Origin of the sequence: Hymenobacter artigasi (genome assembly GCF_012275535.1) — a bacterium.
Classification (GTDB): Bacteria; Bacteroidota; Bacteroidia; order Cytophagales; family Hymenobacteraceae; genus Hymenobacter; species Hymenobacter artigasi.
In genome coordinates this window covers 324,422-436,197 of sequence record NZ_JAAVTK010000002.1, presented here as the reverse complement: position 1 = coordinate 436,197, position 111,776 = coordinate 324,422, and the positions used below count along the sequence as shown (strand labels likewise).

Genomic DNA, 111,776 nt, shown 5'->3' with positions numbered 1-111,776 from the left:
CTTGGGGGGGTTTTTCCGCGCCTTGGGTTGGGGGGGGGGGGGTTATGTCGTCCCACTCGGCCCCACCGACTTTCCCAAGGCTGCGTTCGGCCATCGTTCAACGACTTCACCACCCCAATTTTGCTTTTAGCAAAATATCCCCTCCTTAAAAAAGGAGGGGAGTTATCGTTCTCGCAAACCATGTCCGACGTCCTCATCCCCCGCATCCAGCAGCTCGCCGCTGCCCACGCCGCCGATACCGTAGCCCTGCGCCAGCACCTGCACGCGCACCCCGAGCTTTCCTTCGAGGAAGTGAACACCGCCGCCTTCGTTACGCGGGAGCTGACGAAGCTGGGCCTCACGCCGCAGCCCATTGCCAATACCGGCGTGCTGGCCCTCATCGAAGGCCTGCCCGGCGGCCCTACCATTGCCCTGCGGGCCGATATGGACGCGCTGCCCATCACGGAAGCCAATGACGTGCCCTACAAATCGACCAACCCCGGCGTGATGCACGCCTGCGGGCACGACGTGCACACGGCCTCGCTGCTGGGCGCGGCCCGCATCCTCAATGAGTTGAAAGGCGAGTTTAAAGGCACCATCAAGCTCATGTTTCAGCCCGGAGAGGAGCGCCTGCCCGGCGGCGCTTCGCTGATGATAAAGGAGGGGGTATTGGAGAACCCGGCCGTGGGCCACGTTCTCGGGCAGCACGTTTTTCCGCACCTGCCGGCCGGCAAAATTGGGGTGCGGCCCGGTCGCTACATGGCCAGCACCGACGAGCTCTACCTCACCATCAAGGGCAAGGGTGGCCACGGTGCCATGCCCGAAATGAACCTCGACCCCGTGCTGGTGGCCGCCCATATCATCGTGGCCGCCCAGCAGATTGTCAGTCGCCGCGCCAACCCCAAAATCCCCTCCGTGCTGAGCTTCGGCAAAGTCATCGCCAACGGCGCCACCAACGTTATTCCTAACGAAGTCTACATCGAAGGCACCTTCCGCACTCTGAATGAAGAGTGGCGCGCCGAGGCCCACCAGCACCTGCGCAAGCTCTGCGAAGGCCTGGCCGACAGCATGGGCGCGGTGTGCGAGCTTGAAATCCGCGTGGGCTACCCCTACTTGGAAAACGAGCCCGCCCTCACCGCCCGCGTGCGCGCCGCCGCCGAAGCGTACCTCGGCCCCGAAAACGTGGTGGAGCTCGACCAGTGGATGGCCGCCGAGGATTTCGCCTACTTCTCCCAAGCCGCGCCCGCCTGTTTCTACCGCCTCGGCACGCGCCACGCCGATGGCCGCTTCGCTGCCTCCGTGCACACGCCCACCTTCGACATCGACGAGCAGGCGCTCACAACCGGTCCCGGCCTCATGGCTTGGCTGGCGATAAAGGAGCTGGGGCAGTAAAGCCACGTAGCGCGGACTTTTAGTCCGCGAATGAACCACCCTCGCCATTCCATTCGCGGACTAAAAGTCCGCGCTACTTCCCCTCATGAACCGTTTTCTCTCCTGCGCCCTGCTGCTGGCCGCTTTGCTGGCCCGGCCCGCCGCTGCCCAAACACGCCGCTCCACCTCCGGCCTGCAGCTGTGGCCAGAAGTGCAGGCCGAGCTGGCCCTGCCCGGCAACGACTACCTGCTCCTGACCGCGCGCGGCCAACAGAACACCGACAACAACCACCTCCTTGGGCCCGAACCCAAGCGCGTGCTGGGGTTCGATGAGCAGCGCCTGAACCTGGCCTACGAGCATTTCCTGAGCGAGCACTGGAGCCTGGGCGGCACCCTCGGCTACTTCACCGCCAGCAGCAAAGACTACCTGCTGATACCCGAAGTATTGCTGCGCCACCGCAGTCCCCTCGGCCCGCTCACCTTTGGTCAGCGCCTGAGCCTGGAGCGCGTTTTTCCCAGCGCCACCGGGGCCAAAAGCCAAACCAACGCCCGCCTGCGTGTCGACCTCGAAAAGCTCCTGCCCATCGGCACCGGCGGTTTTGCCCTGCGTCCCCGCCTGAGCTACGAGGCCGCCACCCACATTCGCCTCCTCAAAGCCGACACCGACCCCGACGAGCGGTTTATCCAGTTCACCAGCCTGCGCGGCGAAGTGGGCTTCCGCGTGGCGGGCCTGTTCGATTTCACGCCCTGGTTTGCCTACCAGACCAATTATTTGGTCACCTTGCCTCAGTACAACTCGATGGGCGTCCAGACCTCCGGTGGCAAGCTCAATGCCGTAACCCCAGTGCTGGGCCTCGATTTACGCTTCACCATCATCCAGGGCCAAAGCGCCGAAACCCGCCAGCAGCTACCCACGCAGCACTAAGTACCTATCCAAACAGGCGTCATGCAGAGCGGAGCGGAGCAGAGCATCTTTACCGTAACCGTAATCAGTGATAATGACAAAAATTCAGGATTTAACTCCAGCTAAATAGTGCGCTGAATAGCTTGATTGAATGATTTTGTCATTTAAACAGTTATTTGATGATTACACAATATCTTATAATAAGACAAATTGTCGTAAAAATTGCGCATAAACTAATTGGTATAGAATTTAAGGGAAGCAGGGTATGCCGCCTGGCGGCTGTGATTTTATCACTTCCCTCTAACATTCTATATATCAATGGTAACGCTGCTTTATAACAACCGCCCTTCTCTCCGTCCCAGCCGCGCTTTGAGCGCTATGCTGGCCGACATGCTCCGCGAGCCGCAAACGGCCGCCGCGCCGGCAACCCTCGCCTTCGTGCCCGCCGCCGACATCCTCGAAACCGCTACCGGCTTTGAATTGCACCTGGCCCTGCCCGGCGTGAAAAAAGAAGCCGTCACCCTCGATTTCCTCGACGGCCAGCTCGTCGTATCTGGCTCCCGGCTCAGCCCGGCCGCCGCTGCTAAAGCAGCCGCTGCTCCCGCTACGGAAGCTACGGCCAACGGCAACGAAGCTGCCTCGGCCGAAGTAACTCCCGAGGCTCCGGCCACGCCTAAATTCCGCCGCACCGAAACCAGCTACGGCCAATTCTCGCGCACCTTCCGCCTGCCCGAAACGGTGAACGTGAAGGCCATTGCCGCCGAGCTGACCGACGGTATTCTACGCATCAAGCTGCCTTTCGACACGGAAAAAGTGACCACCCAGCACATCGCAATTCGCTAAGCGCGGGATGGGATATGAAAAAAAGGCACCTCTCGGGGTGCCTTTTTTGCCGCCGCTAGTGTTGGGCTACTGATAAGCTTGGTTTGGCCTGTTTTCTGCTAAAAGCAACCTTATCATGCGAAAGCGAATCTTTTCCGCGTTAAGCCGCAAATAACCTTGCCGGACTCATTCGGTTTTCATTCGGCTGATGTTAAATTAGTTCTCCAGTTCACCCATTCAACCTTTTTTCAAATTTTTCCCTTACCCATGCAAGCAAAACAAATGATGCTCGGCCTGCTCGGTTCCGCCATTCTTGGCGGGGGCGTGGCCGTGGGGGGATACAAGCTGCTCGAGCCCGCCCCCGTGGCACCTCAGGCCGTAGCCGCCGACCCCCAGGTGCGTTACACTTCCGAGATGAAGAGCACGCCCTATGCCGTGCCCGAGGGCCTGAACTTTGTGGCCGCCGCCGCCGCCGTAACCCCGGCCGTGGTGCACGTAATGACTGAATATGCCGCACCGGCAGTCGACCGGCGCCAGCAGCAGCAGATGGACCCTTTTCTGCGCCAGTTCTTTGGCGACCAGCTGGAGCAGTTTCATGGTCAGCAGCCGCAGGGCGGGGGCCAAGGCTCAGGCTCGGGCGTAATCATCGCCGCCAACGGCTACATCGTAACCAACAACCACGTCATCGACAAAGCCTCCAAGATTGAGGTAGTGCTGGACGACAAGCGCAAGTTCGAAGCTGAGCTGGTGGGGGCCGACCCCAACACCGACCTGGCCGTGCTGAAAGTGAAGGCCGACAACCTGCCCTTCATCAAGTATGGCAATTCTGACGACGTGAAAGTGGGCCAGTGGGTGCTGGCCGTGGGCAACCCCTTCAACCTGAACTCGACCGTAACGGCCGGCATCATTTCGGCCAAGGGCCGGAACATTGACATTCTGCGCCGCAAGGACAACATGGGCATCGAGTCGTTCATTCAGACCGATGCCGTGGTGAACCCCGGCAACTCGGGCGGGGCCCTGGTGAACCTCAACGGTGACCTGATTGGCATCAACTCGGCCATTGCCTCGCACACGGGCAGTTATGAGGGCTACTCCTTTGCCATTCCTAGCTCGCTGGCCAGCAAAGTGGTGGACGACCTGCTGAAATACAAAGTGGTGCAGCGCGCCCTGCTCGGCGTGCAAATCCAGGAAGTGGATGCCAAGCTGGCTTCCGAGAAGAAGCTGAACACCCTGAACGGTGTGTACGTGCAGGGCCTGACGGCCGGCAGCGCCGCCGCCCAGGCTGGCCTGAAAAAGGACGACATCATTACCCAAATCAACGGCGTAGCCGTGAATACCTCGTCGCAGCTGCAGGAGCAGGTGGCCCGTTTCCGGCCTGGCGACAAGATTAAGGTGAGCTACCTGCGCGGTGGCACCGCCGGCCTGGCCGAGGCCGTGCTGCGCAACGCCACGGGCACCACCGGCATTGTGCGCGAAGACGCCATGGCGGCCGCTATCAAGTACGAGGGTGCTACCATTGCGGCCGTGGAGCCCCGCGACCTGGCCAAGCTGGGCCTGGAGGGCGGAGCCAAAATCAGCGGCATCAAGGGCAGCAACTTCCGCGAAACGGGCATGGCCGATGGCTTCATCATCACCCGCATCGATAAAAACCAGGTGACCAAACCTGCCGACGTGAAAAACTTCCTCGACCAGGCCCGCGAAAGCTCGGGTGCGCTGGTAGAGGGCGTGTACCCCGACGGCCGCAAGGCCTACTACCCCATCGGGCAGGAATAGCCCGGCGTAGTTATCAGTCAACCCCTGAAAAAGCCCTTACCGCCTCGGTAGGGGCTTTTTTTGTGGGTGTTGGGCGGATGTTAGTGCTGTCCCATTATGGGACTTATTTAGGCCTGCTGGAATGGGAAGTCATATGGGGGTGATTTGCTGCGTGCGCAGGAGGTTAGGGGGCTGATGGTCAGGGAAAATAATGAGCTCAAATGAATTGTTTTAGCAGCCTTGGCTAATCCGAATCGGGTCATTTTAACGTATGTATTATCCCAAGTCGGGAGCCGGATAACTGAGAATTCAGGACTCCTTCTGTGGCGTGCCCAGCTTTCCCCTGTTAATGGAAAACGTAATCAACACCCTTTATATTCAGAATTTCAAGTCGATTCGGAATGCCGTGCTGCACCCGCGGCGGGTCAACCTTATCATTGGACAGCCCAACGTGGGCAAGTCGACGGTACTGGAGGCCATGAGCCTGCTGGGGAGTTTTCCGCTTGAGCAGAAGAAGCGGTTCATGCGCAGCTTTATTCGGTATGAAAAGCCCGCGCAGCTGTTTCACGACAGCCTGATGACGGCTCCCATCCGCGTCGAAACCGACCGTGATGTGTGCCTGCTGGGCCGCGTGGGCCAGGGCGAGAGCAAGCGCTTTCAGTACGGAGTATTCAGCCAGACGGCCTACTTGCTGCTGCGCGCCCAGCTGGGCCTGCCCCTGCTGGAAGGCCGGGGCCGCACCCGCACCAGCGACGACGCCCAGCTACTGGCCCGCCTGCACGGCCACCTGGCCAGCGCTGCCGTGCTGCCCGAGCCCGGCTTTATCTACACCGAGTTCGACCGCGATGGCCGGACCGACCGGCCGGGTACTGGCGGGCGCTACTTGGCGTCGCGGCCGGCCTGGCAGCCCCGGGCCGTAAAATCCTACCGCTTCAAGCGCAACGCCCACCTCGACCGGCGCTACGCCGATGCTACCCTGCACCCGCCGCACGGCAACAACCTGGTGCAGGTGCTGGAGGCCAATGCCGACCTGCGCCACGAATTTGCCGCCCTCTTCGCCGACCACAACCTGCGCCTGCGCGTGCGCCCCGATGCTAACCGCTTTGAGGTGATGAAGGAGTTGGACGGCCTGAGCTTTGCTTACCCGTATTCGAGCAGCGGCGACACGTTGCAGCGCTACGGCTTCCATTTGGCGGCCATGGAGTCGAACCGCAACACCGTGATTTTGCTGGAAGAGCCCGAGGCGCATTCCTATCCGCTTTACGTTTCGCAGCTGGCCGAGCGCATTGCCACGCAGCAAAACAACCAGTATTTCGTGACCACGCACAGCCCCACCTTTTTCGATTCGGTGCTTGAAAACATGGTGCCCTATGAGAACCGGGTGACGGAGCTGGCTGTGTTTGTGGTGTATTACAAGGACTTCCATACCAAAATCCGGCAGCTGTCGGACGAGGAGGTGCGGGGTATGCGCCGCAATAGCATCGACGTGTTCAACAACCTGCACCTGCTGGCCCAAGAGCCGCGCAAGGTGTAGAAGGGCTTCGTTTCTGCTTTAATCACAGAATGCTCAAGATGACAGGCGTTGGCAGAGGATGACCGAGAATGGGGCCCGGCTACCAGCCAACTCCCCGGCAAACCGTAGCTTTGCCGGAGCAACATCCCACCCCCAACCGCCCCATGAAACAGGCCCTCGAAGAAGCTACCGCCGCCGACGTAACCGTTCCGCATCCTCACCACGACCCCCACGGCATTCAGGACGTGCTGCGCCAGTTGGGCGTGCAGGCCGACAACGCCGCCTACAGCACCGGCCGCACCTGGGGCGGCGCCCAGAACGCCGACCGCCGCGTCATCAACGCCCCCGCCGATGGCCGCCGCATTGCCAGCGTAGCCTTTGCTACCACCGGTGATTACGAAGCCGTCGTGCAGGCCGCGCAGGAAGCCTACAAAACCTGGCGCCTGGTGCCGGCCCCGAAGCGCGGCGAAATTGTGCGTCAGATTGGCAACAAGCTGCGCGAGTTCAAGGAGCCGCTGGGCAAGCTGGTGAGCGCCGAGATGGGCAAAATCCTCCAGGAAGGCCTGGGCGAAGTGCAGGAGATGATTGACATCTGCGACTTTGCCGTGGGGTTGAGCCGGCAGCTGCACGGCTTCACCATGCACTCGGAGCGCCCCGCGCACCGGATGTACGACCAGTACCAGCCGCTCGGCATCGTGGGCATCATCTCAGCCTTCAACTTCCCGGTGGCCGTTTGGAGCTGGAACGCCATGCTGGCCGCCGTGTGCGGCGACGTGAGCATCTGGAAGCCCTCCGAGAAAACGCCCCTCACGGCCGTGGCCGTGCAGCACATCATCAAGGACGTGCTGGCTGAGAATGACATTGCCGAAGGCGTGTTCAGCGTGATTATCGGCGATGCGAAAATCGGGGCCGCGATGGCGGCTGATAAGCGCCTGCCGCTTATTTCGGCCACCGGCAGCACCCGCATGGGCCGCAAGGTGGGCGAGGTAGTGGGCGCACGCCTGGGCCGCGCCCTGCTGGAGTTGGGTGGCAACAACGCCATCATCGTGACCAAAAACGCCGACCTCAAAATCGCCATTCCGGCCATTGTGTTTGGGGCGGTGGGCACGGCCGGGCAGCGCTGCACCAGCACCCGCCGCGTGATTATCGAGGAAAGCATGTTTGAGGACGTGAAAAACCGTCTATTGGCTATTTATCCCAAGCTGCCCATCGGCCACCCGCTGCAAACCGGTACGCTGGTAGGCCCGCTGATTGATGCCGACGCGGTGAAGATGTTCTCGGACGCGTTGACGAAAGTGCAGGCTGAAGGCGGCAAGCTGCTGAGCGGCGGCGAGGTGCTGGCCCGCCCCGAGCTGGACGGCGGCCACTACGTGACCCCGGCCCTGGTGGAAGTGGAAAACCACTACCACACGGTGCAGGAGGAAACCTTCGCGCCCATTCTCTACCTCATCAAATACAGCGGCGACGTGGAAAACGCCATTGAGCTGCAAAACGACGTGCGCCAGGGCCTGAGCAGCAGCATCTTCACCCTGAACATGCGCGAGGCCGAAGCCTTCCTGGCCGCCAGCGGCTCGGACTGCGGTATTGCCAACGTGAATATCGGCACGAGCGGGGCCGAAATCGGCGGCGCGTTCGGCGGCGAGAAGGAAACCGGCGGCGGCCGCGAGTCGGGCTCCGACGCCTGGAAAGTGTACATGCGGCGCCAGACCAATACGATTAACTACTCTACTGAATTGCCGCTGGCGCAGGGGATTAAGTTTGACGTGTAGCAACTTGTAGCGCATGCTTCAGCTTGCGCCGGAAATGCAAAAAGAGGCCCCGCCGATGGATTCGGCGGGGCCTCTTTTACTACAATGGTTGCAAGGGGTAATGGCTCGATTGCACGGAGGTGATGCTCACTTGCTCTCCGTTTTCAGATACGAAATAAAAGATGCGATAATGCCGATGGAAAAGCTCCCGAATAGCGGAATTAGCGTATTCAGGTACCATTCGGCCCAGTTCAGGAAATTGCCGTAATAAGTCGGCCTTGGCAAATATGCTGTCGATGAATGCCCGGGCGTAGGCGGGAGAAAAGGCTCCCAAACGTTCCGCTTCTTCGTAAATTTCATCGGAAGCCCGGCGGGAAAGTCTTAATTCAGCCATTTGGCGAGGCGCGCTTTGGCTTCTTCGACTGTTACGGTTTCGCCGCGCTTCACTTGATTTAGGCCTTCTTCCATTTTTTGCAGCGCAATGATGCGTTCGATAAGTTGCTCAGGCTCGAACGAGTTGGGCAAGTCCTGCAGGGAGGTAATGACTTGTTCTTTGGTCATGGGAAGGGAACTGTGATTCAATAGCAATTTACGCAAAAGCCGACGGAAAAGCCCCTACAGCAATTTGCGCAGTGCCCACAGGCTCCAGACGATGACCATCAGGCCTACGCCCACGAACATCCAGCGGGTGGGCAGGCGGCCGGCCAGCTTGGCGGCGATGGGCGCGGCGGCCACCCCGCCCACGATGAGGCCGGCCACAATCTGCCAGTGCGAGAGCCCGCGCATGGTGAAAAACGTGAAGGCGCTGGCAAACGTGACGAAAAACTCGACCAGGCTCACGGTGCCGATAACGAACTGCGGCGTGCGGCCATTGGCAATGAGCGTGCTGGTGACCAGCGGCCCCCAGCCGCCCCCGCCGAAAGAATCGAGGAAGCCGCCGGCCCCGGCCAGCCAGCCGGCATTCTTCACCTTTTTGCGCTGCTGCGAAGCTTTGCGGAACGCCTTGGCGATGATGCGCAGGCCCAGCAGGAGCAGATAAACAGCCAACACCGGCTTGATGTAGCCGGCGTAGGTTTCGCCGAAATGCACCAACAAAAACGCCCCGCTTACCGAGCCCGCAATGCCCGGCAGCAGCAGCACCCGGAACAGGCGCTTGTTCACGTTGCCAAACCGGTAGTGGTGGTAGCCCGATGCGCCGCTGGCAAATACCTCAGCCGTATGGATGCTGGCGCTCACCGATACCGGGCTCAGCCCCAGCGACATGAGGCTAATGGCCGACACCACGCCGTAGCCCATGCCCAGCACGCCGTCCACCATCTGAGCCACGAAACCCACGGCCACAAACGTGTAGAACATGCCCGACGAGCGAGCCAGCTGCCAGACCTGCGCCGGGGTAAAGTAGTAGGAGAGGATGTTGAGGAGGATGAAAACCGCGAAGGTGAACAGCGCGGCTGTGGCCACGCGCCGCCAGTAGGCGGTGGCGGGTGTTTCGTAGGCGGGGCCGTTGGCCAGCTCGGCGGTCACGGCGTTCAGCGACTTTACTTTCTCAGCAAAATCCCCCTGCAGGCGGCTGCGGATGACGGTCATCTGGCCCAGCACGGTGGCCAGCTCGGCGGGCAGCACTTCGGCCAGCACCTCGCGCAGGCGCTTGCCAATGGTGGGCGACTTGCCGTTGGTGGAAATGGCAATTTTCAAGTCGCCCTTTTGCAGCACCGACGAGAGGTAGAAATCGCACAGGGCGGGCGTATCGGCCACGTTGGTGAGCAAGTGGCGGGCGGCGGCGGCGCTGCCGATGTAGCGGTGCAGCGCCACGTCATCGGTAGCCAGGAACAGGATGTCGGCACTGTCGAGGTCGGAGTCCTGGTAGGGGCGCTCGTGCAGCTGAACCTTGGGGTGGCGGGCGGCCAGCTCGCGCAGTTCGGGCCGGATGTGCGGCGCTACGACCGTCACAGCGGTTTCGGGGCTGTTGCGCAGAATGGCCCCCAGCTTTTCCAGGCCCACGTTGCCACCGCCCACCAGCAGCACACGCATGGTGTCCAGCTTCAGGAAGATGGGAAACAAGTGGTTGGCCGCCGGGGGGGGAGGCTCCGGCGGCAGCGTAGCTACTGCCGGAGTCGCCGGGGTTGGGTTGTTTGTTGGCATAGCTCAGAACGTAGCAGTAATATACGAAATCAGGCGTGAAAATCCAGCCCAAACAGCGTGGCTTTCACTACGCCGGTACGCACCACGAAATCGCCGAAGCCCTCGCCGGGGTGGCGGTTGGCGGCGTAGGCGGCCAACAGGGGTGAGAGCTCGCGCAGAATGCCGTCCTCGTCCAGCATTTCGCGGTAGAGCTTGTTGAGGCGCTCGCCGGCGTGGTTGGCCCCAAGGTAGAGGTTGTAGCGGCCGGGGGCTTTGCCTACCAGGGCAATTTCGCCCAGATAGGGCCGGGCGCAGCCGTTGGGGCAGCCCGTCATCCGGATGAGAATGCCGGCCTCGGCCAGCCCGTGGGCCCTAATCACGGCATCAAGCTTGTCGAGCAATTGGGGCAGGTACCGCTCGGCCTCGGCGAAGGCTTGCGAGCAGGTAGGCAGCGCCACGCAGGCCAGCGCATTGCGGCGCAGGCCGGTGAGCTGCTCCGCTTTGGGGCCCGCGCCGTGGGCTTCCAGAATGGCCTGCACGCGGGTGCGGTGGGCGGGCTCGATGTTGGCAATAATCAGGTTCTGGTTGCCGGTGAGGCGGAATTCGCCGGTGTGGAAGGCGCTGATTTCGCGCAGCGCGGCCTTGAGGTGGTAGCCGGGCCGGTCGAGCACCCGGCCGCCTTCCACAAACAAAACCAGGTGCGAAGGGCCGTCGGCATTGCCCGTCCAGCCGAAGGCGTCGCTGGAGCTATGGAACTGGTAGGGGCGGGTTTCGGCCAGCGCATAGCCCAGGCGCTGGTGCAGCTCGGCCACGAAAGCGGGCAGGCCGGCGCGGTCGACGGTGTATTTGAGGCGCGAGAGCTTGCGGTTGGCACGGTTGCCCCAGTCGCGCTGGATGGTGACAATCTTCTCGCACACGTCCACCACGTTCTCCGTAGGTACGAAGCCGATGAGGTCGGCCAGGCGGGGGTAGGTTTCGGGCTGGCCAAAGGTCATGCCCAGCCCGCCGCCCACGGCCACGTTGAAGCCCAGCAGCCGGCCATTTTCCTCGATGGCGATGAGACCGATGTCGTTCGAGAAAATGTCGGAATCGTTGTAGGGCGGCAGGGCCAGGGCAATTTTGAACTTGCGCGGCAGGTAGGTGGTGCCGTAGATGGGCTCCGCATCGTCGGCGGCTTCGGTGGTGTTTTGCAGCTCGCCGTCGAGCCAGATTTCGTGGTAGGCCGTGGTGCGCGGCGTGAGGTGGGCGCTGATTTCGGTGGCCAGGGCCTGCACCTCGCCGTGCACCCGGGACTCGTGCGGGTTCACGTTGCACATCACGTTGCGGTTCACGTCGCCGCAGCCGGCAATGCTGTCGAGCAGGGCATCGTTGAAGCCTTGGATGGTGGGTCGTAGCTCGCGCTTCAGCACGCCGTGCAGCTGGAAGGTCTGGCGGGTGGTGAGCTTAAGGGTGCCGTTGCCGTAGGCGTCGGCCAGGGCATCCATACGCTGCCACTGGGGCGCGGTGGCCACGCCGCCCGGCACCCGTACCCGAATCATGAAGGAAAACAGCGGCTCCAGCTTCTGGCGCTTGCGCTCGGAATCGAGGTCGCGGTCGGTTTGCTGGTAGGAGCCGTGAAACTTGATGAGGTGGGTGTCGTCGTGGTTCAGCGCGCCGGTGAGGCGGTTGCGAAGGCTTTCGACGATGGTGCCGCGCAGGTAGCGACTGGCAGTTTTGACGTGTTCGACTTCGGAGAGATTGGGGGTTGTGGACATGATGTTGTGGCGTTCGCCTCACCCCCGGCCCCTCTCCGAAAAGGAGAGGGGAGCCACGGCGGCGCGGACATGTAGCACATGCTTTAGCTTGTGCGGCGTTGGAGGAAGTTGGATTGGCGGCGTTAGTTGGCGCGGGCGGTGGGCAGGATTAAATCCTTGAAAAGGGTGAGCCGGAGCACATCGCGGGCGTAGTAGCCGGCGTTGGCGGGGCGCTGCTGCCAGATGAAGAGGTAGCCCAGCTCGGCGGCAAAACCGGCCCCCAGCTGGCGCTCGGCCCCGGCGTAGAGGCGGTTCTGGTCGAAGCTGTCGGGGTTGAGCAGCAATTCATCGGAGGCGCGGAATTTCCAGGTTGTATTTATTTGATAGTCAAGTTGCAGGCGGCCCCGGTAGCGGAGGCGGTACTGCCAGGTATCGGCTGTTTCAGGGCCGGCCAGGTGGCCCAGCCAGCGCTGCTCTACCCGCAGGCGCGGCATGAGGCGCAGGCGGCCGGGCAGGGGCAGGGTAGCGGTTACTTCCTCAAAAACCCGCCGCTCGGGTACGCTGATGCCCTTTTGTGGCTGCCACGAGCCGGTGCCGCCCAGCGCGGCATCCCAGGTGGGCGAGAGGCGGTAGTGCAGGTGCTGGTGGGTGATGAACTGCCACTGCCCGTCGGGCCAGGCAAAGCGGCGCTCATCGGCCTCGCTGTGCAGGGTGAGGCGCGGGCCGAAGTGCGTGCGCAGGTACAGTCGCCCCCAATAGCCCGCCTGCCGCACCGTTTGGGCCGGGGCGAGGCAGGGGAACAGCAGCAGCGGAAGCAGCAGGCGTTTCATCAGCTTTTGTTAGGAAGGGTCGGGGCGAATGGCAAATGGCTAATACACGTCCTCCAGGTAGCGGCGCTGCTTGCGCAGGTCCTTCACGTAGGCCGCCGCGTCCTCGGCCGAGAGGCCGGCTTCTAGCTGCACCACTTGCGTGAGGGCTGCCAGCACGGCCCCGCCGAGGCGGTTTTTATCGCCGCACACATAGAATTGCGCGCCGTTTTCGAGCCAGCCGAATACGTCGCGGCTGTTTTCGAGCAGGCGGTCCTGCACGTAGATTTTCTCGGCCTGGTCGCGCGAAAAGGCCACGTCGAGCCGGGCCAGGCCGCCGCGCTTGAGCTGCTGCTGCCACTCGGCCTGGTACAGGAAATCGGTGGTGAAGTGCGGGTTGCCGAACAGCAGCCAGTTGCGGCCGGTGGCCCCCAGCTCCACCCGTTCTTCCACAAAGGCGCGGAACGGCGCGATGCCCGTGCCCGCCCCCACCATAATGATGTCAGTGGCCGGATTGGTCGGGAGCTTGAAATATTCGTTGTGCTCCACAAATACCCGCACCTCATCGCCCACCGCCACGCGGTCGGCCAGGAAGGACGAGCACACGCCCTGCTTGCGGCGGCCGTGGGCCTCGTAGCGCACGGCCCCCACGGTGAGGTGCACCTCGTCGGGGTGGGCCAGCAGGCTGCTGGCGATGGAGTAGGCGCGGCTGGGCAGCGGGCGCAGGGTGTCGGCCAAGGCCTGGGCCGTGAGCTGGTCGGTGGGGAAATCGGTGAGCAAATCGGCCACGTCGCGGCCGTAGAGGTAGGGCTGCAGGCGGGTGGTGTCGGCCAGCAAACCGTGCAATTCGGCGTGCGGGGCCAGGGCGGCGTAGCGCTCCAGCACGTCGCGGGTGAGCACCGTGAGCTCGCGGCGGCTGGCCAGGGCGGCGGCCAGCGGCAGGCTCTCGGCCCCCAGCTGCACCGGGGCCGAGTCAGAAAGCCGGGCGGCGCGCAGCACTTCCTCCACCAGCGGGTCGTGGTTGATGGCACGCACCGCCAGCGCATCGCCCGGCGCGTAGCGCAGCCCCGCGCCGGCCAAATCCAGTTCCAGGTGGTACGTCTCCTTATCCGAGCCGCGCCCGTTCAATTGGATGCTTTCCAGTACCCGCGCCGGCCAGGGGTTCTCATGAGTGAACTCGGCAATAGCCGAATGGGTGGATGGCTGAATGGCTGAATGGCCAGCTGAAACAACCGAGGCCCCGGCAGTAACCAACGCTTCGGCGGTGCCAGCAGCTACACCGGCTATTTCTGCCAAAGCCGCTTCAATCCACTGGCTGGCGGCCGCCTGATACTCCACGTCAGTGTCCACGCGAGCCAGCAGGCGGGTGGCGCCCAGGTCGACCAGGCCCTGGTCGAACTCCTTGCCCGTCTGGCAGAAGTGCAGGTAGCTGCTATCACCCAGGGCCAGCACGGCGAAGCGCAGGTTCGGCAGCTTCGGCGCACGCGGGCCCAGCAGAAACTGGTGCAGGTCCTCGGCCGCGATGGGCGGTTCGCCCTCGCCGTGCGTGCTCACGATGACGAGCAAACTTTGCTCCTGCGCCAGCTGCCGGGTGGGGTAGTCATTCATGTCGCGCACGTCGGCCGCGAGTCCCCGGCTTTTGGCTGCCTCAGCGGCCTGCTGGGCTATTTTCTTGCCGTTGCCGGTATGTGAGCCGTAGAGAATGGTCAGTTTCTGAGTGGCCGCACTGGTGGCTGCAACCAAGGCCGTCGATGCAGCGGCAACTTGGGTTCCGCCGGTGGCCTGACCGTAGAAATAGCCGCTCAGCCACAGCAGCTGGTTGGCCGACAGGTTGGCCGTGAGCTGCTGGAGCTGCGCTTCGTCGAGTGCGGGCGGGAGGATGGGGAGTGGGGGCATGGTTGTTCTTGCGTTGCGGCCTCACCCCCGGCCCCTCTCCGAAAAGGAGAGGGGAGCCACGGCGGCGCGGACTGTAGCACATGCTTTAGCTTGTGCGGCGTTGGGTGAAATCAGGATTGCAAAGGCACAAGCTGAAGCATGTGCTACAAGTCGTCAGGCTCCCCTCTCCTGCAGAGAGGGGCCGGGGGCGAGGCAACCGTCAGGCTACTTTCGCGTAGCGCAGCAGCTCCGGTAGCAGTTCAGTGACGGTTTCGGAGACTACAGCAGCTGGCTGCTTCATCAGCCGCACCACTTCGCCCAGCACAATCACGGCTGGCGCGCCCAGGCCGGCGCTGGCGGCCCGCCCGGCAATGTCGGCTACGGTGCCGGCCACCACGCGGGCGTTGGGCAGCGTGCCGTGCTGGATGATGGCGGCCGGCACCGAGGCCCCGCCGTAGCGGGCAAAAAGCGCCGCTATTTCCGCCAGCCGGCTCATACCCATCAGAATCATGGTGGTGACGGTGGGCGTCTGCGCCGCTTCGAGCAGCGCGGCCGATAGCTGCTCATCGGCCGTGGTGGCCGTTAGCACCCGGAAGCCTTCGCTCAGCCCCCGGTGCGTGGCCGGAATGCCCACGCTGCCCGCCGCCGCCACCGCGCTGCTGATGCCCGGCACGTAGTCCGTGGCCAGTCCGTGGGCCTCGGCATACAGCATTTCCTCGCGCCCCCGGCCGAACACGAACGGGTCGCCGCCCTTCAGCCGCACCACATGGCCGTGCCGGTAGGCCTGCTGCACAATCAGGTCGTTGATGCCGTCCTGGGTATAGGCTTTGAAGCCGCTGCGCTTGCCCACAAAAATGAGCGGCACACCGGGCCGGACGTGCGCCAGCAGGGCATCATTCGCCAGTGCATCGTAGAGCACTACATCGGCCGCTGCAAGGACTTTGGCACCTTTCAGCGTCAGCAGCTCCGGGTCGCCGGGGCCCGCGCCTACTACGGTCAGGCGGGGGAGGAAAAGGGGGAAATCAGCCATAATAGTCGGAATCTGATTAGAAGAGATAAAAGAGAAGGGGACGGAGCGGCTGCTCCGGTCTGACCGCCCTAGGCGGTCTGACCGGTTGTCGGGGAGGGCGTCGCGTCAGGGTGGCGCAAGGGCAGTCGGTGGTGCTTCAACCGGTCTGACCGCCTAGGGTGGTCAGACCGGCAGCCGGCATCAGATGGAAAAGGCCGCTTCCGCTGGCACTTCTTCGGTGAAATATGCCGGGTCGGTGGCAGCCACGAGGCCGGCGGCCAGGGTGGCCCCGGTCTGCTCATCCACCAGGATAAAAGCGCCCGTCGTGCGATTCTGGCGGTATTCGTCCACCACCAGGGGCAGGGCGGTTTTCAGGCGCACCCGCACGATGTCGTTCAGCCGGGCCTCGTCGGTGCCCTGGCTTTCGAAAGTTTCGATGTTGGTCTTTTGGAGAATGGTGGTCACGGCCGCTTTCACCGTAGCGGCGTGGTGCTGCACCAGCAGCTTGCGGCCGGCGCGCAGGGGCCGCTCATCCATCCAGCATAGGGTCGCTTCCAACTCGCGCACCACTGCCGGGTGGGCCGTGAGGGGCACAATGGTATCGCCCCGGCTCACGTCCACATCGTCGCGAAGCCGCAGAATGACGCCCTGTGGGGCCGTGGCCGTGGCCACTTCGCGCTGGTTTACTTCGATAGCCTCAAGCACCGTTTCCAGCCCCGAGGGCCAGATGCGGACCCGGTCGCCCTGGCGGTAGGTTCCGCTCTGGATGCGGCCGGCGTAGCCCCGGTAGTCGGGCAGTTCCTCGGTCTGCGGCCGAACCACATACTGCACCTGGAAGCGCGGCTCGTTCGGGTTGGCATCGGCCGGCACGGGTACGCTTTCGAGGTGTTCCAGTAGGCTCGGGCCGTGGTACCAAGGCAGGAAATGGGAGCGGCGCACCACGTTGTCGCCGTTCAGCGCGCTCAGCGGAATGGCTACCACGTTCGGCAGTTTGAGCTGTGCGGCAATGGTCTGGTAATCGGTCACGATGTTGCGGAAAACCACTTCCTCGTGGCCCACCAAATCCATCTTGTTCACGGCTAGCACGAAGTGCTGAATGCCCAGCAGCGAAGCTAGCAGCGTGTGCCGCCGGGTCTGCTCAATTACGCCCTGGCGGGCATCTACCAGCACAATGGCGAGGTCGGCGTTGCTGGCACCGGTTACCATGTTCCGAGTGTATTGCACGTGGCCCGGCGCATCAGTGATAATGAATTTGCGGCGCGGCGTGGTGAAGTATTTGTGCGCCACATCAATGGTGATGCCTTGCTCGCGCTCGGCTTTCAGGCCATCGGTAAGCAGGGCCAAATCCACGTCGCCGCCGGTGCTGGCGCGGCGCTTTTCCAGCGTGGCCAGCACGTCGAGCGATACGGAGTCGCTGTCGTACAGCAGCCGGCCGATGAGCGTGCTCTTGCCGTCGTCGACGCTGCCGCAGGTGATAAATCGGAGAAGGTCCATGTGGTTTTAGGGTCTTGGGGACTTGGGGTCTTAGGGACTTGGTTTTTTGTTCTTGCGGACTTGGATAAGCTTCGGCTCTCGGTTGTAATGAGGACTTAGTGGCTGGATTTGCGGCTTTTAAAACCAAGACCCCAAGACCCTAAGTCCCCAAGACCCCAATCAGAAATAGCCGTTTCGCTTCCGGTCTTCCATCCCCGTTTCCGAGAGGTTGTCGTCGAGGCGCGTGGCGCCGCGCTCGCTTACTTTAGCCAGCAGCAGGTCCTGAATAATGTCGTCTACCGAAGCCGCGTCGCTTTCCACGGCGGCCGTGCAAGTCGAGTCGCCCACAGTGCGGAAGCGCACACGACGGTTCACGATTTCGTCGGTTTCGTCCAGGTTCAGGTGTTCACTGAAGCCCAGCAGCTGGCCGCTGGGTAGCACTACGCACTGCCGCTCGTGAGCGAAGTAGATTTCGGGCAGCCTGATGTTTTCGCGCTGAATGTAGTTCCACACGTCCAGTTCGGTCCAGTTGGAGATGGGAAATACGCGCACGTTTTCGCCCTTCTGAATGCGGCCGTTGTAGATGTTCCACAGCTCCGGGCGCTGGCGCTTGGGGTCCCACTGGCCGAAGTCGTCGCGCACCGAGAAGATGCGTTCCTTGGCCCGGGCCTTCTCCTCGTCGCGCCGTGCCCCACCGATGCAGGCGTCGAACTCAAACTCCTCAATCACATCGAGCAAGGTATAGGTCTGCAGCGGGTTGCGACTGGGATATTTGCCGCCAGGCTCGTGCAGGCCGCGCTCCCGGATAGTATCCTCCACCCGGCGCACAATCAGCTTCTCGCCCAACTGCGCGGCCAGCTCGTCGCGGTAGTTGATGATTTCCTCGAAGTTGTGGCCGGTATCGATATGCACCAGTGGGAACGGGAACCGGCCCGGCCGAAAGGCCTTTTCGGCCAGCCGCGTGAGGGCAATTGAGTCTTTGCCGCCGGAGAACAACAGCGCAGGCCGCTCGAACTGCCCGGCTACTTCCCGCAGAATATGAATGGCTTCAGCCTCCAAACGGTCGAGGTAATCGAGATAAATAGGGTTTGATAATGACATAGCAGGTCTGGGCCCGAAAAAATCGGGCGAATTTGAAAAACCGGAAGGGGAGGGTGGGATAAGGCCCGCGAGGGGGGTGCCTTTGGGGAAGGATGTAGCGCCGACGGCCAGGCCACCGGCGCGGAAAGGAGGACGGCCTAGCCCGGCATTCGCTCCACCACCGGGTCGAGGCCCTGGTGGGCGGCGGTGGCGTGCAGGCCGCACTCCTTGGCCGCCGCGTCTTCCCACCACCAGCGCCCGGCGCGGAAGTCCTCACCCGGCGCAATGGCCCGGGTGCAGGGCGCACAGCCGATGCTCACGAAGCCCTGCCGGTGCAGCGGGTTCACCGGAATGCCGTTGGCCTGCGCGAAGGCTTCGCACTCGGCCCAGGTCCAGTCGAAGAGTGGGTGAACTTTAATGAGCTCATGGCCGCCGTCCCACTCGGCCGGGTGCATGGTCTGGCGGTTCTGCGACTGCTCGGCGCGGATGCCCGTTACCCACACCTGCTGGCCGGCCAGGGCGCGACTTAGCGGCTCCACTTTGCGGATATTGCAGCACTCCTTGCGGTTAGCTATGCTCTCGTAGAAGCTGTTGGGGCCTTTCCGGGCAACTAATTTTTCGAGCGTGGCAGTTTGAGGGGCGAATACCTCAATGGATTTCCCGTAGCGCAGCAGGGTTTTGTTCCAGGTCGAGTAGGTTTCCTGAAAATTGCGGCCCGTGTCGAGGGTGAACACCCGGATGGGGAGGTCGTTTTCGAAGATGAAGTGCGTGATAATCTGGTCCTCCAGCCCGAAGGACGTGGAAAACGAGACGCGGCCGGGGAAGTGGTCGGCCAGCAGGGCCAGGGTTTCCGGTACTGAGCACTCGGGCAGGTAGCGACGCAGGTCTATGACCTGGCTTTCAAGGGGTAATGCCATGATGGAAGGGGGAGTTTTTCTCCGCAGAAAAAACCGAAATGGGCCGCGAAGGCCGCAAAAACCCGCTACGCGTCGCGCAATGAATCAATCACCACAAAAGGGTAGTAGCGGGGTGGCTGCCGCAGCAGCCGCCGGAAGAGTGGCCCTAGCTCAACAACCAGCAATCTTCCCCGGCATAGCGGCCAGGGAACAGCCCATGCAACAACACATTCGGCGCGGCGCGGCGAGGGTGGTGGGTTGCAGGCGGGGATTGAGGGATGTGCTCACGGCGTTTTTTATATGTCAGGACTTGGCACCGTTCCAACTAGTGGGGGTTGCCGGCGTTTCGTCGAGCCTGTCTCTCCGCGCCTCTGTATAAAAATAGGTAGCGTCCCAAACGAGGGTTGCTGGGGCAAATGTAAAGGATGAAATTAAGAAATGCCAAAAATTTATTTTGCGGTGGTGCAGCTGGTCACCTGCTCCAACGGGTTGGCGGTGCCCGGAAACTGCGTAATTTGGCGATGCAACCCCTGAACCCGCCGCGTGGTCTATGGGTTGCTTAAGCACCTTTAAGACCTCGTTTTCTGCATGGAAGCCCTGTCCCTTTCCGCCTACGTCGACATCAACGCCCCGCTGGTGGAGCGCTGCCGCCTCAACGACCGCCAGGCCCAGGCCGAGATTTACCGGCGCTACTCCAAGGCCATGTTCAACGCCGCCCTGCGCATCACCGGCGACTATGCCGAGGCCGAGGACGTACTCCAGGAGTCGTTTCTGAGCGCCTTTCGGGAGTTGAGCGGCTACAAGGGCGATTCGTCTTTTGGGGCTTGGCTGAAGCGGATTGTGGTGAACAAAAGCATCAATTGCCTGCGGCAGCGGCGGCTGGCGCTGGTGCCCCTGGGCGAGCAGCACCACGACGAGCCCGCCGAAGCCACCGCCCATTCGCCCGAAGACGAAGCCGACATGCACTACCGCGCCGATGTGCTGCGCCGCTGCATTCAGGAGCTGCCCGACGGCTACCGCGTCGTGCTAAGCCTCTACCTGCTCGAAGGCTACGACCATCTCGAAATCGCGGGCATTCTGGGTATTTCCGAATCGACTTCCAAATCCCAATACAGCCGGGCGCGGGTCCGGCTGCGTGAGTTGGCCGCCCAGCGTGGCCTGAGTTAAAATTTATCCCTTATCAATCATTACGTAATCGTTTCACTACCCTTCATCCGTTTTCGCCCAGCCGTGGTTTTCGTATAACCCCGCGGCCCGCCCTGAACCTGGACGAATCGTGCGTCTGCTACTCATTCATGGATACCAAGAAAAATAATTCTCTCGAAACCTTCGTCGAGCGGCACCGTGCCGATTTCGACACCCACGAGCCGCGCCCCGACCTCTGGGCCGCGCTGGAGGAGCAGCTTAATGCTACCACCACAGCGCCCCAAACGCCGGTTATGCGCTTGGCCGATGCGCCGGAGGGCCCATTTATTGCGCCAGTTGCAACAGTAGCCCAATCGAAGGCCCGCGCCGGCTGGTTTCAGCGCTACGGGGTGGCGGCGGCGCTGGCTCTGCTCGTATTTGCCGCCGGGGCCAGCGAGGCTTGGAAAGCCAACCGGGCCGCGCCCGAAACGGCCGTGGTGGCCGCGCCGGCCGCTGCTACTCCTGGCACCGTTGCTACCGAACCCGATGCGGCCCTGTACCAGGGCGGCAACCCGCTCTCCCTCACCGCCGCCGAGCACACCACCGGGGCCGACAGCCAGCTGGTGCGCGCCGTGCGCGGCATGGAAACCTACTACACCAACCAGTTGGCCCGCCGCCAAACCGAGCTGAGCCAGCTCAGCGGCCCCGGCATGGCGGCCATGAACGCCGACTGGCAGCACGAGCTAGTGTCGCTCGATTCCAGCTACCGCGAGTTGAAGCAGCAGTTGCTGCACCATCCGCAGCCCGACGCCGTGCTCACGGCCATGAACCGCAACCTGCAAATCCGCCTTGACATTCTCGACCGGCAGCTGAACCTGGGCAATACGGCCCAAGCAGCTCCCAACAATAATTCTTACGTGCTGGCCGATAGCCGGCGCCAGGCCGAATGAACCCGCCCCTGGCTTTGCGGGTAAGCCGATGGGTGGCGCTGTGCGGCGGGCTGCTGAGCCTGCTGGCCCCGCAGCGCTCCCAAGCGCAGGATGGCCAAACCCGCTGGGTGGCCGTGGGCCACGGCGTGGCCATTCACATCTTGACACCCGATGCACGCCGCGCCGAGGCCGCGCTTTTTGGCCAGGAGCAGGAGCCCCGCCAGCAAAACCCACTCGTAGACCAGGCCGACGGCCAGGGCAGCGCCAGCCTGCAGGCCGAGCAGCGCCGGCACATTGTGCGCAGCTACGCGGTGCCGAATACCGGCCGGCCGTTTTCGCTCGATACGCGCTACGGCCGGGTGCAAATCAACCCCTGGAATAAGAAGGAAATAAAGGTGGATGCTGAACTGGTGGCGCGCTCGGAAAGCGACGCCGGAGCCCGCCAGATTCTTGATGCGCTGGGCGTACAGTGGCTCGATTACGACGCCAAAACCGGCGGCGTGGCCGTGAGCACGCAGTTTGGCCCCGCATTGCGCGGCCGGGCCGGGGGCTGCCGCTACGAAGTGAACTACACCGTGTGGCTGCCCCGCACCACGGCCCTGAAAATCTACAACAGCTTTGGCGAAGTGACCGTGGCTGGCGACCTGAGCGGCCCCACCGAACTGGCTGTAGAGTACGGCACCCTGCGCACCGCTCGCCTCGAAGGCCCGCGCAACCTCATCCGCATTGGCAATGGCGACTGCCGTATTGCCTTCGCCGGCCGCGCCAGCATTGATGCCAGCTATGCCCAGCTGCGCCTCGATACGGGCACGACGGTGGACCTGCGCAACAACTATTCCGACGTAGACATTGGCACGGTGCAGGACCTGACCGTGCACAGCAAGTACGGCGACGTGGCCCTGGGCACCGTGCGCAACCTGCGCGGCTCGTCGGGCTACTCGCGCTTCACCATCGAAAAGCTGGACGAAGCCCTTGACATGGCCCTGCGCTACTGCCCCGAATTCGTGGTGCGCGACATGGGCGCCAATTTCCGCCAAGTGAACCTCGACGGCGGTTTCAGCACCATCCGCCTGGGCTTTGCCGAAGCTCCTGCCTTCCGCTTCGATGTGAGCACCGAGCAAGGCCAGCTGCTGGTGGATAAAAACCTGGTGCGCGTGCTTTCGCAGGAAAACGGCCCGCAAACCAGCGACGTGTTGGGCACCTTCGGAGCCGTGGCCCCGACGCGGCGGGCGGGCAATGTGAACATCAAAGTGCGGTACGGCACGGTGCGGTTCAGCAAGTAGGGAGCAGAAAGTAGTAACAGAACGTCATGCTGCGCAAAGCCGAAGCATCTCTACCGCAGTAGTAACTCGTTTACTATGGCCCTCGAGATGCTTCGGCTTTGCGCAGCATGACGTTCTTTGGGGCAATGTCAATACGTCTTGTCTTCGTTTTATCGCTGCTGGCTACCTCCGCGCTGGCCCAAACCCCAGCCCCCGTGCCCGTTGCCCAATCCTCTGCTCTCAAAACCTATGCCTTGCGCCTGCGCCCCGGCGATGATTTGCGCCAGCAGCTCACGGCCTTCGCGCAGCAAAACCACATCCTGGCCGGCACCATGATTACCTGCGTGGGCAGCCTCACGGTGGCCACGTTGCGCCTGGCCAACCAGGAAGGCCCCACGGTGTATAAAGGCCATTTTGAGATTGTGTCGCTGGTCGGCACGCTGTCGACGAATGGTTCGCACATACATCTGGCGGTTTCCGACAGCACGGGCCGCACCATCGGCGGGCATTTGCTGGATGGCTGCCGGGTGTACACCACGGCCGAAATCGTGCTGGGCGAGCTGCCGCAGCTGGAGTTTCGGCGCGAGAAGGACGACACGTTTGGCTATCAGGAGCTGGTGGTGCGGCCTGCCTCGGCACCCGTTGCCAGCCCGGCCGATGAGAAAAGCAAACCCCGCAAGCCATAGGCGATATTTCGGCCCACTGGCCGGGGCAGCAGCAACGGCCCTGAAACGTACCTTCGCCGCATGACTACTGCCACCGACACTCCGCAAGCCGCCGCCTTCCGCCGCCAGGTTCTGAATCCGCTGAAGCTGCGGCTGTTCATGATGCGCAAGCTGCCCATGGCCTGGCTGGCGGGCCTGCGCCTCACGCAGCTCACGCCGGAGACGGCCACGGTCACCATCCGCTACAAATTCCTCACCCAGAACCCATTCCGAAGTCTCTATTTCGCCTGCCTGGCCATGGCGGCAGAGTTTGCCAGCGGCATCCAGGGCATGATGCAGGTGCAGGCCGGCGGGCCGGTTTCGATGCTGGTGACGGCCATTCAGGGCGATTTTACGAAGAAAGCAGTAGGCCTAATCGCCTTCACCTGCCCCGATGGCCCGCTCATTGCTCTGGCCGTGGCCGAGAGCCGTGCTACCGGCGAGGGCCGCACCGTAGTCTGCACCAGCACTGGCGTGGATGAGGCCGGCGACGTGGTGGCAGTGTTCAAGCTCACCTGGTCATTCCGGGCAAAGCGGTAGGCGGGTTATTGGCCCGGCTTCTGCAGCAATTGCAGGATATGGTCGAGCTTACCAGTTACACCATCCAGCTTGGTTTCTACCCCATCTAGTTGGGTTTTCATCACATCCTGCTGGGTTTTCATCACATCCTGCTGGGTTTTCAGGTCATTCTGCTGGGTTTTCATCGTCAGTTGCTCACGCAATAAGAAACTGATGTTTTCGCCTTGCTGAACGACTGCCGTGCTTACCTGGCTGATGGCAAAGCTCAGCTGCTTGAGCTGAGCAGTGTGCCTGTCCAGGATGCTCATCGTTTCGGAAAGCAGCGGTTCGAGTTGATTGAGGCGGTCGTCGGCAGTCATCGGATATGAAAGGATAGGGAAAGTGCCTGGTGAATTTGGGGGCAGGAAGCAATAAAGTTACGTAAGTTGCCGTAAGAATATCGCCCGACGGGTGTTGCTTTCTTACTCTTTCACCGAAGTAATAACGTCCACCATCCCGTCCTCGCTCACCACGATGGCGATGCAGGGATAGTCGGAGCTTTCCACGTAGCGCAGGGCCGAGTTGTAGCGCGCGCCCCGGGTACCGTCGCCCCGGCCCGAGGCGCGGCCGTCGAGAATTACCCCAATAGAGTAACAGTAGCCCTCGGGGTCGAGAAGCACTGCGCCGTCGATGCTGGTGACGAGGCGGGTGATGAGCGGCGTGAGCGGCACGGGCTCGATGAGCGTGCACTGCAGCTTGAGGCGGTCGGCTTCGGCCAAGGCCTCGGTGGTGATGACCAGGAGCGTGCCGTGCTTCTGGCGGCTGGCTTCGAGCACCACGTCCCAGAGGCGCTCTACTTTGGGCGCGTCGGTGAGGGCGAAGGTGCGCTTGAGGGCCTTTCGGAAGGCCGGCCGGCTGAGGCGCGGGCGCGGTAGGCCGGGCAGGCCGTAGTGCGAGCGCATGAGGATGTGCCCGGCATGCTGAAGCTCCCAGGCGTAGTGCGTCACGAAGCTGATAACGAACAAATCCTCGCGCACGGCATCGTAGTGGCCAATTTGGCGGCCCAATGCGTACACGTTTTCGCCGTCGGCGAGCAGGTGCACGTCGGGCGTGGCCATTTCCAGCAGCTTGCGCACGGCGCGGTAGTCGGTGAGCTCGGTGGGGCAGGTGAGGGCAAATACTTCCTCGATGTTGGGGTGGCCGCGCCGGGCCAGCAGCAGGTTGCCCACGCCCTCGGCGCCCTCGTAACGCAGGCTGCTGATGGTGTTGCAGGTGGCAAACAGCTTGATAGTAGCCGGGTCGAGGCCCAGGGCCTGGGCGGGCGTGTCAAGGAAGGTTTTGCCGGCGGCGCGTAGCAGCTCCTCGCTTTCGCGGGGCCGCATGAAGATGCTGGCCCCTGGTTCGGGCTCGCTAAGGGCCTTCACGCCTTCCTCGTTGAAGCGGTACATGGCGGCCAATAGTAGCGACGGAGCCAGCGGCTTGCCATCGGTGTAGTAGCGGGCGGGCTGCAACGAAGGGTAGGCCCGCAGCGGTTTGCGCAGCAAGCGCAGCACCGTGGTCACAAAGTAGCCGTTTATCTCTACCGGCCAGCCGGCAAAATGTTGGTACTGGCCCTGCCCATCAAGGGCATTGAGGGTTTCCTGCACGGCATCGCGGATGCCGATGCCCTGGTGCTTGCGCCGGATGGCGGCGGCCGTCACGTCGGCGCGGTCGGGGAAGGGCCAGGGGGTGGTGAGCTGGCGCACGCGGCCCCGGGCCACCACGTCGGAAAACGCGGTGGCGGGCAGGTCGCTGTCGACGGGCTCCAGGCAGCGGGCGGGCAGGGTGTCGTCGGCGGGCAGGGCGAGCAGCAGCACAAACGGCTTCAGGTCATCATCCAGCGCATCGAATAAGTCCTGGGCCAGCGCCTGGGCTCCCTCGCGGTAGCGCACCTGGTAGGGCCAGATTTGGGCCGGCGGCACGATGATGGCAGGCGACTTTGAGGCAGCTAAGGAGCAGGAAGAGAGCATGGGCGGGCGGGGCAGCAGAGACTAAAAAAACGCCCCTCCTGTCTTGAGGAGGGGGCGTTTGGCGTTTGGTTGAACTTACAGCTGGAATAGAACCGGCAACACCATCTTTTGCTTCATCGGCTTGCCCTGAAACATGGCCGGCTCCCATTTCGGAGCGGCCTTTATCAGCCGCAAAGCCTCTTCGTCAAGCCCGGAGCCCATCTTCTTGATAACGCGGGCATCGGTCAGACTACCATCGCGTTGCACCATAAATTCGACCATCACCTTGCCCTGAATGTTGCGTTTGCGGGCCAGGCCGGGGTACTGCTGGTTTTTTTCAATCCAATCGAAAAAAGCCTGGTTGCCGCCCACGGGCTGGGTGGGGCGGTCGGGGGCCACCACGGCGGGGCGGTCGGGGTTGGCCGAGGCGGCAATGTCGGCGGCAGAGGTGGTGATGGGCCGCTCCTTGGCCGGCCCGCCGATGGTGACGGTGCTGCCCGGCGACATCACGAACGATACCGGCACCACCACGCGCTGGCGCACCACGGCGTTGCGGTGCTTGGCGGGCGTCCACTTCGGGCCGCTTTTGATGAGGCGGATGGCTTCGGCATCGAGCTCGGGCGCCACTGGCGTTTCGACCTTCACCTCGTTCACGGTACCGGTTTTTTCCACCACGAAGCTCACCTTCACAGTGCCCTGAATGCCTTTTTGCATGGCTGTGGCGGGGTATTTCTGGTGCGCGGCCAGAAACTGGGCGTAGCGCTCGGTGCCACCCAGGGGCACGGCGGGCTGCTGCACCGAGTCGTACACGGTATTGGCCGTGGGCTTGGGCGGCATTTTGCGCTTCTGGGCGTGGGCTGCAAGACTGGAAAAACTAAGGCCGCCAAGCAGCAGGAGCATCGAGGTTTTCATGCGTAGAAAAGGGAGAAGAGGAGGAGTAATGAGAAAAGACGGTTGAACCGCAAAGGCTGTACCTGCCAAAATAGTGCCGGCTGGCCTTGCAAAGAACGGCAGCCCGCGCCCCGCGTGGTTTCGCCTTCCCTCCTATATGACGTACTTTGAAGCGAATTACTGTACCCCTTAACGTTGCCATTGCCATGACCACCGAAAGCCGCGCCCCCGAGCCCGTGGGTGCCTACCCCTACACCCGCCGCGTAGGCAACCTGTTGTTTCTGTCCGGCGTGGGCCCGCGCCAGCGCGGCCAGAAAGCCATTCCCGGCGTGGAAGTGGATGAGGACGGCAATGTTCTGCACTATGACTTTGAGAGCCAGTGCCACGCCGTGTTTCAGAACGTGCGCTACATTCTGGAAGAAGCCGGGGCCGAGTGGGACGATTTGGTGGACGTGACCGTGTTCCTGACCAACATGAAAGACGACTTTCCGACCTACAACCGCCTCTACGCCGAGTACTTCGCCACGGCCCAGCCCTGCCGCACCACCCTCGAAATAAACTGCCTGCCCACGCCCATCGCCATCGAGCTGAAGTGCATGGCCGCGCTGCGGAATTAATCGGGAATTTGCTGCGCCGCCAGAGCGTGGAGCTGCGCGAGCTCTACAAGCGCGGCCTGCTCACCGAGTTTCGCCAGGTGGCCATGATGCAGACCATTCAGGACCTGCTAAACGCGCAGGGAGGCTGCGAGCGCATCAAGAATACGCCGTTTTCGCGCCAGTTTGCCTAATTCAGCTTTGTGTTTGTGTGGGTGTTCGCGGCCATTCTGCCGCTGGGTTTGGTGGAGGAGTTCGATAGCCGCCAAGCCCTGGGCCAATACCACATCTGGCTGATGGTGCCGTTTTCGGTGCTCGTATCGTGGGTATTTAACGTGATTGAAGTGGTGGGCCACATCAGCGAGAACCCCTTCGAAAACGACATCTACGACGTGCCGATGACGGCCATTTGCCGCAGCATCGAAATCGACCTGCGCGAGCTGCTCGAAGAAACCGAACTGCCGCCCAAAGTTGAGGCGGTGAATGATGTGATGTATTAGCGCGGGGTCGGCCGTGGGCCAAAGCCAATGGGCTACACCCGGCGGGGCGTAATTTTGGAGCAATGAAATTTCCATTGACTTTGGCGCACGGCCGCCGCGCCGCGCTGCTGGCCGCGCTGGCCCTCGCGCTGCCCGCCTGCCAGGCCGACCAGCAGCGCCTGGCCCGCCTCGAAGCCGTGCAGCAGCAGCAAACCCGCGAGCTGGCCCGCCTGCGCCAGCAGCTGGCCGAGAAGGAAGATGAAGTAGCCGAGCTCGAAACCTGCGTCGACGACTTGGAAAACGCGGTGTATGAAGACGGCGACTCGACGGCCTACGACGAGCCCGAACGCCCGTCGCTGCAGCAGTTGTAGCGCGAAATGCCGCGTGCACGCGCCGGCCTGCTAACCCATTTGGTCGTTCTTCGCGTTACTTGCGGCATTACCCGCTCCCGCCGCATGAACCACCAGACGCGCCGCCTCCGCTACTTCTTTTCCGGCCAGAATTTTTCCGATGGAGTGCGCGTCACGGTGTCCATTCTGCTGCCGGCGGTGCTGCTGGGGCAGTGGGGGTATTTCGAGGCGGGCCTGAGCATTGCGACCGGGGCCGTGTGCGTGAGCGTGACCGACACGCCCGGCCCGGCCGCGCACCGCCGCAACGGCATGCTGGCCGCCCTGGTGCTGGTGGGCCTCACGGCCCTGCTCACGGGCGCGGCCGCCCTTAACGTCTGGACGCTGGCCCTCGAAATCGGGGCGCTGAGTTTCGGGCTGACCATGCTGCTTGTCTGGGGAGCGCGGGCTGGGGCCGTGGGCACCGCCACCTTGCTGAGCGTGGTGCTGCTGCTGGCCCACCCGCCCGCCCTGGCCGACGCGCCGGCCCACGCGGGCCTGCTGCTGCTGGGCGGCATCTGGTACGCGGGGCTGGCCCTGGTGGCCTACCAGGTGCGGCCCTACCGCCCGGCCCAGCAGGCGCTGGGCGAGTGCATTCACGCCCTGGCGCGGTTTCTGGACCTCAAAGCCAAGTTCTACAACCCCGCCACCGCGCTGGAGGAGGACTACCGCCAGCTGGTGGCCCAGCAAGTGGTGGTGAACGAAAAGCAGGAAGCTGTGCGCGACCTCATTTTCCGCACCCGCCAGATTGTGAACGAAACCACCAGCACCGGCCGCCGCCTGGTGCTCACCTTCGTGGAAACGGTGGACCTGTACGAGCGCATCACGGTGGGGTATTACGACTACTCGGCCGTGCGCGAATCCTTCGGCCACACCGGTATTCTGGACGATGTGGCCCGGCTCATCCGGCACGTCGCCACCGAATTGGACCACCTCGGCGTGGCCATTCAGACCAACCACGCGCACCCCGGCACCGGCCCCGTGCTCACAGCCGAGTGGGACCGCCTGCAGGCCCGCATCAGTGCCCTCGACACCGATGCGGAGACTGGCAGTAATACGTTGGTATTGAAGAAAATACTGGTGAACCTGCGCGACATCATCCGGCGGGTGGGCAACATCCGGCGCTACTTCGACGAGGCCCTCTCGGCCGCCGCGCCCGCCGCCAGCCGTGCCGCCGACCACACCCAGTTTGTGGCCCGCCAGGAAATCGAGCTGCGCGCCCTGAGCCAGAACTTCACCATGAAATCGGCGGTGTTCCGCCACGCCGTGCGCATGACCGTGGCCTGCCTGGTGGCCTACGCCGTGGCCGAAACCCTCTGGCACGGCCAGCACAACTACTGGATTCTGATGACGGTGACCATCATGCTCAAGCCTGGGTTCAGCCTCACGCGGCAGCGCAACACCGAGCGCATCATCGGCACGCTGGCGGGCGGGGCGCTGGGCGGCCTCGTGCTGTGGGCGGTGCCGTGGCCCGAGGCCCGGTTTGCCGTGCTGGTGGTGTTTATGGTGGTGGCTTACAGCTTCCAGCGCACCGTGTACCTGGTCACGGTGGTGTTTCTGACGGCCTATCTGCTCATCATGTTCCGGTTTCTGGGGCTGAGTTACCTGGGCGTGGCGCAGGAGCGCATCACCGATACCCTTATGGGCTGCGCCATTGCGTTTTCGGCGGGTTACCTGCTGTTTCCAAGCTGGGAATCGGAGCAATTGACCGACTATATGGCCGCCGCCCTGCGCGCCAACCTGGCCTACCTGCGCCAGCTGGCCGACCGCCTCGCCGGCCGCCCCCTCACGTCCAACGACTACCGCCTGCTGCGCAAAAACGTGTACGTGAGCGGGGCCAACCTCGCGGCGGCGTTCCAGCGCATGCTCACCGAGCCCAAAAGCAAGCAGCACCGCCCCACCGAAAGCCACGAATTTGTGGTGCTGAACCACATTCTCTCCTCCAACATCGCGGCCCTCACCGGCACCCTGCGCGAGGCCGCGCCCGCCGTGCCGCCCTTCCCACCCGACAGCCGCCGCGCCCTCACCAGCGCCGTGGCGGCCCTCAGCAAAAGCCTGGCCCGCATTGCGCCCGCCGCCGCCGCGCCCATTGAGGAGCTGGCCGCCCCCGAGCCCAACATCTCCGTCGAAGCCGCCGACGACAAGCTGCTGCTGGAGCAGCTCACGTTTCTGCAGAAGGTGAGCGGGGATATCGGGAAAGTGACCGAGGTGCTGGCCGGGTAGGGGCGAAGCGGTGCTTCGCCCCTGTGTGCACGGAATCGTTGTTTTGGCGGCGGGGTAGGGGCGAAGCGGTGCTTCGCCCCTGGGTGCACGGAATCGTTGGCTTGGCGTGAACGACGGGCGAAGCGCCGCTTCGCCCCTACATCCACTCAGCAGGGCAGGCGCACTACTACCCGCGTGCCCACTTTTGGCACCTCAATGCTCACGCTGCCGCCCAGGTAGGCCGCCCGGGTGCGCACCCCGCGCAGGCCGATGCCCGTCAGCGGCGTGTCTTCGCCCCGGCCGAAGCCTCGGCCGTCGTCGGCCACGCACAGCTCCAGGGCGGTGGGGAGGCGGCGCAGGTGCACGTGCACCTGCTGGGCCTGGGCGTGGCGCACGGCGTTGTTCACCAGCTCGGCCACGATGCGGAAGGCGGCCGACTGCACGGCCGGCGGCAGCTCATCGAGCCCGGGGCCGAAATCGGTGTGTACCTGCGGGCTGCCGTGCAGGTTGAGCATGTCGCGCAGCGTGGTGATGGAGGTGGTGAGGCGGTTGGTGACCGACTCGGCCGGCAGCAGGACGTGGCTGATTTGCCGCACCTGGTTGTAGAGCTCGCGCAGAATATCTTCGGTGAGCTGGCCCACGGCGGCGGCGGCGGGGGCCGAAGCCAGGGCGGCGCGCATGGCCTCGCTTTGCCAGGCCATGTGCAGGGCGGCAATGTTGGGCCCCAGGGCGTCGTGCAGCTCGCGGGCCAGCTGCTCGCGCTCATCGTCCTGCGCCGCGATGAGGCGGGCACTGTGCACGTCGCGCTGGCGCAGGTGCTGCACGCGCAGCCGGGCATTGTGGCGCAGCGTGTGCCGGAAGCGGCCGGTGAGCAGGGCGCTCAGTATCAGGAGCTCCAGCATGAGGCCCCAGGCCAGGGCATTGGGGTAGATGGGGTTGAAGCTGGTCAGGCCCAGATGATTGAGCCAGAAAATGCCGTAGCCCACAAAAAAGAAGAAATAGGTGAGGGCGTAGTACGCCGCCAGCCGCCGCCAGCGCCGGTGTAGCAGCAGGGCCAGCAGCACGGTCCAGCCGTAGCCGAACACCAGCACCATGAACACCTCGCGCACCCCGTTCAATGCTTCCACGGTGGGCAGGCTGTGACGCATGGCCCAGGGCAACAGCCCCGCGTAGCCCGCCACAAACGCCACGGCCCCGCCCGCCAGCCAGTTGCCGGCCCGGTGCAGGCGCGGCCAGCCGGCCCGCAGCCGCAAAAACAGCTGCATGATGCGAATGCCTGCCGCCGCCGCCAGCAGCATAAAATTGTACTGCCCCACCGACCACAGCAGCCAGTACGGCCTGGCCGGCAGCAGCATGGCGTCCAGCCCGTCTTCCATCATCAAAAAGAGCGTCACGCCCAGCACGTAGGCCACGTACCAGAGGTGAATGCGGTCGCGCAGAAACGCATACAGCACCAGGTTGAACAAGGCGCTGCTCAGGTAAAAGCCCAGCAGCCACACCCAGTGCCGTTCAAAGGGAAAGCCCATTTCCCAGGCCAGGAAATGCTCGGTGGTTTCGATGTAGGTGGGCAGGTAGATGCCGCCCGTGTGGACATCCACGCGCAGGTAGAGCACGGCCGCCTCGCCGGGGTCCAGCGCAAATGGGAAGCTGATGGACCGCGCCGGAAAGGCCCGCCCAGCGGCCGGCACCCAGGAACTGGCCGCGCCCATGCGGGTAAACTTCGCCTCGCCCGCCCGCCGGCAGTATAGCGCCGCACTGTCGGTGAAGTTGAAAATGCTCCACAGGAAGCGCAGGCGCAGGGGCTCGGTGTTGCGCACGGGCAAGCGTATCCACACGCGGCGGTGCATCAGGCCCAGGTTGAGGGGCTGGTGCCAGGGGCCGGGCCGGAACCGGCCGGCGCGCCACGCGGCCTCGGCCCGCTCGGGGTCGGGCGCGGGCCCGAAGGGCTCGGTGTAGTAGCGGTACGCTTCCGAGATGTCCGCGCCTTCGGGGTCTTTCAGCAGCAGGGTGTCGCGCAGGGCCTGGGGCGGCGCATTCTGGGCCGCCCCAGGCTGCCACCAGCCCAGCATCAGTACCAAGAATAGACAAAACCGCATAGGCCGATACTAACAGGCTGCTGAATCGGCAAATAACAATTAATTCATTTGATATTCATTTATTTCGAAATAGAAAATCTGGCTGATTTGCTTGGTTCAGCTTAGCTTTTTGCCCGCGCCGGGTGCAGCGTTTGCGAAAGCCGCTGCAGCTTTTCCTCCAGCTCCTGAGCGGCCAGCGTGCACACGGCTTCAATTTTGGAGAACAGGGCGTGCACCTGGGCCATGGTTTCGGGGCTGCCGGCCGCGGCTTCGTGGGCAATCAGCCTGGCGGCCAGGGCTTGCAGGTCTTTGGCGTGGTCCTCAAATTCCTGGTTGATGCCGATGGTGGCGAAGGTGGGAATGATGGAATGCGTGGCCGATTTCAGGGCTGGCCACTGCTGCTGCTCAATGGCGTTCTTCATGGTTTGCACCAGCTGCGGAATCTCCTGCAGGTACAGGTAAATCATCTCGGCCATGCGCGCGTCGCTCTTGGTGATGCGGCGCAGGTAGTCGAAGTTGACGCAGGTGAGCGGGGGCTGCGGCGCGGCCTCGGGCAGGTGGCCCGGCGCGGCGGTGGACTTGCGGTAGCCGGAGCTTTTCAGGTACTTGATGATTTTGCTGTAGAGCAGCTTGTCGTCGATGGGTTTCGAGATGTAGTCGTTCATGCCCACAGCCTTGCATTTTTCCACATCCACAGTGGTCACGTCGGCGGTAAGGGCGATGATGGGCACTGTCAACTTCAGCTCCTTACGGATGTATTCGGTGGCATCGAAGCCATTCATGACGGGCATCTGCAGGTCCATCAGCACGATATCGAAGGGCGTGGTTCTCAGCTTTTCGATGGCAATCTGCCCGTTGCCGGCCACTTCCATCTCAAAGCCGAAATCCTCCAGCAAGGTCTTCATCAGCAGCTGGTTGAGGGCAATGTCTTCCACCACCAGGATTTTGACGTCCTTGAAGCCGGCTTCCAGCTCGATGTTCAGGCCGGTTTCGATGTCGGCCTTCTCCAGCGTTTTATTGAAGCTCAGAATGAAGCTGAATGTGGAGCCCTTGCCCACCTTGCTCCGCACGCTGATGGTGCCGCCCTGCGGCTCCACCAGGTTTTTTACAATGGCCAGGCCCAGGCCCGTGCCGCCGTACAGGCGGCTGGTGCCGCTGGTGGCCTGCTGAAAATTGTCGAACACCGTGCCCAGCTTGGCCTGCTCAATGCCGATGCCGGTATCGGTGACGGCAAACTCCAGGATAACCTTTTCCGCGTCCTGCACCAGCATCCGCACACCCACCGTGATGCTGCCTTCGCTGGTGAATTTCACGGCATTGCTCACCAGGTTCAGAATAATCTGGTGCAGGCGAACGGGGTCGCCCACCACCACTTCCGGGATTTTCTCGTCGTATTCCATCACCAGCTCCAGGTTTTTCTCCTGAATCTTGGTTTCGAACAAGTGCACCATGGCCGCCACCGAAGCCGAAAGCTTGAACGGAATCTGCTCAAAGGTCATGCGGCCGGCATCCACCTTGGCCAGGTCCAGAATGTCGTTGATGAGCACAATCAGCGTGTCGCCGCTTATCTTGATGGCCGTCAGGTATTCGCGCTGCTTATCGGTGAGCTCCGTTTTTAGCACCACCTTCGTGAAGCCGATGATGGCATTCATGGGCGTGCGAATTTCGTGGCTCATGTTGCTGAGGAACTGCTGCTTGGCTTTCACAGCATCCTCGGCCGTCTGGGTAGCGCTTTCGGCTTTGGCCTGGGCTTCCTCAGCCAGCACGGTGGCGCGCTCGGCCGCGATTTTGGCCTCCGTCAGCTCGGTGGCAATGCGCTTCTGGTCGGTCACGTCGCGGGCCACAATCACCACGCCCAGCACCAGTCCTTCGTCGTTCTTATACACCGAGCCGTTGAACAGCACATCGGTCAGCTTGCCGTCTTTGTGCCGCAGCGTGAGCGGCGAATCGGCCACGGTGCCCTCGGCAAACACCTTCTGGTACACCTCGCGGGCCATCTGCGGCTCCGTGAAATAGGTGAAGAAATCAGACCCCAGCAGCTGTTCGCGCTCAATGCCCGTGATGTACACCGTGGCCCGGTTCATGTCCGTAATTTTGCCCTCCGGGCTGATGGTCACCAGCGGGTCGCGGCTGGCCTCAATCAGGCTGCGGGCGTAGTTGGCAATGCGCAACTCGGCCGCCCGCTTCACCTTCTCATCGTTCTGGAAGGCCAGCTCCTTGTTGGCAATCACCAGCTCCTGGGCGCGCTTTTCCTTCTCGTCGTTCTGGAACGCCAGCTCGATGTTGGCAATGCCCAGCTCGGCGGCGCGCTTTTCCTTCTCGTCGTTCTGAAACGCCAGCTCGGTGTTGGCAATGATGAGTTCCTGCGCCCGCTTCTCCTTCTCGTCGTTCTGAAAAGCCAACTCGGTATTGGCCACGCTCAATTCCTGCGCCCGCTTTTCCTTTTCATCATTCTGGAAAGCCAGCTCGGTATTGGCCACGCTCAGCTCCTGGGCGCGCTTTTCCTTTTCGTCGTTCTGAAACGCCAGTTCGGTATTGGCCACGCTCAACTCCTGGGCGCGCTTTTCCTTTTCATCGTTCTGAAAGGCTAGTTCCTCGTTGGCAATGCTCAGTTCCTGGGCCCGTTTTTCTTTTTCATGGTTCTGGAAGGCCAGCTCTTCGTTGGCAATGCTCAGCTCCTGGGCGCGCTTTTCTTTTTCGTCGTTCTGAAACGCCAGCTCCGTGTTGGCCACGCCGAGTTCCTGGGCGCGCTTCTCCTTCTCGTCGTTCTGGAACGCCAGCTCTTTGTTGGCAATCACCAGCTCAGCGGCGCGTTTCCCCTTCTCATCGTTCTGGAAAGCCAATTCCTCGTTGGCAATGCTCAGCTCATCGGCCCAGTTTTTTCCGGCCACTTCGCGGGCCACCAGCACGCCGCCCAGCACCAGGCCGTGGTCGTCCTTGTTCACCGTCCCGTCGAACAGCACCGGCGTGGGCGTGCCATTGGCGTGGCGCAGGGTGCCGGCCACGTTGGTGACGGCCCCGGTGGCCAGCACCTGTTGGTACACCTGCTCCAGCGCGGCCGGCTCCGTGAAATAGGCGAAGAAATTGGAGCCCATCAGCGTGTCGCGGCTCATGCCCGTCATCTTAACTGCCGCCTCGTTGGTGTCGGTAATATTGCCCTTCAGGTCGATAGTGACCAACAAATCCTGGCTGGCTTCCATAAGCCGGCGGTAACGCTTTTCGCTTTCCTTCATGAGGTGGTTGAACTGGCCCGGCAGGCAAGTTTTCGCTTTTTTTATAATAATGCGGGCGGGCCTGAAAACCGCAGCAAACCGCTGCCGCCCCCTAAAAACCAGCATAGTGCCGGTGTATACGGGGCGGGGTGTAAATAATTGTTTTTCAGAAAAATAACTTGCTTGTAAGGTACTGCTTTTTCATCTGGCAACGGCTGAATATTCCTCCATTTGCCGTCCCGCCCCGGCCATCGCCTTGATGGCTATCTGGTTTGGGCCAACAGATAATATGCGTGCTAGCAGCGAAGTCAGGTCGCTCCCCAAGCCCCAACGCGAGAAAGCCCACCCGGGCTACCGGATGGGCTTTTTAAAAAAGGATTGAGTCGGATTTTATTGGCTGATGCGCAGCCGGTCGTTTTGGAAGACCGCAAAGCGACCAGGCAATTCGGCCGCGTGCTGCTCCAGAATGAGCTGAACTACAGCCGCCCGTTCGGGGCCAGTGGCTTCTTCCAGGCGCAACAGCAAAATGCCGTGGTGGGGCTGGTGCTCCTTAAAAATCAGGTCGCCGAAATCCTTGTCCATCGTGATGACAATAGCCGTGTGCTGGCGGGCCAAAGCCAGCACTTCCACATCGGGCAGGTGCGGGTCTACGTCCCGCACGGCTACTGTGGCATACCCCATTTCCCGCAACAAGCGCTCCACGCTGGTCCCCACGCCGGCATCGACTACAAACCGCATCAGCCTACGCGCTGAGCCGATACACTCGCTGCTCGCCTACCACATCGGCGGCGTAAAGCAGTACGCCTTGGAAATCCTCCGGTTCCAGTTCGGGGTATTCCTGTATCAGGTCATTTTGTGTCTGGCCAGCGGCAAGGGCCTTCAAAATCTGCTGCACCGAAATCCGAAGACCCCGGATAGTTGGTTTGCCAGCCAGAATACGGGCATCAATGGTAATGCGGGCGAGGAGTGCATCGGTGGTTTGCATAGTGGAAAGATACGCAAAATGACCATTTTGCGAACAAAATGGTCATTTCGGTTACCGGCAAAGTGGTCCGATTACTTGCCCGCCTGCCCGCCGGGCTTCAGCGTGCGGCCCAGCCACTCAAAAAACACGCGCTGCCAGAGCACCGAGTTTTGCGGCTTCGTCACCCAGTGACCCTCGTTGGGCAGGTACAGAAACCGGCTCGGAATGCCGCGCAGCTGCGCCGTGCCAAAAGCCTCCATCGCCTGCCCCTCGGGCACCCGGAAATCCTTGCCGCCTTGGATGACCAGAATGGGCGTGTCCCAGTTTTTGGCGAACAGCTGGGGGTTGAATTCCTGGTAGGATTTGCTGGGTGTGGCATCCCAGGGCGCACCGCCCATGTCGTGCTTGGCGAAGAACATTTCCTCGGTGCTGGGGTACCAGCTGGTGAGGTTGTAGAGGCCGTCGTGCGAAATAAAGGTCTTGAAGCGGCCCTCGTGGTGGCCGGCCAGGTAGTACACCGAATAGCCGCCGTAGCTGGCGCCCACGCAGCCGCGCCGGTCCTTGTCCACAAACGGCTCCTCGCTGATTTTATCAATCGCCGAGAGGTAATCCTTAATCGGCTGGCCGCCCCAGTCGCCCGAAATGGCATCGTTCCACTCCCGGCCAAAGCCGGGTAGGCCGCGCCGGTTAGGCGCCACGATAATGTAGCCATTGGCCGCCATCAGCTGGAAATTCCAGCGGTAGCTCTGGCTCTGGGTGATGGGGGCCTGCGGTCCGCCCTGGCAGTAGAGCAGCGTGGGGTACTTTTTGGCCGGGTCGAAATCGGGCGGGTAAATCACGTATACCTGCATCTGCTTGCCGTCGGTGGTGGTCACGCGGCGGTCCTCCACCTTGCCGAATTTGATGCCGGCTAGCTCCTGCTGGTTGATGGTGGTAAGGGGTGTTTCCCGGCCAGATTTTAAGTTCTTACCGGTTTTTAAATCCAACCGCACAATGTCGGCGAAGGCAGATAGCGTGGTGCGGTTGGCAACAGCTTGGTCCTTGCCCACCAGTTCAAACGCATTGTAATTCTGCGCCCCAGTGGTAAGCTGGCGGATGACGCCTCCGTTGCTTGAAACGACAAATAATTGCTCGGTACCTTCTATCACGGCCAGGAAGTAGAGGGTTTTGCCGTCGGCGCTCCAGCGCACGTTGCCCGCGCTCAGCTCCGAGCCTTTGGTGATGTCAACGTGCTTTTTGCTGGCGAAATCATACACCATAATGCCGTTGCGGTCGCTCTCGAAGCCGGGCGTGGCCATGCTCAGCCAGGCCACCTGCTTGCCATCGGGCGAGAAGCTGGGCTCGGTGTCGTAGCCACCCAGGCCCTCGCTTAGGTTCACGGTTTGCTGGTTGTGAATATCGTAGAGGTAAATGTCGGCGTTGGTGCTCTCGGCCTCGGCCTTGCCAGTCAGCTTGCGGCTGGTGTAGGCAATGCGGTAGCCGTCAGGCGAAAAGGCCAGCTGCTCCGCGCCGCCGTCGGGCATTAGCGGCGAGTCGAATTTCTCGCCGGGCATCAGGTCCTTGCCGTAGCCTTCGGGCTTGCCGTCGGCGTTAAGGGGCTGGAAGAAGACGTGGCTGGCGAGGTGGTCGTCCCACACGTTCCAGTGGCGGTAGTTCAGGTCGTCGATGATTTTGGCATCGGCCTTGGGCAGGTCCGGGAACATATCCAGCGTGGTCGGGCTCGATTTCACGTCTTGCGTGTAGAGGATGAAATTGGCCTTCGGCGCATATTTCAGGTTGCTCAGGCCCTGGTCGGGGAAGTCGCTGAGCTTCTGTTTGCCGCTGCCATCGGCACTCATCACGTAGAGCTGGTCGGTGCCGCCTTCGCCCGAAATGAATGTCAGCTTGCCATCGGGCCGCCAGTTCAGGGTGTTTTCCGAGCCGGGCGTGTCGGTGAGTTTCTTCGGCGTGCCACCAGCCACGGGCACGGTCCAGATGTCGGCGTTGCCCTTGTTCTCGGCCAGGTTGTATTTGGTGACGGTGTAAGCCACCGTTTTGCCATCGGGCGACACCTGCATTTCGCCCAGCCGGCCCAGCTGCCAGAGCTTTTCGGGCGTGAGCACGGCAGATGGGGGAGGGGTTTGGGCGGCCGCCGCGAGTGGGAGCAAGGCCAGCGCGCCAAGAAAGAGCTTGTTCATGCCCGAAAATTACAGCCTTCGGCTGCATGGCGCGTGAAAGCGCTGAACGAGACAATATATATATTATTCGCTATTTAATGAATAATTTTAGGCTAATCCACTTAATTCGAACGCACTATGAAATCATCTTCCTTGCTGCGGCTTCTGCCGGCCAGCCTGTTGCTGAGCATGGCCCTGTTCCTGATAATGAGTTCGGCCCGGGCGCAGCAGCCCGCCCCCGCCGCGCCCGCCAAGCGCAGCCTGCCGCCCATCCCCGGGCTGGGCCCCGACCCCGTGCTGCCCGCCAGCCCCACTGCCGCCCAGCAAGCCGCCTACAACCGTGAGATGGCCGAACGCACCCGCCAGCGCTGGAACTACCTGCTCACCGATTCGCTGATGCGGGCCCGCGTGCTCAACGAGCAGCCCAATGCCCTGCTGGTCGAAACCGTGAGAAACCTCCGGCCCGGCACTGCCCTCGACGCCGACATGGGCGAGGGCCGCAACGCCATTTACCTGGCCCAGCAGGGCTGGCAGGTAACCGGGGCCGACGTGGCCGAAAAAGCCCTTGATTATGCCCGGAAAAGAGCGGCCGGGCTCGGCGTCAAAATCACCACCGAAGTAGCCGACATGGCCACCTACGACTGGGGCACCAACAAATGGGACCTCATCGTGCTGAGCTACGCCGGCGGCCGCGACTACGCTGCCCGCGTGATGCGGGCCCTGAAACCCGGCGGCCTGGTCGTGCTCGAAGCCTTCCACATGGATGCCACCGAGAAGCTGCAGGTGGTAGGCGGCGACTATCGTGTGTTTTTCAAAACCAACGAGTTGCCCACCTTATACAAAGCCGCCGGCCTGAAAATCGTGCGCTACGAAGAGCCCATCGGCACTGCCGACTTCACCAAGCAGCAGCTGCGGCTGGTGAAAATGGTGGCCCAAAAACCGTAGCGGTCGAAGGTGAATTCAAAGCAAAGCCTCCCGCAATCGTTTGCAGGAGGCTTTGCTTTTGTGGGGTGACAGCCACTTGGGGCGTTTGGAACGTACCAAGAAATCATTTATACAGCACTTTAACGCACCATGCCGCCGCGATGTTTGCCGCTGACGACATTTTATTTGTTGCAGCCCCGCCGCCAGCGAAAACCGGTTATGCCGACGATGGTGGAACCGCAGAGCTTTCCTTCATCTACACTATTCAGATTCCTCCTTCGGAAGCACAGTGCCCTATTCGGGTAGCCACTTACTACCTTCGTGCCCGGCTCCGGCCATTTCCCTTTTTATATGCGTCACGTTGCCGATATCCCCCATCCCGCCGTCAAAATCACGCTCCTGGCCTGGAACGGCAAGTTCCTGCTGAAACTGGAGCAGGGCAACCTGGAGCAGACCTATAAAGTAGCCGAGCTCGACCTGCTCACCGGCACCGATGCCGAGGCCCGCGAGCTGCTCGACGACGAATTCCTGGCTGCCGCCATTGCCCGTTTCCAGGCCATGCGCGCCGATTTGCAGGCCGCCTTCGACCGCCACGAGCTGCGCTAACCGCCGTTTTTTACCCCCTGCGTTATGTCTAAAATTTGCTTTCTGCTGCTGATGCTGGCCAGCCTGCTGGCGGCCGCCCCGGCTTCGGCCCAGCTCTACGACGTGCGCCCCGGCGACGTGAACTACAATAAGAAGCCCCGTGCCGCGCTCAAAGTGCAGGTTGATGGCAAGGCCACCGACGTGCGCGAGTTTTTCCAGGATTGGATGAAGAGCAGCTACAACGTGAAGTTCAAGAGCGGCGGCGTGCTGGGGTTCAATAAAAGCGACGTGCTGGTGGCCCGCCAAACCCCCGCCAGCACCATTTCGGGCAAGCTGGTGGACCTTTACGCTACCGTCATCGCCCCGTCGGATTCGGTGGCGGAGGTGGCCATTTTCGGTGGGTTCGATGATAATACCTTCTTTGACCCCAGCAGCACCAAAACCGAGTACGACGCCCTGCGCGCCATTGCCCAGAACTTTGCCGGAGCCGCCCGCCTCAAGGCCTACCGCGACATGATTGCCGAAGCCGAGAAGAAGCTCAAAGCCACGGAGAAGGAAAAAGAGCGCCTCGAAAAGGAGCAGGCCGCGCTGAGAAGTAACACCGAAGCCAACCTGGCCCGCATCGAGGAGCTGAAGAAAAAGAACGCCGAAAACCTGCTGCAATCGCGCACCGATTCGGCTTCGCAAACCAAAAACAACCTGCTGCTCGACGAAAGCCGCCTGCGCCTGCAACGCCGCCGCGACCGCCTTTCGGCCCTCGACCGCAAAAACTAGGCCCCCCGCCAGCCGTATTCTGGTCATGGACAACCCCAATTCGCCCCTCGACACCCTCCGCCAACTCAAGGAAATGCTGGATTCCGGGGCCATTACGCCCGCTGAGTTCGAAGCTTTGAAGCAGCGGCTCGTGTTTGCCACGCCCGCTACCCCGGCCCCCCTGGCCGCTCCCGAATTTATCGCTCCCGAGCCGGTGGTGCCGCCCCCGCCGCCCGTGTTCGAGCCCTCGCCCGTAGCGGTTGCGCCCAACGCGCCGCTGGCCGAGGAGCTGCCCGCACCCGCGCACTTCACCGCCGGTCCCGAGCCCCTGCCCGAGCCCGAGCCCCTGCCCGAGCCCGAGCCCGCCTGGCGAACCCGCGACGAGTTTCCGCCCATGCCCGAAGAGCCGGCTCGCAACCCACTGGCCCTGATTTTCTCCATTGGCGGCGTGCTGGCATTTCTGGCGGTGGTGCTGTACCTGAACATGAACCGGCCGCCGTCGGAGCACATTTCCAGCACCAGCCAAACCGCTGCCGACTCGCTGGCCCGGGCCGCGCCCATCGAAACCGGCCCGCAGGCCGAGCCGCTGCCTGCCACCGTGGCCGTTCCTGAAACCGTGCGCGTGGCACCCGCCCATCCCGCGCCGGTTATCCTGCCCCGCCCCACGCGCCTGCGTTCCGATTCTGGAGCTGTTGCCCCGCGAACTACCGCCCCGGATTCGGCTGCGCGCCAATAAGCCAGCGCCTGTCACGGGCGAGCTTACCCTTGTCTGCTCCAACGTGCGCGCCGGCCGGCCGTATGAGAAACCCCCGCCCACTCCGGCTGGGGTTTCTTTTTGTGCGTTTCCTACCCTCCCAAACACCGCGAAACATGTCTTTTTCCAAGCTTCTCTTGCTAAACGCGGCCGCCGGCCTGCTGCTGGCCGGCTGCTCAGCACCATCCGGCAAGGCCGACACGGCCGCTACCGGCTCAGTCCCTGATGCCACCAGCACCAGTGCCGATACGGCCGCCACCAACTCGCCCCTGCAAGTGGTGGCCGAGTTCACCGACCCGCAGATGGTGGGCGTGGCCGTGGCCCCCGGCGGCGAAATATTCGCCTGCTTTCCGCGCTGGGACTACAACCCCGTGTACCCCATTGCCAAAGTGGGCCCCAACAACACCCTCACGCCGTATCCCAATGCCAGCTGGTGCATGTGGAACGACTCCGTGAAATCGGAACCTCTCAAGCACTGGATTTGCCCCCAAACCGTGTTTGCTGATAAATCGGGCATGGTCTGGATTCTCGACCCCGCCGCGCCCGGCCTGAAGTTTACCGTGCCCGGTGGCCCGAAACTGGTGAAAACTGACCCCAAAACCGGCCAGGTGCTGCTCACCATTCCTTTCCCGGCCGATGTGGCCCCGCGCAAGTCCTACCTCAACGACGTGCGCATCGACCTTCAGAATAACTACGCCTACCTCACCGAATCAGGCACCGGCGCACTGGTCGTTACCGATTTGAAAACCCTGAAATCGCGCCGTCTGCTGGCCAGTCATCCTTCCACCAAAGCCGTGAAAGGCCTGGTCATCAAAGCCGAAGGCCACCCGATGCTCGACCCGCAGGGCAAGCCCGCCCAGTTCAATGTCGACGGCATTGCCCTGAGCACCGACAATACCTACCTCTACTACTGCCCGCTCACCGGCCACACCCTCTACCGCATCAAAACCGCCGCCCTGCGCGATGCCGCCCTGAGCGAAGCCCAAGTGGCCCAGGCAGTTGAAACCGTGGGCGAAATCCCCGCCTCCGACGGCCTCGAAATCGATGCCGCCAACAACGTCTATATTACTTCCTTCGAGCAAAGTGCGCTATTGCGCCGCACGCCCGCCGGCAAAATCGAAACCGTAGCCAAAGATTCGCGCCTGCAATGGCCCGATACCTACAGCTTCGCCGCCGACGGCAACCTGTACGTGGCCAACTCCGCCATCCATAAAACGGCCACCTGGAACAAGGGCGTGGGCCAGCCCCGCCAGCCCTTCCGCATCTTCAAAATGGCAATGCCGAAATAGGGCAGTCGGCGAATTGTTCAAAACGTAAAAAAGCCGCACCTGACAAGGGTGCGGCTTTTTTTATGCCTTTATAGAATAGCAATAGTTGTTTTTACATCATTGCAAGCGGCTGAATCTTCACGCCCTTCTGAAAAATATCGTATTTTTCACTGGGGTGGGTCAGCACATCCATGCAATGGTGATGGCGGCGGTTCATGGTATCATGAATGGTGTACACGCCGTCGAGTTTGGGCGAGATGCCGCGTACGCGCACCTTATCGCCAAATTTGAAAGGGCCGCCCCATGGTTTTAGCAAGTCGCGCGACAGGGCCATCCAGCGCTTTTTGCTCCCATAGTGTGGTTTGATGCGGGAATTGTCGGCCGTGATAAACGGCTCGCTATCCGTTTGGCCGGGCACGGCCTGGTAGGCGGTAGCCGTTACTGTATAAGTAAGAGCGTGGGTGACCAGCTTTTTCGCCTTAACGGCGTGTTTAAGCATGGTGCGGTGCGGTATCAGAAACTCCTCAAGCCCTTTGGCTTCGGCAGTGGGTGTGCTATGGAAAAGCGGCGTAGTCAGGGCCGCAGCAGCAATAAGTAGGTCGGCTAATAGCTTAACATTATTCATTAAAATGGTATTCGTACGCCCGCCAAAACGCCCGGCGGTATAGGCCCTGCCCGGGCTATAAAAATGGGCAGGAGATTATTAACGGTTTGATTAGTAGATAAGTTCTTGTAAATCTGAATGTGCAATTCGATAATAGCCTGACGGTACGTGAGGGTATTATATAGAAAAAAGTTAATATAAATCAGGGCTCCTTTTATCACCCGTTGGACCCTGGTTTTTGGGCTGAGCACACCTGCACCAGAAGGGCCCACGTAGAAATTAAAACCCGTCATCCTGGCATTTTTCGATAAATTGACAAGCCAAGTCACCGTGCAGGCTAATGAGGGTGAGTGTATGTTGTTGACTATTACGGAAATTTGTATAGCCGCATACAGGTTTTTACCTGTGTCATAAGCATCTTACTTTTACAGGGCCTTACCTAAGCTGAATTCCCAATGGACTCTTATTCCTATCTCGCCAACGCCGACGCGGTGGCCATCGAAACCCTGTATCAGGCGTACCAGCAGAACCCGGAGTCGGTGGATTTCGGCTGGCGCAAGTTTTTTGAAGGGTTTGACTTCTCGCAGCAGTTTCCCGAAGGTGCCCCCTTGGTGCCCGGCGCGGCCGTCAACGGCAGCGCGCTGACCACTACGGCTTCGCCTGCCCCCGGCCCGCGCCCGCAGCCCGACGACTACGGGGTGCTCAACACGTTGGCCTCGACCAATAACGCGCCCGGTCTGGCCAGCGGCGCACCCGCCTCCGATAAGGAAACGGCTGTGCGCAACCTCATCCATGCTTTCCGCAGCCGGGGCCACCTGCGCGCCAAGACCAACCCGGTGCGCGAGCGTAAGGACCGCAAGCCCCGCCTCGACCTCGCCGATTTCGGCTTGAGCGAGGCTGACCTCGACACGGCCTTTCGCAACGGCGAAGTGCTGGGCCTGGGCGGGCAAGCCAAGCTGCGCGACATCGTGGCCGCGCTGGAGAAGATTTATACCGGCCCCATCGGCTTCGAGTACATGTCCATCCGCGACCCGCAGGTGCTGGACTGGTTCCGCGAGAAAGTGGAGCGCGACTCGCTGGCCTTTAACCCCGGCGCGGAATACAAAAAGCGCATTCTGAAGAAGCTCAACGAGGCCGTGGTGTTCGAAAACTTCCTGCATACCAAGTTTTTGGGGCAGAAGCGGTTTTCGCTCGAAGGCGGCGAAACCACCATTCCCGCGCTGGATGCCATCATCGGCAAGGGCGCGGAGCTGGGCGTGAAGGAAGTGATGATTGGCATGGCCCACCGCGGCCGCTTGAACGTGCTGGCCAACATCATGGGCAAGACGTACGAGCAGATTTTCTCGGAGTTTGAAGGCACCGCCGTGCCCGACCTGACCATGGGCGACGGCGACGTGAAGTACCACATGGGCTACTCGTCGGAAGTGGAAACCAGTACCGGCCTGAAAGTCAACCTGAAGCTGGCCCCCAACCCCTCGCACCTGGAGGCAGTAAACCCGGTGGTGGAAGGCTTCGTGCGCGCCAAAATTGAGCACCAGTACGGCGGCGACTACCACCAGATTCTGCCCATCCTCATCCACGGCGACGCGGCGCTGGCCGGCCAAGGCATCGGCTACGAGCTGACGCAGATGTCGCAGCTGGAAGGCTATAAAACGGGCGGCACCATCCATTTCGTGATTAACAACCAGGTTGGTTTTACGACCGATTTTGAGGATGCCCGTTCGTCGATTTACTCCACGGATTTGGCTAAAATTATTGATGCGCCCGTGCTGCACGTGAACGGCGACGACCCGGAAGCCGTGGTATTTGCCGTGCAGCTGGCCACCGAGTACCGCCAGCAGTTCCACGCCGACATCTTTATCGACATGGTGTGCTACCGCCGCCACGGCCACAACGAATCCGACGAGCCCAAATTCACGCAGCCCACGCTCTACAACCTTATCTCGAAGCACCAGAACCCGCGCGAGGTGTACAACACCATGCTCGTAACCCGCGGCGACGTGGATGCCGAGCTGGCCGCCCAGATGGACAAGGAGTTCCGCGACACCCTGCAGGCCCGCCTCGATTTGGTGAAGCAGGCCCCCCTGCCTTATAAGTATCAGGCCCTGGAAAACGAGTGGCGCAGCCTGCGCCGCAGCACGCCCGAGGACTTTGAGCAGTCGCCCGAAACCGGCATTTCGGCCGAAATTGTGGAGAAAGTGGCCAAAGCCCTGACCACGATTCCCGACGGCTTCAAGCCCATCAAGCAGATTGATAACCTGCTGAAGGAGCGCCGCAAGATGTTCTTCGAAACCCGCACCCTGAACTGGGCCGCCGGCGAATTGCTGGCTTACGGCTCGCTGCTGACGGAAAACCACATTGTGCGCGTGAGCGGCCAGGACGTGCAGCGCGGCACGTTCTCACACCGCCACGCGGTGCTGCACGATGCCGAAACCTCGGCCCCGTACAACTCGCTGAACAACATTGAAGGCGAAAACCAGAAGCTGAGCATCTACAACTCGCTGCTGAGCGAGTACGCGGTGCTGGGCTTCGAGTTTGGCTACGGCATGGCCAACCCCACGGCCCTGGTGGTGTGGGAGGCGCAGTTCGGCGACTTCGCCAACGGTGCTCAAACCATGATTGACCAGTTTGTGGTGAGCTCCGAGAGCAAGTGGCAGCGCATGAACGGCCTGGTGATGCTGCTGCCCCACGGCTACGAAGGCCAGGGCCCGGAGCACTCCAACGCCCGCCCCGAGCGCTTCCTGCAGCTCGCAGCCGAGAACAACATCGTGGTGGCCAATATCACCACGCCGGCCAACTTTTTCCACGCCCTGCGCCGCCAGCTCACGTGGAGCTTCCGCAAGCCGCTGGTGGTAATGTCGCCCAAGTCGATGCTGCGCCACCCGCTGTGCGTGTCGCCGCTGGAGGACTTCACCGGCGGCCGTTTCCGCGAGGTGCTGGGCGATGACTTTGCCGAAGCCAAAAAGGTGAAGCGCGTGCTGCTGTGCTCGGGCAAGGTGTACTACGACCTGCTGGAAGAGCAGCGCGCTTCCGACCGCAAGGACGTGGCCATCGTGCGACTCGAGCAGCTGCACCCCTTCCCCAAAAAGCAGCTGGATGCCGAGCTGGCCAAGTACGGCAAAGCCAAAATCTACTGGGTGCAGGAAGAGCCCGAAAACATGGGCTACTGGAACTTCATGCTCCGCTACATGCGCCGCGAGCTGGAAGACGTGATTTCGCGCAAGCCCTCGGCCTCGCCGGCCACCGGCTACAACAAAATCCACGTAAAGGAGCAAAAGGACCTCGTGGCCCGCGCCTTCGACAAGCCCAAAGAAGCAGTGGCCGATGGCAACATCAAAGCCACCGCCGAAGCCGCCAAAAAGCTGGACTAGGCTGGTGCGGTAAGCTTTAGCTTGCCGTTTCAGGGTAATACGTGATACGTTTCACGGCAAGCTAAAGCTTACCGCACTATGATAACCGAAGCCCAAATCCAAGCTGTGGTGCAGCGCATTGTCGAAGGCTACGCGCCGGACAGGATAATCCTGTTCGGCTCGTATGCCTACGGCACGCCCACGGAAAATTCGGATTTGGACTTGCTGATTATCAAGCGCGATGCGGAAGTAAGGCGGTCGGAGCGGGCTGTTGCCATCTGGTCGCTGCTGTGGGGCGCGCAGTTGCCGGCCATGGACATTCTTATCCGTACACCGGCCGAGATGGAGCGGGCCGCCGGCGTTTTTCAGTCGGTAGAAACCATTGCCGAGCAGCAGGGACGACTATTATATGCAGCCTAGCACTCCCCAACAAAAACGAGTAGCCATGTCGCTGCTAACTGCTGACCGCGACATGGAGGCGGCTGGTGTGCTGGTGCTGGGTAGCCCGCATCTGTATGAAACCATAGGCTTTCACTGCCAGCAAGCCGTCGAAAAGTACTTGAAAGCAGTGCTGGTTGCCTCGGTGCTTCCTGCTCCATTTATTCACAGCCTGGTCGTGTTGATGGGGCCGCTACAGCAGGCTGGTGTTGTGCAGTTTAATAGTCAGGACTTGGCCAATGCTGCTACGCTTAATGAGTTTGCCGTTGAATTGCGCTACGAAACCGATGATGCGCCCGACTACACCTCCGCCGATTTGCTGGCAATGGCCCACGGTTTCCGTCATAAGCTAAGGCCCATTGCCCAGGCTTTTTTAATCTGATTCACTCGATAAGACGAATTCTTTCCCTAATTCTCATGCCTCTCGAAATCAAAATTCCCGCCGTTGGCGAATCCATCACCGAAGTCACCATTGCCAAGTGGCTCAAGAAAGACGGCGAGGCCGTGAAGCGCGACGAGGTTATTGCCGAGCTAGAATCGGACAAGGCCACGTTTGAGCTGCCTGCCGAGGCGGATGGCATCCTGAAAATCCGCGTGGCCGAAGGTGAAACCATCGGTATCGGTACCGTGATTGCTGAATTGGATGGTGCCGCCGCTGGTGCCGCGCCAGTCCCGGCCGCTACTGCGCCCGCCCCGGCCGCTGCCAGCGCTCCGGCGGCCGACCCCATCAACAAAGGCGAAGAAAATCCGGCCGCCAGCGACCAGGCCGGCTACGGCGGCACGCCCGCTGGTGGCGCGGCCGCTGCGGCTCCGATGGCTCCCGCCGCTGGCGCTGGCTCGGTAGAGATGAAAATCCCTAACGTGGGCGAATCCATTGCGGAGGTAACGGTGGCCAAATGGCTGAAAGAGGACGGGGCCCAGGTGAGCCGCGATGAAGTTATTGCCGAGCTCGAATCGGACAAGGCCACGTTTGAGCTGCCCGCCGAGGCGGCCGGTATCCTGCGCCACGCCGTTAAGGAAGGCGAAACCATTAGCATCGGTGCCGTGATTGCGCGCATTGAGGGCGGTGGGGGACAAGTGCCTCACGGCGCCGCTCCAGCTACCGCTGCTGCGGCGGCTCCCGTGGCGGCGCTGGCCTCGGCCCCGGCCGCTGGGGGCGCGGCTACTTATGCTACCGGCGTGCCCTCGCCGGCCGCTGGCAAGATTCTCGGGGAGAAAGGCATTGCCGCTGCCGATGTAGCCGGGACCGGCCGCGATGGCCGCATTACGAAGGAAGACGCGCAGAATGCCCAGGCCAAGCCTGCTGCTGCGCCCGCTCCCCAAGTCGCTCCGGCAGTAGCCCAGGCACCAGGCACCAGCAGCCCAGCACCAGCCGGCGGCAGCCGCGAAGTGCGCCGCGAGCGCATGAGCAACCTGCGCAAAACAGTGGCCCGCCGCCTGGTAACGGTGAAAAACGAAACGGCCATGCTCACCACCTTCAACGAGGTGAACATGCAGCCCATCATGGACCTGCGCAACAAGTTCAAAGACCAGTTCAAGGCCAAGAACGGCGTAGGCCTTGGCTTCATGTCCTTCTTCACGAAGGCCGTGTGCGTGGCCCTGCAGGAGTGGCCTTCGGTGAATGCCCAGATTGACGGCACCGACATCGTGTTCAACGACTTCTGCGACATCAGCATTGCCGTATCGGCCCCGAAAGGCCTGGTGGTGCCCGTGATTCGCAACGCTGAGCAGCTGAGCTTCGAGGGCATTGAGAAGGAAGTGGTGCGCCTGGCCGGCCTGGCCCGCGACAACAAGCTCACCATCGAGCAGATGACCGGCGGCACGTTCACGCTCACCAACGGCGGCGTTTTCGGCTCCATGCTCAGCACGCCCATCATCAATGCGCCGCAATCGGCCATTCTGGGCATGCACAACATCATTCAGCGCCCCATCGCCGAAAACGGCCAGGTAGTGATTCGCCCTATGATGTACCTGGCCCTGAGCTACGACCACCGCATAATCGACGGCCGCGAGTCGGTATCGTTCCTGGTGCGCGTGAAGGAGCTGCTCGAAGACCCCACCCGCATGATGTTCGGCGTGTAGGCGAAAACGAAGTATCAGGCACAAAAAAAGCGGCCGGCAATTATTGCCGGCCGCTTTTTTTGTGCCTGAGCCAGCCCAATGCTGCTGATTTTCGTTATAAGAACCGCTACTTTCCTGCACCATGAAAAAATCGACCAGCCCCCAACGCTCCGCTAAATTCTGGCCCGTGATGGGCTTTGCCACCCTCGCCGGCATGCGCAGCATGAGCGCGCCGGCTTTCCTGAGCCACTACCTCTCGCGGCAGCCGCATAGCGGCCTGGCAAAGTCGCCACTGCGGTTTCTGCAAAAGCCCGGTACCGCAAAGCTGCTGAAGGTGATGGCCGCCGGCGAGCTAGTGATGGACAAGCTGCCCAGTACCCCCGACCGCACGGCTCCGCCAGTGCTGCTGGGCCGGCTGCTCTCGGGGGCGCTGGTGGGAGCGGCATGGTACAAATCGCGCCACGGCAGCGCCCTGAGCGGCGGCATGCTGGGTGGGCTGGCGGCCGTGGCGGCCACGTTTGTGAGCTACGCGCTGCGCACAGGCATCAGCAAGCAGACGGATACGCCCGTTGCGCTGGTGGGCGTGGGCGAGGATGCGCTGGTGCTGGCCGGTGGCACGGCCCTATTGCGCGGGGTGCGGCCGGCGCACGGCGAATGGCAGCCTCTGTAAAGCACTAGCCGCCAAGCAGCGACAACGGGTTGGGCGCCATGCGGTGCTCGAACATGGCTCCGATGTTGCGGGCTTTGGTTTTGGCTTCGTCGGCTTTGGGGCCAATGAAGAGGGCATCGACGGTGGCGCTGAACAGCGCCAGCCACCGCTGGAAGTGCGCCGCCTGAATGGGCAGCGGAAAGTGCCGGGCCATGGGCCGCCCCTTGTAGCGGCTCGTGCCCAGCAGCACGCTGCTCCAGAAATCGTACATCTTGGGCAGGTGGGCCTGCCAGTCTACCCGCGCCACGTCGTGGAAAATGGGGCGCAGCAGGTCGTCAGCATCCACGCGGGCGTAAAAGGCATCAACCAGCTGGATGATGTCGGCTTCGGTGTGCAGGTCGGGGAGGGCAGGGATGAGCATGGGCGAGAATAGCGAGGGTTCAGCTGCTAATTAGTCAGGCATCGGTAGTCAGGCAGAAATCAACAGGCTGATTATTAAGTAGACGAAATTTGATTGCTGACTACTTAACAACAACGCTAGGCTTTTCGTCGCCCGCCCAGCAGAACCAGCGCCACGGCCACCACAATAAGAGCCGCGCCGCCCAGCATTCCGACGCTAAGACTTTCGCCGGCGAAGGCCCAGCCCAGCAGCACGGCCACCACGGGGTTCACAAAAGCGTAGGTGCCTGCCAGCGCCGGCTCCACGGCCCGCAGCAGCCAGATGTAGGCCGTGAACGCGACAATAGAGCCCACCGTGACCAGGTAGGCATACGCCACCCACGACTTGGTGGTGACCTGCGCCAGCGTGAAGCCATCGGCTTCGCCCCGCGCCAGCCCCACGATGAGCATGACTACGCCGCCGCACAGCATTTGCATGCCGCCCGAGGCGAAGGGCGACGGCGCGGGCTGGTGGTTTTTGGCATAGAGCGACCCGATGGACCACACCAGAGAAGCCACCAGCACGATGACCATGCCCAGGCCCTGGTGGCCCGGCACCTTCACGGCCGTGGCCGTGGGGTGCGCCGCCAGCAGGTACATGCCCGCCATGCCCGCGCCCAGCCCCAGCGCTACCCACTTGGTGGGCCGGGGCGAAACGCCGCTCAGCCACCCCAGCACCGCCAGAAACATAGGCACCGTGGCCACCAGCAGCGCCGTGATGCCGCTGGGCAGATACATCACGCCCAGCGTGGTGCCGCCATTGCCAAACCCCAGCAAGCACACGCCAATAATAGCCGCATAGCCCCAGCCGCGCAGCGTAGGGGCGGGCTCGCCGCGCCAGCGCATGAAGCCGTAGAGCAGCCCACCCGCCAGCCCGTAGCGCGTGCCGGCCATGAGCAACGGCGGCATGCTGGCCACGGCAAACTTCATCACCAGATAAGTAGAGCCCCAGATGAGGTAGACGAGCGCAAAAGCGGTGAACAGCGCGGCCCGCGAAGGCGCGGCCGGACGAATATCGGACATGAGATAAAAAGTGCAGTCGAAAAAAAGCCTGGGCCTGTGGACGTGCCGCCCACTCGCGCCGCCAATGGCACCTACCCGTGGCGCAGCCTACGGCCAACCGACTACAAAGATGCCGCTGCCTGCGCCAGACCGCCCAAACTGGCCCTGTCCGGGAGCTGTATCGCTCCCCAGGCGGGATTCTGACTAGTGAGCATCAATCGGAGTGAAGACCACGGGTGCGAGAGTAGATAGCCATCGTTTGCGCACTGCATGTCAGGCTGATAGCAAGGCTAGGTAACATAATGGTAACATACGAAAATTAGTATGTAGGGTAAGTGTGAGCTAGATTTGAAAAAATGAAATAATTATCAAATGGCCTTATTATGGATGGCATATTTGAATTAGATATGATTAATAAATAAAAATGACTTGATAAAAGAGGGTATTAATGGAAATTAATAAGTAAAAAACAATAAATATACCTTCAAAATATAGGGTATGCTTTTGACGCTGAAAAAACTTGTGATTTTGTGGTTTAACTGTCCTCTTCATGCGCTGCGTCTATGAAAAAACCATTACTCTCGCTCACGCTGGCCGCGACCAGTCTGCTGGCCCACGCCCAGGCAACTGATACCACCGATACCGGCAAGCTGACCATATCGGGCTACATCGACTCGTATTGTCTCACGGCCTTCAACCGGCCCAAGTCGGGCAACCTGCTGGGCGTCGACCAACTGGCTGGCCGGGCCTTCGACCGCCTCACCGACCAGTTTGCCCTGGGCCTAGTGCAGGCCAAGCTGGGCTATTCGAGCCGCAAGACCGATATGCTGGTCGACCTCACCTTCGGGCCGAACGCCGAGCTGGGCAACTTCGGCAATACCGCCGGGGCTTTCAACTCCTACCGGCCGCAGTCGCCCTACGGCGCGGCGCTGTATGGCACGTCGGCGGCCATTAAGCAGGCGTATTTCACCTACCGGGCCACGTCCAGGCTCAGCTTCACGGTGGGGCAGTTTGGCACCCACATTGGATACGAGGTGATTGACGCGCCGCTGAACTACAATTACTCGCTCTCGAACCTGTTCAACAACGGCCCTTTTTACCACATCGGCCTCAAAACGGCCTATGCCTTCAACAGCCACACGTCGCTGATGCTGGGCGTGGTGAACAACTGGGACAACCTCACCGACGATAACAAGCAGAAGTCGGTCATCGGGCAGTTCTCCTTCAAGCCCCTGAGCACCTGGACGGTGTACTTCAACTACATCGGCGGCTACGGCGACGATACCTACCTCAACTCGCTGGTGAGCAGCGGGGCGCTGCCCAGCGGCTGCGGCAACTACACCCGCCAGCTGTTCGACCTCACCACCAGCTACCAGGTCACGCCCACGTTCTACCTCGGCCTGAACGCGGCCTATGGCCGCTACCACTTCGCGGGGGAGTCGGCGGCGGAAACCTCGGCCTGCGAGGAGCACTACGGCAGCACCACCCCCGACTGGGGCGGCGTGGCCCTCTACTCCAACTACGCGTTCAGCGACGTGCTGGGCCTGGGCGTGCGCTACGAATACTTCGAGGACCAGCACGCGATACGCTACCTGCAAACCCGCAACCACTCCCTGACCATAACGGCCCCGATTGCGCTGGCCGCCAGCAAGATAATTGTGAAGCCGGAGTTTCGCTTCGATTCCGCGCCCGGCAAATACTACGAAAACCGCCTGGGCCAGGGCACCGCCACGCAAACCACGCTGGGCGTGGCCTTCATCTACAAGTACTGACGCGCCGGCTGGTCCGCGCTGTTTGTCTGGTTGTTCTGCCGCTATTCCTTCGCCCTGCTATGCGCCTGCTGCTCTGCCTGTTTACGGCGCTTCTGCTCATCGTTTCGGTGGCCGAGGCGCAGGTGCTGCCGCTCGATGAGGCGGGGCGGGCGGGCTTTGGTGCCGTGGTGCCCGCCGATTCGCTGGCGGCCGGCGTGCTCTACGCTCACGCCAAGGCCTGGCTGAGCCGCCGGGGCTACGCGCTGGCCGTGGCCGACTCGGCGGCCGGCCGCCTGGAGGCCGCCCACGCTTTTGGGGTGTACGACCACGGCTACATCACCAAAAAGCTGCACGGCAAGGTGCAGTACCGCCTCACGGTGGAGGTGAAAAAGGGCCGCTACCGCGCGCAGTTCACCGATTTCACCTTTGCCTACTACCGCGACGACCGCAATGCCCACCCCGAGCCCACCGGCCAGACCAAGCCCCTGGAAGACGCCACCGCCCCCGGCTGGCAGAAGCTCTGGGAAGCCCACCGCCACGACACGCTCCTGGCCGTGACCAGCCTGGCCGACCAACTGAAAGCCGCCATGCTTGCCGTGCCCAAACCGCCAGCCCCCACCGTTTCGCGCGCGGCCGACTGGTAGCGCCGCTCCTGCAATCAATTCTCAATCAGTTCCTAACCCCCAAAGCCCCAATGCAAAAGCCCAATTACATTCCCCTGCTGCTATTGCTGGCGCTGGGCCTGCTGGCCACCTTTATGCCGGCGCTGCCCACCACCATCGTCACCGAAGGCATTGATACCGGCGACACCGCTTGGATGCTGTGCGCCACCGCCCTGGTGCTGCTCATGACGCCCGGCCTGGCCTTCTTCTACGGCGGCATGGTGAACTCCAAAAATGTGATTTCCACCATGTTGCAGAGCTTCGTGGCCATGGGTATCATCAGCCTGCTGTGGGTGGTGGTGGGCTTTAGTATGGCGTTTGGCGACTCGCTGGGCGGTTTCGTGGGCGACCCGCGCACGTTCTTCCTCTTCAGGGGCGTGCTCGACGGCAAGCCGTGGTCGCTGGCGCCCACCATTCCGCTGATGCTGTTCGCATTTTTCCAGATGAAATTTGCCATCATCACCCCGGCGCTCATCACCGGCTCCATTGCCGAGCGCATCAATTTCAAGTCCTATATCCTTTTCATTGTGCTGTTTAGCGTGGTGGTGTATGCGCCGCTGGCGCACTGGGTGTGGCACCCCGATGGCTTCCTGTTTAAGCTGGGCGTGCTCGATTTTGCGGGTGGCACCGTGGTGCACATGTCGGCGGGCTGGGCCGCGCTGGCCTCGGCCATGTACCTGAAGCCCCGCAAGTCGCACGGCGCGGCCGAGGTGTTGCCGCCGGCTAATATTCCGTTTGTACTGCTTGGCACGGGCCTGCTGTGGTTCGGCTGGTTTGGGTTTAATGCCGGCTCGGCCGTGGGGGCCAATTCGTTGGCCGTAAGTGCCTTTGCCACGACCAACGTGGCCGCTTCGGCCGCCGGCCTGGCCTGGATTCTGTTTGATGTGGCCCGGGGCAAGAAGTTGTCTGCGGTGGGCTTCTGCATTGGGGCCGTGGTGGGCCTGGTGGCCATCACGCCTGCTTCGGGCTTCGTGACGGTGCCGGTGAGCATCTTCATCGGCGTCATTGCCGGGGTTACCAGCAACTTCTTCGCCCACCTGCGCTCCAAATCGCGCCTCGATGATACCCTCGACGTGTTTCCCTGCCACGGCATCGGCGGCATGGTGGGCCTGATTATGACGGGCATCTTCGCCAGCAAAGCCGTGAATGCCGCTGCCGTGGATGGCCTCGCCTACGGGGGCACGGAGCTGTTTCTCAAGCACCTGCTGTCGCTGGTGCTGGTATCGGCCTTCACTTTCGCCGCCTCGTTTGTGTTGCTCAAAATCACCGACCTCATCACGCCGTTGCGCGTGTCGGAAGAGGAAGAATTGCAGGGGTTGGATTTGAGCCAGCACGAGGAAAAGCTGCTGGTGGGGGCGTAGGTGCGCTTGCGCCTGTAGCCCAAGCTTCAGTTGGTGCCGGTGCTGAACCCCGGTTCCGGCATAAGCTAAAGCATGGGCTACAGGCAAGTATGACAAAAAATCGAAGGCCGGGGCATTTGCTCCGGCCTTTCGGCGTTCAATAGCACGCCACCCGCCCATCTTTGCCTTCGTGAAATTCCTGAACCTCGCCCTGCTACTCGGGCTGCTGGCCGCTGCCAGTCCCGCCGCCGCCCAACTGCTCCAACCCAAGTCCGAAGCCTTCACCCGCGCCGATTCCCTGCGCGGCGGCAACGGCCCGCTCCGCACCTGCTACGACATCAACTACTACCACCTCGACGTGAAGCTGGACCCGGCCCGGCGGTTCATCAACGGCTCCAACCTCTTCCGCTTCACGGCCACGCAGGATTTCGACCGGCTGCAGTTCGACCTGTTCGATAACCTGCAAGTGGATAAGGTGCAGTACCAGGGCCGCGACGTGCCCTTCGTCCGCGAGGCCAATGCGGTGTTCATCACCTTCCCCAAAACCATTGCCAAAGGCCGCCGCGATGAGTTCACGGTGTATTACTCCGGCAACCCCACCGTAGCCAAAAAAGCGCCCTGGGATGGCGGCATGGTCTTTACCACCGATGCGGCGGGCAAGCCCTGGGTGGCTACCGCCTGCCAGGGCACGGGCGCCAGCATCTGGTGGCCCACCAAGGACCAGCAGGCCGATGAGGTGGACAGCATGCTCATCAGCATCAGCGTGCCGCAGGGTCTGAAGGATGTTTCGAACGGCCGCCTGCGCAAAGCGACCAAGCTCAAAGACGGCTACACCCGCTTCGACTGGGCCGTAACCAACCCCATCAATAACTACGACGTGGCCCTGAACGTGGGCGACTACCAGCACTTCTCCGACCAGTACCAGGGCGAAAAAGGGCCTTTAACCCTTGACTATTGGGTGCTGCCCGAAAACCTTGTCAAGGCCAGAACCCAGTTTGCCGCCAACGTGAAGCCGATGCTGAAATCGATGGAACACTGGTTCGGCCCGTACCCGTGGTACCGCGACGGCTACAAGCTGGTGGACGCCCCGCACCTCGGCATGGAGCACCAGAGCGCCGTGGCCTACGGCAACAAATACCAGAACGGCTACCTCGGCAAAGACCGCAGCAACACCGGCTGGGGCCTGAAGTGGGACTTCATCATCATCCACGAAAGCGGCCACGAGTGGTTCGGCAACAACATTACGAGTAAGGATATCGCCGATATGTGGGTGCACGAAAGCTTCACCACCTACTCCGAAGCCCTGTTCGTGGAAAGCCAGTTTGGCAAGCAGGCCGGCCAGGAATACATCCACGGCCAGCGCCGCAACATCTCGAACGACGGCCCCATCATCGGCCCCTACGGCGTGAACAAGGAGGGCTCCGCCGATATGTACGACAAGGGCAGCGCGATGCTGAACATGCTGCGCACCGTGGTGAACAACGACGAAAAGTGGCGGCAAATCCTGCGCGGCCTCTCCAGCACCTTCTACCACCAAACCGTGACGGGCCAGCAAATCATCGACTACCTCAACCGCGAAAGCGGCCGTGACTTCACCCGCGTATTCGACCAGTACCTGCGCCACCGCAATATTCCTACCCTCGAAATCCGCTTCGAAGACGGCAAAACCCTGGCCCGCTGGATTGCCGACGTCGATAAGTTCGACCTGCCCGTGCGGGTGCGGCTCAAGGGCGGCGACTACCGGTTCGTTCAGCCCACCACCAAGTTTGCGGAGGTGAAGGAGCTGGCCGGCGCCACCCGGGAAAACCTGGAAATTGACACGTTGAACTATTACATCGGCGTGCTGGTGGAGTAGGCACTGTCATGCTGACGAAGGAAGCATCCTCTCGCCGCTGAACGAATCGTGGCGGCGTGTGATAACAACCCTTTTCCCCGGCAGTTGATGTTGTTGGTACTACGGTACATCCGTTTGGTTTGTGCCCTACCTTTGTTTCGATAAGCATAACCGCCAAATCCACCTGCGCTATGGAAACCCATGCCCCCGTCGACTACCGCGAAATCATCACCATTGAGCCCGGTAAGCGCAGCGGCAAGCCCTGCATTCGCGGCCTGCGCATCACGGTGTATGATGTGCTGGGCTGGCTGGCCGCCGGCATGAGCGAAGCCGAAATTCTGGATGATTTCCCTGACCTGACTACGCGCGATATCCGGGCCGTGCTGGCCTTTGCGGCCGACCGTGACAGCTACATTAAAGTAGTGCAGCTGGCCGCGTGAAGCTTTTGTTAGACGAAAATTTATCGCCCAAGCTGGTGCGGTACCTGGCGCCGGCATTTCCAGACTCCCTGCATGTGCGCGACGTGCAATTAGATGCGCGCCAGGATAGCACCATCTGGCAGTGGGCACGCGCCAACGACTTCACGATTCTAACCCAGGACGACGATTCCTTTCTTCTGGCCCAGCTGCGGGGCCAGCCGCTAAAGATTGTTTACCTGCGTTTCGGCAATCGGGGCGTGCGCGTTATGGCCGAGCAGTTGCAGCGACAGCACCGGCTAATCGCTGAATTTATTTCCGAAAGCGAGGCTCCCTGCCTGGAATTGTATTGGGGGCCATTCATAAGTTAAAAACCACTTTCTCTCCCTCATGAATCAATACGACGTCACCGTCATCGGCTCCGGGCCGGGCGGCTATGTAGCGGCCATCCGCTGCGCCCAGCTGGGCCTCAAAACGGCCCTTATCGAGAAATACCCCACCCTGGGTGGCACCTGCCTCAACGTGGGCTGCATCCCCAGCAAGGCCCTGCTCGATTCCTCCGAGCACTACCACAATGCCCATTCGGTGTTTGCCGAGCACGGCATCGGCCTCGACAACCTGACGGTGGACATGAACCGCATGATTGACCGCAAGGCCGGCGTGGTGAAGGCCAACGTGGATGGTATCGCCTACCTGATGAAGAAGAACAAAATCGACGTCCTCACCGGCGTAGGCTCTTTTGTTGACAAGACCCACATCAGCATCGCGCCTACCGAGGGCGGCGAGGCGCAGACGATTGAAACCAAAAACGTCATCATCGCCACCGGCTCCAAGCCCACGGTGCTGCCGTTTATCGCCCAGGACAAGGAGCGCATCATCACCAGCACCGAGGCCCTGAACATTCGGGAAGTGCCCCGGCACATGATTGTGATTGGCGGCGGCGTGATTGGCCTCGAAATGGCCTCCGTGTACGCCCGCCTGGGCGCTAAAGTATCGGTGGTGGAATTCCTCGATTCGCTCATCCCGACCATGGACCGCGGCCTGGGCAAGGAGTTGAAGCGCGTGCTGGGCAAAATCGGCATCGAGTTTTTCCTGAGCCATAAAGTGACCGGCGCCACCCGCGAGGGCGACTCCGTGACCGTGACTGCCACCAACCCGAAAGGGGAGGAGGTGACTTTTGAAGGCGACTACTGCCTCGTGGCCGTGGGCCGCGCGCCCTATACCGCCGGCCTCAACCTCGAAGCCGCCGGCATTGAAATGGAAGAGCGCGGCCGCATCAAGGTCGATGCCCACCTGCAAACCAACGTGCCCGGCATCTACGCCATCGGCGACGTGGTGCGCGGCGCCATGCTGGCCCACAAGGCCGAGGAAGAAGGCGTGTTCGTGGCCGAAACCATCGTGGGCCAGAAGCCGCACATTAACTACCTGCTCATCCCCGGCGTGGTGTACACCTGGCCCGAAGTGGCCGGCGTGGGCTACACCGAGGAGCAGCTGAAGGAGCAGGGCAAGGCCTACAAAGTGGGCTCGTTCCCCTTCAAAGCCAGCGGCCGCGCCCGCGCCAGCGGCGACACTGACGGCTTCGTAAAAGTGCTGGCCGACAAAACCACCGACGAAATCCTGGGCGTGCACATGATTGGGCCACGCATCGCCGACCTCATCGCCGAAGCCGTAACCGCCATGGAGTTCCGCGCCTCCGCCGAGGACGTGGCCCGCATGAGCCACTCGCACCCCACCTACGCCGAGGCCATGAAAGAAGCCTGTCTGGCGGCTACGGAGAACCGGGCCATTCACATGTAATTGCGCGCCCTGCGGCAGAAACTGAAAGAGGCTGAAGCTTTGGGAGCTTCAGCCTCTTTTTTTGTGCTACTTGCACCAATTTCCACTAAGCTACTTTTCGATGCGTCTATTTCCCCGCGTTGGCTATCTGCTGGTTCTGGGGCTGCTGTTGCGGCCGGGGGCATTGCGGGCACAGCTCACGCCCGCGCAGTACCAGCAAGATTTCGATTACTTCTGGAATACCGTCAACGATAACTACGCCTACTTCGACAAGAAGCAGACCGATTGGGCGCTAGTGCGGCAGGTGTACGGGGCGCAACTGCCCGGCATCGGTAGCCGGGCGCAGTTTGTGCGGCTGCTGGAAAACGCCCTCAATGAACTGTACGACAACCACGCCGGCCTCTCGACCAACCTGCCCGATTCGCGCCGCCTAGTGCCCACCGGTACCGATGTCTGGGCGCGGTTCGAACAGGGCAAGCCGTTGGTGGTGGCCGTGCGGGCGGGCTTCGGGGCCGAGCGGGTGGGCCTGCGCCCCGGCATGGAGGTGCTGGCCATCAACGATGTGCCCGTGGCGCAGGCGTTACTGCCCCTGCTGGGCCGCTGCCTGAAAACCATCGACCCTGCCGCCCGCGACCTGGCCCTGAACCTGGCACTAGCCGGCGACCACCGCACGCCGCGCAAGCTCACGGTGCGCGCCCAGAGCCGACGCCAGGAGCTATTTCCCGACCAGCCCACCGCCCAACTGGAGCACATCCAGTACGCCCGCCCGCTGGAAAGCCGCCAGCTCGGCACCATCGGCTACATCAAAATCAACAACAGCCTTGGCGATAACCGCCTGATGGCCGCCTTCGATAGCACCCTGGAGGCGCTGGCCGGCACCACCGGCCTCATCCTCGACCTACGTGAAACGCCCAGCGGCGGCAACACCACCGTGGCCCGCGCCATCATGGGCCGCTTCATTACGGCCGAGCAGCCCTACCAACGCCACGAGTTTCCGGCCGAAGAACGGGCCTTTGGCATCCGGCGCAGCACCTTGGAGCTTGTTTCGCCCCGGCCCCGGCCCTACACCCGGCCGCTGGTGGTGCTGGTGGGCCGCTGGACGAGCAGCATGGGCGAGGGCATCACCATCGCTTTCGACGCCATGCAGCGGGCCACCATCGTGGGCACCGAGATGGCCCGCCTCAATGGGGCGGTCAGCTCGTTCCGACTGCCCAATTCTACTTTCGGCTTCAACATTCCCACCGAGCGCCTCTACCGTATTGATGGCCTGCCCCGTGAAAACTTCGTGCCCGCCGAACACATCATGTCCGATGTTAAGGGCACCACTGATACCGCGCTGGAAAAAGCCCTGCACCATTTGCAAAGTACTGGTAAGCCCTAATTGCGACTCAGAGAACCGGGCCATTCACATGTAATTGCGCGCCCTGCGGTAGAAACGAAAAGAGGCTGAAGCTATGGGAGCTTCAGCCTTTTTTTATTTATTACCCTTGCGGGGCACAGCATGGGCATCCTCGCTGGCTAGTGGTCGTAGCTCACGACGCGGGTGATTTTCCAACTGCCTGCCTGCTGCTGCCAGACCATCACAAACTTGGAATTACCGCAGTCGTTGCGGCCGTTTTCGACGTGGCAGAAGCGTTGGGTGGCGATGTGCATGGCCCCGTAGTCTTTCACGGGGTACACTTCCAGGGTGCCCGGTACCAGCGTGCGGGTGATGTCGGGGCTTTGGGCGAACAGGCGGGCGAAGCCTTCCTGGGTTTGGGCGAAGTTGCTCAGGCCGCCTTTGTCGTGGTAAAACTCCACGTTATCGGCGAAGTAGGCCATGAGCTTGCTCACGTCGTGGGCATTGAAGGCGGCGAACATTTCCGTGTCCAGCCGGGCCACCGTTTGGTATAGCTCGTCCCGGGTCGCGGGCTTGGGGGCCGGGGCGGCAGTGGGCGGTGGGGGACTGCCTGGTCCGGCCTTGGGTGGCGGGGTTTGGCCATAGGCACCGATGCCGGAAAGGGCACAAAGTAACGTGAGGCCTACGAGTATTTTACGCATAATAAGACAGCTGATTGCCGCGCTAAATATAGACGGTAATGCGTATGGTAAGGCCGCCAGCATGCGATGCCCTCTTTGAAGGGAGCGGTGGTCTAAAGCGGGGTGGTGCGACGATTTTGGGGGCGTCGTACCACTAACTCCCGGGTTACCACCGCCGCCATGAGCAGCTGGTAGTGGTGGTACGACGAAGCCCGTTGGACAATTCGTCGCAACACCCGGCTTTGGGCCACTGCCTTGCAGAGTAGCTTCCGCTCAAATAATATTCCCAGTGCCTCGCTCCGAAACCGAAGCCGTGGCAGAAACCCGCTGCTTCGGGTGGATTGACTTGCACCCGCAGCAAGCTTGCCGCTTGCCAGATGCAGCTGCGCATCATGCCCTTACAAACGCAGAAGCGTCTGAAGCTGCCGGAGCTTCAGACGCTTTTGCGTTGCCTGACTACTGCTTAGTAGGCAAGTTCTGCTTTGGGGTTTGGGCCATATTCATTGCTGCCGTCGGTGCCTTCGGTGCAGTAGAGCACCAGCAGCCAGATAGCCCCTACTAATGGCACAAAGAGGATAAGCGTGAACCAGCCGCTTTTTCCCACGTCGTGAAGTCTTCTAACGCCTACTGCCAAGCTGGGAATGAGCACCGCGAGCGAGTATAAGCCAGAAATTGCGCCAGAGCCGGAGCCAAACAACGAGTAGTCGGCTATTCCTGCGGCCATGGAAAACAGGATGTTAAACAACACAAACATCCAGTACTCTTTTCGGCGGGCACGGCCATTGAATACAGCGTAGTTTCTTAAAACATGTAAAAAGTATTCCATTGGGTAAAATGGGGTAGAATTTCCTAATCATAAGGCTTTTCGGTGACGCCCCGTTTTTTAGAGTGGGTTCTGGGCTCCACTTTAGGCAGCAAGGTATGGATACAAGTTGAATGCTTGGAGAAAGCGCTAACAGTAGTAATCGGCACGAATCGCGAAAACGCGGCAGGGTGCTGGGGCGAGTCCTCCGGGTATGCCCCCGCACCCCTCTACCGAAGCCCTGGCCGCTGCTTGAGCGGCTGATGATGCGCTGGTTGCCTGGCTGGCTCGCCGCGCGTCCCCATCTTTGCCCCATGCTTTCGGAACCCACCTACCTCACGGCGCGCATGGCGGCCCCCATGGTTGAAGCCCACTTTGCGCGGCACCGGGCGGCCAGCACCGAAAATGCCGCCCGGCTGGCCGCCCCGCCCGAAACGCAGTGGATAGAGGCCGTGATTGACGTGGCCTTTTGGGCCAGCCTGGGCCGGGAGGAGGGCTACTCGCCGCGCATCTCGTTGGCGCTGCTGCCGCAGGAGCAGGCCCGGCAGCCGCTGGTGTTTGGCCAGCGCCGCCGCCTCACGCCCGCCAACCTGCTCAAGCTGGCGCCCGCCGTGGAGCAGCCCGGCCTGCACCTGGGTGTGTGGCACGATGCCGACGGCCTCTACGTGTGGGGCACGGCCACGCGGGTGCCGCCGCTGTGCTTCGTGCTCGAAGTAGTAGAGCCCGGCCTGCTGGTGGTGAAGCACCGCCGCGCCGGCGGTTTCGGCAAGTTCGTGAACGTGGCCGTGCTGCGCGGCGACCACCTCCAGCTCGTCGACGAAGGGCATGGCTTCCTCGACGACTGCCCGGCCCTGCGCGCCTTCCTGCCCGGCCGCAGCCTGCCCGCGCCCGATACCGGCGAAGCCGACAATGTGCTGCTGGAACTGGCCGCCGCCATGCGGGCCCACGGCCGGGGCGGCCTGGTGCTGGTGGTGCCGCCCGGCTCCGGCCAGTGGCAAGCCTCCATCGTGCAGCCCCTGAGCTACTCCGTGGCCCCGGCCTACACCGGCATCCGGGCGGTGCAGCGGCCGGGGCAGTCGAAACGCAAGTGGCAGGCCGCCTTGCGGCGCAACATCGGCATCGTGGGCGGCTTCACGGCCGTGGATGGAGCCACCGTCATCACCCGCGAGTACACGCTGCTGGCCTTCGGGGCGAAGGTGGCGCGGGCCCATGCCAGCACCCCCGTCGAGGCCATGGTGCTCACCGAGCCGGTGGTGGGCAGCGAGCCCCGCCACCTGCACCCGGCCCAGAACGGCGGCACCCGCCACCTGGCCGCCGCCCAGTTCGTGCACGACCAGCACAACGCTATTGCCCTGGTGGCCTCGGTCGATGGATTTTTCACGGTTTTCGCGTGGTCGGCATCATTGCAGCAAGTGCACGCGCACAAGATTGACGTGCTGCTGCTGTAACGACGCGGGCCATTGCTGCAACAAAAAGGCAACCTTCCGGCGGCCGCTTGCGAATACCCTAAGGCTGTTGCGCCGCCGACTTCTCTGGCGCTGCGTATGCTGTTCATCATTATGGCTTTCCCTTTTCAATTCCTGCTGGAAACCGTTTTACCACAACTTCTCATGGGCAAAGACAAAAAGAAGCACTCGAAAAAGGATAAGGCCTCGGATGATATGCTGGAGGTCGCGGCCCAGTCGCTCAAGAAGTTCCGTAAGGTGACCCGCCAAATTTCCAAGCTCAGCACCGGCCAGAAGCTGGTAGGCGGTCTGGCCCTGGCTGCCGCCGGCCTGGCCTACCTGGCTGCCCGCGAAACCGACGATGCCGCTGCCGGCCCCGAGGCCCAGCCAGAAGCCGACGAAGCTGCCGCACCGGCCGCTCCCAAACGCCACCGCAAAGCGCCCAAGCATTTTTCCGAAGAATAGCCGGCGGCAAGTGCCCGCCCGGTATCACGTCACCTTCAATCAATCCGCACCATGAAAAAGACCAAAGACAAAGCCGCAAAGAATAAATCAGCCAAGAAGCAAAGCCTGCTCGGCGGGGCGGCCAAATCCCTCAAGAAGCTGCGCAAGAGCAAGCTCACCACCACCCAGAAGGTACTGGCCGGCGCTGCCCTCGCCGCCGTGGGCCTGAGCATGCTGGCGAAGCGCAACGGTAAAAATGGCGCTGAGGTAAGCTCCGATACCGCCGCCGCCGAGGACAATCTGGCCGCGATGGACGCCAACGCTTAAGCCGGGCTAGTCCCACGTGAAAGCCCCGCTTCCGAAGCTGCAATAGCTTCGGAAGCGGGGCTTTCACGTAACGTCAGTCGGTGGGCTGCTACTCGGCGGGAGCGGGGGCAGCAGCGGCCGGGGGCGGCGTGGCGCTGGCCTTCTTCACGCGCACGGCGTTGGGGCCTTTGGCACCCATTTCCACTTCAAAATTTACTTTGTCGCCTTCCGAGATGGGGCCGCCGGCTAGGCCGTTGGCGTGCACGAAAATGCTTTCCTGGGTCACCGAATCCTTGATGAAGCCGTAGCCCTTCGAGTCGTTGAAGAACGTAACCGAACCGGTGCGGATGGTGTCCTCCGGCTCGCGGTCTTCCTGCTTGGCAATGCTGATGCGGATGTCCTCGTCCTTGATGACACGCTTCTTGGTGGGGTCGGGCGGGGTGGCGGTAATGTTGCCGTTTTCGTCCACGTAGGCAAACATCTCCTCTAGCGGCGCACCGCTTTTGGCGTTGGCCTGACGTTCCGCTTTGCGCTCTTCCTTCTCAGTTTTCTTCTTCGCGCGCTTCTTCTCGTTGTCTTTCTTACCAAATGTCTCTTGAGACCTACCCATAGTTTTTTGCTGCTAAATCTGTTGTGTCCGGCCCTTCTAGTTGGAGTAGTAGAAGTGCGCAGACGGGTGTATTGTTACGAAGATACGCAATATACAAAGGCCGCAGTGAGATAGCACTATTGCGCCGCCGCCCACCGGGTTTTTCGCCAGGCTTCCTGCTGCGCGGGCGAGAGAAATGTCCAGGCTACGAGGCGGCTTTTTTTCTGGCCCTGGGCCATTTCGATGGTCCGGACGGTGGTAGCACCAGCCGTTTGCAGGGCACGGTACAGGCCGGGCAGGGTTTCTTTTTTAGAAACGAGCGACGTGAACCAATAGCTGGCGCGAGGCCGCCGGCCGCTTTCCTGCACCATGCGCCGGATGAAGCCGGCCTCGCCGCCCTCGCACCACAGTTCGTTGTTCTGACCGCCGAAGTTCAGGACCGGCCGGGGGCCGCGCCCGGTGCCCAGGCCAGCCGTTTTGCGCTGCGAGCCTGCCGCCGCCGCTGCCGCCGAAGCGTGAAACGGCGGGTTGCACATCGTGAGGTCGAATACTTCGCCGGCCTGGATGAGGCCGTCGAAAATGCGGGTGCGGGCCGGTTGCAGGCGGGCTTCGATGGACCCGGCCAGGCTGGGGTTGGCGGCCTCAATCTGCTGGGCGGCGCGCACGGCCACGCCGTCGATGTCGGAACCCACGAAGTGCCAGCCATATTCGCGGCGGCCGATGATGGGGTAAATGCAGTTGGCGCCCACGCCTACGTCCAGTACCGTTATTTCTTCGCCGGGCGGGAGCACGCCGCCGTTGCTTTCGGCCAGCAAGTCGGCCAGGTAGTGCACATAGTCGGCGCGGCCGGGAATGGGCGGGCACAGGTAGCCTTTGGGGATATCCCAGTGCTCGATGCCGTAGAAATGCTTCAGCAGGGCTCGGTTCAGGGCTTTTACGGCGGTGGGGTTGGCGAAATCAATCGACAGGCTGCCGTGGGGGTTAGGGCGCACGAAAGCCGCCAGCTCCGGGCTGACTTTGCTCAGCAGCGGGAAATCGTAGGGGGCGCGGTGCGGGTTGCGCGGGTGCAGCTGGTCTTTTTCGGCCAGGGGAGGGGTAGCGTCGGGTTTCATCATGGGTAATTAAGTCGTTTTGTAGAGGTACCAGCCGTCGCCCAGCGGCCGGAGCACGATGAGGCCATCGGGCTGCATGGCGGGCAGCAGGGCCGGCTCGGGCTGGTAGAGCAGGCCCACTGTGCTGTCGATTTTGCCGCCGATGACAAACGCCAGGCAGCTGCCGCAGCTGGTGGCGCGCCGCGTGACGTGGCCCAGGTATAGCTGCCGCAGCAGGGCGTGCACGGCGGGATCGGCGTTGGCGGCCTGCTCGTCGGTGGCTTCGTCGGCCGCAATGCCGGGGTGGAAAAACCGGCCCTTCTGCACCCGGCTCAGCATTTCCTGAAAAGCCGCCCGGTGCTGGTAGAAATGGGCGGCGATGTCGGCGTCGGCGCTGGTCCAGAGGCGCAGGTTGCCGATGGTGAAGGCGTGGCTGGCGTCGGGGTGCTTGCGGTTGTAGTCGGCCACTTCGGCCGGGGGCATGGCGGCCAGCAGCGCCACCATGGGCGGCCCCAGGTGCGTCATGGCCAGGTTGCGGATGGCGCTCAGCTTCCAGCCGTCGGCTTCGCGGTGGAAGTGCAGGTAGAAGTCGCGGCGGCTCAGCGAGTCGCGCAGCTCCACGGCCACTACGGCGGTGGCCGAGTCCTGGCGCACCAGCTGGCAGGCACGCTGCACGCGGGGCGGAATCTGCTGGCCCAGGGTCTGGCGTTTGGCCTGGCTGGCCACTTCACAGCAGAGGTAGCTTTTCATGGTGGCCCACCCGGCGGGCGCCACAAACTGCTCGGCGATGACGAGTGGCGGGAGCAGGGGCGCGGGCGCGGCCCACACGGCCACGCCGGGCAGCCAAAGGCAAAGCAGCAGGCAAAAGGGCTTCATGCGAAGGCTAACGGCAAACCGGATAGTGATAATTCCGCCGGCCTAGCGGGGGCGGGGCGGGCCTTTGCGGCCGGCCCCGGATTTGCCCTTGCCGCTGGCGGCCGGGCGGGTGCCCAGGGTGCCGGTTTTGGGCCGGGCGGGGCCGCCTGCGCCACCACTTTTGGGGCGCGAACCGCCGCCGCCGCCGGGGCCGGCTTTGGGTGGGCGCTTGGTGCCACCCAGGCCGGGCTTGGTGCCGGATGCGCCGGGCTTTTCGGGGCGCGGGCCCCACCAGCCGGTGCCCGAGGGGTTGTACATGGTGGGCGGGCCGGGCTTGCGGGGGCGCGGGGTGGGCCGGCCGTCACTCGTGAGCGTGTCCTGCGGCGCCGACGCGGCTTTGGCCTTCTTGGGGCTGCGGCCACCGGAGGCTTCCTCGGTACCGCTTGACTTGGACACCATTTTCATGATGCCGGCCACTTCTTCAGGGGTCAGCTCGCGCCAGTCGCCCACGGGCAGGCCTTTGAGGCTGATGTTCATGATACGGACGCGCTCCAGCTTCATCACCTCGTAGCCGAAATGCTCCACCATGCGCCGAATCTGACGGTTGAGCCCCTGCATCAGCGTGATGCGGAAGATGTAGGGCGTTTCCTTCACGATGACGCAACGCTTGGTGACCACGCCCAGCATGGGGATGCCGTGGGCCATCTCGTCGAGCATCCGGTCGGTGAGAATGCGGTCGACGGTCACCACGTATTCCTTTTCGTGCTGGTTGCCGGCGCGCAGAATCTTGTTCACGATGTCGCCGTCGCTGGTCAGGAAAATCAGGCCCGACGAATCTTTGTCGAGCCGGCCGATAGGGAACACGCGGGCGGCGTGGTTCACGTAGTCCACGATGTTGCCGCGCACCCCCGGCTCCGAGGTGCTCGTCACGCCCACCGGCTTGTTGAAGGCCAGGTACACGGCGTCTTCGGCCTGCTTGGGCTCCAGCTTGTGGCCGTTCACGCTTACCCGGTCGCGCGGGCCTACCTGGTCGCCAATCTGGGCGGGCTTGCCGTTGAGCAGTACCGCGCCTTGCGCGATGTAGCGGTCGGCCTCGCGGCGCGAGCACATTCCGCTTTCGCTGATGAATTTATTGAGGCGGGTGAGCGAGGCAGGAGGCATGGGCAAAAAATCAAAAAGAATAAACGCGGCGCACGAGCGCCCCGACAAAGGTACGCCGTGCAGAAACGGGCCGCGCCGTAACCCCGGCCAGGGCCGGCCGTTAACGAAACCATCCATTTCCTTTCAATATCCTATACATGTCTGACAAGCCCACTATTTTCCCGCCCCAAAGCCAGGACGCGGGGGCCGGCAAACCCGGCCTCGAATACAAGATGACCCCCGAGCCCGAATACATTCGCGAAGGCTACAAGGGGAGCGAAAAGCTGAAGGGCAAGGTGGCCCTCATCACGGGCGGCGACTCGGGCATTGGCCGGGCCGTGGCCGTACATTTCGCGGTAGAAGGGGCCGATGTGGCCATTTGCTACTTCCCCACCGAGCAGCAGGACGCCGAAAAGGTGCGGGATATCGTGCAGGCCCACGGCCGCCGCTGCCTGCTGCTGCCCGGCGACCTGAAGCACCCCGCCTTCTGTCAGGAAATCGTGGACCGCACCGTGGCCGAGCTCGGCGGGCTCAATATTCTGGTGAACAACGCAGCCGAGCAGAATTGGCACGACTCGCTCGAAGAAATCAAGGATGAGGAGTTGGACAGCATCTTCAACCTGAACATTATTGCCATGTTCCGCATCTCGCGGGCCGCGGTGAAGCACCTTAAGGAGGGCGATACCATCATCAATACCGCCTCGGTGAACGGCTTCAAGGGCAACGAGATGCTTCTGGACTACACCTCCACCAAGGGGGCCATCACGGCTTTCACGCGGGCGCTGTCGCTGCAGCTCATCAAGAAGGGTATTCGGGTGAACTCGGTAGCGCCGGGCCCTATCTGGACGCCGTTTATTACGGGCATTGGCCTGCTGAAGCTGCCGCTGTTCGGGCACGACGTGCCCATGGGCCGCGCCGGCCAGCCTTCGGAAGTGGCTCCGTCCTACGTATTCCTGGCTTCGGAAGACGCTTCGTACTTCTCGGGCCAGACGCTGCACCCCAACGGCGGCTCGGTGGTGAACGCCTAGCTGGTTGAAAGCTAAAAGTTGAGCGTTAAAAGTTAAAAAAAATCGATTTTAGGGGTTTCAACTTTTAACGCTCAACTTTTAACTCTTGCGGAACGGCCGCACAACCCGTGGGCAAGCGGCACCGTATCAGCCCCTAAAAATGGTTCTATGGCCGTTTTTAATTCTTTAATCTTTGCATTCCATGAACTTCAAATTGCTCGGCCTGATGGCCGCCGCCGCGCTGGCTACCGCTTCCTGCACGCAGGACAAGACCGTTGAAACCACGACCACGCCGGATGCTACGGTAACGACCACGACTACCGTCGACACGATGGCCGCCTACGACGACGCCCGCCGCATGGCCGCCCGCGTGGCCGAAGACCTCAAGCTGACCGACACTGTGGTGGTCACGCGCATCGAGAAAACCTACTACACCCGGGGCCGCAAGCTGAACGCCCTGCAAACCCAGTACGCGACGGATACCACCGGCCGCTACGCCGCCATCCGTCAGGTGAACGACGAGGCGGATAACACCATTCGCACCGACCTGAACAGCCCGGACTACTACAACACCTACTCCTCGAACCGCGCCAACTATGGCGATGGCCCCTACTCGCTGACTCCCGGCACGGTAACCACCACCACCACGACTGCCCGCCGCACCGGCAGCAGCGTGGGCCAGGGCTCGGGCGTGAAGAAGCTGGAAAACCAGAACGACGGCGACCACAAAGTGAAGTACGAAAACGGCGCTAAAATCAAGCGCAGTGACGACGGCTCGGTGAAAATCAAGCGCGCCGACGGCACGAAGATTAAAATCGACGAAAACGGCAACCGCACCGTGAAAAAAGGCTTGTTCAAGTAAGCCCCGGTTGTCATTCCGACGCAGGAGGAATCTGGTAAATCCGTCTAACTGTGTTAATCAGATTCCTCCTGCGTCGGAATGACAGCCCCACAAAAAAATCCCGCTCCAAATCAGGAGCGGGATTTTTTTGTGGGCTATTCAATGATTGATAATCTGCCGGACGTGGTGCTCCAGGTGCAGCACATAGTCGGCGATGAGCCAGTGCAGGGTGACGGGGTTGGCGTTGAGCGAGAGGCACTCGTGGTCGAGCTGGGCCTCGGGCAGGCGGGCCAGCAGGTGCAGAATCTGGTGGTTGAGGCTGGTCCAGAGCGCGAGCAGCTCGGTGGCCGGGCGGTGCTGGTAGGCCCCGAGGCGCACCCAGGCTTCCTGGTCGTAGGGTTCGAGGCGGAGCGGGGGTGGGGCGAGCTGCGCCGTTACAAAGCGCTGGTAGTTATGCGTGGCCGAGTCGATGAGGTGGCCCAGGATTTCTTTGCGGCTCCAGCGGCCGGGGCCGGGCAGCTCCACCAGCTCAGCCTCGGCAAAGGTGAGCCAGTGGCGGCCCAGCAGGGCTAGCTGCCGGGTAAGCTCGGCCTGGCAGCTGGCCAGGTCCGGGTTGGGGAAATCGAAGAGAAAATCAGGCATAGTATAGCATATTGAGATATCGCAAGCCAGCGCCGGCTCAATAATCAACGATAAAAGCCGTCGGTTGGGATTTCGTGGCTTACAGGCGCAGCGACCAGCTGGCCCCCGTGAACGGCCCGTAGGCGTAGGGCGAAAACAGGCCCCGGCGATACCACGGCTTGGGGTGTGGCAGCATGCGGAAGCCCGTGCCGTGCACAGTTGGGTCGATGGCCTCGGGCTGCTCGACGCGGGTGCGGCCGTTGCGCACCGCAATCTTGGCGAAAGCGTAGCCCAGCGCGATGCCCACCGGATAGTCGGAGGCCCAGTGCACGCCGTTGTTGAGCATGGAGTAGCCCAGCAGGCCCATCAGGCCGTAGCCCACGGGCCGGATGAAGTGGTATTCGGGGTAGTTTTCGGCGATGACCGTGACCGTGGCCATGGCCGTGGCCAAGTGGCCGGTGGGGAAGGCGTCGTAGTTCGGGACGAAGTTCTGGTAGGTGTTGTAAGACGGGAACAGGTGCCACTCGCCCCGGTCCTTGGTGGCCACATAGGGGCTTTGGCGGCCGGTGAGGCGCTTCATGGCCTGCACCACCAGGCCGGTGCTGAAAATGGCCTCGCCCAGCTGGCTGGAGGTGCGCAGGGCCCGGTTGTCCTTCTTAATGCCGCCGTAAATCCAGAAGCTGCTGGCCACGGTGAGGTGCGTCCAGCCATCGCCGAGGAAGTAGAACGTGCTGTTGAGGTTATCGGGCACGTTGAACTCGAAGGGCAGGTTGGCCGAGCCGATGCGGAACGGGATGTAAATCAGGGTTTTTTGGGTGCTGGCGGCTTTCAGGCCAATGCTTTTGCCCACATCCTGGCTCCAGTCGACGAGGTACTGGTCGGCCACCCACAGCGCCACCGAGCCGGCCGCCAGCTCAATCAGCGTTTCCTTGTTTTCCTTGCGGAACGCGAAGCCGGGAAACTGCCCCAAATCGCGCGGAATGTGGTAGGCCCACTCGAAGGGTTTGGGCTTGTCGTAGTGCCAGGTCACGCCCGGGGCCACGGTGTAGTCGGTGATGCGGCCCTTGGCGTCGCGCGGGTGGATGTGCGGCAGCGAGTCCATCGGCAGGGGCGTCAGGCGGGTCGGCTTCGGCTTCTGAGCTTCGGCGGCCAGCGTATCGGCGGACAGGGCAGTGGCAATGGCCGAATCCGCAGCCGGGGCCGGCAGCTCCCGGGCCTGCGCAGGGCCGGCCGAATGGGCCAGCAGGGGAACGAGCAGCGCAAAAAACAGCCGCGAAGTGCGGCGGGGATAAAGAGAAATCACGAAAAAAGGTACCAGTAATATCAGCGGGCCGGGCCGGTTCTAGCGCCGGCGAGGCGGGTGGTATAGAATGAAAAAACGCGGACCGGAGCCCAAATAGCAAGCTGCAAAGGTAACACCTACTTAACGTTGGATGTGCCGGCAGACCAAAACCGACTGCACAGACGCATGGCTACCCAAAATGTTGTGCAAGCCGCGTATCTTTCTGCGGGACTGGCCGCGGAGGCTGGCGCAATTAATGGCGATTATCATGCAACCTGCTGTTTTAGTGAATGATGCTGCCGCAGTGCGCGGCGCTGCCGCAAAGCCGGCCAACGAGTTTCAGGCGCAGTTTGATGCCCTGCGCCTGCGCACGCCCGCCCTGCGCGCCGAGGACGTGGCGGCCCGCCGCGCCCGTCTGCAAAAGCTCAGTAGCTGGCTGCACGCGCACCGCACCGACATTCAGCAGGCGCTTCTTACCGATTTTCGCAAGCCCACGGCCGAAACCGACTTAACGGAAATCTGGACCTCGCTGGTCGAGCTCAAGCACACCAGCAGCCACCTCAAAAAGTGGATGGCCCGGCGCAAAGTAGGCGTGAGCATGGCCCTGCTGGGCACCCGCTCCTGGGTGCAGGTGGAGCCCAAGGGCGTGGTGCTGATTATCGCACCCTGGAACTACCCGTTTTACCTGGCCGTGGGGCCGCTGATATCGGCCATCGCGGCCGGCAACGCCGTGGTCATCAAGCCCGCCGAGCAAACGCCCGCCACTTCCGCGCTGCTGCGCCAGCTGTGTGAAGACCTGTTCCGGCCCGACGAAGTGCTGCTGCTGGAAGGCGGCAAGGAAACCGCCACCGAACTGCTAAAGCTGCCCTGGGACCATATTTTCTTCACCGGCAGCCCGGCGGTGGGCAAGATTGTGATGCGCGCCGCCGCCGAGCACCTTTCGGGCCTCACGCTGGAGCTGGGCGGCAAAAACCCCGCCGTGGTGGACGAAACGGCCGACCTACGCGACGCGGCCGAGAAAATCGTGTGGGGCAAGTTCCTCAACAACGGCCAGACCTGCGTGGCTCCCGACTACCTGCTGGTGCAGGAAAGCGTGCAGCCCGCACTGCTGACCGAACTCACGGCTGCCATTCAACGGGCCTACAACCCGGCCGGGGCCGGCATCGAGCAGTCCGATTCGCTGGCCCGCATCGTGAACGCGCAGCATTTCGCCCGCCTCGCCGGCCTGCTCGAAGATGCCCAGACCAAGGGTGCTACCGTGGCCGCCGGCGGCACCCTGAACCAGGACCAGAACTACATCGAACCCACTATTCTGACCAACGTGCCGGCCACGGCCCACGTGCTGGAAGAAGAGATTTTCGGCCCGCTGCTGCCCGTGCTTACCTTCAAAACCCTGAGCGAAACCACAGAGTACATCAATGCCCGCCTAAAGCCGCTGGCGCAGTACGTGTTTACTACCAGCGCCGAAAACCGCCGCTACCTGCTCGACAACGTCTCGGCCGGCGGCGCGGGCGTGAACGAGACGGTGCTGCATTTCGCCCACCCCGAGCTGCCCACCGGCGGCGTGGGCAACTCCGGCCTCGGCAAGGCGCACGGCCACGCCGGCTTCCTGGCCTTTAGCAATGAGAAGGGGGTGATGCGGCAGCGCGTGGGCTTCACCGGCATTAAGGCCATGTACCCGCCTTATACGGGCCGCGTGAAGAAGCTGGTGGCGCTGCTGGTGAAATACTTGTAGAAGTATTTGCTCTTTCGGAGTTGCACTCCGAAAGCCTGCTCTGCCGGGGGCTTGTAGCCCCCAACGTTGGGTAACTGCTGCCGTGCGGGGGCGGAGTGCAACTCCGCGGCCGGGGGCTTTCGGAGTACAACTCCACAAGAACTGGGGGCAACCGTGCCGGAACGCAAGAGTTGCTTTCTACTTCTGGCGCTGCTGCATTTCGGCGGCCATTTTGCGCTGGTTGGCAATGAACTGCTTGAACTTGGCGGGGCCCAGGGTCTGCTGCAGCTCGCGCTGGGAAGTGGCATTGATTCGCTTCTGCTCGGCTAGCAATTGCGGGGATTTGGGTGGGAATTTTTCCTTGGCGGCGTTGGCCTGCGTCACCGTGTTGCTGAGGATGCTGCGGACCCGGCCGGTTTGCTCGGGGGTGAGCTGGAGGTCGGTGGCCATCACGTCGGCGAGGTCGCGGGCGGCGGTGGGGGGCGTGGGCGATTCGGCGGTCCGCACGGTTTCAACCACGGGGGCGGGCTTTTCGCGGCGATGGAAGATGGAGCAGCTGGCGGCGGTCAAACTCAACGACAGCACCACGGCAAAACGAACTGGACGCATAAGAAGCGGGAATAGCAATATTCCAACCAGTACGGAAGAAAGGGCCGTAAGGTCCATTCAGCCGCAAAAAACTCAGCGCTGGAACACCGTCAGAATCGTCATGCCATTAACCTTGATGTCGTGCACGGGCGTGCCAAACTGCGGCTCATACGGCCAGGGGTGCCACCGGTAGATGCCCAGAAAGTACCGGGCCTGCGCGTGGGGCACGAAGCGCAACCGGGCGCGCTGGGCAGCCGGAAGGAGCAGCAAATTGTTATACATCGTGATTTTCTGGGGCAGTGTGTCGCTGACGGCTACGGTAGCACCTGGGTCGTGGGCCAGCACCCAAGCCAGCCCGTCGCGGCCCGATACGCCCCAGTAGTCGCGCTCGAACAGGCTGCCGGCCACCGGCCCGGGCGGAAAGCTGAAGTAGCCGTACTGGTACGGATGGTCGTGCACCTGCCGGAAAACCGTGTGCATGACTCCCACCGCCAACAGCCCGCCCGCTACCCAGCCCACGCGCCGACCCGCCGAGGCCGCCGGAGCTTCCTGCCAGGCGCGTACCCCTGCCCGCAGCCCGCGCACGGCCAGCAGTACAAAGGCCGGGTAGATGAAATAAACGTGCCGCCAGCCATCATATACCACTGATTGAATGACGACTATCACTACCAGCGGGCCCAGTAGCCAGGCCCCAAACAGCAGGTCCTGGCGGTTGGTGGTGTGCCGCAGCCATGCTGTAGGCCGGGCCAGCAGCCCGCGCAGCACCGCCCAGGCCCCGCCCACAGCCAGTGCCGTGTAGGCCACCGGCGTAGTCACCAGCAGCCACACCGACAAATAGTGCCACGGCAGCCGCTGGCAGGATATCAGCTCGCCCAGGTAAAACACCTTCATCGTCTGCCGGTAGCGCCTGAAGCTGCCGAAACACTCCCAGAACCGCGTCACCGGCGCTTCCCACAAAAACGGCCAGAACAGCACCACCAGCGGGGCCAGTGCCCCCAGGTACCAACCCAGGGCCCGCACAATTGCGGCCCGCCGCGCCGGCCGGGCCCACATTTCCAGCGCCCCGAAGGCTACGGTGAGGCCCGGCAGCAGGATGCCCATGGTGCGGACATCGGTGGCCAGGGCACAGACCAGCGCGTGCAACAGCGCGCCGCGCACCGTGGGCCGGTGCAGCAGTCGCGTGAGCGTGAGCACGGCCAGCGCAAACAAGCTCAGGAACACGATGTCCTTATAATTGATAAATGCCTCGGCGAAGATGCGCGGCGAGAGCACCAGCAGCCCCGCGCCCACCAGCCCCCAGCGCCAGCTGGCAAACCGCGCCCGCCCCAGTCGGTACACGGCCCACACCCCGGCCACGAATACGCCGAAGGTGAGCAGGTGCCGCATCCAGCCGGCCCCGCGCGGGTTGTGGCGGAAAAAGGCGATTTCGAGCCCCGCCAGCAGTATCTGGAACACCGGGCCGTGGTCGGCATCGCCGTGGGTGGCCAGCTCGTGTATGCCCGTGAAGTGGCCGGCGGCCAGCACCTGCGGGGCCACCAGCTGGGCCACGTAGCGTAGGCTCATGTAGCCCACCATGCGGTCGGCGCGCTCGTCCCAGCCCATGCCGTAGTCGCGGACCAACAGCGGCCCCAGCAACAGCAGAATCCCGAAAAACAGGCCGGTTGCAATCCGCCGGTTGGTATCGTCAAGCTTACCCATGAAGTGCCTAAAATCGGGCCCAAAGGTAAAGCCTGGCGGGGTGCATCAGGGCATGGCCGCCGCCTGCGCTGCCACCGGCCGGCCGGCCTTCAGGCCCTGGGCCGTGAAGTGGGCCAGCGCCATGATGGTGAGCATGGGGTTTACGCCGCTGCACGCCGGGAAGGCCGAGCCGTCGGCCACGAAGAGGTTTTGCACCTCCACGGTTTCGCCGTTGAGCTTGAGAGGGTGGGTGGCGGCGTCGCCGCCCATGCGGCAGGTGCTCATCTGGTGGGCGCTGTAGAGGCCGAACTGATTGGATTTCCAGCTCAGGTGCGGGAGCCCGTCGAGCACGTCGGGGTTTTGGAGCACGCCGTCTTTGGTGAGCAGCGTGGGCAGGGTGCCGTGGGGCAGGTACACTTTTTCGGCCCCGGCCGCCACGTGGATTTGCGCGGCGGCGCGCACGCCTTCCAGCATATTGGCGCGGTCGAACTCCGACAGCGTGTAGTCAATCAGCGGCGCGCCATTTTTGTCGATGCTCACCCGGCCCCCGTCGCGGTCGCGGGTGAGCACGATGAACGAGCCGAGGTGGCTGGCGTCGCGCAGCAGCTCGTGGTGCTGCCGGCCCGATAGCCAGGGCAGCACCATGCTCAGCAGGCCGGGGTGGGTGGGGGGCGTTTCGAGCTTGGCCCCGAAGTTGGTGCCGTGCAGCATGGTGTAGGTATCGTTCACCACGCTCATGCTGGGGCCGTGCCAGGAGTTCATGGCGTGGGGGTAGCGGGCCCCTACCACCACGGTGGGGTGCAGGTGCAGGTGGCGGCCTAGGTGCGGGTGCTTCAGGCCGGAGCGCAGTAGCAGTGCGGGCGTCTGGATGGCTCCGCCGGCCACTACCACGCGCCTGGCTTTCACGTTGATGGGTATTTGGCGGCCGTCGGCGGTGGTGTGCACGGCTACCGCGCCGGTAGCGCGGCCCTGGCTGATGGTCACGCGGTCCACTTTGGTGTCGGCCAGAATACGGGCGCCGTGCTCAAAAGCCGTGAGCAGGTAGGTGTTCAGCGTGCCCTGTTTGATGCCGTGGGCGTCGCCCAGCGAGGTGTAGCCCAGGCTGCGGAAGTGCGCGTCGGAATCGGTCAGGCCCTTTTCGTTGCGCGGAATCAGCTTCACTTCCTGGCCCAGTTTCGTGGAGCCGTCCCACAGGGCCTGGTTCTGGCCGTTGTGGCGGGCATAGTTGGTGTTCACGCCAATGGTGCGGGCCACGGCGTTGATGCTTTCCTTGAATTCGAGGGTGGTGAAATGGGGCGCGGCGTGCTCGCGGGCCCATTCCTGCAGCACGTAGTCGGGGGTGCGGAAGGCCCCGGCCCAGTTTACGGTGGTGCCACCGCCCAGGCAGGAGCCGGCCAGGATGCCAATGCTGCCGTCCTGGGTGCTAAGGGTGCCCTTGGCGTCGTAGAGCGTGCCCAGCATGTCTACTTCGCGCTGGGTAAAGTCGCAGCCGTGGCAATAAGGGCCTTTTTCGATAACCAGCACATCGAACCCGGCTTCGGCCAGCTCGCCGGCCACCACGCCGCCGCCCGCGCCGCTGCCGATTATCAGTACATCACACTCGTAAACAGTGTCTTCTGTGGGGTGCAGGGTATGAATGGGCTTGGGCGAATCCACGGGCTTTTCATCGGGGCCGGGGTAGCCAACGAAGCCCCAGGCTGCCGGCATCTCGGCCATGCTGCCGCCGTAGTACAGCAGCACGCACAGCTTGCGCAAGGCGTTGAAGCCCTTGCGCAGCTGCGGCAGCTTGCTGGTGGCCCAGCTTTGCAACAGGTGCTCGCGCTGCTCCGCATCGAGCTTGCGAAACGGTTTCAGCGGCCCGAACCAGGTGAGGCCGAGCACCGGCTTTTCCAGCAAATCGAGCAACTGGCCAAACTCCGCCTGCGCCCCTTCCGGCTGCTCCCGTATGGCGGCCTCCAGCTTCTCCAGGCTCACGCCGGCCGAGCCGGGGGGACTGCCATCGGGCAGCGGCGGAATAAAGGTGTCGGCCAAGGCCAAAAGGACGGCGGAGCGAGCGGGAGTAAGCGAGAACATGCGGTGGGAATTTGAGGTGGTAAAAGGTAAGGGTTTTTCCGCAATATGTTAGGCGTGCCGAGTAATTTTTGGGGTCGGAGGGTCGGAGGGTCGGACGTCATGCCGAGCGCAGCCGAGGCATCTCGCGTGCTGCAGTAATTCAATCGTGAAAACGGCATTGATTAGTGGAAGCACGCGAGATGCCTCGGCTCTGCTCGGCATGACGTTCTGAATACCGACCTTTGCCGGCCTAAATACCCCGCTGCTCATGTCCCGCCTCATCCAAACGCCCGAAACCACGCACCGCATCTATTTCCAGGATTGCGACATGCTGGGCCACCTCAACAACTCCCGCTACTTCGATTACTTCCTCAACGCCCGCGAAGACCACACCACCGCGCACTACTCCCTGAACATGGGCGAGCTGGCCCGCGAGCAAAAGGCCGCCTGGGTCATCACCAAGCACCACATCAGCTACCTCAAGCCGGCCAACCAAGGCACCACGGTACGCATTCTGAGCCAGCTCATCCATTTCGACAACTCCAACCTGGTGCTCGAAATGCAGATGCGCAACGAGGACGGCACCCGCCTGCTGGCCCTGTTGTGGTCGGAAATGACCTTCGTAACCATGCCCGCCGGCACCCGCACCGACCACGCCAACGACCTGATGGACCTGCTCGAACAACTCGACGTGGACGGCGTGAGCTACGACCCCGACGGCTTCGACGAACGCGTGAAGGAGGTGCGCCAGGAGCTGAAGAAACAGCGGCGTAGCGCGGGAGGGGTAGAGTAGCCCTCCACGTTCACCTCACCCCCTGACCCCCTCTCCCGCGGAGAGGGGGAACCGGTCTTGCCGCAACGAATTTTTTGGAAAAGCACAAAGCCCGCTGTCAGCGGGCTTTGTGCTTTTCGGGTAAATGAAATGTCAGGAGCCGAACCGGTTCCCCCTCTCCACGGGAGAGGGGGTCAGGGGGTGAGGTGACCCGCGTGCAGATTAGTTAAACACATACCGAACGCCCACCTGTCCCTGCCAGCGCGAGTTGATGGGGTCCGTCTGCCAGGGCGTGCTGGTGGGGTTGCGGAACTGGAACACCGGCTGGTTTTTCACCGCGTCGATTTTCACGAAATCCATCAGGGCGTAGCCCGAGTTGTTGAGGTTGGGCACGAAGTATTGCAGGCCCCATTCGCGGTTGAGGAGGTTGCCGAGGTTGATGAAATCGAATGACACTTCGAGGCGCTGCGAGCCGGTTTTGGTGAGGGGCACTTTGGCGATGAGGCGCAGGTCGAGCTGCTGGGTCCAGGGGGTGCGGGCGGCGTTGCGCTCGGCGTAGGTGCCGCGGCGCGTTGAGAGGTAGGCGTCGTTGGCGATGTACTGGTCGAGCTGCGCGTACTGCTGCTGGGCCGATACCAGCACCGTGCCCTGAGCGTTGGTGATGTCGGCCAGCTGGATTTGCGAGGCATCGGCGGGTACGAACACGAGGTCGTTTTTGGCCGAGCCGTCGCGGTTCACGTCGCCCTCGTACACGAAGGAGAAGGGGCTGCCCGAGCGGGCAATGTAAATCAGGTTGGCGCTCAGGCTGAACTTGTCCTTCACCGGCACGGTGTAGGCCAGGTTGCCGATGAATTTGTGGCGCAAGTCGAAGTTGGAGTAGGCCAGGGCGGGGTCGTTGGCCACCAGCGACTGGTTCCACTCATAGTTGGCGGCCGGCGACACGCGCACGCCGTTCACCACGTCGCGGCTCACGCCGTAGCTGTAGCCCAGTGAGGCGTCGAGGCGGTTGGGGATGCGCTTGGCCAGCGTGAACGTGGCGTTGTAGTTGTAGCCCTTGCTCGTGTTCGTCATCACGAATACGTTGGTGAAATTCGGGTCAATCTTGGCCGCGTTGCCCGTGGTGGTGTAGTACGGCCGGTTATCAGCCCCCGCGAAAGTGGCCTTGTTATCCTTGAAATTCAGGGACTGAAACAATACCCCCGACACCACTTTCGACACCAGCCCTTCGGCCGTGAAGCTCATCTCCCAGGGCAATTTCACGTCCACGGCCAGCGACGACTTCCAGTCGCGGGGCAGCTTGAAGTCGTTGTCAATCAGGTTGATTTCGGCCAGGCCGGGCTGCAGGCTCTGCAGGTTAGCCAGGTTCTCAGCAATGGGCAGCACCGCGCCGCTGGCCGGCTTGTAGTCAATGTTGTGGTAAGGGTCGCCCGACACGTAGTGCGCGTAGGCGTACCACACAAACGGGATGCGGCCCGTGAACAGGCCCGTGCCGCCGCGCAGCTGCACGGTGTTGGCCTCGTTGAGGGTGAGGTTGAACGCGGCGCGGGGGTTGAACTGCGGCACGCCGCCAAACTTGTTCTGGTACTGATTGAAAGCCGCGTCACGGGCCACTTCGGGGTTAGTGGGCACCTTGTCGGGGTGCAGCTGCATGTCCACGCGCAGGCCCACCTGCACACTCAGGCGGTTGCTTACCTGGTAGTCGTCTTGGGCGTAGGCGCTCAGCAGGAAGGCCCGGAAATCGGCCGAGGGGATACTGCGGTTGTAGTCGGGGTCGTTGTTCTGGATGTTGTACACGCCGCGCACCCGGTTGGGCTTGTCCTGCAAAAAGGCATCGACCGACGAGTACTGCCAGCGGCCGTTAAAAGCCGTCAGGAAGCGGTACTTGATGCTGTTCAACTCGTTGCTGGTGCCCAGCGTGATGGTGTGGCGGTTCCGGAAAATCGTCAGGTTATCGGTGATTTGCGTGGTGCTCAGGCCCGAGCCGTACACGGCGGCCTCGCGGTAGGTACCGGCAAAAATCGAGGTCGACGTGTTGTAGTTGATTTCGAGGTGCGGGAAGATGCGGCCGTCGTAGGTGCGGCTCTCGGTCACGGTGTTCAGGCCCGCAATCAGCTGGTTCGAAACGTGGTTGTTGAAGGTGCTTTTCAGCTCGGCCACCAGGCTGTTGGTGCGGCTGTTGTGCCGGAAACCCTGGTTGCCGAAGTTGAGGATGTTGGCCGAGCGTTCGAGGTTGTCGGCGTGGCCCACCACGAAGTTGTCGCGCAGGCTCAGGCGGTGCTTGTCCGAGATGTTGTAGTCGAGGCGCAGCAGAAACTTGTCGCTGTTGCGCTGCACGTTGGCCGCGCCGTAAGTGCCGGGGTCGTAGCCGTACTGGTTTTTCAGCTTGTCGCTGATTTGCTTCGCTACCTCGATGGGCACGATGGCGCCGGGCTCGCCGGGGGCAAAGAGCACGGGCTCTTCGCGGCGTTGGTTTTCGTAGTTGGCGAAGTAAAACAGGCGGTTTTTGATGATGGCTCCGCCCAGGCTCGCGCCCGACTGAATGTCATAGTAATTCTCAATCGGCTTGTGCTCGGCATCCACGCTGCGGCCGGTAATGAGCTGGTTGCGGGCGAAGCTGTACACGGTACCGGCTAGGCGGTTGGTGCCGCTCTTGGTCACGGCGTTGATGTTGGCGCCCGTGAAGTTGCCCAGCGTCACGTTGAAGGGCGAAATCACCACCTGCATCTCATCAATGGCATCGATGGAAATGGGCTGGGTGCCCGCCAGCGCCCCCGGCGTGCCCGAGGCCACCGTGCCGCCCGCCCCGCTCGCCGGCTCCTGGAAGCCCAGCACGTCGTTGGTCGCCATGCCGTCAATGCTCAGGTTATTGAAGCGGTAGTTGGTGCCGCCAAACGAGTTCTTGTTGCCTTGCGGCATCAGCTTCGTGAGGTCGCTCAGGCTGCGGTTCACCGTGGGCACGCCCTGGATGGCCTCGCGGCTGAGGTGGTAGCTCTGCCCGTTTTTGTCGGCGGCGAAGGGGTCGCCCTTGCGGCCGGTCACGGCTACTTCGCCCAGCTCCGTAGCCGCTTCCACCAGTGCAAACGTCTGGCGCGTCACCTTGCCCAGGCTCAGGGTCAGGCCCTCGCGACTTTGACCGGTGTACCCCACGTAGGTTACCTGCACGGTGTAGGGCCCGCCGGGCTTCAGGTTGTTCAGCAAAAACTTACCGTCGGGTTCCGACTGCGTGCCGCTGCGGGTGCCCGTGGGCTCGTGCGTAAGCACCACCGTGGCCCCGGGAATGCCCTCGCCTTTAGCGGTGGTAACAGTGCCCTCAAATACGCTGGTCGTGACCTGAGCGCGGGTGAGGAGCGGGAGGACAAGGAGGAGGAAAAGGAAGAGGTGTTTCACGATTGAGAAGTAATGGCTGGCGCGCGTCTGCGACGCGTGCCGACTGGGTTCAAGCCTGTGGCTCGGGACTGGAGTAATTGGGATAATTGTTGTTCAACTATTGTTCAGTGCCCGAGCCACAGGCTCGAACCCAGCCGGCACGCGTCGCAGACGCGCGCCAGCCAGCCCGACGTTCATTATCAGCCAAAAGCCCTAATCACCGCATAAACCCCCGCGCTCAGCAGCGCCGCCACCGGCAGCGTGAGCAGCCACGACAGGCCGATTTTGGCGATTTCCTTCGAGTTAGCCGTGCCGTTCACCAGCCCGATGCCGTAGATGCTGCCCACCGACACATGGGTGGTAGATACCGGCAGGCCCAGCTTACTGGCGAAAATCACCAGCGCGCTGGTCACCAGGTTGGCGGTGAAACCCTGGCCGTGGTTGAGTTTGGAAATCTTCTTGCTCATGGTGTCGGCCACCTTGCGGGCGTTCAGCCAGCCGCCGATGGCCATGGCCACGGCCAGGATGAGCACGTTCACGGGCATCTGGAAAAACTTGCACACCAGCAGCAGGCCCAGCAGCTTGGGCGTGTCGTTGAGGCCGCGGGCGAAGCTCATGGCCGCCGCGCTGGCGTAGTGCAGGCCGTTGATTAGGGGTTGGAAATCGAGGCCCAGAAACCGGCCCTGGTAGAGGTTCTGGCACTCGGCGGGAGTGGCTACGTGGCCTTGCAGCGTGGGCAGCGCCGTGAAGGCGGCCGTGGGCGCGCTGGCTACCGGCACCCAGGTTTCGCCCACGCACACGCAGCTTTCTTCGGTGATGCCCGCCGCCCGCCGGCCCTGCCGGAACAGCACGTACACCAGGCTGCCCAGGCCCACGGCCAGCACCGGCCCGGCCACCAGCGGCAGGAAAAACGTGCTGCCCAGCTTGGCGAAATTCACCGCTGGGCCTACTGCCACCAGCCCCGCGCCCACCAGCGCGCCCACCAGCCCGTGGGTGGTCGAAACCGGGAAGCCGTAGCGTGTGGCCAGCAGCACGGTGAGGGCCGCGCCCAGCGCCACCGCCAGCACAAACGCCACCGACCCGATGATTTCATCGGGCACCAACCCCTTGCCCGAAAAGTTCTTAATCAGCTCCTCAGCAAAGAAATACGAGCACACCGAGCCGGCAAACGTGGCCACCGTGGCCAGCACCAGCGCCGGGCGGTAGGCCAGCGTACCGCTGCCCCAGAGCGTGGCCACGCCCTTGAAGTTATCGTTGGCGCCGTTGGAATACGTCAGCAGCAGTACCGCCAGGAATAGGAGAATTAGCAGCATAGAAGCAGAAAAGGATAGATGCAAAAATTCCCGCTCGCGCCACGCGCGAACGGGAATTGCAAGGCAAACTACGGCGTTTGCGGGGCCGTTGGTTTGGAAGTGTTACCGAAATGTTATCTACTTCCTGAGCCCTTATGCCCCAAACGAGTTGTCCTTCTCGTTGGCATCCATGAAAATCCCACCGTCGAGCTTCACCGATTTCACTGGCTTTTTCACCGTGATGGTGGCTTGCTTCTGGTTGGCCTGCCACACGGCGGGCGACTGGTGCAGGGTTTCTTTGGTGCCATCAGTGTACTCCACGTTCACATCGAAAGGCACCGCGAAGCCGCCGATATTCTGGACGGTGACGGTGCTGCCGCTGGCCGTCACGGCCAGGTCGATGTAATTATTAGTGAAAAACCAGTTGTTGAAAAACCAGCTCAAATCCTGGCCGCTGGCGCTGCTCATCGAGTTGAAGTAGTCCCACGGAATGGGGTGCTTGCCGTGCCAGCGGTCCATGTATTCGTGCAGGGCTTTTTTGAAGAGCGCATCGCCGAGCATGTCCTTCAATGCCAAATAGCTGAGGGAAGGCTTGCCGTAGGCGTTGTTGCCGTAGCCGGCCTTTAGCTCGCTGCTGGGTGTGATGATGGGCAGGTCCTGGGCCGTGGCGGCATCGTGAATCCAGCGGTTCACACGAAACTGCTTGTAGAGCTTGTCGGCGGCTTCCACCCCGTTTTCGGTGCGGCCGATGAGCAGTTCGAACGTGGTGGCCCAGCCCTCGTCCATGTAGGCGTAGCGGCTTTCGTTGATGCCCATGTAGAAGGGGAAGTAGGTGTGCGCGATTTCGTGGTCCTGCACGAACTGCGCGAACTTGGGGTCCTTCTGCGGGCTGTCGTTCACCATCATCGGGTATTCCATGTCGGCGAAGCCCTGGAAAGCCGTCATTTTGGGGAAGGGGTAGGCCACGCCGGGCCAGTTGGCGGGGTTCGAGAACCAGCCCAGCGCGTACTGCGCATTCTTCACCGACTGCCGGAAATCGACCGTCGAATCGGCATAGGCGGCCTGCACGCTGGCGCGGCGCTTGGCCTTGGCATCGACGATGACGCTGGCGGCGTCCCACACGTAATGGTCGCTCAAGCCGAAGGTCACGTCCGAGATGTCCTTCGCAGTCCAGACCCAGGTGTTAATCGGCTGCTGGGCGGTGATGTTTTTCTTGGCCAAATCGGCGGCGGTGGCAATGTGCAGCACGGCGTCGCTGGTCATCGACTTCGCCAGGAGCTTGGCGGCCGCTGGCTGCAGCACCTGTTTGGGGTTTTGCAGGGTGCCGGTGGCCCACACCAGGTAGTTGTCCGGTACCTGCACGCGCAGGGTATAGTCGTTGAAATCGTTGTAGAACTCCTTGCTGTCGACGAAGGGCAGGCGGTCCCAGCCGGCGTAGTCGTCGTACACCGCCACGCGGGGGTAGAAGTAGGCCAGGAAGAAGGTGGTGGGGTCAATCATGCCCTCGCGGCCGCTTTCCACCGAAACGGGAAAGTGCCAGGCCACGGCGAACTTCACCGAGTCGTGCGGGGCCAGGGCTTTGGGCAGGCGCACGCCCGCAATGGTGCCGGTAGCCGGCAGGGGCCGGGTCTGGCCCGCTACTCGGAAGGTATCAATCACCAGCCCGGTGGTGAGGTAGTCGGGCGAGGCGTCGCCGTCGCGCGACACGCCGGGCCGGTGAATGTTCATGATGAGGCGCAGCACCACTTGCTTCAGCGTGTCGGGGCTGTTGTTGAAGTAGGTGATGGTTTCGCGGCCGCGAATGTCGCGGGCGGGCGGCGCGGCCTGCACCGTGATATCGTAGCGGGCGCGGTTCTGCCAGTAGTTGGGGCCGGGGCGGCCGTCGGGGCTGCGGGTGCCTTTGGCGAAGGCGGCTTTGATGTCGCGGGGTTGGTACAGCGGCGTCGTTTGCGCGGTGGCGGGCCGGGCGAGGCCGGCGAGCAGCAGCAGGGGCAGTAGTCGGGCTAATTTCATTGTGGAGACAGACGGGGTGAGCAGAGGCGCGTTGCAAAGATGTAGCGTGAACGCTGCCGGGACGACATGCAACGCAAGGCGGCTGCCGGGTTTGCGCGTACTTTTCCGGACTAAAGTTTCCTCATGCCAATTCAGAATTACCCATCAGCTAGCTGTTCTGGCCTGGCCGGCTTGCTCCGCCGGCTGGCCCTGCTGCTGCTGGCCAGTCTGGTGGCCGCCAGCGCATCGGCCCAGCCCGTGCCCGGTCGCGCCCGCCCCGCCGCGCCCGATACCGTGACCCACGACGACGCCCACCGCCTCGAAGTGGCCTATACCACGCTGAGCAGCATTTCGGGCCAGGTGCGCAACGTGTTCGACTCGCGCGAGGTGGCCGAGGAGCTGCCCGATATCGACGAAAACCTGCACGCTATCCGGCACAGCGTGGAAGTAACCGGGCAGGTCGTCGACATCAAGCAGCTGCAGATGTGCCAGCTCATGCTCGTTAATATTCAGGAGCAGCTGGCGGAGTGGCGCACGGCCCTGGGCGGGGCCCACGAGGCCCTCGAAGGCATGCAGGGGCGGCTGGCCGGGCTGGCGCCTCCGCCTATCCGGGAAGCGGCGACCGATGCCGCCGCCCGGGCGCTGGCCCACGCCGACTCGGCTCTGCAAACGCGGCAGCAGCGCATTGGCGGGCTGCTGGCCAAGCGGTTCGCCCGCACCCGGCAGCTGCAGACGCAGGTGGCCGCCAGCTACATTCAGACCCTGGAGCTGCAGGACGAGGTGGGCGACCAGATGCGCCGCTTCGGCCGCACCACCATGCGGGCGGCCTACCCGCCGCTGTGGGCCGCGCGGGCCGTGCCGGTGGCCGCCGATGCCGATGCCGACCACGCCGCCGCCGACCGGCGTGAAATCATCAACTTCTACTTCGCCAACAACTGGGATAACTGGGCGTTCATGCTGCTCATCGGGCTGGTGTTCTACGGCTGGGTGGGCTACAACTACCGGCGCGTGAAAGCCCGCACGCTGGACCTGGAAGAGGATTTTCGCTACCTGCGGCCGGGGCCGCTGGCGGCCACCGGGGTGGTGGTGTTCAGCCTGGCTCCGGCCCTGGAGCTGCACCCGCCGCCCGTATACCTGGCGCTGCTGCAGGCACTGCTGCTGGTGGCCCTCACGGCGGTATTTGCCCGCAGCTGGGCGCGGCCCCTGTTTCGGTACTGGCTGGTGCTGGTGGCGTTTGTGGTGGTGCTCACCATTACGAATGCCAACGCGGCTACCGGGCTGGGCGCGCGCTGGGGACTGCTGGTGCTGAACGTGCTGGCCGCCGGGCTGGGCGTGCTGCTGCTGTGGCGGCTGCGCGAAACCATGGCCCTGCTGCGCTTCCTGATTCCGGTGACGTGGCTGTTTATTGGGTTGAACCTGCTGGCGGTGGTGGGCAACGTGTTTGGGCGGCTGAGCCTGGCCAAGCTGTTCAGCACGGCGGCCATTTTCGGGCTCACGCAGGGCATCGGGCTGGCGGTGTTCGTCGAGCTGTTCACCGAGGCCTTTCACCTGCAGATTCTGGGCAGCCGCTCGGGCGAGGGGCGCGCCGCCAGCTTCGATTTCGCCCAGATTGAGAAGCACCTGCTGCGCCTGCTAACGGGCGTGGCGGCGGCCCTGTGGATACTGGTATTCACCTCCAATCTCAACGCGTATTCCACGCTCTACGCGGGGCTGGAGCAGGTCCTCACGGCTCCGCACACGCTGGGCAGCACGGTGTTCACGCTGGGCAATATTCTGTTGTTTTTCTTCATTCTGTTCGTTTCGGCGCAATTGCAGCAGTACATCGGCTACTTTTTTGGCGATGTGGGCGAGGACGACAGCGCCGAGGCCCGGCACCGGGGCTCGTGGCTGGTGGCGCTGCGGCTGCTGCTGCTGGTGGTGGGCTTCGCGCTGGCCACGGCCGCCACGGGCCTGCCGCTCAGCAAAATCGCCATCGTGTTTGGGGCGCTCAGCGTGGGCATCGGGCTGGGCCTGCAAAGCATTGTGAACAACCTGGTGTCGGGCATTATCCTGATTTTTGAGCGGCCTTTTCACGTCGGCGACTTCATTGAGGTGGCCGGTAAATCGGGCCGGGTGCAGGACATCGGCATCCGCTCCAGCAAGCTGCTGTCGGTGACGGGCTCCGAAATCATCGTGCCCAACGGCGATTTGCTCTCCAACCATGTCATTAACTGGACGCGCACCAACGACCACGTTCGGGTGGATTTGGTGCTGCGCCTGGCCCCCGGCATCGACCTGCAAACCGACCTGCAAACCGCCCGCGAGCTCATTCAGGAGGAAATCAAAACCAGTCCCTACACCATGCACAGCCTGCCGCCCGAAATCCTGCTCAGCAGCATCAACGGGCAGGTCTACGAGTTGAAAGTCCTGTTCTGGGTCACCAATATCCGGCAGGAGCAGCTCACGAAAAGCGAGATTCTGGCGGGGATTTACCGGCGGTTTACCGCGCAGGGTTTGCTGCTAAGCTAGTGGTTGGGGAAACGTGCTGTTGTGGTTGCTCAGGGCAAAGAGGTTGAGGGGCTAGGCCGCCGCCACTGCAGTCTGCGCGGGAAGCCGGGCCGGCAGGAGCAAAAGAGACAGGAGAAGCTTTTTCATGGCAATGGATAAATTTCGACAAGTAGTTGATTGCATTTGGGGCTGGTTAGATACTTTCTATCTAGCTTGTGTCATTCTTAATATCCAATCCGATAATGTCTTTCTCTAACAAAACGCTCAATGTAATGCTACTGGCTGGTGTAGTGGTTGTGGTGGGAGGGTTTCTAGGGTTGCGTAGCATGAGTGACACAACACGAGCACAGGATGCGGCTCAATTGACTGCCAAACTCCGACCTTCAGCAGTCAAAAGCATCTGCCTTGCCACACCAGAAATGACTTCGGACGAGCTAGTGGCAGCACGATTCATTCAAACGCGGATAGTCACCGATTCAGGGGAAGTTCGGTCGGTAATCAGTACGCTACAGCAGTCGGTGCAATACTATCCCTTCCAAGGAAAGCCATCCGGGCCGTGGCGTGTAAGGCTGACTATTGACATGAAAGATGGAACAGTGCTTTATGCAAACGTTTACAACAACCCCATAACCAATTTGGTATTCGTCACTAGTTCAGCCGGAGCGGGCCCAGCAGGATTGAATGACTACTTAGTTAATCGCCCAATTAGCTCATTGCTAGAAAGAATGATGCAGACGGAATCGGTTTCGCGGTAAACTTTCCTTTTTGATACCCCGCCCAGTCTACTTCACAATCTGTACGGAGGTGTCGTTGATGCCATACGGGTGTTGCTTGAGCAGCTGGGTGATTTCGGCGCCGGCCAGCAGCATGGGGCCGTAGCCGTGGGCGGCGTACACGTTTAAGGGGCGGTAGCTGTCGGGGCAGTCGAGGAACTGGGGCCAGAAGCCGAAGCCGCTTCGCCGGGCGGCCGGGCGTCAGATTTCTCACGGGCTCCGGCCCACATTCCCGCCTCAACTCCCGTATAGCGGCCTACCATCTATCCTTATTCTAATGAAAACCCCTAATAATAAAACCACCAAGCCGCGCGTGCTCGTCACCGGTGGCACCGGCAAGCTGGGCAAAGTCTGCGTAGCCGATTTGCAGGCCCATGGCTACGACGTGTTCGTGGTCGATACCGTGCCGGCCGGCGAAAACGTGCCCCACATGGTGGCCGACCTCGCCGATTTCGGCCAGACGCTGGATGCCCTCTCATCGGTAGGCCACCACATTTATGCGGGTGTGGCTCCGCAGGCGTTCGATGCCGTGGTGCACCTGGCGGCCATCCCCACGCCGCGCATCGCCCCCGATGCCCACATCTTCCAGAACAACATCATGAGCACCTACAACGTGTTCGAGGCGGCACGGCGGCTGGGCATCCGCAACGTTATCTGGGCCAGCAGCGAAACTACGCTGGGCGAGCCCTTCGACGAAAAGGCCCCCTACGCGCCCGTTGATGAGGATTACCCGCTGCGCGCCAAAAGCGCCTACGCCTTGGCCAAGGTGCTGATGGAGGACATGGCCCGCCTGTTCTGCTACCAAACGCCCGATATGAAGCTTGTGGGCCTGCGCTTCAGCAACGTGATGGAGCCCGCCGACTACGCCAAATTCCCCGGCTACAACGATGACCCCCAGGAGCGCAAATGGAACATGTGGGCCTATATCGACGCTCGCGACGGTGCCCAGGCCATCCGCAAAGCCGTGGAGTGGCAGGCCACCGGCATGCACGCCTTCATCATTGCCAACGCCGATACCGTGATGTCGAAATCCTCGACCGACCTCATGGCCGAGGTGTTTCCCGGCGTGGAAGTGCGCAAAAAGCTGGGCCAGCACGAAACGCTGCTCTCCATCGAAAAAGCCCGCCGCGAACTGGGCTACGAGCCCGAATACAGCTGGCGCGAGGCGAAAGCCAAGGCCCCGGCGAAGAAAAAGCAGGTTTAGGGGGAACGGGCTAATACTGCCGCTTGAAAGTATTAATGCCCGAATTTTATCCAACCTGCGGCTTTTTTGGGCGTAAACCCAGATAGCCGGGCATTCTTCCGGCCACACACTTCCAGCTTCCCAAAATACTATGAGCATCTTCAGCAGCGACAAACTCAAGGGCAAGAAAATTGCCATCATTGCCACCGACGGCTTCGAGCAGGCCGAGCTCGACGACCCCAAGAAATACCTCGAAGGCGAGGGCGCCGAAACCCACGTCATTTCCCTCAAAAGCGGCTCCATCAAGGGCTGGGACGGCCCCAAAAAGGACTGGGGCAGCAAGGTCGATGTCGATAAAGTAATCACCGATGCCAAGCCGGCCGACTACGACGCCCTGGTGCTGCCGGGCGGCCAAATGAACCCCGACATTCTGCGTACCAATAAAGACGTGGTGGCTTTCGTGAAGGAATTTGCCGGCTCCGGCAAGGTAGTAGCCGCCATTTGCCACGGCCCCTGGACGCTGATTGAGGCCGATGTAGTGCGCGGCAAGCGCATGACCAGCTGGCCCAGCCTGCAAACCGACCTGCGCAATGCCGGCGCGCATTGGGAAGACTCGGAAGTGGTGACCGACCACGGCCTCATCACCAGCCGCAAGCCGGAGGACATTCCGGCCTTCAACAAGAAGATTGTGGAAGAAATGCTGGAGCCCCAGCACGGCGGGCATAACTAGCACCCGCCTGACTGCCAATAAGTAGCTGCCTAGTGCTAAGCCACCTGCATCTTATTTATTCGCTTCATCTTCCGGCTCTACGTCCGCGTAGGATAGGGGTGACGTCAAGCAAAGAGGCCCGGCAACTTAGGTTGCCGGGCCTCTTTGCTTGTTACGGACGCGCAAGGTGCAGAAGGTCAGGGCTATTTCTGGCTCATAATCCAGGTGTAGATACTGGCCTGGGCATCGGGCGAGATGGGCGCGGGCGACATCCCATCGGCTTCCACTTTGCTCAGCTGCAAGGCGTGGTTGAGGCCGGGTACGTGCAGCTCGGTTACGCGGGCATTGCTGCGGAGGCCTTTTTTGAGGAGGGCCAGATTAACTGTGGCATTCACCTCGGCATCGTCTTCGCCCTGCAGCAGCAGCACGGGGCACTGCACCTTGGGCAGCGTGGGCAGGGGGTCGAAGGCCAGATAGTTGCGGTAGGCGGGCGTGGTCAGGGTTTGCACGCTGGTCTGCACATCCTCCGGCGCAATGTTGGGGTAGCGCTGGCGCAGCATGTTGCTGAGAATGGCCTGGGCCTGCGCGTTGTCGGGCGTTTGGCGCACTATTTCCAGCATGGCGCGCTGGTGCTTCACCAGGGTTTCCTCGTCGCGGCGCATGGCCATTTTCTGGCGCAGGCGCTGCTGGTCGAGGTAGGTTTGCACCTGGGCGCTGTTAGAGCCGTGGGCGCGCATTTTGGCGGCTTCCTGCTCGGCAGCCACCTGGTCGAGGCGGTACTTGTGCTGGCGTTGCGCATCGGTCGAATCGTTGCCGAGCACCTTGCCGTACATGGTGGGCTGGGTGGCCAGCAGCTCGCGGCCGGGCAAGCCCGCCGCTGCCAGCGTTACCACAAACGTGGGCGCCAGCAGCTGCGCGCTGGCCAGCAGGGCCACGTTGCCACCCTCGCCGTGGCCGATAAGGCCGAGCCGCGTTACATCGACCTGGGGCCGGGTGCGCAGGTAGTTCAGGGCCGCCAGGGCATCGGCCGAGCGTTCGGCCAGCGTGCCGGGCGTAGCGGGGCCGTTGTCGGGGCCGCGCTCTTCCAGGCGCAGCACCACCATGCCCTTGCTCACGAGGTAGTCGGCCAGGTTGGTCAGCAGCTGCTTGTCGGCCGGGGTGGGGGCCAGGGTACCGGCCTTGTGCTCGGCCAGCAGCACCGCCGCCGGAAAAGGCCCGGGGCCGGTGGGCAGCCGTAGCACCCCGTTGAGGCGCATGCCCCCGGCCGGCGACGAGAGCACCACCGCCTCTACCCGGTCGAGGGTGTTGGCCGGCGCATCAAACGTCAGCAGCAGGCAAAAAGCGGCGAGAACAGGGCGGAAAGAGCGCATAAGAGGGAGGCTGAAAACCAGCCTTCCCCGGAATACTCGGGGCGTGGGCGGTGGTGACAGAGCTACGCAAAGCTCTACCACCCGTATTCTCAACGGATTGGTTTCCCGTTGAACCGGTCTGTTTCGTCGCCTTATGGTGCCATTTGCTGCGCGAACGGAAACCGGCTATTCTCATAATGGGCCGATAATCCCAATCTGGGATAAAATACCTGTCATCCCAGCAGCCGAAACCAGTCGCGCCCCAGCCAGTGCAGCAGGCTCCACATGGTAGCATCAAACACCAGCAGAAATCCACCCTGCACCCACAGCGAGCGGCCAAAGCCCAGCAGCCGCACGGGAAGCGCCTGCCCCGGCACCAGGGCCCGCGCCCGCAGGTAGTAGCCGGTCATGATATAGGCCACGTCGAGCCCGGCATTTAGCAAAAACAAGTTCTCGTTGAACAGCTGCGATTGCAGCAGCTCGGCGGGCACCAGCCCGGCCGGTGCCACAAAGTGCAGCTGCAGAATGCCCCACGCGGCCAGCCCGGCATTCACCAGGCCCCAGCCCACGTTCATGCCGTGGAAGTAGAACGATTCGTGCCGCCGGTCGCTGTGGGCCAGGTAGTAGCCGCTGCCCACCAGGTTGAGCAGTACCCACGCCGCCAGCACGGCCAGGCCCCGGCCCAGCAGCAGCTCGCGCGTCATAAACAGGCTGGCAATATCGACGGCAGCGGGGGAGGCGGGCATGGTAACGGAATGGGCGGTAAGGGGAAAGAAAAAAGGAAGCCCTGGTGGGGCTTCCTTTCTTAACAAAAATGCTAAGCGGTGCGCTTATTGACGCAGGCCAATGGCTACATATAGCTGCACAACCTGGTTGTGCACCGAGGGCAGGGTAACCGTGGAAGTACCACCATTGGCGCTGGGGTACTGCTTGCTGGTATCGAATATTTTGCCAAAAGACAGGTCGTAGCGAGCGCCAAGGCGTGCGGGGCCTACGCGGTACTCCAATCCGCCGATGCCGCCGAAATCCACCGTGTTGAAGCCTCTGGCCGCCAGGCCCAAGTCCTCATCGCCCTGCTTGGCCTTGGTGAGCAGCGAAATCTGCGGACCAATATGAAAGCTGAAATTATCGGTAACATTGCCCACGTAGAGGATGGGCAGTTCAAGGTAATCGAGGCGAGTGGTTTTGTTAACGAGGCTCACATTGCTGCCATTCACCACGTTGATGTCGGAGTTGTAGCCCTTGCGATTGTAGAGCAATTCCACCTGAATCGACGAAAAGTTATTGAGCCCGAACTGACCATAAACGCCCGCATGGAAGGCATTGTAAGCCGATACGTTGGTGATGCCATCGCCGTAGGGGCGGGAGAAGTTGTAGCCGCCTTTCACACCAAAACCGGTATTGCCCGATTCGGTCGATTTGCCGCCCGTGTAGTCTTTGGAAGACGTAGCGCCGCCGGGAGCCGCCTGGGCAAACGCAGAAGAAGCCGAAGTAACAGCCAGCAGCAATAGTAGGAGAGTCTTTTTCATGGGTGAAATGAAGTGAGGGTAATGGGCCAGCGGCCGGGGAAGATTACTATTCCCGTTTGCCACTATACTTTGCCGGGACCATAAGGTTGCCTGTAGGCCTCGTTCGGGAGAAAAAAGTGGGCCCGGTTAGTCTCATCCGCAACGCGGAACTACCTTTGAGGCGGCGGCCTGCGGGCATGGCCAATTCCGGGGTGTTAGCTCAGTTGGTTCAGAGCGCCACCCTGACACGGTGGAGGTCGTTGGTTCGAGCCCAATACGCCTCACGAAAACCCTCATTGCACCGCGCAATGAGGGTTTTTTTATGGATTAACCCCCGGTTTACTCACTGCGGTTTCCAGAGCCATGTACAGGATGTAGCGCCGCGACACTTCGCGTCTCCCCGTTGAACGACGCTCACGCGAGGAGACGCGACGTATTCTGCCTGAAATACGCTACAGCATTATCATTTAGGTGAATAAGTATTATTCTGGCCCCAGCGGGTATGGGCCCTGCGGGGCTTGGCGAACGGCGGCCTGACTTCCTGCCTGCCGCTGCCATTGGCTTGGAGTGGGCTGCAGCGCGGTCCTGCAGGGCGGAGCCCGGCGGGCGGCCGCTACCTGACGCATGTCATGCGATGCGACAATTCTGGTCATGGGAAAGGAGGGGAGGCGAAGGGACCTTTGAGGAAGGCTGATTTTTTGGCCGGCCCGCACTTTTCTCATTCCAATTCCCGCCCGCCCATGCAACCCACTCAATTGCTTACGCCGCCCGCCGCTACTGAGCGCGTGACTGATGCTGCCATTGTGGCTGCCGTGCGCGCCATGCTCCATTTCAACCCGCGCGTGCGCTCGGCCGAAACGCTGGTGCAGGTGCTCGATGGGGTGGTGACGCTGGCCGGCACCGTGCGCAACCTGTGCATCCGGCAGGGGGCCGAGCAGGACGCCCGCCACGTGATGGGCGTGGCCAACGTGCACAACCTGCTCAAGGTGCGGCCCGCCCAGCTGGTGCCCGACGAAGAAATTCGCCAGACCGTTGTTGCCGCCCTGGGCCGCGACCCTTACGTGGGCCACCTGCCATTTGGCGTGCAGGTGCACGGCGGGCAGGCCCTGCTCACGGGCCGGGTCGACACGCATTTTGAGCTGGAGCGGGCCGGCGATGTGGCAGCCGGCGCGAATGGCGTGGTGGGGGTGCACAACCAGCTGGCCGTGGCGGGCGCGGCGGCCGGGCTGGCATCGGCCTCGGCTCCGCGCAACCCTGACCGCAACCTGGTGGCCCAGGAGGCCCACGAAGCCGGTGCCCACGAGGTGAACAACCACCTGCTCGTGCTGAATACCGACCCACGCATCAACCACCAAACCCCCGTCGAACATGGAATCGAAGCCTAGCCCCGCCCGTCACTACGCCGAAGATTCGGTGTGGTCCATCAGCGCCGGCACCCGGCAGGGCGCGCAGGAAGCCGATGCCTGCATGGCCGCCGACGACTGGCTGTATGCCGCCCCCGGCCCGCTGGTGCCGGCTGCGGCCCGGCCCAAGGGTGCCCCCAGCCCGCCCCCAATGCCTTCGCACTGATTTCTGAACCTCTTTTTCTTCATTGCCATGACGCCTTCCATCATTATTCTGACCGATTTTTTCGCTGTTTCCAACCGGGCGTTGTCCTATGCCGCCGGGCTGGCCGTGCCACTGAAGGCCAGCCTGCTGCTGCTGCACGCCCGCCACGACGAGCTGCTGGCCCCGGCAGCGTTTGCCAGCCGGCACACGACCGACGGCGAGCTGAAAACCGCTTACGCCCTGGAAAAGCTGGCGGCCGCGCAGCCCGTGGATACGGACGTCGACATTTCGAGCTTCTCGCTGGCCGAAGCCCTGCAGGAAGTAGTGGGGCAGCGCCCGCCCCTGCTGGTGGTGCTGGGCCGGGCCGGAGCCGAGCCCACCCCCGAAGACCTGGTAACGGCCACGGCTATGGACCTGCTGCGCCACACGCCCTACCCGCTGCTGGTGATACCGCCGGCCGGCTGGGATGCCTTCCCGCCCCGCCGCCTGCTGCTGGCCGTGGATGGCGAACCCTTCAGCCTGGTCGAATACCGCGACGTGCTCAACCAGCTGCTGCACGCCACCCACGGTACCCTCAGCCTGGTGCAGGTGACGGACAACGGCGCAACGCCCCCGAGCGCGGCCGCCGTGCTCGACACGGTGCGTACCAACGACCTGGTGAGCGAGCTGGCCGAAAACAGCCTGCGCCAGGTGTACCAGAACACCATTGTGGGCGGTATTCTGCAGGAGGCAGCCGGGCAGCAGGCCGATATGCTGGTGGTTATCGCCCGTCGGCATAGCCTGCTGGGTGGCCTGTTCCACCGCAGCGTGACGGCGCAGCTGCTGCGCGAAAGCGCCATTCCGGTGCTGGTGCTGCCGGCGGCGGACTAGGCTTTTAGCTGAAACCGGACGTCAGGCTGAGCATGACCGTTGCTCCTGCCCCTCTTTCGCTCACCTTCCCATTCTCCCGTCATGGCCCTCACGCTCGTTGTTTTTGCCGGTTTTTATGCCACTCCCCGCCACACGGTGCACTACGCCAATACCCTGGCGCAGGCCCTGTACGGCCCGCTGGTGCTGCTGCACGTCAACCGGGCGTCGATGTTCGACCCCTACGCGCTGATGGCCGAAAGCTACCACCAGGACGAGCTGAACCGCCAGACGGATACCGCCGCCGCCCTTTACCGGCTGGCCGAGGAGCTACACACCCAGCCCACCGTGGAGGTGGCCACCGACCTGCTGCCCGAAGTAGCCCACGACCTGGCCACCCGGCACCACCCGGCCCTGTTCGTGCTCAGCCAGCCCGCCGCGCACCCGGCCGATAGCAGCGTGGCCCAGGGCTGCGCCGAGTTGTTGCGGGCCGGCCACTTCCCGCTGCTGCTGGTGCCGCCCACCGCCCCGGCCGACCAGCCCCCGCGCCGCATCCTCATCGCCGCCGACCGGGAGCCCTTCAACCTGGCAACCAATGCCCAGCCCCTGCGCCAGCTGCTGGCGCTGCCCGGTGCGGTACTCACCGTGGCCCACGTATCGAGCGGGGTAGAAGACGACGCCGGGTGCAGTGCCGCCCTGCGCGCCGTGCAGCTCAGCGGCCTGACAACCGGCCTGCCCACGCCCGGGCTGCGCGGCTACACGCACGAGAGCTACGCCGAGGGCCTGCTGGCCGCCGTGCAGGACACTCAGGCCGATTTGGTCGTCGTGCTGGCCCGCGAGCGCAGCTACCTCGGCGAGCTTTTTCATGAAAGCGTGACGGCTCGCCTGCTGGCCCATTGCCCCGTGCCGGTGCTGGTGCTGCCGGTGGTTGCGCCCACGCCCGCCCCTGTTTCCGCGTCCGCGTCCGAGTCGGACCACTTCGCGATTGCCGCCCAGCTTACCAATTCGGTGCTTGCCGGCCTGGCTCCCGCCAACTGACCGTTGGCGGGCCTCACTGGGAGCCCCTTGCTTATTCCGCTCACTAAAAAGCCCTAAAGTCATGAAAAAGAAGCCCCTGCTGCCGCCCACCACTACGCCGGTTGTGCCGGACCTGGCCGCCGAAGCCCACGAAGGCACGCCGGAATACGGCGAATTCGGAGAACCGTCTACCGAGCCGGCCCCGGAGCCCGCCCCCGACCACCGGGCCGAGGGCGGCAACGTGTTCGACCTGCGCGATGAGCAAACCACTCTCTAACAAAAATCAGCTAATCAGGCAATTATTGTCATGGCCCGGCTAAGCCCGGCCCCGGACCTTTATGCCCGGCGCAACCCCCGGCCCCGACCGGTTCGGGAGCTGCGCCAACAGCTTAAAACACCTACTTCATGGATAAGGATTTGCAAGGAAAAACGGCCCTGGTTACCGGGGCGGCGTCGGGTATTGGCCGGGCGGTGGCGCTGCTCTACGGGCAGCACGGGGCCAACGTCATGGTGTCGGATATCGACGAGGAGCAGGGCCGGCAGGTGGTGGCCGAGCTAACCGCCGCCGGGGCCAACGCCCGCTTCTACAAGGCCGATGTGGGCGACCCCGCCCAGTGCCACCAGCTGGTGCAGGAAACGGTGGCCGCCTTCGGCACGCTCGATGTGGCCTGCAACAACGCCGGCATCACCGGCGAGCTGAGCCTGACCGCCGACTACTCGCTCGAAGGCTGGCAGAAGATTATTAATGTGAACCTGAACAGCGTGTTCTTCTGCCTTAAATACGAGCTGGAAGTGATGCTGAAGCAGGGCCACGGCGCCATTATCAACATGGCCTCCATTCTGGGGCAGGTGGGCACGCCCACGCTGGCCGGCTACGTGGCGGCCAAGCACGCCGTGGTGGGCCTCACCCAAACGGCCGCCCAGGAATACGCCGCGCAGGGCGTTCGCATCAACGCGGTGGGTCCGGGCTACATCGATACGCCGCTACTCAAGGACTTCTCGGCCAAAACCAAGCAGGCGCTCGTGGCGCTGCATCCCATCGGCCGGCTGGGCCGTTCCGAGGAAGTGGCCGAGCTGGTCATCTGGCTCAGCTCCGACAAGGCCTCGTTCGTCACCGGTGCCTACTACCCCGTCGATGGCGGCTATCTGGCTAAGTAACGGATGGCTGGCACGCTAGTCACTCCCGTGCCAGGAATGCACCACGTTGCCGATTGGTTCTTGTCCCGCAAAACGGCTCATAAGCGTTTAATGGGCAACCAGCAACACCAGCCGCGGCAAGCCCTGCCCAACCGCAGCCCGCAATGCGCCATTTCCACCGATGGGCGGGCATGATTGCGCCGCTCGTCCGCCAGCTTTTGCTGGCTGGCGAAGAAAAAACGCCTAACCCTAACTACTATGGAAACCAGCACCCTCGCCCCGCCCGCCGTGCGCCCGGCCCCAGTGCCGCTCACGGCGGAAGAAGTCACGCTCATCGATGCCTACTGGCGGGCGGCCAACTACCTGTCGGTGGGTCAGATATACCTGTGCGACAACCCCTTGCTGCGCGAGCCGCTCGCGCTGGCGCACGTCAAGAAGATGCTGCTGGGGCACTGGGGTACCACGCCGGGCCAGAACTTCATTTATACCCACCTCAACCGGGCCATTAAAGCGCACGACCTGAACATGATTTACCTATCCGGACCCGGCCACGGCGGGCCGGCGGTGGTGGCGGGTACTTACCTGGAAGGCACTTACAGCGAGGTGTACCCCAACATCAGCCAGGATGAAATCGGGCTGAAACGGCTGTTTACGCAGTTTTCCTACCCCGGCGGCATTTCCAGCCATGCCTCGCCCCAAACGCCGGGCTCCATTCACGAAGGCGGCGAGCTGGGCTACTCGCTCAGCCACGCCTTCGGGGCGGTGTTTGATAACCCCGAGCTGGTGGTGGCCTGCGTGATTGGCGACGGCGAGGCCGAAACCGGCCCGCTGGCCACGGCCTGGCACTCCAACAAGTTCCTCAACCCAGCCCGCGACGGCGCGGTGCTACCCATTCTGCACCTCAACGGCTACAAGATTTCCAACCCCACGGTGCTGGCCCGCATCACGCCCGATGAGCTGGACCAGCTGCTGCGCGGCTACGGCTGGACGCCCTACTACGTGGAAGGCCACGAGCCCGAGCTGATGCACCAGGCCATGGCGGCGGTCTTGGAAGAAGTCGTTGCCAATATCCAACAGATTCAGTATGAGGCCCGTGAAAACGGCGACCTCACCCGGCCGCGCTGGCCGATGATTGTGCTGAAATCGCCCAAGGGCTGGACCGGCCCCAAGGAAGTGGACGGCGTGCCCAACGAGGGCACCTTCCGGTCGCACCAGGTGCCGCTGGCCGTGTCGGCCAGCGCGCCGCCCGCGCACCTGGCCCAGCTCGAAGGCTGGCTGAAAAGCTACCGGCCCGAAGAGCTGTTCGATGATGAAGGCAAGCTGCGGCCCGAAATAGCCGCGCTGGCCCCGCAAGGTACCCACCGCATGGGCGCCAACCCCAACGCCAACGGCGGCCTGCTGCTGCACGATTTGCACCTGCCCAACTACGCCGACTACGCCGTAGCCGTGCCCGCGCCGGGTGCCGTGGAGGCCAGCGATACCGGCACGGTAGGCAAGTTTCTGCGCGACGTGCTGCGGCTGAACGCCGCCCCGCGCAACTTCCGCGTCTTCGGGCCCGATGAAACGATGTCGAACAAGCTCGAAGCCGTGTTCGAAGCCACCAACCGCCAGTGGGATGCCGCCGTGGAGGTCAACGACGAATTCCTGGCCCCGGAGGGCGGCGTGCTCGAAATGCTGAGCGAGCACCAGTGCGAGGGCTGGCTGGAAGGCTACCTGCTCACCGGCCGCCACGGGCTGTTCAACTGCTACGAGGCATTTGTGCACATCGTGGACTCGATGTTTAACCAGCACGCCAAGTGGCTGAAGCTGACGCTTGAAATTCCGTGGCGCCGCAAAATTGCCTCGCTCAACTACCTGCTCACGTCCACCGTGTGGCGGCAGGACCACAACGGCTTCACGCACCAGGACCCCGGCTTTATTGACCACGTTATCAACAAGAAAGCCAGCATTGTGCGCGTGTACCTGCCGCCCGATGCCAACTGCTTGCTCTCGGTGATGGACCACTGCCTGCGCAGCCGCCACTACGTGAACGTGATTGTGGCCGGCAAGCACCCCGCCCCGCAGTGGCTGCCCATGGACGCCGCCCGCACCCACTGCGCCGAGGGCATCGGCCTCTGGCCCTGGGCCAGCACCGACGCCGGCCAGGAGCCTGATGCCGTGCTGGCCTGCTGTGGCGACGTGCCCACCCTGGAAATCCTGGCCGCCGCCAGCATCCTGCGGGAGCACCTGCCGGAGCTGAAAATCCGGGTCGTGAACGTGGTCGATTTGCTGAAGCTGGAGCGCAGCACCGAGCACCCCCACGGCTTGAGCGAGGCCGACTATGACGCGCTGTTTACCCGCGACAAGCCCGTTATTTTCGCCTTTCACGGCTATCCGTGGCTGGTGCATCGCCTCACCTACAGCCGCGCCAACAACCAGCTGCTGCACGTGCGCGGCTACAAGGAGGAAGGCACCATCACCACGGCCTTCGACATGACGGTGCTCAACGACATGGACCGCTTCCACCTGGCCATGGACGTGCTCGACCGCGTGCCCCAGCTCGGCAACAAGGGCGCTTATCTCAAACAGCACCTCAAGAATAAGCTGGTGGAGCACAAGCGCTACATCGAGCACCACGGCGAAGACATGCCCGAAATCCGCAACTGGCAGTGGAAAGCCTAGCGCCCGTCCTGTCATCCTGAGCGCAGCCTGTCATCCTGAGCTTGCGAAGGACCTTATCACCGAAAAACAGTTTGCGGTAATCCAACTGATGTGAGCATGATAAGGTCCTTCGCTGCGCTCAGGATGACAGTCGTTTTAATAGCAAAGCCATGAACCTAAATACCCTAACTACCACCGCCCAGGCGCTGATGGCCCCCGGTAAGGGCCTGCTGGCCATGGACGAAAGCACCGGCACCTGCAACGCCCGCTTCGCCGCGCTGGGCATCCCCGAAACCGTGGAGGCCCGCCGTGCCTACCGCGAGCTGCTGGTGACCACGCCGGGCCTGGGCGCGGGCATCAGTGGGGCCATTCTGTTCGATGAAACCATCCGGCAGCGCACAGCGGCGGGCGTTTTGTTCATGGAAATCCTGCAGCAGGCGGGCATTATCCCCGGTATCAAAGTGGACCTGGGCGCGCACGAGCTGGCCGGCTTTCCCGGCGAGCAGGTGACCGAAGGGCTCGACGGCCTGCGCCCGCGCTTGGCCGAATACGCGGCGCTGGGAGCCCGCTTCGCCAAGTGGCGGGCGGTGCTCACCATCGGCCACGACCGGCCCAGCCGGGCCGGTATTGCGGCCAATGCCCACGCCCTGGCCCGCTACGCCGCCCTGTGCCAGGCGGCCGGTCTGGTTCCCATAGTGGAGCCCGAAGTGCTGCTGACTGGCCCCCACGCCCTGGCCCGCTGCGCCGCCGTGACGGAAGACGTGCTGCACGAGGTATTTGCCCAGCTGCGCACCCAGGGCGTGGCCCTGGAAGGGATATTGCTGAAGCCCAGTATGGTACTGGCCGGGGCCGACTGCCCCAAACAGCCCACCACCGCGCAGGTGGCCGATGCTACCGTGGCCTGCCTGTTGCGCACGGTGCCAGCGGCCGTTCCCGGCGTGGCGTTTTTGTCGGGTGGGCAGTCGCCCGAGCAGGCCACGCGCCACCTGGCGGCCATGCACAGGCGGTTTGCCGGCCGGTTGCCGTGGTCGCTCACGTTCTCGTTTGGCCGGGCGCTGCAACAGCCAGCCCTGGAAATATGGGGCGGAGCGGCGGCCAACGTGCCCGCCGCCCAGCAGGCCCTGCTGGAGCGGGTGCGCAGCAACGCGGCGGCGGTGATTGAGGCACGCGTTAGCCTGAGCTGCTAATGCGAATAAGCAGAATATCATTTAATTAGCCTATGCCCCGCCTCGCGTTCGCTCCCGGCCTTACCAGCAAAGCCGTGCTGGCCGCCCGCCTGACCCACGGCCCCAACGTACTGCCCGCAGCCAAGGGCTCGGGGCTACTGGCCACCCTGCGGGAAGTAGTGCTGGAGCCCATGTTTCTGCTGCTGCTGGTGGCTTGTGCGGTGTATGTCGGGCTGGGCGAAGTGGCCGAGGCCATCACGCTGGGCGTGGCGCTGCTGGTAGTGGCGGGCATCTCGGTGTACCAGGAAATCCGCAGTGATAAGGCGCTGGGGGCCCTGCGCCAGCTCACGCAGCCCCGGGCCCAGGTGCGCCGCAATGGCGTGGTAGCCACTGTGCCGGTCGAAGACCTGGTGGTGGGCGACGCGGTGCTGGTGGCCGAAGGCGCCCGCCTGCCCGCCGACGGCACCGTGACCGAGCTGAACGACTTCTCCGTGGATGAGGCCATTCTGACCGGCGAGGCCGTGGCGGTAGCTAAGGCCGTGGGCGACCCGGCCTTTGCGGGCACCAGCACCGTGGCGGGCAGCGCCTGGCTCACGGTTACGGCCGTGGGCACGGGCACCCGGCTCGGCCGCATCGGGCAAAGTCTGGAAGCTATTGATACCGAAAAAACGCCCTTGCAGCTGCAGGTGCGGCAGTTTGTGCTGCGCATGGCCTGGGTGGGGGCGGGGGCGTTTGTGCTGGTGTGGGGAGTGAACTTTGCCCATTCCGGCAACTGGGTCACGGCCCTGCTCTTCGGCCTCACGCTGGCCATGTCCATTCTGCCCGAGGAAATTCCGGTGGCTTTCAGCAGCTTTATGGCGCTGGGCGCGGCGCGGCTGAGCCGGCTGGGCGTGCTCACCAAGCAGCCCCAAACCGTGGAAAGCCTGGGCTCGGCCACCGTCATCTGCGCCGATAAAACCGGCACCCTCACCCAGGAGGGCATGCGCGTGGCGCAGCTTTATGATGGGGCCACGGCCAGCATTGTGTCGCTGCCCGGTGCGCTCCCACCCACGGCTGCCCAGGTGCTGGCCTGCGCCCGCTACGCCAGCGAAACCGAACCCTTCGACGCCATGGAAAAGGCCATTGTGGCCGCCTTCGCTACCGCCGCCCCGGCCGCCGCTGCCGCTCCTAGCCCCATGCTACACGAGTATCCGCTGGGCGGCACTCCACCCATGATGACCCATGTGCGCCAGGTAAGCGGCCAGCCCCTGGTGGCCGGCAAAGGGGCCGTAGAGCATATTCTGGCCGTGTGCCGCCCGGCCCCGGCCGTAGCCGAGGAAATTCGGCGGGTCACCAGGGAGCTGTCGGGCCGGGGCTACCGGGTGCTGGGCGTGGCGCAGGCGGCGCAGGCCGGCCCCGACTTCCCGGCCGCACAGGACGATTATGCCTGGGAGTTTCTGGGGCTGATTGCCCTCGAAAACCCGCCCAAAGCCAATGCGGCGGCCGTTATCCAGGAGTTTCTGGCAGCCGGTATTCAGGTGAAGATGATAACCGGCGACTTCCCCGAAACCGCCCAGGCCATTGCCCGCCAGGTGGGCCTGCCGGGGGCCGAAACCCTGCTCACCGGCCAGCAGGTGATGGACTTATCCAACGCCGAGCTTCAGCAGCAGGCCACTGCCACGGCGGTATTTGCCCGCATGTTTCCGGAGGCCAAGCTGAAGGTGGTGGAAGCCCTGAAAGCCAACGGCGAAGTAGTAGCCATGACCGGCGACGGCGTGAATGACGGCCCCGCCCTGAAAGCCGCCCACATCGGCGTGGCCATGGGCCGGCGCGGCACCGAAGTGGCCCGGCAGGCGGCCTCGCTGGTGCTCGTCGACGATGACCTTGCGGGCATGGTGACGGCCATTGCCCAGGGCCGGCGCATCTACCAGAACTTCAAAAAGGCGGTTTTCTACGTCGTTTCCATTCACATCCCCATTGTGCTCACGGTGGCTGTGCCGCTGCTGGCGGGGTGGGAGTGGGCCAACCTGTTCACGCCCGTGCACATCATATTCCTGGAGCTGGTGATGGGTCCGACCTGCTCTATCGCCTTCGAAAACGAGCCCGCCGAGGCCGGCCAGATGCAGCAGCCGCCGCGCCCGCTCAGCAGCACCTTCCTGGCCGGGGCCGAGCTCGGCCGCAGCCTGCTGCAGGGCCTTGGCATTGCGGCGGCGGTACTGGGCGTGTACTACGCGGCCATGCGCCTGGGCCTGCCGCTGCCGGTGGGCCGCACGCTGGTGTTTGCCACGCTGGTGCTCAGCAATGTGGGCCTCACGCTGGTCAACCGCTCGTTCACGCAATCGGTGTGGCGCACCCTGCGCGTGCCCAACCGCATCCTCTGGCTGATGCTGGCCCTCACGCTGGCCCTGCTGCTGATTACGCTGCTGGTGCCGGCGGCGCAGCGGTTGTTCGGCTTTGCGCCCGTGCCGCTGGCCTGGCTGGGCGGGTGCGCGCTGGCCGCGCTGGTGGGAGTGGGCTGGGTGGAAGGCTACAAGGCCCTGCGGCACCAATGATACCGGCGGCGGCCTGGGCAGCGAAGCGGAGCCGAAGCCGTCGCTCGCAAATAACCTGAATAATAAATACGTATAGCCCGATGATTATCAGCTAAAAACCGGATTTATATCATGGGTTGCGCCAGCCGCCGGCCGGAACCTTGCGGAGCCTTGTTTCGGGCCGATTACCATTTCTCTTTCCGCTTCATTCTATGAAAGTTACCGTCTTCGGTACCCTGGCCTTCGCTCGCCGGGCTCTGAAACAAACCACGGACGGCCGCCACCCGCTGCGACCCCGCGGAGCCCTTTCCACTACTGTCGCTGCCGTTATGGCCCGTCCCGATTCCCGGGCTGCGCCCCGGCTGTAACCCCCTCGCCCGCCTTTCTGCTTATCTGTTATGCAACCGTATCACCTTATCTATCAAAGCCAGTGGATGGAGCCGATGGGGGCCACCGCCCTCCACGAGCTGCTGCTGCAGTCCCGCGCCTACAACCGGCAGCACGGCATCACCGGCGTGCTGCTGCACACGCCCGAGGGCCGCTTTCTGCAAGTGCTGGAAGGCCCCCGGGCCGCCGTCCGGCACCTCTATTACCACGCCATCCTGTCGGACCCGCGCCACCACCACTGCCAGGTGCTGGGCGAAGGGTCGTGGCCAACGCGCAGCTTCGCCACTTGGACGATGGGCCTCCGCTACGCCCAGCCCAGCGACCTGCGTACCCTACTGGGCGAGGCCACCAACAACTCCCTCGGCCTGACGCCCCGCCCTTACCCCCGGCCCCAGCTGCTGGGCCTGGTGCTCGATTTTGTGGCCCTGGACCACGTTCCGGCCTGGCAGGAGCAGCCCTGAAAGCGGCCCGTCTGCCCCCGGCTTGATGAACATCATCAATTGGCCTGCTGAAAGTCAGGGCGGCGTGGCGGGCCCGGGCGCAACCTTTGCCAAAACCCCAAATGCCCAGCGCCGAAGTTGGCCTGTGGCCTGAGTACCCATTTTTTAATCCGCTTATTATGACGTGCGAAACCCCCAAAAACACTACCGGTAAAGTATTGCTCACCGCCCTGGCCGGCGCGGGCGTGGGTGCGCTCACCGGCATCCTGCTGTACTCCAAAAAAGGCATGGCGCGCCGCCAGCACTTCCGCGACTTCCGCACCGACCAACGGCTGCGCCTGCGCGGCGACTGGGACCAGCTAAAAGACAAGCTGCAGCAAACCTACACCCACCTTACCGACGAGGACCTGACCTACGTGGAAGGCAAGGGCCACGAGCTGGTAAGCCGCCTGAAAGCCAAGCTGGGCAAGCGCAAGCGTCAGGTTATCAAAATGCTGAACGCCCTGTAGGTCTTCAATAGCTTTACTGCCAGGGCATGCCGGCCATTGGCCGCAAGCCCCGAACAGAACGTCATGCTGCGCTGGCCGAGGCATTTCTACCGCACAAGTAAATAATTACTGATGCGGTAGAGATTCCTCGGCCAGCGCAGCATGACGTTTTTATTTAAACGCTCTCGTTTTAGCAACGGCTGTTACGCAGGGGCTACGGCGGCTGTTTGATTGGTTTTCATAATAAAAAACACAATCAAGCATCTAAAAATCAAGGGAATAGCAGATTGGGGCGTGCGCCGGTGGCTGGCGCGGTTTCAACTGCTGAAAACGCGGGCCGGCCTGGCCAGCTCCGGCCACAGCTGGCTAGGCCGCCGGCCCGCGCAGGTGGTGCCCACGGATGGCAAATAAGCAACAGTGTACCCGCAAAATCCCTGCTGAAAATCAGCCCAATGCTTGATGCTCGTCATGCGGCTGGCGGCTGGCTCCGCGTAATCTTGCCTCTCCAATTCGCCGCTATCGCTGCCGCCGGGCAGTAGGTAGGCGGCAGCAATGGTCCGTTGCCAGTTTTCTCCTCATTCAACCCCCCTCTTATATGAACCACGCCCCCGTAATGACCGCGCTCTACGACACCCACGAGCAAGCCGAGCAGGCCGTTAAAAAGCTCCAGCATCACGGTTTCAACATGCAGCAGCTCTCCATTGTGGGCCGCGACTACCACGCCGAGGAAAACGTGGTGGGCTACTACAACATGGGCGACCGTATAATGAAATGGGGCGGCAACGGGGCCTTCTGGGGCAGCATGTGGGGCATGCTGATGGGCTCCGCCTTCATTCTTATTCCGGGCGTGGGTCCGCTTGTGCTGGCCGGGCCGCTGGTGGGTATGCTGGTGGGCGCGCTGGAAGGTGCCGTGGTGGTAGGCGGCGTGAGTGCCCTGGGCGCGGCGCTGGTGAGCCTGGGCGTGCCCGACAACAGCGTGCTGGAATACGAAACCGAAATTAAGGTGGGGAAATACATGCTCCTGGCTCACGGCACGGCCGCCGAGGTGGCGCAGGCCCGCGAGATTCTGGGAGCCAATACGGCTGTGTTAGCTTAATTATTGATGTTACGCCGGTAGCACTTGAGTCAGAAGCTGCGCTTGGCCACTGGTTTCGCGTCCTGAAAAACGGCTCAACCGCGTTCTGCCAGCAGCCAGCAGCTAAACCTGCAGCCGCCACTGCTTAACATCAGCTACTAAATCAGCCGCTTATGCAGCATCACCTGCTCCGTCAACCGGCCCGCCGGTGCAGCCTGCCGGAGCGAGTAATTATCCCATTTCCCTTTCGAAAACGGGGCCCCCGATTGCCGCGTGTCAGCCCATGAACCTCAACCGACACCGAACACCTTGCCCGTCTGCCGTGCCACCCGGGCGCTGGCTGCTGCTGCTGCTCGTGGCTTTGGCCGGCTGCCGGGATAAGGCCGAGCGGGTGAAACCGGTGTGGTCGGCTATTTCGGAGTCGGTGTACGCGGCTGGAACTGTGAAGAGCGGGCAGCAGTACCAGGCGTTTGCCACCGCTGGGGGCATTATTCAAATGGTGTTGGTGCGCGAGGGCGACTCGGTGCGGGTGGGCACGCCGCTGCTCTCCATTGCCAGCGACGTGCAGCAGCTCAACCAGGAAAACGCCGCCCTGGCCGCCCGCTACGCCGCCGTGGCCGCCAACCAAAGCCAGCTCGAAGAGGCCCGCCAGCGCATTGCCCTGCAACGCCGCACCATGCAGAACGACCAGCTGCAGCTCACGCGCCAGCGCCAGCTCTGGCAACAAACCATCGGCACGAAGCTGGCGCTGGAGCAGCGCGAGCTGGCCTACGCCGGCTCCCGAGCCGCTTACGAGTCGGCCGTGCTCAACTACCAGACGCTCAAAAAGCAGCTCGATTTCGGGGCCGCGCAGTCGCGCAAAAACCTGCAGATTGCCCAGCGGCAGGCCAGCGACTTCGTGCTGCGCAGCAAAGTAAACGGCATCGTGTACCAGCTCTACCGCGAAAAAGGCGAGGCCGTGACGCCCCAAACGCCGCTGGCCCTGCTGGGCGACGCCCGCCACTTCGTGCTCGAAATGCAGGTAGACGAGTCCGACATCGTGAAAATCCGCCCCGGTCAGCTGGTGCTGGTCACGCTGGACAGTTACAAGGGGCAGGTGTTCACGGCCCGCGTCAGCGCCATTTCGCCGATGATGAACACCGGCAGCCGCACGTTTCAGGTAGATGCGGCCTTCGTGCGCCAGCCGCCGGTGCTCTACCCGTTCGTGAGCTTCGAGGCCAACATCGTGCTGCAAACCAAAGCCAAAGCGCTGCTGATTCCGCGCCGCCTGCTGGTCGACGACTCCACGGTGCGGAAGGCCGACGGCCAGCTGGCGCGGGTGAAAATCGGCCTGCGCGACTACCAGATGGTGGAAATCCTGGCCGGCCTCACGCCCGCCGACGAACTCACGGCCCCCGCGAAATGAAGCTGCCCCTGCTCTACGACGTGGCCCTGTCGCTGCTGCTGGCCCGGGGGCGGCAGTCGCTGGTGGCGGCCGTGGGCGTCACGTTCAGCATCACCATGTTCATTGCGCTGCTCAGCTTCATGGCGGGCCTCAACCAGCTGCTCGACGGGCTGGTGGTGAACCGCACGCCCCACATTCGCCTTTATAACGAGGTGCAGCCAGCCCCGCGGCAGCCCATCGACCGCTATACCAGTGCCGGCGCGGGGCGGCAGCACCATTTCATCCGCTCCATCAGGCCCAGCGACGAGCTGCCGCGCATTCGCAACGTCGGGGCTATCATCGCGGCCCTGCGCCGCGACCCGCGCGTGCGCGGAGTGGCTCCCAAAACCCAGGCCCAGGTGTTCTACAACGTGGGCACCATCAACCTCACCGGCACCATCAGCGGCATCGAGGTGGAGCAGGAAGACCGGCTGTTTGCCTTCGGCGACTACGTGACGACGGGCAATCCGCTCAGCCTCAAAACCGTGGCCAATAGCATTATCCTCGGCAAAGCCGCCGCCGACATTATGCTGGTGGGCGTGGGCGACGTGGTGCAAATCACCACCGTGAAGGGCAACCACGTCCAGCTCAAAGTGGTCGGTTTGTTCGAGTCGGGCCTGCTCGATGTGGATAAAGTGCAGAGCTACACCTCCCTGTTCACGGCCCAAAAGCTGCTCGGCGAAGCCAACAACTACGTCACCGACGTGCAGGTGAAGCTCTACGATTTCAGCCTGGCACCGCCGCTGGCCCGGGAATACGCGCAGCGCTACGACGTGCAGGCCCTGGACATCCAAACCGCCAATTCGCAGTTTGAAACCGGCACCTTCATCCGCACGCTCATTTCGTATACCGTGGGCATCACGCTGCTGATTGTGGCGGGCTTCGGGATTTATAACATCCTGAATATGATGATTTACGAGAAGATGGACACTATTGCCATCCTCAAGGCCATCGGGTTTTCGGGGGGCGATGTGCGGCGGCTGTTTGTGGCGGTGGCGCTGGCCATTGGGCTGTCGGGCGGCGCGGCGGGGCTGCTGTTCGGCTTCGGGCTCTCGGTCCTGATTTCCTACGTGCCGTTTCACCCGGCCTCGCTGCCCACGGTGCACTTCTACCCGGTCAGTTTCAACCCGGTTTTCTACGGCATCGGGGCGGTGTTCTCGCTCATTACCACTTATCTGGCGGGATATTTTCCGGCCCGCAAGGCCAGCCGGGTCGACCCGGTCGACATCATCCGAGGCAAGTAACATGGACACGCCAGCAATCGAAGCCCGCCAGCTCATCAAGTATTTCGACGACCCCGTGCGGGTGCAGGTGCTGCACGACGTGTCGTTTGCCCTGAACCGGGGCGAGTTTGCGGCCGTGGTGGGCAAGTCGGGCTGCGGCAAGTCCACGCTGCTCTACATTCTCTCCACCATGGACACGGCCTACGAGGGCGAGCTGCTGATTGACGGCGTGCCCATGCGGGGCAAAAAAGAAGCCGCGCTGGCCCGCGTGCGCAACGAGCAAATCGGCTTCGTATTCCAGTTTCACTACCTGCTGAACGAGTTTTCGGTGCTGCGCAACGTGATGCTGCCCGCCGAAAAGCTGGGCAAACTATCGCGCCCGGAAATCGAGCACCGGGCCTACGAGAAGCTAAAGATTCTGGGCATCGAAAGCGAGGCGCTCAAGAAGCCCAACCAGCTCTCGGGCGGCCAGAAGCAGCGCGTCGCCATTGCCCGCGCCCTGATAAACGACCCGCTCATCATCCTCGGCGACGAGCCCACCGGCAACCTCGACCAGAAAAACGGTGAAATCGTGTTCGACATTTTCAAGGAGCTGGCCGAAACCTACCACCAGGCCCTGCTCATCGTAACGCACGACAACGACTTCGCCGCCAAAACCCACCGCATCATCGAGATGGAGGACGGCCGCATTATTAGCTGATGCTTGTGTGTAGCAGCTGTCATCCACTGGCCCGCAGCCAGCGCCGTAGGCTGCAGTTGATAAAAATCATCCCCCAATGCTGCATTTTTGCATGCTCGGGCAGTGGGGGAGTGGGTACTTTTGGCCCAGGCCGTACGCCTGCACCGGCGTTTCCCGCGCCTATACCGTTATGAAAACCACCTTATTGCTTTTGGCGGCCCTTTTGTGGGGGCAGGTTGCGCCGGCGCAGGGCATCCCCGATGCCCAGGTGCCCCCGCTGGCCTTTGTGGCCCTGCAAAAGCTGTATCCGGAGGCCCGCCACGTAAAATGGAAACGCGCCCAGGGCTGGTATCAGGCCAGCTACACACAAAGCCAAGCCTTTCGGCTGGTCAGGTTCAGCACCAACGGCGATGTCGAAGCCACCGGCACCATTGTGGAGCCCAGCACCCTCCCGCCGCCGGTGCGCCGCACCCTCACCAACTACTACCCAAGCCGCATCATCTGCCAGGCCGCCGAAATCACCAATGCCCGCACCGGGGGCATCACCTACGAGCTGGCCACCTGCGAAAGCTTCATCAGCAGTACCATCGTGTTGACGGCTAACGGAGTGAAAGTTCCGCGCCCCCACCAGCAATAGCCCCCGCGCCCGCAGGGAATGAGCACCCGTCATGGCTCACTTGGCCGGTTGAAAGAAAATAAAAACGCCCCGACTGCAGTAGTCGGGGCGTTTTTTTGATGTCTCTGGGGTTTCCTCAGCTTTGCCAGTAGCTGGTGGCCGTATTCGCACCGGCAAGAAGCACACCGGCGCGCACAAAGACAAGCATTTAGGGTAAGTTTTGTGTTACAAAATTGGGGGATTGAGTTCCCCGCTTATACTACCGACTTTTGCCCCGATGCTGCCCATTGCTTTTGCCCCCTGCTACGCCCACCCATTGCCCGCCGGCCACCGCTTTCCCATGCTCAAATACGAGCTGCTGCCCGGGCAGCTCCTGCACGAAGGCACCGCCACCGCCGCCGATTTTTTCGTGGCCCAGCCCCCGCCCGACGAGGACATCCTGCGGGTGCACGATGCCGACTACTACCACCGCCTGCGCACCGGACAGCTCACCCGGCAGGAGGAGCGGGCCACCGGTTTCCCGTGGTCACGCGAGCTGTTCGAGCGCGAAATCACCATCCTGGGCGGCACCATCGAGGCGGCCCGGCAGGCGCTGGTGCACGGCGTGGCCTTCAACATTGCGGGCGGCACGCACCACGCGTTTCGGGCGCGGGGCGAGGGCTTTTGTTTGCTGAACGACCAAGCCGCCGCCGCCGCCTGGCTGCTGGCCCACGGCCACGCACAGAAAGTCCTCATCGTGGACCTCGACGTGCACCAGGGCAACGGCACGGCCGCCATTTTCCAGCACGAGCCCCGGGTGTTCACCTTCTCCATGCACGGCGGCCGCAACTACCCCGCCCGCAAAGAAACCTCCGACCTCGACCTCCCCCTGCCCGACGGCACCGACGATGCCCACTACCTCAAGCTGCTGGCCGAAACCCTGCCCCGCCTGCTCGACGAAGTGCAGCCCGATTTCGTGTTCTACCTGGCCGGTGTCGATGTGCTGGCCACCGACAAGCTCGGCCACCTGGCCCTCACCCGCGAAGGCTGCCGCCGGCGTGACGAGCTGGTGCTCAGCCTTTGCCACCGCCACCGCCTGCCCGTGGTGGTGTGCATGGGCGGCGGCTATTCCGAACGCATCATCGACATCGTAGAAGCCCACGCCAACACCTACCGGGTAGCGGCGGGGCTTTTTTAGTGGTTAGTGGTGGCCTGTCATCCTTAGCGTAGCTGCTCTTCCGGAGTTATACTCCGGAAGTGAACCTGCCGGGGGCTTGTAGCCCCCGAATTGGAGAGATGACATGCCATGCGCGGGGACTGCAAGTCCCCGTCAGGTCTATTTTCGGAGTTCAACTCCGAAAGAGCAGCGGCCAATCGAACGGCTGTTAAATGTTAATTGCTAATTGTTAAATGATAGTAAGCTGCCAGCGGAAAGCCCAGCGCCAGCGCAGCTTGTAGCGCGTGATGCCGGCCCGCGCCAGCAGCCCCACCCAGTCCGGCCGGCGGAAGGCCCGGGCCACTGATAGCGGCGCATCGTGCCGCACGAG

General features: G+C 62.6%; 98 protein-coding genes, 1 tRNA gene, 1 pseudogene and 1 riboswitch (1 of these 101 cut by a window edge). Of the genes and pseudogenes, 61 read left to right on the top strand and 39 right to left on the bottom strand.

The window, feature by feature from the left end:
* Positions 1-180: 180 nt before the first annotated feature.
* From HBN54_RS05385 to amaB, 6 genes are all read left to right on the top strand, one after another.
* Entirely contained in the window at positions 181-1,371 is a 1,191-nt protein-coding gene (locus HBN54_RS05385; protein WP_168672129.1) for a M20 metallopeptidase family protein, read from the top strand.
* Between the two features lie 85 nt (positions 1,372-1,456).
* On the top strand, positions 1,457-2,275 hold the full coding sequence (locus HBN54_RS05380) for a hypothetical protein (RefSeq protein WP_168672128.1): 819 nt from the start codon (positions 1,457-1,459) through the stop codon (positions 2,273-2,275).
* Between the two features lie 297 nt (positions 2,276-2,572).
* Positions 2,573-3,097: an Hsp20/alpha crystallin family protein gene (locus HBN54_RS05375; protein WP_168672127.1), complete on the top strand. Its 525-nt coding sequence runs from the start codon at positions 2,573-2,575 to the stop codon at positions 3,095-3,097.
* Between the two features lie 246 nt (positions 3,098-3,343).
* A complete protein-coding gene (locus HBN54_RS05370; protein ID WP_235955390.1) occupies positions 3,344-4,849 on the top strand; it encodes a S1C family serine protease in 1,506 nt (501 codons plus the stop codon).
* Positions 4,850-5,177: 328 nt separating this feature from the next.
* Complete coding sequence (locus HBN54_RS05365; RefSeq protein ID WP_168672126.1) at positions 5,178-6,362, top strand: AAA family ATPase; 1,185 nt, start codon at positions 5,178-5,180, stop codon at positions 6,360-6,362.
* Positions 6,363-6,505: 143 nt separating this feature from the next.
* Positions 6,506-8,110: an L-piperidine-6-carboxylate dehydrogenase gene (gene amaB, locus HBN54_RS05360; RefSeq protein WP_168672125.1), complete on the top strand. Its 1,605-nt coding sequence runs from the start codon at positions 6,506-6,508 to the stop codon at positions 8,108-8,110.
* A gap of 79 nt (positions 8,111-8,189) precedes the next feature.
* Here amaB and HBN54_RS05355 read toward each other — a convergent pair whose 3' ends face one another.
* The 10 genes from HBN54_RS05355 to HBN54_RS05310 form a co-directional block, all read right to left on the bottom strand.
* A complete protein-coding gene (locus HBN54_RS05355; RefSeq protein WP_168672124.1) occupies positions 8,190-8,483 on the bottom strand; it encodes a type II toxin-antitoxin system RelE/ParE family toxin in 294 nt (97 codons plus the stop codon).
* Positions 8,471-8,650 carry a hypothetical protein gene (locus HBN54_RS05350; RefSeq protein ID WP_168672123.1) on the bottom strand — a complete coding sequence of 60 codons (180 nt, stop codon included), beginning with the start codon at positions 8,648-8,650 and terminating at the stop codon, positions 8,471-8,473. Before HBN54_RS05350 ends, HBN54_RS05355 begins: the two co-directional genes overlap by 13 nt.
* A 54-nt stretch (positions 8,651-8,704) precedes the next feature.
* Entirely contained in the window at positions 8,705-10,150 is a 1,446-nt protein-coding gene (locus HBN54_RS23935) for a TSUP family transporter (RefSeq protein ID WP_317170171.1), read from the bottom strand.
* Between the two features lie 110 nt (positions 10,151-10,260).
* Complete coding sequence (locus tag HBN54_RS05340; RefSeq protein ID WP_168672121.1) at positions 10,261-11,964, bottom strand: NADPH-dependent assimilatory sulfite reductase hemoprotein subunit; 1,704 nt, start codon at positions 11,962-11,964, stop codon at positions 10,261-10,263.
* Between the two features lie 122 nt (positions 11,965-12,086).
* Positions 12,087-12,773 carry a DUF2490 domain-containing protein gene (locus tag HBN54_RS05335; protein ID WP_168672120.1) on the bottom strand — a complete coding sequence of 229 codons (687 nt, stop codon included), beginning with the start codon at positions 12,771-12,773 and terminating at the stop codon, positions 12,087-12,089.
* Positions 12,774-12,812: 39 nt separating this feature from the next.
* Positions 12,813-14,645 (bottom strand): assimilatory sulfite reductase (NADPH) flavoprotein subunit, encoded by a 1,833-nt coding sequence (locus HBN54_RS05330; protein WP_168672119.1) that lies wholly within the window; start codon positions 14,643-14,645, stop codon positions 12,813-12,815.
* Between the two features lie 199 nt (positions 14,646-14,844).
* Complete coding sequence (gene cobA, locus HBN54_RS05325) at positions 14,845-15,654, bottom strand: uroporphyrinogen-III C-methyltransferase (protein WP_168672118.1); 810 nt, start codon at positions 15,652-15,654, stop codon at positions 14,845-14,847.
* A gap of 180 nt (positions 15,655-15,834) precedes the next feature.
* A complete protein-coding gene (locus tag HBN54_RS05320; RefSeq protein WP_168672117.1) occupies positions 15,835-17,127 on the bottom strand; it encodes a sulfate adenylyltransferase subunit 1 in 1,293 nt (430 codons plus the stop codon).
* A 159-nt stretch (positions 17,128-17,286) separates the two neighbouring features.
* Positions 17,287-18,207 (bottom strand): sulfate adenylyltransferase subunit CysD, encoded by a 921-nt coding sequence (cysD, locus tag HBN54_RS05315; RefSeq protein WP_168672116.1) that lies wholly within the window; start codon positions 18,205-18,207, stop codon positions 17,287-17,289.
* Positions 18,208-18,344: 137 nt separating this feature from the next.
* On the bottom strand, positions 18,345-19,106 hold the full coding sequence (locus tag HBN54_RS05310; RefSeq protein ID WP_382213395.1) for a phosphoadenylyl-sulfate reductase: 762 nt from the start codon (positions 19,104-19,106) through the stop codon (positions 18,345-18,347).
* 269 nt (positions 19,107-19,375) lie between these two features.
* A riboswitch (SAM riboswitch) is annotated at positions 19,376-19,464 on the bottom strand.
* 206 nt (positions 19,465-19,670) lie between these two features.
* On the opposite strand from HBN54_RS05310, the gene HBN54_RS05305 reads away from it, so the two are divergent.
* From HBN54_RS05305 to HBN54_RS05285, 5 genes are all read left to right on the top strand, one after another.
* The gene (locus tag HBN54_RS05305; RefSeq protein ID WP_168672114.1) at positions 19,671-20,249 is read left to right on the top strand and encodes an RNA polymerase sigma factor; all 579 of its coding nucleotides are present in this window, start codon (positions 19,671-19,673) and stop codon (positions 20,247-20,249) included.
* 128 nt (positions 20,250-20,377) lie between these two features.
* A complete protein-coding gene (locus HBN54_RS05300; protein ID WP_168672113.1) occupies positions 20,378-21,157 on the top strand; it encodes a hypothetical protein in 780 nt (259 codons plus the stop codon).
* Positions 21,154-22,419 carry a hypothetical protein gene (locus HBN54_RS05295; protein WP_168672112.1) on the top strand — a complete coding sequence of 422 codons (1,266 nt, stop codon included), beginning with the start codon at positions 21,154-21,156 and terminating at the stop codon, positions 22,417-22,419. Before HBN54_RS05300 ends, HBN54_RS05295 begins: the two co-directional genes overlap by 4 nt.
* 125 nt (positions 22,420-22,544) lie before the next feature.
* Entirely contained in the window at positions 22,545-23,084 is a 540-nt protein-coding gene (locus HBN54_RS05290; protein WP_168672111.1) for a PPC domain-containing DNA-binding protein, read from the top strand.
* A gap of 60 nt (positions 23,085-23,144) precedes the next feature.
* Positions 23,145-23,642 (top strand): PaaI family thioesterase, encoded by a 498-nt coding sequence (locus tag HBN54_RS05285; RefSeq protein ID WP_235955389.1) that lies wholly within the window; start codon positions 23,145-23,147, stop codon positions 23,640-23,642.
* A 5-nt stretch (positions 23,643-23,647) separates the two neighbouring features.
* On the opposite strand, the gene HBN54_RS05280 is transcribed toward HBN54_RS05285, so the two are convergent.
* From HBN54_RS05280 to HBN54_RS05270, 3 genes are all read right to left on the bottom strand, one after another.
* The gene (locus HBN54_RS05280; protein WP_168672110.1) at positions 23,648-23,980 is read right to left on the bottom strand and encodes a hypothetical protein; all 333 of its coding nucleotides are present in this window, start codon (positions 23,978-23,980) and stop codon (positions 23,648-23,650) included.
* A gap of 102 nt (positions 23,981-24,082) precedes the next feature.
* Positions 24,083-25,609, bottom strand: coding sequence for a DNA integrity scanning protein DisA nucleotide-binding domain protein (locus tag HBN54_RS05275; RefSeq protein ID WP_168672109.1), 1,527 nt, complete (start codon positions 25,607-25,609; stop codon positions 24,083-24,085).
* Between the two features lie 75 nt (positions 25,610-25,684).
* On the bottom strand, positions 25,685-26,500 hold the full coding sequence (locus tag HBN54_RS05270) for an energy transducer TonB (protein WP_168672108.1): 816 nt from the start codon (positions 26,498-26,500) through the stop codon (positions 25,685-25,687).
* A 185-nt stretch (positions 26,501-26,685) separates the two neighbouring features.
* Between HBN54_RS05270 and HBN54_RS05265 the strand changes: the two genes are divergently transcribed.
* From HBN54_RS05265 to HBN54_RS05245, 4 genes and pseudogenes are all read left to right on the top strand, one after another.
* Complete coding sequence (locus HBN54_RS05265) at positions 26,686-27,096, top strand: RidA family protein (protein ID WP_168672107.1); 411 nt, start codon at positions 26,686-26,688, stop codon at positions 27,094-27,096.
* Positions 27,015-27,572, top strand: a pseudogene (locus HBN54_RS24170) (hypothetical protein). Before HBN54_RS05265 ends, HBN54_RS24170 begins: the two are co-directional and overlap by 82 nt.
* Before the next feature lie 62 nt (positions 27,573-27,634).
* Positions 27,635-27,922, top strand: coding sequence for a hypothetical protein (locus HBN54_RS05250; protein ID WP_168672104.1), 288 nt, complete (start codon positions 27,635-27,637; stop codon positions 27,920-27,922).
* An 84-nt stretch (positions 27,923-28,006) separates the two neighbouring features.
* Positions 28,007-30,160, top strand: coding sequence for an FUSC family membrane protein (locus tag HBN54_RS05245; protein WP_168672103.1), 2,154 nt, complete (start codon positions 28,007-28,009; stop codon positions 30,158-30,160).
* A gap of 146 nt (positions 30,161-30,306) precedes the next feature.
* Here HBN54_RS05245 and HBN54_RS05240 read toward each other — a convergent pair whose 3' ends face one another.
* The 5 genes from HBN54_RS05240 to HBN54_RS05220 form a co-directional block, all read right to left on the bottom strand.
* Entirely contained in the window at positions 30,307-32,235 is a 1,929-nt protein-coding gene (locus tag HBN54_RS05240) for a sensor histidine kinase (protein WP_168672102.1), read from the bottom strand.
* A 101-nt stretch (positions 32,236-32,336) separates the two neighbouring features.
* Complete coding sequence (locus HBN54_RS05235; protein WP_210427950.1) at positions 32,337-35,447, bottom strand: PAS domain S-box protein; 3,111 nt, start codon at positions 35,445-35,447, stop codon at positions 32,337-32,339.
* Positions 35,448-35,816: 369 nt separating this feature from the next.
* Positions 35,817-36,164, bottom strand: a complete 348-nt coding sequence (locus HBN54_RS05230) for a DUF5615 family PIN-like protein (RefSeq protein WP_168672100.1) — start codon at positions 36,162-36,164, stop codon at positions 35,817-35,819.
* 4 nt (positions 36,165-36,168) lie between these two features.
* On the bottom strand, positions 36,169-36,411 hold the full coding sequence (locus HBN54_RS05225) for a DUF433 domain-containing protein (RefSeq protein WP_168672099.1): 243 nt from the start codon (positions 36,409-36,411) through the stop codon (positions 36,169-36,171).
* Positions 36,412-36,482: 71 nt separating this feature from the next.
* Entirely contained in the window at positions 36,483-38,567 is a 2,085-nt protein-coding gene (locus tag HBN54_RS05220; RefSeq protein ID WP_168672098.1) for a S9 family peptidase, read from the bottom strand.
* Positions 38,568-38,684: 117 nt separating this feature from the next.
* Between HBN54_RS05220 and HBN54_RS05215 the strand changes: the two genes are divergently transcribed.
* The 5 genes from HBN54_RS05215 to HBN54_RS05195 all read left to right on the top strand — a co-directional run bounded on the left by HBN54_RS05215 (position 38,685) and on the right by HBN54_RS05195 (position 42,851).
* A complete protein-coding gene (locus HBN54_RS05215; protein WP_168672097.1) occupies positions 38,685-39,491 on the top strand; it encodes a class I SAM-dependent methyltransferase in 807 nt (268 codons plus the stop codon).
* A 330-nt stretch (positions 39,492-39,821) separates the two neighbouring features.
* Positions 39,822-40,076 (top strand): hypothetical protein, encoded by a 255-nt coding sequence (locus HBN54_RS05210; protein WP_168672096.1) that lies wholly within the window; start codon positions 39,822-39,824, stop codon positions 40,074-40,076.
* 24 nt (positions 40,077-40,100) lie between these two features.
* Positions 40,101-40,829 (top strand): hypothetical protein, encoded by a 729-nt coding sequence (locus tag HBN54_RS05205; RefSeq protein ID WP_168672095.1) that lies wholly within the window; start codon positions 40,101-40,103, stop codon positions 40,827-40,829.
* Positions 40,830-40,854: 25 nt separating this feature from the next.
* Positions 40,855-41,544: an SHOCT domain-containing protein gene (locus tag HBN54_RS05200; protein WP_168672094.1), complete on the top strand. Its 690-nt coding sequence runs from the start codon at positions 40,855-40,857 to the stop codon at positions 41,542-41,544.
* Between the two features lie 134 nt (positions 41,545-41,678).
* Entirely contained in the window at positions 41,679-42,851 is a 1,173-nt protein-coding gene (locus HBN54_RS05195) for an L-dopachrome tautomerase-related protein (RefSeq protein ID WP_168672093.1), read from the top strand.
* Positions 42,852-42,942: 91 nt separating this feature from the next.
* Here HBN54_RS05195 and HBN54_RS05190 read toward each other — a convergent pair whose 3' ends face one another.
* Entirely contained in the window at positions 42,943-43,329 is a 387-nt protein-coding gene (locus HBN54_RS05190; protein ID WP_210427949.1) for an RlpA-like double-psi beta-barrel domain-containing protein, read from the bottom strand.
* A 560-nt stretch (positions 43,330-43,889) separates the two neighbouring features.
* On the opposite strand from HBN54_RS05190, the gene HBN54_RS05185 reads away from it, so the two are divergent.
* The 5 genes from HBN54_RS05185 to HBN54_RS05165 all read left to right on the top strand — a co-directional run bounded on the left by HBN54_RS05185 (position 43,890) and on the right by HBN54_RS05165 (position 49,953).
* Positions 43,890-46,805, top strand: coding sequence for a 2-oxoglutarate dehydrogenase E1 component (locus tag HBN54_RS05185; protein WP_168672091.1), 2,916 nt, complete (start codon positions 43,890-43,892; stop codon positions 46,803-46,805).
* A 78-nt stretch (positions 46,806-46,883) separates the two neighbouring features.
* On the top strand, positions 46,884-47,204 hold the full coding sequence (locus HBN54_RS05180) for a nucleotidyltransferase domain-containing protein (RefSeq protein WP_168672090.1): 321 nt from the start codon (positions 46,884-46,886) through the stop codon (positions 47,202-47,204).
* A 25-nt stretch (positions 47,205-47,229) separates the two neighbouring features.
* Positions 47,230-47,604 carry a HEPN domain-containing protein gene (locus tag HBN54_RS05175; protein ID WP_168672089.1) on the top strand — a complete coding sequence of 125 codons (375 nt, stop codon included), beginning with the start codon at positions 47,230-47,232 and terminating at the stop codon, positions 47,602-47,604.
* 35 nt (positions 47,605-47,639) lie between these two features.
* Positions 47,640-49,304, top strand: a complete 1,665-nt coding sequence (gene odhB, locus HBN54_RS05170) for a 2-oxoglutarate dehydrogenase complex dihydrolipoyllysine-residue succinyltransferase (RefSeq protein ID WP_168672088.1) — start codon at positions 47,640-47,642, stop codon at positions 49,302-49,304.
* Between the two features lie 121 nt (positions 49,305-49,425).
* A complete protein-coding gene (locus HBN54_RS05165) occupies positions 49,426-49,953 on the top strand; it encodes a DUF4126 family protein (protein WP_168672087.1) in 528 nt (175 codons plus the stop codon).
* 4 nt (positions 49,954-49,957) lie between these two features.
* On the opposite strand, the gene HBN54_RS05160 is transcribed toward HBN54_RS05165, so the two are convergent.
* Both HBN54_RS05160 and HBN54_RS05155 read right to left on the bottom strand, forming a co-directional pair.
* Positions 49,958-50,353: a group III truncated hemoglobin gene (locus tag HBN54_RS05160; RefSeq protein ID WP_168672086.1), complete on the bottom strand. Its 396-nt coding sequence runs from the start codon at positions 50,351-50,353 to the stop codon at positions 49,958-49,960.
* Between the two features lie 116 nt (positions 50,354-50,469).
* Positions 50,470-51,393 carry an EamA family transporter gene (locus HBN54_RS05155; RefSeq protein WP_168672085.1) on the bottom strand — a complete coding sequence of 308 codons (924 nt, stop codon included), beginning with the start codon at positions 51,391-51,393 and terminating at the stop codon, positions 50,470-50,472.
* A 542-nt stretch (positions 51,394-51,935) separates the two neighbouring features.
* On the opposite strand from HBN54_RS05155, the gene HBN54_RS05150 reads away from it, so the two are divergent.
* From HBN54_RS05150 to HBN54_RS05115, 8 genes are all read left to right on the top strand, one after another.
* Positions 51,936-53,144: an outer membrane beta-barrel protein gene (locus tag HBN54_RS05150; RefSeq protein WP_168672084.1), complete on the top strand. Its 1,209-nt coding sequence runs from the start codon at positions 51,936-51,938 to the stop codon at positions 53,142-53,144.
* 59 nt (positions 53,145-53,203) lie between these two features.
* A complete protein-coding gene (locus HBN54_RS05145) occupies positions 53,204-53,767 on the top strand; it encodes a DUF4468 domain-containing protein (RefSeq protein ID WP_168672083.1) in 564 nt (187 codons plus the stop codon).
* Between the two features lie 50 nt (positions 53,768-53,817).
* Complete coding sequence (locus tag HBN54_RS05140) at positions 53,818-55,146, top strand: ammonium transporter (protein WP_168672082.1); 1,329 nt, start codon at positions 53,818-53,820, stop codon at positions 55,144-55,146.
* A 169-nt stretch (positions 55,147-55,315) separates the two neighbouring features.
* Positions 55,316-56,980, top strand: a complete 1,665-nt coding sequence (locus HBN54_RS05135) for a M1 family metallopeptidase (RefSeq protein ID WP_317170170.1) — start codon at positions 55,316-55,318, stop codon at positions 56,978-56,980.
* A gap of 170 nt (positions 56,981-57,150) precedes the next feature.
* Positions 57,151-57,399 (top strand): DUF433 domain-containing protein, encoded by a 249-nt coding sequence (locus tag HBN54_RS05130; protein WP_168672081.1) that lies wholly within the window; start codon positions 57,151-57,153, stop codon positions 57,397-57,399.
* Positions 57,396-57,746 (top strand): DUF5615 family PIN-like protein, encoded by a 351-nt coding sequence (locus HBN54_RS05125; protein WP_168672080.1) that lies wholly within the window; start codon positions 57,396-57,398, stop codon positions 57,744-57,746. The genes HBN54_RS05130 and HBN54_RS05125 overlap by 4 nt, the downstream gene beginning before the upstream one ends.
* A 19-nt stretch (positions 57,747-57,765) precedes the next feature.
* Positions 57,766-59,172 (top strand): dihydrolipoyl dehydrogenase, encoded by a 1,407-nt coding sequence (gene lpdA, locus HBN54_RS05120; RefSeq protein WP_168672079.1) that lies wholly within the window; start codon positions 57,766-57,768, stop codon positions 59,170-59,172.
* Positions 59,173-59,272: 100 nt separating this feature from the next.
* Complete coding sequence (locus tag HBN54_RS05115) at positions 59,273-60,532, top strand: S41 family peptidase (RefSeq protein ID WP_168672078.1); 1,260 nt, start codon at positions 59,273-59,275, stop codon at positions 60,530-60,532.
* A 137-nt stretch (positions 60,533-60,669) separates the two neighbouring features.
* Here the strand turns inward: HBN54_RS05115 and HBN54_RS05110 are convergent, their stop codons facing one another.
* Both HBN54_RS05110 and HBN54_RS05105 read right to left on the bottom strand, forming a co-directional pair.
* A complete protein-coding gene (locus HBN54_RS05110) occupies positions 60,670-61,191 on the bottom strand; it encodes a nuclear transport factor 2 family protein (RefSeq protein WP_168672077.1) in 522 nt (173 codons plus the stop codon).
* A 442-nt stretch (positions 61,192-61,633) separates the two neighbouring features.
* A complete protein-coding gene (locus tag HBN54_RS05105; protein ID WP_168672076.1) occupies positions 61,634-61,996 on the bottom strand; it encodes a DUF805 domain-containing protein in 363 nt (120 codons plus the stop codon).
* A 290-nt stretch (positions 61,997-62,286) separates the two neighbouring features.
* Here HBN54_RS05105 and HBN54_RS05100 point away from each other — a divergent pair, with 290 nt between their 5' ends.
* The 3 genes from HBN54_RS05100 to HBN54_RS05090 all read left to right on the top strand — a co-directional run bounded on the left by HBN54_RS05100 (position 62,287) and on the right by HBN54_RS05090 (position 64,188).
* On the top strand, positions 62,287-63,420 hold the full coding sequence (locus HBN54_RS05100; protein ID WP_168672075.1) for a putative sensor domain DACNV-containing protein: 1,134 nt from the start codon (positions 62,287-62,289) through the stop codon (positions 63,418-63,420).
* Between the two features lie 96 nt (positions 63,421-63,516).
* Positions 63,517-63,882, top strand: a complete 366-nt coding sequence (locus tag HBN54_RS05095) for a hypothetical protein (protein ID WP_168672074.1) — start codon at positions 63,517-63,519, stop codon at positions 63,880-63,882.
* Positions 63,883-63,933: 51 nt separating this feature from the next.
* Positions 63,934-64,188, top strand: a complete 255-nt coding sequence (locus HBN54_RS05090) for a hypothetical protein (protein ID WP_168672073.1) — start codon at positions 63,934-63,936, stop codon at positions 64,186-64,188.
* A gap of 88 nt (positions 64,189-64,276) precedes the next feature.
* On the opposite strand, the gene HBN54_RS05085 is transcribed toward HBN54_RS05090, so the two are convergent.
* From HBN54_RS05085 to rluF, 4 genes are all read right to left on the bottom strand, one after another.
* Positions 64,277-64,777 carry a cold-shock protein gene (locus tag HBN54_RS05085; RefSeq protein ID WP_168672072.1) on the bottom strand — a complete coding sequence of 167 codons (501 nt, stop codon included), beginning with the start codon at positions 64,775-64,777 and terminating at the stop codon, positions 64,277-64,279.
* Positions 64,778-64,893: 116 nt separating this feature from the next.
* Positions 64,894-65,871 carry a 23S rRNA (adenine(1618)-N(6))-methyltransferase RlmF gene (gene rlmF, locus HBN54_RS05080; RefSeq protein WP_168672071.1) on the bottom strand — a complete coding sequence of 326 codons (978 nt, stop codon included), beginning with the start codon at positions 65,869-65,871 and terminating at the stop codon, positions 64,894-64,896.
* Between the two features lie 6 nt (positions 65,872-65,877).
* Positions 65,878-66,723, bottom strand: coding sequence for a hypothetical protein (locus tag HBN54_RS05075; protein WP_168672070.1), 846 nt, complete (start codon positions 66,721-66,723; stop codon positions 65,878-65,880).
* 42 nt (positions 66,724-66,765) lie between these two features.
* On the bottom strand, positions 66,766-67,863 hold the full coding sequence (gene rluF, locus HBN54_RS05070) for a 23S rRNA pseudouridine(2604) synthase RluF (RefSeq protein WP_168672069.1): 1,098 nt from the start codon (positions 67,861-67,863) through the stop codon (positions 66,766-66,768).
* A gap of 137 nt (positions 67,864-68,000) precedes the next feature.
* Here rluF and HBN54_RS05065 point away from each other — a divergent pair, with 137 nt between their 5' ends.
* On the top strand, positions 68,001-68,870 hold the full coding sequence (locus tag HBN54_RS05065; protein ID WP_210427948.1) for an SDR family oxidoreductase: 870 nt from the start codon (positions 68,001-68,003) through the stop codon (positions 68,868-68,870).
* A gap of 181 nt (positions 68,871-69,051) precedes the next feature.
* Positions 69,052-69,711, top strand: a complete 660-nt coding sequence (locus HBN54_RS05060; protein ID WP_168672068.1) for a hypothetical protein — start codon at positions 69,052-69,054, stop codon at positions 69,709-69,711.
* Between the two features lie 138 nt (positions 69,712-69,849).
* On the opposite strand, the gene HBN54_RS05055 is transcribed toward HBN54_RS05060, so the two are convergent.
* Positions 69,850-70,332 (bottom strand): DinB family protein, encoded by a 483-nt coding sequence (locus HBN54_RS05055; protein ID WP_168672067.1) that lies wholly within the window; start codon positions 70,330-70,332, stop codon positions 69,850-69,852.
* Positions 70,333-70,411: 79 nt separating this feature from the next.
* The gene (locus tag HBN54_RS23795) at positions 70,412-71,614 is read right to left on the bottom strand and encodes a phosphatase PAP2 family protein (RefSeq protein WP_168672066.1); all 1,203 of its coding nucleotides are present in this window, start codon (positions 71,612-71,614) and stop codon (positions 70,412-70,414) included.
* 247 nt (positions 71,615-71,861) lie between these two features.
* Here HBN54_RS23795 and HBN54_RS05045 point away from each other — a divergent pair, with 247 nt between their 5' ends.
* Positions 71,862-73,328, top strand: a complete 1,467-nt coding sequence (locus HBN54_RS05045) for an aldehyde dehydrogenase family protein (RefSeq protein WP_168672065.1) — start codon at positions 71,862-71,864, stop codon at positions 73,326-73,328.
* Between the two features lie 177 nt (positions 73,329-73,505).
* On the opposite strand, the gene HBN54_RS05040 is transcribed toward HBN54_RS05045, so the two are convergent.
* From HBN54_RS05040 to HBN54_RS05030, 3 genes are all read right to left on the bottom strand, one after another.
* On the bottom strand, positions 73,506-73,916 hold the full coding sequence (locus tag HBN54_RS05040; RefSeq protein WP_168672064.1) for a hypothetical protein: 411 nt from the start codon (positions 73,914-73,916) through the stop codon (positions 73,506-73,508).
* A 72-nt stretch (positions 73,917-73,988) separates the two neighbouring features.
* Positions 73,989-75,593 carry a glycosyltransferase family protein gene (locus HBN54_RS05035; RefSeq protein WP_168672063.1) on the bottom strand — a complete coding sequence of 535 codons (1,605 nt, stop codon included), beginning with the start codon at positions 75,591-75,593 and terminating at the stop codon, positions 73,989-73,991.
* A 45-nt stretch (positions 75,594-75,638) separates the two neighbouring features.
* Entirely contained in the window at positions 75,639-77,645 is a 2,007-nt protein-coding gene (locus HBN54_RS05030; RefSeq protein ID WP_168672062.1) for an FAD-dependent oxidoreductase, read from the bottom strand.
* Between the two features lie 247 nt (positions 77,646-77,892).
* On the opposite strand from HBN54_RS05030, the gene HBN54_RS05025 reads away from it, so the two are divergent.
* On the top strand, positions 77,893-78,417 hold the full coding sequence (locus HBN54_RS05025) for an acyl-CoA thioesterase (protein WP_168672061.1): 525 nt from the start codon (positions 77,893-77,895) through the stop codon (positions 78,415-78,417).
* 201 nt (positions 78,418-78,618) lie between these two features.
* Here the strand turns inward: HBN54_RS05025 and HBN54_RS05020 are convergent, their stop codons facing one another.
* From HBN54_RS05020 to HBN54_RS05010, 3 genes are all read right to left on the bottom strand, one after another.
* Entirely contained in the window at positions 78,619-81,783 is a 3,165-nt protein-coding gene (locus HBN54_RS05020; RefSeq protein ID WP_168672060.1) for a TonB-dependent receptor, read from the bottom strand.
* Between the two features lie 179 nt (positions 81,784-81,962).
* Positions 81,963-83,075, bottom strand: coding sequence for an inorganic phosphate transporter (locus HBN54_RS05015; protein ID WP_168672059.1), 1,113 nt, complete (start codon positions 83,073-83,075; stop codon positions 81,963-81,965).
* 132 nt (positions 83,076-83,207) lie between these two features.
* The gene (locus tag HBN54_RS05010; protein ID WP_168672058.1) at positions 83,208-85,067 is read right to left on the bottom strand and encodes a M1 family metallopeptidase; all 1,860 of its coding nucleotides are present in this window, start codon (positions 85,065-85,067) and stop codon (positions 83,208-83,210) included.
* Positions 85,068-85,190: 123 nt separating this feature from the next.
* Between HBN54_RS05010 and HBN54_RS05005 the strand changes: the two genes are divergently transcribed.
* The 3 genes from HBN54_RS05005 to HBN54_RS04995 all read left to right on the top strand — a co-directional run bounded on the left by HBN54_RS05005 (position 85,191) and on the right by HBN54_RS04995 (position 90,219).
* Entirely contained in the window at positions 85,191-87,554 is a 2,364-nt protein-coding gene (locus HBN54_RS05005) for a mechanosensitive ion channel family protein (RefSeq protein WP_168672057.1), read from the top strand.
* Between the two features lie 1,029 nt (positions 87,555-88,583).
* Positions 88,584-89,510, top strand: coding sequence for an NAD-dependent epimerase/dehydratase family protein (locus HBN54_RS05000; RefSeq protein ID WP_168672056.1), 927 nt, complete (start codon positions 88,584-88,586; stop codon positions 89,508-89,510).
* A 130-nt stretch (positions 89,511-89,640) separates the two neighbouring features.
* Positions 89,641-90,219: a type 1 glutamine amidotransferase domain-containing protein gene (locus tag HBN54_RS04995; RefSeq protein WP_168672055.1), complete on the top strand. Its 579-nt coding sequence runs from the start codon at positions 89,641-89,643 to the stop codon at positions 90,217-90,219.
* Between the two features lie 182 nt (positions 90,220-90,401).
* Here the strand turns inward: HBN54_RS04995 and HBN54_RS04990 are convergent, their stop codons facing one another.
* The 3 genes from HBN54_RS04990 to HBN54_RS04980 all read right to left on the bottom strand — a co-directional run bounded on the left by HBN54_RS04990 (position 90,402) and on the right by HBN54_RS04980 (position 93,076).
* Positions 90,402-91,568, bottom strand: a complete 1,167-nt coding sequence (locus HBN54_RS04990) for an alpha/beta hydrolase family protein (protein WP_168672054.1) — start codon at positions 91,566-91,568, stop codon at positions 90,402-90,404.
* Between the two features lie 212 nt (positions 91,569-91,780).
* Entirely contained in the window at positions 91,781-92,293 is a 513-nt protein-coding gene (locus HBN54_RS04985) for a DUF6992 family protein (RefSeq protein WP_168672053.1), read from the bottom strand.
* Between the two features lie 84 nt (positions 92,294-92,377).
* Positions 92,378-93,076, bottom strand: coding sequence for a porin family protein (locus HBN54_RS04980; protein ID WP_168672052.1), 699 nt, complete (start codon positions 93,074-93,076; stop codon positions 92,378-92,380).
* Between the two features lie 188 nt (positions 93,077-93,264).
* Between HBN54_RS04980 and HBN54_RS04975 the strand changes: the two genes are divergently transcribed.
* From HBN54_RS04975 to HBN54_RS04890, 18 genes are all read left to right on the top strand, one after another.
* A tRNA-Val gene (locus HBN54_RS04975) sits at positions 93,265-93,339 on the top strand.
* Positions 93,340-93,795: 456 nt separating this feature from the next.
* Positions 93,796-94,440, top strand: a complete 645-nt coding sequence (locus HBN54_RS04970) for a BON domain-containing protein (RefSeq protein WP_168672051.1) — start codon at positions 93,796-93,798, stop codon at positions 94,438-94,440.
* A complete protein-coding gene (locus HBN54_RS04965; protein WP_168672050.1) occupies positions 94,424-94,624 on the top strand; it encodes a hypothetical protein in 201 nt (66 codons plus the stop codon). Before HBN54_RS04970 ends, HBN54_RS04965 begins: the two co-directional genes overlap by 17 nt.
* Positions 94,625-94,651: 27 nt before the next feature.
* Entirely contained in the window at positions 94,652-95,473 is an 822-nt protein-coding gene (locus HBN54_RS04960; protein ID WP_168672049.1) for a universal stress protein, read from the top strand.
* An 81-nt stretch (positions 95,474-95,554) separates the two neighbouring features.
* Positions 95,555-96,487, top strand: coding sequence for a universal stress protein (locus HBN54_RS04955; protein ID WP_168672048.1), 933 nt, complete (start codon positions 95,555-95,557; stop codon positions 96,485-96,487).
* Positions 96,488-96,548: 61 nt separating this feature from the next.
* Positions 96,549-96,743 carry a hypothetical protein gene (locus tag HBN54_RS04950; RefSeq protein ID WP_168672047.1) on the top strand — a complete coding sequence of 65 codons (195 nt, stop codon included), beginning with the start codon at positions 96,549-96,551 and terminating at the stop codon, positions 96,741-96,743.
* A 128-nt stretch (positions 96,744-96,871) separates the two neighbouring features.
* A complete protein-coding gene (locus HBN54_RS04945; protein WP_168672046.1) occupies positions 96,872-97,624 on the top strand; it encodes an SDR family NAD(P)-dependent oxidoreductase in 753 nt (250 codons plus the stop codon).
* A gap of 237 nt (positions 97,625-97,861) precedes the next feature.
* Positions 97,862-100,264, top strand: coding sequence for a phosphoketolase family protein (locus tag HBN54_RS04940; RefSeq protein ID WP_168672045.1), 2,403 nt, complete (start codon positions 97,862-97,864; stop codon positions 100,262-100,264).
* 149 nt (positions 100,265-100,413) lie between these two features.
* Positions 100,414-101,430 carry a class I fructose-bisphosphate aldolase gene (locus HBN54_RS04935; protein ID WP_168672044.1) on the top strand — a complete coding sequence of 339 codons (1,017 nt, stop codon included), beginning with the start codon at positions 100,414-100,416 and terminating at the stop codon, positions 101,428-101,430.
* A 32-nt stretch (positions 101,431-101,462) separates the two neighbouring features.
* A complete protein-coding gene (locus tag HBN54_RS04930) occupies positions 101,463-103,940 on the top strand; it encodes a cation-translocating P-type ATPase (protein ID WP_168672043.1) in 2,478 nt (825 codons plus the stop codon).
* A 377-nt stretch (positions 103,941-104,317) separates the two neighbouring features.
* Positions 104,318-104,767, top strand: coding sequence for a BLUF domain-containing protein (locus HBN54_RS04925; protein ID WP_168672042.1), 450 nt, complete (start codon positions 104,318-104,320; stop codon positions 104,765-104,767).
* A gap of 158 nt (positions 104,768-104,925) precedes the next feature.
* Positions 104,926-105,255: a hypothetical protein gene (locus HBN54_RS23385; RefSeq protein ID WP_235955388.1), complete on the top strand. Its 330-nt coding sequence runs from the start codon at positions 104,926-104,928 to the stop codon at positions 105,253-105,255.
* A 574-nt stretch (positions 105,256-105,829) separates the two neighbouring features.
* Positions 105,830-106,330 carry a general stress protein gene (locus HBN54_RS04915; protein ID WP_168672041.1) on the top strand — a complete coding sequence of 167 codons (501 nt, stop codon included), beginning with the start codon at positions 105,830-105,832 and terminating at the stop codon, positions 106,328-106,330.
* A gap of 301 nt (positions 106,331-106,631) precedes the next feature.
* Positions 106,632-107,714 carry an efflux RND transporter periplasmic adaptor subunit gene (locus HBN54_RS04910; RefSeq protein WP_317170169.1) on the top strand — a complete coding sequence of 361 codons (1,083 nt, stop codon included), beginning with the start codon at positions 106,632-106,634 and terminating at the stop codon, positions 107,712-107,714.
* The gene (locus tag HBN54_RS04905; RefSeq protein ID WP_168672039.1) at positions 107,711-108,976 is read left to right on the top strand and encodes an ABC transporter permease; all 1,266 of its coding nucleotides are present in this window, start codon (positions 107,711-107,713) and stop codon (positions 108,974-108,976) included. Before HBN54_RS04910 ends, HBN54_RS04905 begins: the two co-directional genes overlap by 4 nt.
* A gap of 1 nt (position 108,977) precedes the next feature.
* Positions 108,978-109,655 carry an ABC transporter ATP-binding protein gene (locus HBN54_RS04900; protein ID WP_168672038.1) on the top strand — a complete coding sequence of 226 codons (678 nt, stop codon included), beginning with the start codon at positions 108,978-108,980 and terminating at the stop codon, positions 109,653-109,655.
* Between the two features lie 169 nt (positions 109,656-109,824).
* Positions 109,825-110,271, top strand: a complete 447-nt coding sequence (locus HBN54_RS04895) for a hypothetical protein (protein WP_168672037.1) — start codon at positions 109,825-109,827, stop codon at positions 110,269-110,271.
* A gap of 256 nt (positions 110,272-110,527) precedes the next feature.
* Entirely contained in the window at positions 110,528-111,427 is a 900-nt protein-coding gene (locus tag HBN54_RS04890) for a histone deacetylase family protein (RefSeq protein ID WP_168672036.1), read from the top strand.
* 208 nt (positions 111,428-111,635) lie between these two features.
* Here HBN54_RS04890 and HBN54_RS04885 read toward each other — a convergent pair whose 3' ends face one another.
* Positions 111,636-111,776, bottom strand: the 3' end of a protein-coding gene (locus tag HBN54_RS04885; RefSeq protein ID WP_168672035.1) for a methyltransferase domain-containing protein. The gene runs 558 nt beyond the window's last position; the window shows 141 of its 699 coding nt (coding positions 559-699); the start codon falls outside the window, past its right edge — the gene reads right to left on this strand; the stop codon is at positions 111,636-111,638.

Coding starts and splice junctions, on each gene's coding strand:
- HBN54_RS05150 (WP_168672084.1), top strand. CDS start 51,936: ATGAAAAAACCATTACTCTCGCTCACGCTGGCCGCGACCAGTCTGCTG.
- cysD (WP_168672116.1), bottom strand. CDS start 18,207: ATGTCATTATCAAACCCTATTTATCTCGATTACCTCGACCGTTTGGAG.
- HBN54_RS05140 (WP_168672082.1), top strand. CDS start 53,818: ATGCAAAAGCCCAATTACATTCCCCTGCTGCTATTGCTGGCGCTGGGC.
- HBN54_RS05205 (WP_168672095.1), top strand. CDS start 40,101: ATGTCTAAAATTTGCTTTCTGCTGCTGATGCTGGCCAGCCTGCTGGCG.
- HBN54_RS05030 (WP_168672062.1), bottom strand. CDS start 77,645: ATGTTCTCGCTTACTCCCGCTCGCTCCGCCGTCCTTTTGGCCTTGGCC.
- HBN54_RS04990 (WP_168672054.1), bottom strand. CDS start 91,568: ATGCGCTCTTTCCGCCCTGTTCTCGCCGCTTTTTGCCTGCTGCTGACG.
- HBN54_RS04940 (WP_168672045.1), top strand. CDS start 97,862: ATGGAAACCAGCACCCTCGCCCCGCCCGCCGTGCGCCCGGCCCCAGTG.
- HBN54_RS05350 (WP_168672123.1), bottom strand. CDS start 8,650: ATGACCAAAGAACAAGTCATTACCTCCCTGCAGGACTTGCCCAACTCG.
- HBN54_RS05290 (WP_168672111.1), top strand. CDS start 22,545: ATGTCAATACGTCTTGTCTTCGTTTTATCGCTGCTGGCTACCTCCGCG.
- amaB (WP_168672125.1), top strand. CDS start 6,506: ATGAAACAGGCCCTCGAAGAAGCTACCGCCGCCGACGTAACCGTTCCG.
- HBN54_RS04970 (WP_168672051.1), top strand. CDS start 93,796: ATGCAACCCACTCAATTGCTTACGCCGCCCGCCGCTACTGAGCGCGTG.
- HBN54_RS05110 (WP_168672077.1), bottom strand. CDS start 61,191: ATGCGTAAAATACTCGTAGGCCTCACGTTACTTTGTGCCCTTTCCGGC.
- HBN54_RS05320 (WP_168672117.1), bottom strand. CDS start 17,127: ATGGACCTTCTCCGATTTATCACCTGCGGCAGCGTCGACGACGGCAAG.
- HBN54_RS05115 (WP_168672078.1), top strand. CDS start 59,273: ATGCGTCTATTTCCCCGCGTTGGCTATCTGCTGGTTCTGGGGCTGCTG.
- HBN54_RS05075 (WP_168672070.1), bottom strand. CDS start 66,723: ATGAAGCCCTTTTGCCTGCTGCTTTGCCTTTGGCTGCCCGGCGTGGCC.
- HBN54_RS05275 (WP_168672109.1), bottom strand. CDS start 25,609: ATGCTCTCTTCCTGCTCCTTAGCTGCCTCAAAGTCGCCTGCCATCATC.
- HBN54_RS05015 (WP_168672059.1), bottom strand. CDS start 83,075: ATGCTGCTAATTCTCCTATTCCTGGCGGTACTGCTGCTGACGTATTCC.
- HBN54_RS05010 (WP_168672058.1), bottom strand. CDS start 85,067: ATGAAATTAGCCCGACTACTGCCCCTGCTGCTGCTCGCCGGCCTCGCC.
- HBN54_RS05025 (WP_168672061.1), top strand. CDS start 77,893: ATGTCCCGCCTCATCCAAACGCCCGAAACCACGCACCGCATCTATTTC.
- HBN54_RS05105 (WP_168672076.1), bottom strand. CDS start 61,996: ATGGAATACTTTTTACATGTTTTAAGAAACTACGCTGTATTCAATGGC.
- HBN54_RS05065 (WP_210427948.1), top strand. CDS start 68,001: ATGTCTGACAAGCCCACTATTTTCCCGCCCCAAAGCCAGGACGCGGGG.
- HBN54_RS04890 (WP_168672036.1), top strand. CDS start 110,528: ATGCTGCCCATTGCTTTTGCCCCCTGCTACGCCCACCCATTGCCCGCC.
- HBN54_RS04905 (WP_168672039.1), top strand. CDS start 107,711: ATGAAGCTGCCCCTGCTCTACGACGTGGCCCTGTCGCTGCTGCTGGCC.
- HBN54_RS04965 (WP_168672050.1), top strand. CDS start 94,424: ATGGAATCGAAGCCTAGCCCCGCCCGTCACTACGCCGAAGATTCGGTG.
- HBN54_RS04980 (WP_168672052.1), bottom strand. CDS start 93,076: ATGAAAAAGACTCTCCTACTATTGCTGCTGGCTGTTACTTCGGCTTCT.
- HBN54_RS04955 (WP_168672048.1), top strand. CDS start 95,555: ATGGCCCTCACGCTCGTTGTTTTTGCCGGTTTTTATGCCACTCCCCGC.
- HBN54_RS04930 (WP_168672043.1), top strand. CDS start 101,463: ATGCCCCGCCTCGCGTTCGCTCCCGGCCTTACCAGCAAAGCCGTGCTG.
- HBN54_RS05095 (WP_168672074.1), top strand. CDS start 63,517: ATGCTGTTCATCATTATGGCTTTCCCTTTTCAATTCCTGCTGGAAACC.
- HBN54_RS05370 (WP_235955390.1), top strand. CDS start 3,344: ATGCAAGCAAAACAAATGATGCTCGGCCTGCTCGGTTCCGCCATTCTT.
- HBN54_RS05380 (WP_168672128.1), top strand. CDS start 1,457: ATGAACCGTTTTCTCTCCTGCGCCCTGCTGCTGGCCGCTTTGCTGGCC.
- HBN54_RS04925 (WP_168672042.1), top strand. CDS start 104,318: ATGCAACCGTATCACCTTATCTATCAAAGCCAGTGGATGGAGCCGATG.
- HBN54_RS05330 (WP_168672119.1), bottom strand. CDS start 14,645: ATGCCCCCACTCCCCATCCTCCCGCCCGCACTCGACGAAGCGCAGCTC.
- HBN54_RS05185 (WP_168672091.1), top strand. CDS start 43,890: ATGGACTCTTATTCCTATCTCGCCAACGCCGACGCGGTGGCCATCGAA.
- HBN54_RS04935 (WP_168672044.1), top strand. CDS start 100,414: ATGAACCTAAATACCCTAACTACCACCGCCCAGGCGCTGATGGCCCCC.
- HBN54_RS05270 (WP_168672108.1), bottom strand. CDS start 26,500: ATGAAAACCTCGATGCTCCTGCTGCTTGGCGGCCTTAGTTTTTCCAGT.
- HBN54_RS04945 (WP_168672046.1), top strand. CDS start 96,872: ATGGATAAGGATTTGCAAGGAAAAACGGCCCTGGTTACCGGGGCGGCG.
- HBN54_RS05225 (WP_168672099.1), bottom strand. CDS start 36,411: ATGCAAACCACCGATGCACTCCTCGCCCGCATTACCATTGATGCCCGT.
- HBN54_RS04960 (WP_168672049.1), top strand. CDS start 94,652: ATGACGCCTTCCATCATTATTCTGACCGATTTTTTCGCTGTTTCCAAC.
- HBN54_RS05195 (WP_168672093.1), top strand. CDS start 41,679: ATGTCTTTTTCCAAGCTTCTCTTGCTAAACGCGGCCGCCGGCCTGCTG.
- HBN54_RS05190 (WP_210427949.1), bottom strand. CDS start 43,329: ATGCTTAAACACGCCGTTAAGGCGAAAAAGCTGGTCACCCACGCTCTT.
- HBN54_RS05200 (WP_168672094.1), top strand. CDS start 40,855: ATGGACAACCCCAATTCGCCCCTCGACACCCTCCGCCAACTCAAGGAA.
- HBN54_RS05165 (WP_168672087.1), top strand. CDS start 49,426: ATGAAAAAATCGACCAGCCCCCAACGCTCCGCTAAATTCTGGCCCGTG.
- rlmF (WP_168672071.1), bottom strand. CDS start 65,871: ATGATGAAACCCGACGCTACCCCTCCCCTGGCCGAAAAAGACCAGCTG.
- HBN54_RS05160 (WP_168672086.1), bottom strand. CDS start 50,353: ATGCTCATCCCTGCCCTCCCCGACCTGCACACCGAAGCCGACATCATC.
- HBN54_RS05000 (WP_168672056.1), top strand. CDS start 88,584: ATGAAAACCCCTAATAATAAAACCACCAAGCCGCGCGTGCTCGTCACC.
- odhB (WP_168672088.1), top strand. CDS start 47,640: ATGCCTCTCGAAATCAAAATTCCCGCCGTTGGCGAATCCATCACCGAA.
- HBN54_RS05085 (WP_168672072.1), bottom strand. CDS start 64,777: ATGGGTAGGTCTCAAGAGACATTTGGTAAGAAAGACAACGAGAAGAAG.
- HBN54_RS05155 (WP_168672085.1), bottom strand. CDS start 51,393: ATGTCCGATATTCGTCCGGCCGCGCCTTCGCGGGCCGCGCTGTTCACC.
- HBN54_RS04915 (WP_168672041.1), top strand. CDS start 105,830: ATGAACCACGCCCCCGTAATGACCGCGCTCTACGACACCCACGAGCAA.
- HBN54_RS04900 (WP_168672038.1), top strand. CDS start 108,978: ATGGACACGCCAGCAATCGAAGCCCGCCAGCTCATCAAGTATTTCGAC.
- HBN54_RS05280 (WP_168672110.1), bottom strand. CDS start 23,980: ATGACTGCCGACGACCGCCTCAATCAACTCGAACCGCTGCTTTCCGAA.
- HBN54_RS05045 (WP_168672065.1), top strand. CDS start 71,862: ATGCAACCTGCTGTTTTAGTGAATGATGCTGCCGCAGTGCGCGGCGCT.
- HBN54_RS05385 (WP_168672129.1), top strand. CDS start 181: ATGTCCGACGTCCTCATCCCCCGCATCCAGCAGCTCGCCGCTGCCCAC.
- lpdA (WP_168672079.1), top strand. CDS start 57,766: ATGAATCAATACGACGTCACCGTCATCGGCTCCGGGCCGGGCGGCTAT.
- HBN54_RS04985 (WP_168672053.1), bottom strand. CDS start 92,293: ATGCCCGCCTCCCCCGCTGCCGTCGATATTGCCAGCCTGTTTATGACG.
- HBN54_RS05055 (WP_168672067.1), bottom strand. CDS start 70,332: ATGCCTGATTTTCTCTTCGATTTCCCCAACCCGGACCTGGCCAGCTGC.
- rluF (WP_168672069.1), bottom strand. CDS start 67,863: ATGCCTCCTGCCTCGCTCACCCGCCTCAATAAATTCATCAGCGAAAGC.
- HBN54_RS05100 (WP_168672075.1), top strand. CDS start 62,287: ATGCTTTCGGAACCCACCTACCTCACGGCGCGCATGGCGGCCCCCATG.
- HBN54_RS05300 (WP_168672113.1), top strand. CDS start 20,378: ATGGATACCAAGAAAAATAATTCTCTCGAAACCTTCGTCGAGCGGCAC.
- HBN54_RS05285 (WP_235955389.1), top strand. CDS start 23,145: ATGACTACTGCCACCGACACTCCGCAAGCCGCCGCCTTCCGCCGCCAG.
- HBN54_RS05145 (WP_168672083.1), top strand. CDS start 53,204: ATGCGCCTGCTGCTCTGCCTGTTTACGGCGCTTCTGCTCATCGTTTCG.
- HBN54_RS05130 (WP_168672081.1), top strand. CDS start 57,151: ATGGAAACCCATGCCCCCGTCGACTACCGCGAAATCATCACCATTGAG.
- HBN54_RS05375 (WP_168672127.1), top strand. CDS start 2,573: ATGGTAACGCTGCTTTATAACAACCGCCCTTCTCTCCGTCCCAGCCGC.
- HBN54_RS04895 (WP_168672037.1), top strand. CDS start 109,825: ATGAAAACCACCTTATTGCTTTTGGCGGCCCTTTTGTGGGGGCAGGTT.
- HBN54_RS05240 (WP_168672102.1), bottom strand. CDS start 32,235: ATGCGGTTTTGTCTATTCTTGGTACTGATGCTGGGCTGGTGGCAGCCT.
- HBN54_RS05335 (WP_168672120.1), bottom strand. CDS start 12,773: ATGAAACGCCTGCTGCTTCCGCTGCTGCTGTTCCCCTGCCTCGCCCCG.
- HBN54_RS04995 (WP_168672055.1), top strand. CDS start 89,641: ATGAGCATCTTCAGCAGCGACAAACTCAAGGGCAAGAAAATTGCCATC.
- HBN54_RS05210 (WP_168672096.1), top strand. CDS start 39,822: ATGCGTCACGTTGCCGATATCCCCCATCCCGCCGTCAAAATCACGCTC.
- HBN54_RS05235 (WP_210427950.1), bottom strand. CDS start 35,447: ATGAAGGAAAGCGAAAAGCGTTACCGCCGGCTTATGGAAGCCAGCCAG.
- HBN54_RS05250 (WP_168672104.1), top strand. CDS start 27,635: ATGAAATTTCCATTGACTTTGGCGCACGGCCGCCGCGCCGCGCTGCTG.
- cobA (WP_168672118.1), bottom strand. CDS start 15,654: ATGGCTGATTTCCCCCTTTTCCTCCCCCGCCTGACCGTAGTAGGCGCG.
- HBN54_RS05305 (WP_168672114.1), top strand. CDS start 19,671: ATGGAAGCCCTGTCCCTTTCCGCCTACGTCGACATCAACGCCCCGCTG.
- HBN54_RS05040 (WP_168672064.1), bottom strand. CDS start 73,916: ATGCGTCCAGTTCGTTTTGCCGTGGTGCTGTCGTTGAGTTTGACCGCC.
- HBN54_RS05180 (WP_168672090.1), top strand. CDS start 46,884: ATGATAACCGAAGCCCAAATCCAAGCTGTGGTGCAGCGCATTGTCGAA.
- HBN54_RS05365 (WP_168672126.1), top strand. CDS start 5,178: ATGGAAAACGTAATCAACACCCTTTATATTCAGAATTTCAAGTCGATT.
- HBN54_RS05230 (WP_168672100.1), bottom strand. CDS start 36,164: ATGCGGTTTGTAGTCGATGCCGGCGTGGGGACCAGCGTGGAGCGCTTG.
- HBN54_RS23385 (WP_235955388.1), top strand. CDS start 104,926: ATGACGTGCGAAACCCCCAAAAACACTACCGGTAAAGTATTGCTCACC.
- HBN54_RS05245 (WP_168672103.1), top strand. CDS start 28,007: ATGAACCACCAGACGCGCCGCCTCCGCTACTTCTTTTCCGGCCAGAAT.
- HBN54_RS05005 (WP_168672057.1), top strand. CDS start 85,191: ATGCCAATTCAGAATTACCCATCAGCTAGCTGTTCTGGCCTGGCCGGC.
- HBN54_RS05220 (WP_168672098.1), bottom strand. CDS start 38,567: ATGAACAAGCTCTTTCTTGGCGCGCTGGCCTTGCTCCCACTCGCGGCG.
- HBN54_RS05175 (WP_168672089.1), top strand. CDS start 47,230: ATGTCGCTGCTAACTGCTGACCGCGACATGGAGGCGGCTGGTGTGCTG.
- HBN54_RS05295 (WP_168672112.1), top strand. CDS start 21,154: ATGAACCCGCCCCTGGCTTTGCGGGTAAGCCGATGGGTGGCGCTGTGC.
- HBN54_RS05035 (WP_168672063.1), bottom strand. CDS start 75,593: ATGGGTAAGCTTGACGATACCAACCGGCGGATTGCAACCGGCCTGTTT.
- HBN54_RS05215 (WP_168672097.1), top strand. CDS start 38,685: ATGAAATCATCTTCCTTGCTGCGGCTTCTGCCGGCCAGCCTGTTGCTG.
- HBN54_RS05265 (WP_168672107.1), top strand. CDS start 26,686: ATGACCACCGAAAGCCGCGCCCCCGAGCCCGTGGGTGCCTACCCCTAC.
- HBN54_RS05340 (WP_168672121.1), bottom strand. CDS start 11,964: ATGTCCACAACCCCCAATCTCTCCGAAGTCGAACACGTCAAAACTGCC.
- HBN54_RS05060 (WP_168672068.1), top strand. CDS start 69,052: ATGAACTTCAAATTGCTCGGCCTGATGGCCGCCGCCGCGCTGGCTACC.
- HBN54_RS04950 (WP_168672047.1), top strand. CDS start 96,549: ATGAAAAAGAAGCCCCTGCTGCCGCCCACCACTACGCCGGTTGTGCCG.
- HBN54_RS05090 (WP_168672073.1), top strand. CDS start 63,934: ATGAAAAAGACCAAAGACAAAGCCGCAAAGAATAAATCAGCCAAGAAG.
- HBN54_RS05355 (WP_168672124.1), bottom strand. CDS start 8,483: ATGGCTGAATTAAGACTTTCCCGCCGGGCTTCCGATGAAATTTACGAA.